Annotated in this window: 100 protein-coding genes and 2 pseudogenes (2 of these 102 cut by a window edge); 58 read left to right on the top strand and 44 right to left on the bottom strand. The window is 71.0% G+C overall.

Features of this window, described 5'->3' with window-relative positions; genetic code table 11:
• Positions 1-64: the 5' portion of a FadR/GntR family transcriptional regulator gene (locus OG538_RS06420; protein ID WP_406091040.1), read on the bottom strand. The gene continues 632 nt to the left of window position 1, outside the view; 64 of the gene's 696 nt are visible here — the first part of the coding sequence; the start codon lies at positions 62-64; its stop codon lies off the left edge, out of view.
• A 150-nt stretch (positions 65-214) separates the two neighbouring features.
• Between OG538_RS06420 and OG538_RS06425 the strand changes: the two genes are divergently transcribed.
• The 5 genes from OG538_RS06425 (at position 215) to OG538_RS06445 (ending at position 5128) form a co-directional block, all read left to right on the top strand.
• Positions 215-1174 carry a dihydrodipicolinate synthase family protein gene (locus OG538_RS06425; RefSeq protein WP_406091042.1) on the top strand — a complete coding sequence of 320 codons (960 nt, stop codon included), beginning with the start codon at positions 215-217 and terminating at the stop codon, positions 1172-1174.
• Positions 1171-2136 (top strand): ROK family protein, encoded by a 966-nt coding sequence (locus OG538_RS06430; RefSeq protein ID WP_406091044.1) that lies wholly within the window; start codon positions 1171-1173, stop codon positions 2134-2136. Before OG538_RS06425 ends, OG538_RS06430 begins: the two co-directional genes overlap by 4 nt.
• A complete protein-coding gene (locus OG538_RS06435) occupies positions 2133-2813 on the top strand; it encodes an N-acetylmannosamine-6-phosphate 2-epimerase (RefSeq protein ID WP_406091046.1) in 681 nt (226 codons plus the stop codon). Before OG538_RS06430 ends, OG538_RS06435 begins: the two co-directional genes overlap by 4 nt.
• A gap of 63 nt (positions 2814-2876) precedes the next feature.
• Positions 2877-4337, top strand: coding sequence for a sialate:H+ symport family MFS transporter (locus OG538_RS06440; protein ID WP_406091048.1), 1461 nt, complete (start codon positions 2877-2879; stop codon positions 4335-4337).
• A gap of 44 nt (positions 4338-4381) precedes the next feature.
• Complete coding sequence (locus OG538_RS06445) at positions 4382-5128, top strand: SAM-dependent methyltransferase (RefSeq protein WP_406091050.1); 747 nt, start codon at positions 4382-4384, stop codon at positions 5126-5128.
• 39 nt (positions 5129-5167) lie between these two features.
• On the opposite strand, the gene OG538_RS06450 is transcribed toward OG538_RS06445, so the two are convergent.
• Positions 5168-5884 carry a hypothetical protein gene (locus tag OG538_RS06450; RefSeq protein ID WP_406091052.1) on the bottom strand — a complete coding sequence of 239 codons (717 nt, stop codon included), beginning with the start codon at positions 5882-5884 and terminating at the stop codon, positions 5168-5170.
• A gap of 72 nt (positions 5885-5956) precedes the next feature.
• On the bottom strand, positions 5957-13144 hold the full coding sequence (locus OG538_RS06455; protein ID WP_406091053.1) for a ricin-type beta-trefoil lectin domain protein: 7188 nt from the start codon (positions 13142-13144) through the stop codon (positions 5957-5959).
• A gap of 476 nt (positions 13145-13620) precedes the next feature.
• On the opposite strand from OG538_RS06455, the gene OG538_RS06460 reads away from it, so the two are divergent.
• Positions 13621-17202, top strand: a complete 3582-nt coding sequence (locus tag OG538_RS06460; protein WP_406091055.1) for a DNRLRE domain-containing protein — start codon at positions 13621-13623, stop codon at positions 17200-17202.
• Positions 17203-17291: 89 nt separating this feature from the next.
• Here the strand turns inward: OG538_RS06460 and OG538_RS06465 are convergent, their stop codons facing one another.
• Both OG538_RS06465 and OG538_RS06470 read right to left on the bottom strand, forming a co-directional pair.
• Positions 17292-18515 (bottom strand): acetyl-CoA C-acetyltransferase, encoded by a 1224-nt coding sequence (locus OG538_RS06465; RefSeq protein WP_406091057.1) that lies wholly within the window; start codon positions 18513-18515, stop codon positions 17292-17294.
• A gap of 154 nt (positions 18516-18669) precedes the next feature.
• A complete protein-coding gene (locus tag OG538_RS06470) occupies positions 18670-19566 on the bottom strand; it encodes a LysR family transcriptional regulator (protein ID WP_406091058.1) in 897 nt (298 codons plus the stop codon).
• Between the two features lie 159 nt (positions 19567-19725).
• Between OG538_RS06470 and OG538_RS06475 the strand changes: the two genes are divergently transcribed.
• The 4 genes from OG538_RS06475 (at position 19726) to OG538_RS06490 (ending at position 23750) form a co-directional block, all read left to right on the top strand.
• Positions 19726-20643: a CoA transferase subunit A gene (locus tag OG538_RS06475; protein ID WP_406100007.1), complete on the top strand. Its 918-nt coding sequence runs from the start codon at positions 19726-19728 to the stop codon at positions 20641-20643.
• 47 nt (positions 20644-20690) lie between these two features.
• Positions 20691-21467, top strand: coding sequence for a CoA-transferase subunit beta (locus OG538_RS06480; RefSeq protein ID WP_406091060.1), 777 nt, complete (start codon positions 20691-20693; stop codon positions 21465-21467).
• 50 nt (positions 21468-21517) lie between these two features.
• A complete protein-coding gene (locus OG538_RS06485) occupies positions 21518-23062 on the top strand; it encodes a 3-hydroxyacyl-CoA dehydrogenase (RefSeq protein WP_406091062.1) in 1545 nt (514 codons plus the stop codon).
• Between the two features lie 292 nt (positions 23063-23354).
• Positions 23355-23750: a VOC family protein gene (locus OG538_RS06490; RefSeq protein WP_406091064.1), complete on the top strand. Its 396-nt coding sequence runs from the start codon at positions 23355-23357 to the stop codon at positions 23748-23750.
• Positions 23751-23924: 174 nt separating this feature from the next.
• Here OG538_RS06490 and OG538_RS06495 read toward each other — a convergent pair whose 3' ends face one another.
• Positions 23925-24641, bottom strand: a complete 717-nt coding sequence (locus OG538_RS06495; RefSeq protein WP_406091066.1) for a DUF6597 domain-containing transcriptional factor — start codon at positions 24639-24641, stop codon at positions 23925-23927.
• A gap of 56 nt (positions 24642-24697) precedes the next feature.
• Here OG538_RS06495 and OG538_RS06500 point away from each other — a divergent pair, with 56 nt between their 5' ends.
• Positions 24698-25060, top strand: coding sequence for a CU044_2847 family protein (locus OG538_RS06500; RefSeq protein WP_406091068.1), 363 nt, complete (start codon positions 24698-24700; stop codon positions 25058-25060).
• 9 nt (positions 25061-25069) lie between these two features.
• On the opposite strand, the gene OG538_RS06505 is transcribed toward OG538_RS06500, so the two are convergent.
• The gene (locus OG538_RS06505; protein ID WP_406100008.1) at positions 25070-26170 is read right to left on the bottom strand and encodes a YihY/virulence factor BrkB family protein; all 1101 of its coding nucleotides are present in this window, start codon (positions 26168-26170) and stop codon (positions 25070-25072) included.
• A gap of 74 nt (positions 26171-26244) precedes the next feature.
• On the opposite strand from OG538_RS06505, the gene OG538_RS06510 reads away from it, so the two are divergent.
• From OG538_RS06510 to OG538_RS06575, 14 genes are all read left to right on the top strand, one after another.
• On the top strand, positions 26245-27882 hold the full coding sequence (locus OG538_RS06510) for an acyl-CoA dehydrogenase family protein (protein ID WP_406091070.1): 1638 nt from the start codon (positions 26245-26247) through the stop codon (positions 27880-27882).
• 461 nt (positions 27883-28343) lie between these two features.
• Positions 28344-29600, top strand: a complete 1257-nt coding sequence (locus OG538_RS06515) for a GAF domain-containing protein (protein WP_406100009.1) — start codon at positions 28344-28346, stop codon at positions 29598-29600.
• Positions 29601-29681: 81 nt separating this feature from the next.
• Positions 29682-30290: a GNAT family N-acetyltransferase gene (locus OG538_RS06520; protein WP_406091072.1), complete on the top strand. Its 609-nt coding sequence runs from the start codon at positions 29682-29684 to the stop codon at positions 30288-30290.
• Between the two features lie 160 nt (positions 30291-30450).
• Positions 30451-30534, top strand: a complete 84-nt coding sequence (locus OG538_RS06525) for a putative leader peptide (protein ID WP_310739661.1) — start codon at positions 30451-30453, stop codon at positions 30532-30534.
• Positions 30535-30648: 114 nt separating this feature from the next.
• The gene (locus tag OG538_RS06530) at positions 30649-32346 is read left to right on the top strand and encodes a nitrite/sulfite reductase (RefSeq protein ID WP_406091074.1); all 1698 of its coding nucleotides are present in this window, start codon (positions 30649-30651) and stop codon (positions 32344-32346) included.
• Complete coding sequence (locus OG538_RS06535) at positions 32343-32522, top strand: hypothetical protein (RefSeq protein WP_406091075.1); 180 nt, start codon at positions 32343-32345, stop codon at positions 32520-32522. Before OG538_RS06530 ends, OG538_RS06535 begins: the two co-directional genes overlap by 4 nt.
• Positions 32519-33235: a phosphoadenylyl-sulfate reductase gene (locus OG538_RS06540; protein ID WP_406091077.1), complete on the top strand. Its 717-nt coding sequence runs from the start codon at positions 32519-32521 to the stop codon at positions 33233-33235. The genes OG538_RS06535 and OG538_RS06540 overlap by 4 nt, the downstream gene beginning before the upstream one ends.
• Before the next feature lie 23 nt (positions 33236-33258).
• Positions 33259-33804 carry an adenylyl-sulfate kinase gene (cysC, locus tag OG538_RS06545; protein ID WP_389129757.1) on the top strand — a complete coding sequence of 182 codons (546 nt, stop codon included), beginning with the start codon at positions 33259-33261 and terminating at the stop codon, positions 33802-33804.
• Positions 33801-34736, top strand: a complete 936-nt coding sequence (cysD, locus tag OG538_RS06550; RefSeq protein ID WP_148021566.1) for a sulfate adenylyltransferase subunit CysD — start codon at positions 33801-33803, stop codon at positions 34734-34736. The genes cysC and cysD overlap by 4 nt, the downstream gene beginning before the upstream one ends.
• Before the next feature lies 1 nt (position 34737).
• Positions 34738-36081: a sulfate adenylyltransferase subunit 1 gene (locus OG538_RS06555; protein ID WP_406091080.1), complete on the top strand. Its 1344-nt coding sequence runs from the start codon at positions 34738-34740 to the stop codon at positions 36079-36081.
• Between the two features lie 243 nt (positions 36082-36324).
• Complete coding sequence (locus OG538_RS06560; RefSeq protein ID WP_406091082.1) at positions 36325-37440, top strand: aliphatic sulfonate ABC transporter substrate-binding protein; 1116 nt, start codon at positions 36325-36327, stop codon at positions 37438-37440.
• Positions 37441-37473: 33 nt separating this feature from the next.
• The gene (locus tag OG538_RS06565) at positions 37474-38262 is read left to right on the top strand and encodes an ABC transporter ATP-binding protein (protein WP_406091084.1); all 789 of its coding nucleotides are present in this window, start codon (positions 37474-37476) and stop codon (positions 38260-38262) included.
• Positions 38249-39175: an ABC transporter permease gene (locus OG538_RS06570; protein WP_406091086.1), complete on the top strand. Its 927-nt coding sequence runs from the start codon at positions 38249-38251 to the stop codon at positions 39173-39175. Before OG538_RS06565 ends, OG538_RS06570 begins: the two co-directional genes overlap by 14 nt.
• An 8-nt stretch (positions 39176-39183) precedes the next feature.
• Positions 39184-39942, top strand: coding sequence for a sirohydrochlorin chelatase (locus OG538_RS06575; protein ID WP_406091088.1), 759 nt, complete (start codon positions 39184-39186; stop codon positions 39940-39942).
• A gap of 15 nt (positions 39943-39957) precedes the next feature.
• Here the strand turns inward: OG538_RS06575 and OG538_RS06580 are convergent, their stop codons facing one another.
• Together OG538_RS06580 and OG538_RS06585 are read right to left on the bottom strand one after the other, a co-directional pair.
• On the bottom strand, positions 39958-40590 hold the full coding sequence (locus OG538_RS06580) for a DsbA family protein (protein WP_406091090.1): 633 nt from the start codon (positions 40588-40590) through the stop codon (positions 39958-39960).
• A gap of 68 nt (positions 40591-40658) precedes the next feature.
• Complete coding sequence (locus OG538_RS06585; protein ID WP_406091092.1) at positions 40659-41243, bottom strand: TIGR03086 family metal-binding protein; 585 nt, start codon at positions 41241-41243, stop codon at positions 40659-40661.
• A 107-nt stretch (positions 41244-41350) separates the two neighbouring features.
• Here OG538_RS06585 and OG538_RS06590 point away from each other — a divergent pair, with 107 nt between their 5' ends.
• Together OG538_RS06590 and OG538_RS06595 are read left to right on the top strand one after the other, a co-directional pair.
• Positions 41351-42220 (top strand): aldo/keto reductase, encoded by an 870-nt coding sequence (locus tag OG538_RS06590; protein ID WP_406091094.1) that lies wholly within the window; start codon positions 41351-41353, stop codon positions 42218-42220.
• Positions 42221-42240: 20 nt separating this feature from the next.
• The gene (locus tag OG538_RS06595) at positions 42241-43071 is read left to right on the top strand and encodes an ABC transporter ATP-binding protein (protein WP_406100012.1); all 831 of its coding nucleotides are present in this window, start codon (positions 42241-42243) and stop codon (positions 43069-43071) included.
• Between the two features lie 7 nt (positions 43072-43078).
• Here OG538_RS06595 and OG538_RS06600 read toward each other — a convergent pair whose 3' ends face one another.
• From OG538_RS06600 to OG538_RS06620, 5 genes are all read right to left on the bottom strand, one after another.
• Positions 43079-43462 carry a DUF4440 domain-containing protein gene (locus OG538_RS06600; RefSeq protein ID WP_406091096.1) on the bottom strand — a complete coding sequence of 128 codons (384 nt, stop codon included), beginning with the start codon at positions 43460-43462 and terminating at the stop codon, positions 43079-43081.
• Positions 43463-43656: 194 nt separating this feature from the next.
• Entirely contained in the window at positions 43657-44859 is a 1203-nt protein-coding gene (locus OG538_RS06605) for a S8 family serine peptidase (protein WP_406091098.1), read from the bottom strand.
• A 453-nt stretch (positions 44860-45312) separates the two neighbouring features.
• Positions 45313-46605, bottom strand: a complete 1293-nt coding sequence (locus OG538_RS06610; RefSeq protein ID WP_406091100.1) for an ABC transporter substrate-binding protein — start codon at positions 46603-46605, stop codon at positions 45313-45315.
• Complete coding sequence (locus OG538_RS06615; RefSeq protein WP_406091102.1) at positions 46605-47444, bottom strand: carbohydrate ABC transporter permease; 840 nt, start codon at positions 47442-47444, stop codon at positions 46605-46607. The genes OG538_RS06610 and OG538_RS06615 overlap by 1 nt, the downstream gene beginning before the upstream one ends.
• Complete coding sequence (locus OG538_RS06620; RefSeq protein WP_406091104.1) at positions 47441-48391, bottom strand: carbohydrate ABC transporter permease; 951 nt, start codon at positions 48389-48391, stop codon at positions 47441-47443. The genes OG538_RS06615 and OG538_RS06620 overlap by 4 nt, the downstream gene beginning before the upstream one ends.
• 125 nt (positions 48392-48516) lie before the next feature.
• Between OG538_RS06620 and OG538_RS06625 the strand changes: the two genes are divergently transcribed.
• Positions 48517-49383, top strand: coding sequence for a phosphotransferase enzyme family protein (locus OG538_RS06625; RefSeq protein WP_406091105.1), 867 nt, complete (start codon positions 48517-48519; stop codon positions 49381-49383).
• Between the two features lie 16 nt (positions 49384-49399).
• On the opposite strand, the gene OG538_RS06630 is transcribed toward OG538_RS06625, so the two are convergent.
• Both OG538_RS06630 and OG538_RS06635 read right to left on the bottom strand, forming a co-directional pair.
• Entirely contained in the window at positions 49400-50143 is a 744-nt protein-coding gene (locus OG538_RS06630) for a 3'-5' exonuclease (protein WP_406091107.1), read from the bottom strand.
• 159 nt (positions 50144-50302) lie between these two features.
• Positions 50303-51535, bottom strand: a complete 1233-nt coding sequence (locus OG538_RS06635; protein WP_406091109.1) for an SAV2148 family HEPN domain-containing protein — start codon at positions 51533-51535, stop codon at positions 50303-50305.
• A gap of 388 nt (positions 51536-51923) precedes the next feature.
• Between OG538_RS06635 and glgX the strand changes: the two genes are divergently transcribed.
• Positions 51924-54086 carry a glycogen debranching protein GlgX gene (gene glgX / locus OG538_RS06640; protein WP_406091111.1) on the top strand — a complete coding sequence of 721 codons (2163 nt, stop codon included), beginning with the start codon at positions 51924-51926 and terminating at the stop codon, positions 54084-54086.
• 78 nt (positions 54087-54164) lie between these two features.
• Positions 54165-56573 carry a malto-oligosyltrehalose synthase gene (treY, locus tag OG538_RS06645; protein WP_406091113.1) on the top strand — a complete coding sequence of 803 codons (2409 nt, stop codon included), beginning with the start codon at positions 54165-54167 and terminating at the stop codon, positions 56571-56573.
• Here the strand turns inward: treY and OG538_RS06650 are convergent.
• Complete coding sequence (locus tag OG538_RS06650; RefSeq protein WP_406091115.1) at positions 56518-57537, bottom strand: cytochrome P450; 1020 nt, start codon at positions 57535-57537, stop codon at positions 56518-56520. The genes treY and OG538_RS06650 overlap by 56 nt on opposite strands.
• A 359-nt stretch (positions 57538-57896) precedes the next feature.
• Positions 57897-58463: an FHA domain-containing protein gene (locus OG538_RS06655; protein ID WP_406091117.1), complete on the bottom strand. Its 567-nt coding sequence runs from the start codon at positions 58461-58463 to the stop codon at positions 57897-57899.
• Between the two features lie 175 nt (positions 58464-58638).
• Here OG538_RS06655 and OG538_RS06660 point away from each other — a divergent pair, with 175 nt between their 5' ends.
• Positions 58639-59595 carry a GNAT family N-acetyltransferase gene (locus tag OG538_RS06660; RefSeq protein WP_406091119.1) on the top strand — a complete coding sequence of 319 codons (957 nt, stop codon included), beginning with the start codon at positions 58639-58641 and terminating at the stop codon, positions 59593-59595.
• 117 nt (positions 59596-59712) lie between these two features.
• Here the strand turns inward: OG538_RS06660 and OG538_RS06665 are convergent, their stop codons facing one another.
• Positions 59713-61068 (bottom strand): GH1 family beta-glucosidase, encoded by a 1356-nt coding sequence (locus tag OG538_RS06665; RefSeq protein WP_406091121.1) that lies wholly within the window; start codon positions 61066-61068, stop codon positions 59713-59715.
• Positions 61069-61233: 165 nt separating this feature from the next.
• On the opposite strand from OG538_RS06665, the gene treZ reads away from it, so the two are divergent.
• The 3 genes and pseudogenes from treZ to OG538_RS06680 all read left to right on the top strand — a co-directional run.
• Positions 61234-62994, top strand: coding sequence for a malto-oligosyltrehalose trehalohydrolase (gene treZ, locus OG538_RS06670; protein WP_406091123.1), 1761 nt, complete (start codon positions 61234-61236; stop codon positions 62992-62994).
• Positions 62995-63231: 237 nt separating this feature from the next.
• Entirely contained in the window at positions 63232-64068 is an 837-nt protein-coding gene (locus tag OG538_RS06675) for an alpha/beta fold hydrolase (protein ID WP_406100014.1), read from the top strand.
• 286 nt (positions 64069-64354) lie between these two features.
• Positions 64355-64648, top strand: a pseudogene (locus OG538_RS06680) (transposase); the annotation flags it as partial.
• Between the two features lie 32 nt (positions 64649-64680).
• Here the strand turns inward: OG538_RS06680 and OG538_RS06685 are convergent.
• Together OG538_RS06685 and OG538_RS06690 are read right to left on the bottom strand one after the other, a co-directional pair.
• Positions 64681-65811, bottom strand: a complete 1131-nt coding sequence (locus OG538_RS06685) for a M24 family metallopeptidase (protein ID WP_406091125.1) — start codon at positions 65809-65811, stop codon at positions 64681-64683.
• A 69-nt stretch (positions 65812-65880) separates the two neighbouring features.
• A complete protein-coding gene (locus tag OG538_RS06690) occupies positions 65881-66522 on the bottom strand; it encodes a nucleoside/nucleotide kinase family protein (RefSeq protein WP_406091127.1) in 642 nt (213 codons plus the stop codon).
• A gap of 70 nt (positions 66523-66592) precedes the next feature.
• Between OG538_RS06690 and OG538_RS06695 the strand changes: the two genes are divergently transcribed.
• Positions 66593-66979, top strand: a complete 387-nt coding sequence (locus tag OG538_RS06695; protein WP_406091128.1) for a VOC family protein — start codon at positions 66593-66595, stop codon at positions 66977-66979.
• A 264-nt stretch (positions 66980-67243) separates the two neighbouring features.
• Here OG538_RS06695 and OG538_RS06700 read toward each other — a convergent pair whose 3' ends face one another.
• A complete protein-coding gene (locus tag OG538_RS06700) occupies positions 67244-67879 on the bottom strand; it encodes a LysE family translocator (protein ID WP_406091130.1) in 636 nt (211 codons plus the stop codon).
• A 332-nt stretch (positions 67880-68211) separates the two neighbouring features.
• Between OG538_RS06700 and OG538_RS06705 the strand changes: the two genes are divergently transcribed.
• Positions 68212-69429, top strand: a complete 1218-nt coding sequence (locus OG538_RS06705; protein ID WP_406099985.1) for an IS110 family transposase — start codon at positions 68212-68214, stop codon at positions 69427-69429.
• A 105-nt stretch (positions 69430-69534) separates the two neighbouring features.
• Here the strand turns inward: OG538_RS06705 and OG538_RS06710 are convergent, their stop codons facing one another.
• A complete protein-coding gene (locus OG538_RS06710; RefSeq protein ID WP_406091132.1) occupies positions 69535-70194 on the bottom strand; it encodes a LuxR C-terminal-related transcriptional regulator in 660 nt (219 codons plus the stop codon).
• Positions 70182-71411 (bottom strand): sensor histidine kinase, encoded by a 1230-nt coding sequence (locus tag OG538_RS06715; RefSeq protein WP_406091134.1) that lies wholly within the window; start codon positions 71409-71411, stop codon positions 70182-70184. Before OG538_RS06715 ends, OG538_RS06710 begins: the two co-directional genes overlap by 13 nt.
• A 169-nt stretch (positions 71412-71580) precedes the next feature.
• Between OG538_RS06715 and OG538_RS06720 the strand changes: the two genes are divergently transcribed.
• The gene (locus OG538_RS06720) at positions 71581-72291 is read left to right on the top strand and encodes an ABC transporter ATP-binding protein (RefSeq protein WP_406091136.1); all 711 of its coding nucleotides are present in this window, start codon (positions 71581-71583) and stop codon (positions 72289-72291) included.
• A 20-nt stretch (positions 72292-72311) separates the two neighbouring features.
• Positions 72312-74888, top strand: coding sequence for an FtsX-like permease family protein (locus tag OG538_RS06725; RefSeq protein ID WP_406091138.1), 2577 nt, complete (start codon positions 72312-72314; stop codon positions 74886-74888).
• A 12-nt stretch (positions 74889-74900) separates the two neighbouring features.
• Here OG538_RS06725 and OG538_RS06730 read toward each other — a convergent pair whose 3' ends face one another.
• The 6 genes from OG538_RS06730 to OG538_RS06755 form a co-directional block, all read right to left on the bottom strand.
• Positions 74901-75464, bottom strand: a complete 564-nt coding sequence (locus tag OG538_RS06730; RefSeq protein ID WP_406091140.1) for a cysteine hydrolase family protein — start codon at positions 75462-75464, stop codon at positions 74901-74903.
• 98 nt (positions 75465-75562) lie between these two features.
• Positions 75563-76483: a LysR family transcriptional regulator gene (locus OG538_RS06735; protein ID WP_406091142.1), complete on the bottom strand. Its 921-nt coding sequence runs from the start codon at positions 76481-76483 to the stop codon at positions 75563-75565.
• A 42-nt stretch (positions 76484-76525) separates the two neighbouring features.
• Positions 76526-77719 carry a glycine C-acetyltransferase gene (locus tag OG538_RS06740; RefSeq protein ID WP_326739559.1) on the bottom strand — a complete coding sequence of 398 codons (1194 nt, stop codon included), beginning with the start codon at positions 77717-77719 and terminating at the stop codon, positions 76526-76528.
• Between the two features lie 41 nt (positions 77720-77760).
• A complete protein-coding gene (gene tdh / locus OG538_RS06745) occupies positions 77761-78789 on the bottom strand; it encodes an L-threonine 3-dehydrogenase (protein WP_406091144.1) in 1029 nt (342 codons plus the stop codon).
• Positions 78790-79062: 273 nt separating this feature from the next.
• Positions 79063-79899 carry an alpha/beta fold hydrolase gene (locus OG538_RS06750; RefSeq protein ID WP_406091146.1) on the bottom strand — a complete coding sequence of 279 codons (837 nt, stop codon included), beginning with the start codon at positions 79897-79899 and terminating at the stop codon, positions 79063-79065.
• A 127-nt stretch (positions 79900-80026) separates the two neighbouring features.
• Positions 80027-80473, bottom strand: coding sequence for a MarR family winged helix-turn-helix transcriptional regulator (locus OG538_RS06755; protein ID WP_406091148.1), 447 nt, complete (start codon positions 80471-80473; stop codon positions 80027-80029).
• Positions 80474-80806: 333 nt separating this feature from the next.
• Here OG538_RS06755 and OG538_RS06760 point away from each other — a divergent pair, with 333 nt between their 5' ends.
• The 3 genes from OG538_RS06760 to OG538_RS06770 all read left to right on the top strand — a co-directional run bounded on the left by OG538_RS06760 (position 80807) and on the right by OG538_RS06770 (position 83036).
• The gene (locus tag OG538_RS06760) at positions 80807-81427 is read left to right on the top strand and encodes an L-threonylcarbamoyladenylate synthase (RefSeq protein ID WP_352125422.1); all 621 of its coding nucleotides are present in this window, start codon (positions 80807-80809) and stop codon (positions 81425-81427) included.
• 80 nt (positions 81428-81507) lie between these two features.
• A complete protein-coding gene (locus OG538_RS06765) occupies positions 81508-81918 on the top strand; it encodes a RidA family protein (RefSeq protein WP_406091150.1) in 411 nt (136 codons plus the stop codon).
• A 347-nt stretch (positions 81919-82265) separates the two neighbouring features.
• On the top strand, positions 82266-83036 hold the full coding sequence (locus OG538_RS06770; protein WP_406091152.1) for an SDR family oxidoreductase: 771 nt from the start codon (positions 82266-82268) through the stop codon (positions 83034-83036).
• A 358-nt stretch (positions 83037-83394) separates the two neighbouring features.
• Here OG538_RS06770 and OG538_RS06775 read toward each other — a convergent pair whose 3' ends face one another.
• Both OG538_RS06775 and OG538_RS06780 read right to left on the bottom strand, forming a co-directional pair.
• Entirely contained in the window at positions 83395-83610 is a 216-nt protein-coding gene (locus OG538_RS06775; RefSeq protein WP_406091154.1) for a DUF6243 family protein, read from the bottom strand.
• 309 nt (positions 83611-83919) lie between these two features.
• On the bottom strand, positions 83920-84567 hold the full coding sequence (locus OG538_RS06780; protein WP_406100016.1) for a TetR/AcrR family transcriptional regulator: 648 nt from the start codon (positions 84565-84567) through the stop codon (positions 83920-83922).
• Between the two features lie 175 nt (positions 84568-84742).
• Between OG538_RS06780 and OG538_RS06785 the strand changes: the two genes are divergently transcribed.
• Entirely contained in the window at positions 84743-86200 is a 1458-nt protein-coding gene (locus OG538_RS06785) for an MFS transporter (protein ID WP_406091156.1), read from the top strand.
• Positions 86201-86402: 202 nt separating this feature from the next.
• Here OG538_RS06785 and OG538_RS06790 read toward each other — a convergent pair.
• Positions 86403-86643: pseudogene (locus tag OG538_RS06790) on the bottom strand (LysR family transcriptional regulator); the annotation flags it as partial.
• Between the two features lie 767 nt (positions 86644-87410).
• Between OG538_RS06790 and OG538_RS06795 the strand changes: the two are divergent.
• The 5 genes from OG538_RS06795 (at position 87411) to OG538_RS06815 (ending at position 92869) form a co-directional block, all read left to right on the top strand.
• Positions 87411-88271, top strand: coding sequence for an isocitrate lyase/phosphoenolpyruvate mutase family protein (locus OG538_RS06795; RefSeq protein WP_406091158.1), 861 nt, complete (start codon positions 87411-87413; stop codon positions 88269-88271).
• Positions 88272-88387: 116 nt separating this feature from the next.
• Complete coding sequence (locus tag OG538_RS06800; protein WP_406091160.1) at positions 88388-89359, top strand: NAD(P)-dependent oxidoreductase; 972 nt, start codon at positions 88388-88390, stop codon at positions 89357-89359.
• 69 nt (positions 89360-89428) lie between these two features.
• Positions 89429-90508, top strand: a complete 1080-nt coding sequence (gene argC / locus OG538_RS06805; protein ID WP_406100017.1) for an N-acetyl-gamma-glutamyl-phosphate reductase — start codon at positions 89429-89431, stop codon at positions 90506-90508.
• Positions 90505-91752, top strand: a complete 1248-nt coding sequence (gene pgk, locus OG538_RS06810) for a phosphoglycerate kinase (RefSeq protein ID WP_406091162.1) — start codon at positions 90505-90507, stop codon at positions 91750-91752. Before argC ends, pgk begins: the two co-directional genes overlap by 4 nt.
• Before the next feature lies 1 nt (position 91753).
• Positions 91754-92869 (top strand): iron-containing alcohol dehydrogenase, encoded by a 1116-nt coding sequence (locus OG538_RS06815; protein WP_406091164.1) that lies wholly within the window; start codon positions 91754-91756, stop codon positions 92867-92869.
• 189 nt (positions 92870-93058) lie between these two features.
• On the opposite strand, the gene OG538_RS06820 is transcribed toward OG538_RS06815, so the two are convergent.
• The 3 genes from OG538_RS06820 to OG538_RS06830 all read right to left on the bottom strand — a co-directional run bounded on the left by OG538_RS06820 (position 93059) and on the right by OG538_RS06830 (position 96333).
• Positions 93059-93421, bottom strand: coding sequence for a signal peptidase I (locus OG538_RS06820; RefSeq protein ID WP_406091165.1), 363 nt, complete (start codon positions 93419-93421; stop codon positions 93059-93061).
• Positions 93422-93517: 96 nt separating this feature from the next.
• Complete coding sequence (locus tag OG538_RS06825) at positions 93518-94642, bottom strand: sporulation protein (RefSeq protein ID WP_406091167.1); 1125 nt, start codon at positions 94640-94642, stop codon at positions 93518-93520.
• 821 nt (positions 94643-95463) lie between these two features.
• Complete coding sequence (locus OG538_RS06830; protein ID WP_406091169.1) at positions 95464-96333, bottom strand: LysR family transcriptional regulator; 870 nt, start codon at positions 96331-96333, stop codon at positions 95464-95466.
• Positions 96334-96675: 342 nt separating this feature from the next.
• On the opposite strand from OG538_RS06830, the gene OG538_RS06835 reads away from it, so the two are divergent.
• Complete coding sequence (locus OG538_RS06835; protein WP_406091171.1) at positions 96676-99135, top strand: GTPase-associated protein 1-related protein; 2460 nt, start codon at positions 96676-96678, stop codon at positions 99133-99135.
• A gap of 307 nt (positions 99136-99442) precedes the next feature.
• The gene (locus OG538_RS06840) at positions 99443-99904 is read left to right on the top strand and encodes a hypothetical protein (RefSeq protein ID WP_406091173.1); all 462 of its coding nucleotides are present in this window, start codon (positions 99443-99445) and stop codon (positions 99902-99904) included.
• Between the two features lie 27 nt (positions 99905-99931).
• Here OG538_RS06840 and msrB read toward each other — a convergent pair whose 3' ends face one another.
• The 4 genes from msrB to OG538_RS06860 all read right to left on the bottom strand — a co-directional run bounded on the left by msrB (position 99932) and on the right by OG538_RS06860 (position 103148).
• Positions 99932-100336: a peptide-methionine (R)-S-oxide reductase MsrB gene (msrB, locus tag OG538_RS06845; protein ID WP_327708280.1), complete on the bottom strand. Its 405-nt coding sequence runs from the start codon at positions 100334-100336 to the stop codon at positions 99932-99934.
• Between the two features lie 10 nt (positions 100337-100346).
• Complete coding sequence (murC, locus tag OG538_RS06850; protein ID WP_406091175.1) at positions 100347-101741, bottom strand: UDP-N-acetylmuramate--L-alanine ligase; 1395 nt, start codon at positions 101739-101741, stop codon at positions 100347-100349.
• Positions 101742-101781: 40 nt separating this feature from the next.
• Positions 101782-102234, bottom strand: coding sequence for an indole-3-glycerol phosphate synthase (locus OG538_RS06855; RefSeq protein WP_359081689.1), 453 nt, complete (start codon positions 102232-102234; stop codon positions 101782-101784).
• 149 nt (positions 102235-102383) lie between these two features.
• Positions 102384-103148, bottom strand: a complete 765-nt coding sequence (locus OG538_RS06860; protein ID WP_406091177.1) for a pyrimidine reductase family protein — start codon at positions 103146-103148, stop codon at positions 102384-102386.
• 35 nt (positions 103149-103183) lie between these two features.
• Between OG538_RS06860 and zapE the strand changes: the two genes are divergently transcribed.
• From zapE to OG538_RS06880, 4 genes are all read left to right on the top strand, one after another.
• On the top strand, positions 103184-104275 hold the full coding sequence (gene zapE / locus OG538_RS06865; RefSeq protein WP_406091179.1) for a cell division protein ZapE: 1092 nt from the start codon (positions 103184-103186) through the stop codon (positions 104273-104275).
• Between the two features lie 84 nt (positions 104276-104359).
• Entirely contained in the window at positions 104360-104785 is a 426-nt protein-coding gene (locus OG538_RS06870; RefSeq protein ID WP_073734893.1) for an OsmC family protein, read from the top strand.
• 619 nt (positions 104786-105404) lie between these two features.
• A complete protein-coding gene (locus tag OG538_RS06875; RefSeq protein ID WP_406091181.1) occupies positions 105405-106781 on the top strand; it encodes an alkaline phosphatase PhoX in 1377 nt (458 codons plus the stop codon).
• 516 nt (positions 106782-107297) lie between these two features.
• Complete coding sequence (locus OG538_RS06880) at positions 107298-107987, top strand: polysaccharide deacetylase family protein (RefSeq protein ID WP_406091183.1); 690 nt, start codon at positions 107298-107300, stop codon at positions 107985-107987.
• Positions 107988-108007: 20 nt separating this feature from the next.
• Here OG538_RS06880 and OG538_RS06885 read toward each other — a convergent pair whose 3' ends face one another.
• Genes OG538_RS06885 through OG538_RS06900 form a run of 4 tightly spaced genes read right to left on the bottom strand, consistent with a single transcriptional unit; the run spans position 108008 to position 110439 of the window.
• Complete coding sequence (locus OG538_RS06885; protein ID WP_406091185.1) at positions 108008-108208, bottom strand: hypothetical protein; 201 nt, start codon at positions 108206-108208, stop codon at positions 108008-108010.
• Between the two features lie 10 nt (positions 108209-108218).
• The gene (locus OG538_RS06890) at positions 108219-108896 is read right to left on the bottom strand and encodes an ABC transporter (RefSeq protein ID WP_406091187.1); all 678 of its coding nucleotides are present in this window, start codon (positions 108894-108896) and stop codon (positions 108219-108221) included.
• Positions 108893-109702, bottom strand: coding sequence for an ATP-binding cassette domain-containing protein (locus OG538_RS06895; protein WP_406100019.1), 810 nt, complete (start codon positions 109700-109702; stop codon positions 108893-108895). Before OG538_RS06895 ends, OG538_RS06890 begins: the two co-directional genes overlap by 4 nt.
• 59 nt (positions 109703-109761) lie before the next feature.
• A complete protein-coding gene (locus OG538_RS06900) occupies positions 109762-110439 on the bottom strand; it encodes an AIM24 family protein (protein WP_362548154.1) in 678 nt (225 codons plus the stop codon).
• 71 nt (positions 110440-110510) lie between these two features.
• Here OG538_RS06900 and OG538_RS06905 point away from each other — a divergent pair, with 71 nt between their 5' ends.
• The 5 genes from OG538_RS06905 to OG538_RS06925 all read left to right on the top strand — a co-directional run.
• Positions 110511-111257, top strand: a complete 747-nt coding sequence (locus OG538_RS06905) for a peptidyl-tRNA hydrolase (protein ID WP_406091189.1) — start codon at positions 110511-110513, stop codon at positions 111255-111257.
• Positions 111258-111451: 194 nt separating this feature from the next.
• Positions 111452-112189: a DUF4142 domain-containing protein gene (locus tag OG538_RS06910; protein WP_406091191.1), complete on the top strand. Its 738-nt coding sequence runs from the start codon at positions 111452-111454 to the stop codon at positions 112187-112189.
• Between the two features lie 126 nt (positions 112190-112315).
• Positions 112316-113620 (top strand): DUF692 domain-containing protein, encoded by a 1305-nt coding sequence (locus tag OG538_RS06915; protein WP_406091193.1) that lies wholly within the window; start codon positions 112316-112318, stop codon positions 113618-113620.
• Positions 113621-113625: 5 nt separating this feature from the next.
• Entirely contained in the window at positions 113626-114666 is a 1041-nt protein-coding gene (locus OG538_RS06920) for a TIGR04222 domain-containing membrane protein (RefSeq protein WP_406091195.1), read from the top strand.
• A 64-nt stretch (positions 114667-114730) separates the two neighbouring features.
• Positions 114731-115343, top strand: the 5' portion of a protein-coding gene (locus OG538_RS06925; RefSeq protein ID WP_406091197.1) for a TIGR04222 domain-containing membrane protein. The gene runs 191 nt beyond the window's last position; the window shows 613 of its 804 coding nt (coding positions 1-613); it begins with the start codon at positions 114731-114733; the stop codon falls past the right edge of the window.

Below are 115343 nucleotides of genomic sequence, written 5' to 3' on the forward strand. Positions count from 1 at the left end.
GTCGCTCCAGAATCAGTTCCTTGATCCGCCGCTCGATGTCCTGAGCCATGGTGGGCCGCGCCACAACGTCCTCCTGAGGTGCCGTTGCCCCTTGACCGTTCGCAGGAGCATCTGTTTAAGGTGAAGCCAGACATAGGACATCTTACGTCTCACGTCTCGATCCGGGTAGCCGCTCAGGCCGCGGATCGGTGTCCCGATCAGCTGGAGCCTCACCATGTCTCTGACCGCACCCCTGCACGGCGTCGTCCCGCCGGTCTGCACCCCGCTCGACTCCCACGGGGAGGTCGACACCGCCTCCCTCGTCCGTCTCGTCGAGCACCTCATCGGCGGCGGCGTACACGGACTCTTCGCGCTCGGGTCCACCAGCGAGGTCGCCTACCTCACCGACGAACAGCGCGCCGTGGTCCTGGAGACCGTGGTCAACGCGGCCGACGGCCGCGTCCCGGTCCTCGCCGGGGTCATCGACACCACCACGGCCCGGGTCGTCGAGCACGCCAGGTCCGCCGACGCCCTGGGCGCCGACGCACTGGTCGCGACCGCACCGTTCTACACCCGCACCCACGCCAAGGAGATCGCCGGGCACTTCCGCCGGCTGCGCGCCGAGGTGGACCTGCCGCTGTTCGCGTACGACATCCCGGTCGCCGTACACAGCAAGCTGTCCCCCGCACTGATCCGGGAGCTCGCCGAGGACGGCACGCTGGCCGGCCTCAAGGACAGCAGCGGCGACGAGGGCGGCCTGCGCCGGCTCGTCGTCCAGCTCGGCGGCCGCGAGGGCCGCGCCACCGGCCCGGTGCCGGACTTCAGCATCCTCACCGGCTCCGAGCTGACCGTCGACGCGGCCCTGCTCGCCGGCGCCGACGGTGTCGTCCCCGGCATCGGCAACGTGGACCCGGCCGGTTACGTACGGCTCTACGAGGCCGCGCGAGCCGGGGACTGGGCCCTCGCCGCGAGGGAGCAGGAGCGGCTGATCGAGCTGTTCGCCATGGTCGACGTGGGGCCCGAGGCGGACATGGGGCGCAGTTCCTCGGCGCTCGGCTCGTTCAAGTCCGCTCTCCAGCTGCTGGGCATCATCGACTGCGGCGAAACCGCGTTCCCGCAGGTCCAGCTGTCCGCCGAATCCGTCGCGCTCGTCTCCGGGCGGCTGCGCGCCGCCGGTCTGCCGCCGGTCCGATGACCACCGCGGCACATCCGGCAGCGGCCGGGGGGCCCGTCGTCGGCCTCGACCTCGGCGGCACGAAGATCGCCGCGGCGCTTCTCGGGGCGGACGGCACGGTCCTGGCCCGGCACAGCCGGCCCACTCCGGCCCGGAACGGCGCGGCGGCAGTGCTCGACGCGCTCGCCGCGGCCGCCGCCGAGGTCGACCCCGGCCGGAGCGCGGCGGTGCTGGGCATCGCGGCGGCCGGGGTCATCGACCCCCGTACCGGCATGGTCACCAGCGCCACCGACTCCATCCGCGGCTGGGCGGGCACCCCGCTGGGTGTCGGGCTCGCCAACCGCACCGGTTACGCGGTGGCCTGCGACAACGACGTGCGCGCCACGGCCGGACCCGAGCTCGCCGCCCTGAACGCGCAGGACGAGGGCCACGGCTCGCTGCTCTTCGCCGCCATCGGCACGGGAGTCGGCGGCGCCATAGCCGTCGACGGCCGGATGCTGCACGGCGCGTCCGGCATCGCCGGTCACCTCGGCCATCTGCCCAGCCCCGAGGCAGCCGGCCTGCACTGCACCTGCGGCGCCGACGGTCACCTGGAGGTCATCGCCTCCGGGCCCGGGATCGCCGCCCACTACGAGCGGCTGACCGGTGCTCCGGTGGACCGGCTGGAGACGGTCGCCGCACGCGCCGCCGCGGGCGACGCCCACGCCGTCACGGCCATCACCACCGGAGCGGCTGCCGCCGGACACGTCCTCGGCGGGCTCGCCAACGCACTCGGCCCCGACCGGGTCGTCGTCGGAGGCGGGGTGCCGCGCATCGGCGCGCTGTACGGGGACGCCCTGCGGGCCGCCTTCGCAGCGGAGCTGATGGCGCCGCTGCGCAAGCTCGTCCCGCAGGCCCCGCTCCTCGGCCACGACGCGGCCGTGCTCGGCGCCGCCGCGCTCACCACCACCCTTCCCCTCCACCACCCGGGAGCTCTCCGATGACCGCGCGGGAACTGACCACCACCCTCCGGGGCAAGCTGATCGTGTCCTGTCAGGCGCCCCCCGGCGACCCGATGCGGGAGACGTCCACCCTGGTGCGGCTCGCGCTGTCGGCGGTCGCCGGGGGCGGCGCCGCGATCCGGGCCAACGATCCGGAGGTCGTCGCCGCGATCACCGCAGCCGTCGGCCTGCCGGTCATCGGCCTGTGGAAGGACGGCGACACCGGGGTGTTCATCACCCCGACCGTCCGGCACGCCCTGGCCGTCGCCGAGGCGGGCGCGGCCGTCGTCGCCGCGGACGCCACCGACCGGCCGCGCCCCGACGGCTCGACGTTCGCCGAGCTCGTCGAGGCGGTCCACGCCGCCGGAGCACTCGTCATGGCCGATGTGTCCACCCTCGCCGAGGGCGTCGCAGCGGCCGCGCTGGGGGCGGACTTCGTCTCCACGACCCTGTCCGGCTACGTTCCCGGAACACCGAAGCAGACCGGCCCCGATCTCGACCTGGTCTCGGCGCTCGCTGCCGCGATCGACGTCCCGGTGGTCGCCGAAGGCCGCATCAACACGCCCGGGGAAGCGGCCGAGGCCTTGGCGCGTGGCGCCCACAGCGTCGTCGTCGGCACCGCCATCACCGCTCCCACGGCCCTGACCGCCCGCTTCGTCGAAGGCATCGCCAGGACCTGACCTGCCCCCACCACGCGGGGCGGCTGTTCAAGGACGAGCACCGTCCCGCATCCTGGAGTCACCGTGCAGACCTCAACACCCCCCACGCTCCCCTGGTACCGCCAGGTGAGCCGCACTCAGTGGAAGTCGTTCTTCGCCGCCTGGATCGGCTATGTACTCGACGGCTTCGACTTCGTGCTGATCACCCTCGTGCTGACCGAGATCAGTGACGAGTTCGGCCTGAGCACGGTGCAGGCGGCCAGCCTGATCTCCGGTGCGTTCATCACCCGCTGGCTGGGCGGCGCCGTGCTCGGCGCCATCGGCGACCGCTACGGCCGCAAGCTCTCCATGGTGCTCAGCATCCTGCTGTACTCCGTGGGCACCTTCGCCTGCGGGTTCGCGTGGAACTACACCAGTCTGTTCGCCGCCCGGCTGGCCATCGGCATGGGCATGGCCGGTGAGTACAGCGCCAGCTCCACGTACGTCATGGAGAGCTGGCCCGCCGCGCTGCGCAACCGGGCCAGTGGCTTCCTGATCTCGGGCTTCTCGGTCGGCTCGGTGCTCGCCGCCCAGGTCTACGACTGGGTGGTGCCCTCGCTCGGCTGGCGCTGGATGTTCTATCTGGGCCTCATCCCGATCGCCATCGCACTGTGGATGCGGCGCGCGCTGCCGGAGGCGGAGGAGTGGACCGAGTCCGTCGCGGACAAGGACGCCCGGCCCAATCCGTTCCGGCCGCTGTTCCTGACCCCGGCCCGGGCCACCGCCAACACGGTCCTGGTCGTCATCGCCACGGTTTCGCTCTTCCTCGTCTTCACCCCGGGCGGCGCCGGCCTGGTGCCGGTGCTCTCGGTGATCGCCGGCCTCTCGCTCGCCGCGTTCGCCGTGCAGATGGGCGGGAGGCGCAGCTGGGTGCTGTACCTGTCGATGATCGTGACGCTGTTCTTCGCGTTCCTGTACTCGTGGCCGATCCAGGCCCTGCTGCCCACGTACCTGAAGACGGAGCTGGGCTACACCACGGACCAGGTCACCGACGTCCTGTACTTCGCCGGTTTCGGCACCATGGTCGGCTGCTGGATCGCGGGCTTCCTCGGCGACCGGATCGGTACGAAGAAGGCGTACGCGCTGACGCTGCTGGCCTCGCTCGCCTTCGTCTACCCGGTCTTCGCGGTGCAGGACAACCTGATGCTGCTGGGCATCCTCCTCTTCCTGCTCCAGGCGACCAGCTTCGGCATATCCGGGCTGCTCCCCCGCTACATCGGCGGTCACTTCCCGACCGCGAGCCGGGGTGCGGCACTCGGCTTCACGTACAACGTGGGCGCCCTCGGCGGGGCGGTCGCCCCGGTGCTCGGGGCTCATCTCGCCTCCGGAATGGACCTGGGCCGGGCACTGGCGGTGCTGACGTTCGCCGGCACGGTGATCGTGGTCCTGCTGGTCGGCTTCGACGTACCGGCGCGGCTGAACCGGCTGACGGACCCGGACGCCGCGCGGGACCACCTGGCAGTGGCGCCGACGGCCGACGAGCGTGTCCCCCTGCGCAGCCCTTAGGTAATTCGGTGGACGCCGGCGCCGGGGCGGCCTAGCTTCCCGGCGTGGACCTTCCCCGTAGTTTCACCATCCGCGAGAGCGGCCATCGCGTGCACAACCCGTTCACCGAGGAGAATCTGGCCACCCTGGGCCGGGCCCTGCGCCTGGCACCGGGGACCCGGATCCTCGACCTCGCCTGCGGCAGCGGTGAGCTGCTCTGCACCTGGGCGCGCGATCACGGCGTGACCGGGACCGGGGTCGACATCAGCACCGTCTTCCTGGCCACCGCCGGGGAACGGGCGCAGGAGCTCGGGGTGGCGGACCGGGTCCGCTTCGTGCACGGTGACGCGTCCGGCCATGTCGCACCGGAACCCGTGGACCTCGCCGCCTGCGTCGGCGCCACCTGGATCGGCGGCGGCGTGGCCGGCACGGTCGGGCTGCTGGAACGCTCGGTGCGGCCGGGCGGACTGCTGCTGATCGGTGAGCCCTACTGGCGCCGGGAGCCGCCGGACCTCGCAACCGTCCAGGCGTGTCACGCGACGGACCGGGACGACTTCCGCGCCCTGCCGGAACTGCTCGAACACTTCGGGGAGCTGGGCTGGGACGTGGTGGAGATGGTGCTCGCCGACCAGCAGGGCTGGGACCGGTACGTCGCGGCCCAGTGGCTCAGCATCCGCCGCTGGCTCGACGCGAATCCCGACGACGAACTGGCCGGTGAGATGCGTGCGGAACTGACCGCAGGGCCGGTGCGGCACGTCCGTTACCAGCGCGAATACGTGGGATGGGGCGTGTTCGCCCTGATGAAGCGCTGATCCCGGAGGGCGGCGCGCGACGGGCCCTGCGCCGCTCCGTCACGAGTGGTAGAGCACCCGCACGACCATGGTGTCGCCGGGCAGGCCCTCCAGGTAGGCGTTGAACATCTGCTCGTAGTCGGGGCCCCCGCCCTCCACCCAGCGCCCGTCCAGGGTGAGCAGGGCGGGGGTGGGCAGCACGGCGGCCACATGGCGGGCCACGTAGGTCTCCCGGTCCTCGTCGAAGTGGAGGACCGGGTCGGAGGTGAACCGCTCCTCAAGGGCGGGGTCCGCCTCGATCGCCTGGATCAGGGGCTGTGCGCGGAAGGAGGCCACGGCCGCCTCCCTGGCGTGTTCGGGCTCCAGGGTCCTGGCCCGCTCGGCGAAGTGGTGGAAGGGAAGCGCGGGCGGGTAGCGGTCGGCGAAGGCGTGGTACGCCGTCCAGGTGCCGCCCGCGCGGCGTGCCTCGGCGGCGCGGGGCGTGTCGAGGTCGAGGATGCCGCGCGGGCCGCCGTGGCACTGGGAGGGCGGCAGGTCCTCGGTGCTGTCGGTCCAGTCGTCGTACCGCACCAGGCGGGGGTCGTCCTCGTGACCGGGCAGCACGTCGAAGAGGCAGCCCGCCCCGGAGACGAACCAGTAGCTCCACTCCCCCACCCAGTCCGGGTGGGGGCGGTCCTCACGGTCGTACCAGAAGGGGGCCATGGCCTGCCCGATCGCCTGCTTCAGCCCGTCGGGGCCGACGGGCGGCAGACAGACGGTGATGCGCTGTTTGCCCATGGTGTCCCCTTGCGTGGTGCGGTGCTCGGTCGTGTGGTGCGGTGCGCGGCCCACCTTGGCAGGCCGCGACGGTCAGGCGGTCGGCGGGGGGCCGCAGGAGACGACGACGTCGTCGCAGCCGCGTTCCAGCGTCTTCCAGCCCTCCCAGATGAACGCCAGGTCGCCCAGGATGCCGGCGCCGTTCATGATCTTGCCGCCGAGGCCGCCGCCCCCGCGCTTGCCGCTACCGGTCTCGCTCCCGCGGCCACCGGGCCGGCCGGTCCCCGGGGCGCCGCCGCCGCGGAACCCGCCCGACGCGTGGGTGTCGAAGAAGACCGACCCCGGTTTCCCGTCCCCGGCGAAGATCACTCGGACGTTGGCATTGCCGACGAACCTGTCCCGGACGGCCTCGGCCTGTTCCATGCTGTGGGCGACGAAGACGACCTTCTGGCTCTGTTTCTTGCCCTCGATGTCGAGCTTGTTGTTGATGGTCTTCTCGATGCTGTCGAGGGACTTCCCGCTGACGGCTTGCGTGGACTCGTTGGCGTCCCAGGTCTCGACGTCCACGATCTTGCCGTTCTTCCAGGTGACCTTGATGAAGTCGGCGGTGGCACCGGCCACCCGGTGGTTGCCGTTCGCGTCGTGGACCAGGCCCTTCTTGGGCAGCACCGCGTTGTCGTCCTGCCAGAGGTATTCGCTGCCGTTGCCCGTCTTCGGGTCGTACAGGTCGAGCGACGTGCGCAGGTCGTCGTTCATGAACTCGATCGCGACGCGCTCCGACTTGATCTTCCCCGGCGAGCCCACGGTGTGCGGGACGCCCCGGTCGTCGTAGATGACGCGGTAGGTCTTGTTGCCCTGGGTGACCTTCGTCTCCGTGAGCGCCTTGGTCGGCTTCACCTTGTCTTCCTTGACGCTGATGATGCGTCCGCCGCGGCAGACCGCGGTGCCTTCCCAGCACTCGATGGGCTGGAGTCCGTCGGGGTCGCTCTTGGTGATCGGGTTGTTGTTGGCGTAGGCGTAGCCGTTGATCTGGAGGGGGTCCGCGAAGTCGACCACGGGGTCGGCGGAGAGGAAGCGCCCGGTCGACTGGTCGTACTCGCGGGCGCCGAGGTGAGTGAGTCCGGAGTAGGTGTCGTCGACGCCGGTGCCGAGGTAGCTGCGGGCGTTGGGCCAGGTCTGGGGCCGGGTGCCGCGCACCTCTCCGTACGGCTTGAAGGAGCGGCGGGTGACGGGCTGGCCGGTGCTCTGCTCCACGGAGGTGGTGGCCGTGCCGACGGTGTCGTTGAGGAGCACGCTCAGGACGTGCGTGGAGGAGCCGTTCTTGCTGACGCGGACGACGGAGGGGGCGCCGGGGTGCTGGTAGATCCGGCTGGCCTTGAGCAGGTTGCCCTTGGCGTCCGTGCTGACCTCGGTCTCACCCAGGAACAGAGTGGTGCCGGCCGCGGACTTCTGCAGGATGCGGTTGCCGCCGGTGTCGTAGACGTACGTGGTGCGGTCGGCGAGTGCCCACTGCTGGGCGGCGCCGGTGGCGCAGGTGACGACCTGGAGGTCGGTGCCCTCGGCGTCGGTGGTCCCGGGCACGGCCAGGCACTTGCCCGTCGCGGCGTGGACGAACGCCTTGTCGGCGGCGCGCAGGGTGAACTTCTGCGCGGTACTGCCGTTGCAGGCGGCGAGTTGGACCAGGGCGCCGTTGACGGTGGCGCACTTGCCTCTGATGCGCAGGGTGTCGCCGGTGGTCTGCCATGCCTGCGCCGGCGTGCCGTTGCAGCTGTGGAGCTGGATCGGGGTGCCGTCGGTGAGGGCGTCGCTCTGGAGGTCGACGCACTTGCCGTTCAGGCCGGTGATCGGCCCGGCGCCGTCGCCCGTGCCGGTGACCGAGGCGAGCTTGTTCTCGGCGTTCCAGTCCAGGACCTGGTCGCCGCCGGTGAGGTGGCGCTCGGTGGTGTTGCCGGTGGCGTCGTTGACGTAGGTGGGGTCGGTGCCGGTGGGCCGGTCGACACTGGTGAGCAGATGGGGCTGGGTCAGGGTGGGGGCGCTGGTGCCGTTGCCCGCCACGGTCTTGCCGTAGCCGTAGGTGGTACGGAGGTCCAGGGCCGGGTTCGCCGGGTCGCGGTCGGTGAGCGAAGCCCGGTTGCCGACGGCGTCGAAGGTGAAGGACTGGTAGTAGGAGCCGGCCGTGGTGGCGACCGACCCGGTGGCGGGGGCCGCGGCGTCGAGGGACGCCTGCATCTCGGCGTCGGGTGCGCCGGCGTCGGTGACGGCGTCGGGTGCCTCGGCGATGGGTCCGGCGCTGCTCTGGCCGTCGCTGCGGTAGCCCCAGGCGGTGCCGGACGCGGACTTGCAGCCGGTGGCGGCGGTCACGGCGAGGCCGGAGGTCCAGGCGTGGACCAGCTCACCGAGGTAGTCGTAGGTGAAGCACTGGTTGTCCCAGGCGGACGCGGTGCCGTCGGTCTGCTTGCGGGCCGCCGACGTGAGGTTGCCCGCACGGTCCCAGGAGTAGTAGGAGTCGGATATCCGGTGCGAGGACGTGGTCTCCCGGTCCCAGACCGTCCGCTGGAGGCGGCCCGTCTCCTGGTTGATGAAGTTGGTGGTCCACACCCGGTAGGGCTGGGGGCCGCTGACGGTCCGCAGGGGCTCGCCGTACGCGGAGTAGGTGACGTCGGAGGTGTACCAGCTCAGGCCTGAGGTGGACTCGGCCAGACCGTCCTCGTTGTAGCGGGTGATGACCTTCTCGGCGGCCAGACCCCCGATCGCGGGCACACTGACGGAGAGCTGCTTGCCGCCTTCGGTGTACGCGTAGCGGTAGGTGTAGGTGCCGGCGAGCTTGGGCCCTGCCTGGGACGGCACCACGATCTCTCGGGTGGCCGGGCGGTACTTGTCGTCGTAGGCGGTGATCCGGTCGATCCAGTCCGCGCCGGCCTCGTGCCGGGTGGCGCTCGCCGCCTTGCCGAGCGCTCCCGGCAGGTCGTACGTGAAGGACTTGACCGGGTCGGCGGTCGCGGAACCCTGACGGACCTTCAGCACACGGCCGATGGCGTCGTACTCGGTGTACGTGGTCTGCCGGCGCGAGTCGGTGGCGGACGCCTGCCGGCCGAGCGCGTCGTAGGTGAAGGAGGCGCTGCCGATGTCGGGGTCGGTCGCGGAGGCCAGCAGACCGCGTGTGTTGTAGGTGTACGTCCAGAGGTTGCCCGCGTGGTCCTCGATCCGGCTGCGGTTGCCCCGGGCGTCGAAGGAGTACCTGGTGGTGCGCCACTCGTCCTGGGTGCGGTTGGTGGAGTGGTCGATGCGGACGATCCGGCCGCGCGCGTCCGAGTAGGCGCGCACGGCGGGGGCGGCGCCACCGGCCGGGCGGGAGATGGTCCAGTTGTCGCCGTACTCGACGCTGTCGTACCAGACGGCGCTGCCGCTGTGCACGGTGGTCTTGCGCACCGGGCGGCCGAGGCCGTCGTAGGTGTTGCGCACCAGGTTGGGCACCAGGGTGTCGCTGACCCGCTTGAACTGGCCGGTCTCGGGCTCGCCCTTGGCGAGATAGGAGCCGGTCTGCTCGGAGACGAGTCCGTGGTCGTCGTAGCGTGTGTCCTGGATGATCCGGCCGGGGCCGTGCGCCTCGTCCTGGGTCTGCACGGGGCGCATCAGGCCGTCGTAGACGGTCACCTGGCGGCTGTAGCTGCCGTTGTCCTTGAGGGAGCGGACGGTGACGGCGGTGGGCCGGGTGACGGTCGGGGTCGCGGTCGCCATCTGGTAGTCGATGAGGACGTCGGGCGTCGCGGCGTCGGCGGACCAGCCCTTCACCAGGCGGCCGAACGCGTCGTACTCCATGCGCGAGACGTGCCCGTTGGCATCGGTCACCGAGAGGGCCAGGCCGCGGCCGGGATCGAGGGTGGTGGTGGAGGCGTGCCCCTTCTGGTTGATCTTCTTGATCGCGGTGACGGGGCCACCGGCGTCGCCGGGGGTGTACTGGGTCTCCGAGACGCCCTTGAGCGGATCGGTGATCTTCCGCACCCGGCCCAGCGGGTCGAAGGTGTTGGTGTGGACGATCGAGTAGGCGGATCCGTCGTCGTCGAGCGTCGCCGTGGTGGTGGCCAGGCCCTTGACCGGCGCCGCGCCCCAGGCTCCGTCGTCGTAGCTGGTGCGGACCGCGCTCATCACCTGGGTGGCCGGGTCGGCGGTGGCGTGGCCGGCGCAGGAGGTGGAGGTGGTGCGGATCTCCTTGGGCAGGCCGACGAGGTTGGCCGCCTCGTTGACCACGTAGGACGTCTTGGCGCAGGTCTGGTCGCTGAGGGTCTCACCGCCGGCGCCGTCGGGCTTGACCACGGCCGACTCGACCTGCTGCGGCAGTCCGTAGGTGTCGTCCACGACGGTGGTGGTGCGCACGCCCTGCCAGCTGCTGCCGAGGGTCTGCAAGGTGTCGCTGCGTTCGAAGCCGCTGCGGTACGCGGTCAGCGGCGCGAGGCCGCCCTCGCGCTCACGGGAGGCGGTCTGCTTGGCCCAGGGCCGGTTGAGGACCCGGCTGGCGACCTTGCCGCCGGTACCGGTGTACGCGATGGTCTCCGCGGTCATGCCCGCGTAGGGGGCGATGTCGTCGGCGGTCAGGGTCACGGTGCCGGTGGAGTCCTTCACCGGGCCGCCGGCGCCGCGGAAGTAGCGGGTGACCGAGTAGGACTGGGTCTGTGGGCGGCCGGGGGCCGGAGAGATCTTGCTGCCCTTCGACGTGGCCACCTGCTGGTAGCCGCGCCACTCGCTGTACGTGCGCAGAGCGGGCTTGCTGAACTCGTCGTCGCTCTTGCCCCAGGCAGCGCCCGAGTAGTCGTAGCGCGTCGAGATCCGGGCGGAGACGCCGGTGATCCGGTCGGTCTCGGTCACGGTGTGGACGACGTACTTGTTGAACCAGGCCAGCGCGGGCTTCTCGACCTCCGCGTCGGGCGACCAGCGGACCGGGAAGCAGGTGCCGTGGTTGTCCTCGGGTGCCACATCGGGCTGCACACGACAGCCGCCCTTGTAGGTCACCTCGATGTCGGCCCCGTGTTCGGTGGCGACGGCGCCGATGCGCGGCCGGGTGAAGCCGGGGCGCGGGTCGGAGGAGTTGCGGGGCACCAGGTTGGGCAGCTGCTGGTCCTTCAGGTACGTGCTGAGGGGGTGCGCGGAGCCGGTGCCGACGACGTACGGCTGGAAGCTGACGCCGGACTTGGTGAGCAGGGTGCCGCTGGTGTCACCGGGGCGGAAGCCGTAGTGCTGGATGGAGTTGAGCCACAGGCCGGGCGAGGTGTCGTACCAGTCACGCGGGAAGGAGTGGTCGAGCATATAGGTGTCGACCTTGGACAGGCCCGCGACGCCCGGGCGTTGGGCGTAGGTGGTGATGCCGCCGAGCCGCATCCGGTTCCAGAAGGACGGGAACGCGGGGCACAGCTTGGAGTCGCTCTTGCAGTTGAGGTTGCCGGGGCTGTCCCACCACGGGCGGTAGGAGGCGGGGTTCTTGGTGTCGTCGAACTTCGCCGAGTCGCAGACGGTGGAGTCCTGGAGACAGCGCTGCGAGAGCAGGAAGTCGATCTTCGCGGCCGGAGTGGCGCCGAGGGCGCCCTCGCGCAGTCCGTACTCGACCGAGTCGGGCAGACCGCCTCGGACGTACTTCTCGGGCGTCTTGAACTTCTTGTTCACGGCGTAGTAGTTCGTCGACTGGTGCCAGTTGACGACCATGACGTTGCCGTTGACGTCGGTGACCTTGTCCAGGCCCCAGTGCCAGGCCTGCTGCTTGGTGGTGTCGCCCTGGCAGCGTGAGTCGGCGAAGGCGGTCGCATGGCAGGGCTCACCCGGGTGGTTCCCGAAGACGGGAACGGTGAAGACGGACTGGGTGTCCTCGTGACCCCCGCCGATCTTGTTGAGCCCGTAGGTGTAGACGGTGCCGTCCCGCTTGGTGACCACCCAGTACTCGCCGTTGTTGTCGCCGTTGGTGGCGCCGGTCTTCAGCTCGACCCGGGTGCCGTCGTCCTGCTGCGGGCGGTAGCGGTCGGTCTCGCCGATGCGGACCAGTTCGGTCGTGGCGCCGCCGAGCGACATCACGGCGTTGTAGGAGACCCAGCACAGGTCCGACGTCTTGGACTTCTTCGCCGCGTTGTTGGGGGCTCCGGCCGCGATGTCCTCACGGTCGTCCTTGCAGGTGCGGTAGCGGCGCTCGATGTAGCCCGGGTTGTAGTCCCATCCCTCACCGATCCACGACGCCTGCGGCGAGGACGTGGATGTCTTCGCGTCCACGCTCTGCGAGTTGTAGTCGAAGGAGATCTCGGGTGCGGGTCCGGCGGGCGCCGGCGGAACGTCGATCGGATATGACCAGGTGAAGGCACCGGACGAACTGCCCGCCGACCACTTGCCGTTGGACTCCAGCGGCGTCGCCTTGAAGGAGCCGCTCTCTCCCGCGCCGGAGTCGACCGCGCCGACCACGGCACTGTCACCACCGGCAGCCGCCTGCCGGGCACCGGTGCGGTATGCCGCCTGGACCGTGCCGGTGCCGGTCTCCGGCGACGCGGGCGCCGAGGCAGGCGTGACGGTGCCGTCGGCGGCGGGGTCGACGGTGGCCGTCAGGGTCTTGGCGCTGGTGTCGTTGACCGTCTCCAGCTCCTCGTAGGCCTGGCACTCCTCGGCTTCGGGCGTGGTGCGGTAGCACTCGGGGAACTGCACAAAGGTGAGCCGGGAGGCCCAGTCGGCGCCGTAGAAGTTCTGGTACGCCTTGTAGTCGAGCTGCACCGAGACGGGTACCGAGCCGGTGACGGGGGCAGTGACCGTGACGAGCGCGCCGTCGATGCCATCGGCCTCGGGGGCGGTCCGCGGGGAGACGCCGACCTGCCAGGTGCCGGTGGGCGTAGCGGCGCCGGGGGCCTGGCCGATCTTCACGGGCAGGGTGCCGACGGGTTCGAGAGCGGCGGCTTCGGGAGTGGCCGTGCCGGCGATGGACCGCACGCCGGCCTGCTGGACGCCCGCGGCGCCGAAAGTGACCGATCCGGTGCCGCCCGTGGGCGGAGTGACGGTGCCGGCCGGCGCCTGCTCAAGGTCGGCGGGCGGAGCGGCTTCGATGCTGTCGAGCCCGGCGTTGTGCGTACCGCCGTCGACCCGCTGCTCGGCCGGGATCTCCAGCAACGAGACGTCGTCGCGCGCGACTTCGGCGGATTCGGGGTCTGGCGGCTGGGCTGCGGCCGTGAAGGGCAGCAGCCCCACGAGCAGGGCCGCGCCGACAACGGGCACCACCGCGGAGCGCAGGCGAGCACGGCACACGGACACGAAAGCAGGCACGGACGAGGTCCCCCCGGGCGACAGAAGGCCGCACCCGGACAGTGCGCGGGTGCGGCCGGCGAACGGCCTGATTCTGTGGGGCACTTGTGAAGAAAAACCAGACAGCCCGTGATCATGTGATCATCGCCACAAATGCAAAACGGTCGACTATATCGCCAGTTACGGCAAAGAACTACCTATGCCGCCGATCGTACCCATGAGTATCTGAGGAACTTTTGGGATCTGTCGCCCACTCACACACGGCCCTCGTCAAATGCCCACTACACGCGTCCCGTTGTGTGGCGATTTAGGCACCCGCGCGCTCGCCGGGGTCTCAGGCCGTGCCGATTCCGGGTCGAGGACGGCGCGCGGCCTCGAACGCCGCCCGACGCCGCCCGCCCCCTGACGACAGATGACGGCCCCCGGGAGGTGAGCCATGATCTGTCCGCTGTTGTCGCAGCTGTCACAGCTGTTTCACAGGGGGAAAGGGAAATCTCATGCCGAGCCGATGGCGCCGATGGCGCCGCTCGCCCGCTCGCCGGCCGGTCGCCGCCGTCGCCGCCGCTGTGGTCGCGGCGTCCTGCCTCACGGTCGTGGCACTGAACGGCAACGACCAGGCGGAGCAGCCACGCCGCCCCACCGGCGCCCGCCCGGCGCCGCTGGGGGAAGCCGACGCCGCCGCAAGCGCCGGGAAGACCGGGAAGGCCGTCGAGGCGACCGCGCTGCGCACCGCGTACGCGACGACCTGGGCCCGCCCGGACGGACTGCTCCAACGCCGGATCCACGCCAGCCCCATCCGGGCCCGGGTGGGAGGCGTCTGGAAGGCCTTGGACACGGATCTGCGCCGGGTGAACGGCGGTTGGGCTCCCAAGGCGACCAACGTGGGCATGGTCTTCTCGGGTGGGGCGGGCAAGCCGTCGGGCGCACACGGGCATACGGGCGCCGAGGGCGCCACGGGTTCCGGCACCCGTGCGGGTGAGCGGGCCGTCCAGCGCGCCGACCGCTCCGCTCCTCGCCGGGTCTCCCTGCTCGGCGGCGCCGCCACGGACGCCTCCGCCACCGTTGCCGCCGCGAACCCGCTGGTGACGCTCACGGTGGACGGTCACGACATCGTGCTGACCTGGCCGGATGCCGTGCCCACCCCCGTCATCGACGGGCCGCGTGCCCTGTACCCGGAGATCCTGCCCGGCGCCGACCTCGTCCTGACGGCGGCCGACGGCGGGTTCGCACAGCTCCTCGTCGTCAAGAACCGTCAGGCAGCCACCGACCCGCGCGTGGCGCGCCTGGCGTACGGCCTCAGCTCCCCCGACCTGGACTTCGCGCTCGACCCGGTCACCGGCATCGTCTCGGCCGTCGACATGGACGGTGTCGACATCGCGGAGGCGCCGACCCCTCTGATGTGGGACAGCGCCGGCACCCCGGCCCTCACCGACGGCGAGGCCGGCAGCAGCGCGTCGCCGACCGCCCCCGAAGTCATCCCCTCCGAGCCGGAGGTCACCGGCACCCCGGACGAGGAGCCGTCCGAATCGCCCGAACCGACCGATCAGATGGCGGACACCGACCAGGAGGACCCCCTCCCGGAGGCGCTGCCCGAGGCGACCGACGAGGCCGCCGATCCGTCGGTCGTCGCCGAGATGGAGGGCACGTCACCGCCCGTGCCGCCGGAGCCGAGCCCACTGCCCACCCAGACCGGTGCCGCAGCCACACTCTCGCTGTCCGGTGTCAACGGCCCGCAGCCCGACTCGCACGGCTCGCTCGTCGATGTCGACCTGGACGCGGGAACCTGGGTGTTCAGCCCCGACCAGGCGTTTCTCGCCGACCCGACGACCGTGTACCCCGTCTTCGTGGACCCGTCGATCAAGAAGCACACCAACGACTGGACGACCGCCTACAGCCGCCACCCCACCGCCACCTTCTACAACGGCAAGAACTTCAACCGGGGCGGCACCGACGAGGCCCGCGTCGGGTTCGAGTCGGACACCTGGGGCACCTCACGGTCCTTCTTCAGCATCGACTGGGATGCCGACCTCAAGGGCTCCACGGTGCACAGCGCCAAGCTGCGCGCCCTGGAGACGTACTCATGGTCGTGCAGCGCCCGCAGCATGACCGTCCATCTCACCGGGACGATCAGTTCGAAGACGAACTGGAAGAACGCCCCGACGATGAACAGTGGCAACAAGATCGGCGGGGGCAGCTTCGCCCACGGCTGGAAGTCCGGCTCCTGCCCCGACGAGTACGTGGTCTTCGACGTCAAGGACAGCGCCAGGAAGGCCGTGGCGGGCGGCTGGAAGACGATGACGATCGGCATGCGGGCCTCCGACGAGAACTCCCAGTACTCGTGGAAGAAGTTCCAGGCCAACGGCGGCAACGACCCGTACGTCGATCTGTCGTACAACCGGCCGCCGGCTACCCCGAGCAGCCTCGACCTGGACCCGGACCTGAGCTGTGACACCACGTCGCCGTACATCAACGTCGGAGCCTCGTCGCTGACCTTCTGGGCCAACAGCTCCGACAAGGACGGCAACCTCGCCTCCGTGAACTTCGAGCTGTGGCCGACGGGCGGCAGCACGTCCAACCTCCTCGGCAGCAAGGGCAAGGTGTCGGTCGGCAGTCAGAACAGCTCGGCGCGTGTGCACACCGACCCGTTCTCGACGGGCAGCACCGGCCTGAAGCTGGTCAACGGCACGACGTACTCGTGGCGTGCCAAGTCCGTCGACAAGTACGGCGCCACCTCCGCCTACTCTCACACCAAGATCCCGTGCCGCTTCGTGTACGACACGTCGAAGCCGTCGCCACCGCTCGCGTCCTCGGCCCAGTTCCCGGATGCCGACGCCTCCGACAACGGCTTCGCGAACGACTCCGAGGACTCGAAGTGGAGCACGGTCACCTTCGGTACGGCCGGCACCTTCACCTTCCGGGCCCGGCAGACGGACGTGGTCCGGTACGAGTACGGCTTCAACCAGGCGTCGTACCCCTTCTCGGTCAACCGCACCAACGGCGCCGCGACCACCACTTCGACTCCGGTGTCGAACGTGAAGCCGCCGCTCGCCGGGCCGAACGTGCTCTACGTGCGTGCGGTGGACGACGCCGGGAACGTCTCCCAGCCGCTCAAGTACTTCTTCTACGTGACCCCGAGGGACAAGGCCGACGCACCGGGTGACTTCACCGGGGACCGGCGGCCCGACCTGATGGTGGTCGACGGCAACGGAAATCTGCGCCTCTACCCGTCCGAGTCCACGACGGACCTGGCCAAGGGAACCGGTGATCTCGACTACTCCATGTCGGGCGCCTACCGGGGCAACCCCGCCAAGGACCCCAACGGGGACGACGGCCTTCCCCCCTACGCCGCCGCACCCTCCGGGTACTGGAAGAACACGCTGATCACCCACCTCGGTGACTTCTACGGAGGTGACGGGCTCCAGGATCTCGTGGCCGTCCGCGAGAACGCGCTGTGGGTCTATCCGGGCGACGGCTACGGCGCCGTCAACATCGACAAGCGTCAGCGGGTGCTGCTGCCGTCGAACGCGCCCGCCCCCTCCACGATCACCCAGATCGTGGCGGCCGGGGACGCCACCGGAGACGGGAAGACCGACTTCTTCCTCACCGTCGGCGATGCGATCTGGGCGTTCACCGGGTACAACGGCGCCAGCATCGAGCAGGCCGTCCGGCTCTCCAGCTCGCCGTGGACCGAACGCGACATCGTCAGCGTCCAGGACATCACCGGCGACGGGATCACCGACCTGATCTACCGGACGGACGTCTCCAGCCGGCTCCTGCTGCGCACCGGCAAGCCGGCCGCTTCGGGCGACGGGGTCGACCTCAACTCCCTCGCGGCGGCCGTCAACTCGGCGAACGGGGTGGACGACCAGTACGGAGCCTCGGGGTGGGGCAGCAGCAACATCCGGTTCCTGTTCGGCACGCCCGACGCCGACGGCGACAACATCCCGGACATCTGGACGCTCCGCACCGACGGCGCGGTCCGCTTCTACGCCGGTTCCCGGACGGAGATGGCCGGCTCCGGCACGGAGATCGTGAGCAAGAGCGGAGGGGGCTGGATCAACAAGATGGCGATCGGCTGAGGCCCCGCACAGCAAACGGCTCCGCACCCCTGCCCGGGTGCGGAGCCGTGGTGCGTATCAGGCGTCACGCCACCTGCGCATCCACCACGTCAGGCGATGCGCTCGAAGACCGCGGCGAGCCCCTGACCGCCTCCGATGCACATGGTCTCCAGGCCGTAGCGGGCCTCGCGGCGGTGCAGTTCCCTGGTGAGGGTGGCGAGGATGCGGGCGCCGGTGGCGCCGACGGGGTGGCCGAGCGAGACGCCCGAGCCGTTCACGTTGATCCGTTCCTCATGGTCCTTCTCGCCGAGGCCCAGCTCGCGGGTGCAGGCCAGCACCTGGGCGGCGAAGGCCTCGTTGAGCTCGATCAGGTCGAGGTCGGCGAGGGTGAGCCCGGCGCGGCCCAGCGCGGTGCGGGTGGCGGGCACGGGACCGATGCCCATGGTGGCGGCGGGCACGCCCGCGCGGGCGAAGGAGACCAGGCGCACCAGCGGGGTGAGGCCGAGGCGTCCGGCCGTGGCGGCGCTGGTCACCAGGCAGGCGGCCGCAGCATCGTTCTGGCCACTGGCGTTGCCTGCGGTGACGGTCGCCTGCGGGTCGGATCTGCCCAGGATCGGCCGGAGTCCGGCGAGTTGCTCGGCGGTGGTGTCGGGGCGGGGGTGTTCGTCGGCGGTGACCACCGTTTCGCCCTTGCGGTGTTCGACGGTGACGGGAACGGTCTCCGCCTCGTACCGCCCCTCGGCCGCCGCCCGGCCGGCACGCTGCTGCGAGCGCAGGGCCAGGGCGTCCTGGTCGGCGCGGCTGATGCCGTACTCGCGGCGGAGGTTCTCGGCCGTCTCGATCATGCCGCCCGGCACCGGGTGGCTGAGGCCGCCGGCGGTGACGCGGCCGCGGGCGAGCGAGTCGTGGAGCTGGAGGCCCGGGCCCTTGATTCCCCAGCGGCCGTCGTGCGTGTAGTAAGGGGCGGCGCTCATCACGTCGACGCCGCCGGCGATCACCACGTCGCTGAACCCGGCCCTGATCTGCATCGCCGCGTCGAGCACGGCCTGGAGGCCGGAACCGCAGCGGCGGTCGGTCTGGAGGCCCGTGACCGACTGCGGGAGCCCGGCGTCCAGGGCGGCGACCCGGCCGATGGCCGGAGCGTCGGAGGACGGGTAGGCGTGCCCGAGGATCACTTCGTCCACCCGGTCCGGGTCGATCCCCGTGCGGGCGACGACCTCGGAGATGACGCGGGCGGCGAGGGCGGCCGGTGTCTGCCCGGCGAACACCCCGCCGAAGCGGCCGATGGGGGTGCGCAGCGGTTCGCAGATCACGACATCGTTCTGGTCGGACACGGCGGGGGCCTTTCCGGGGTGCGGCAGGAGGAGAGGAGACACAGGAGACAAGCGGACAAGGGTCCGACACGACCCTCGCACCCGGCGACTGAGCCGGTCCAATATCCAGTTCCCCCTGATTCAAGACGCACCGCGTCTCAATGGGGTGGCCGACTCAGTGGGCGGGGGTGGGCAGCGCGTCCTCCGCGACGGCGAGCACCGCGCGCAGGGCGGCCGAGGGGTTGTCCTCCCGCCAGGCCAGCGCCGCCTGCCGCCTGATCGGTGGCCCGGCCAGGGGCCGGTAGACGAGGCCGCTCTGCTGGATGTGCTGGACGGAGGTGACGGTCAGGGTGACCCCGACGCCGGCGGCGACAAGCGCCAGGATCGTGTACGAGTCGGGCGCCTCCTGCACCACCCTCGGGTTGAACCCTGCGGCCTCGCAGGCCCCGACCATCGCGTCACGCACCGTGGATCCCGTGTTCGCGGGGAACGAGACGAAGGGCTCCCCGGCCAGCACCTCGATCGCCACGCTGTCCCGGGCGGCGAGCGGATGGTCGGAGGGCAGCGCGCACACCAGCTCCTCCTCGTCGATCACCCGGAAGGCCACGCCCGGCTGCGTGACCGGCAGCCGTACGAATCCCAGGTCGAGCGAGCCGTCCGCGACCCGGGCGAGCGCGACGTTGGCGTAGGTCTGGCCGGTCATGACGAGCTCGATCGCGGGGTGGGCGGCGCGCACCGCCCGGGTCAGCCGGGGCAGCGTCGCATGGCTGGAGGCTCCCGCGAAGCCGATGCTGACCCGCCCGTACTCACCGCGGCCGGCCGCCCTCGCGGCCCGTACGGCGGTGTCGAGGTCGTCGATCACGGTCCGCACCGGCTGGAGGAACGACTCCCCCGCACTGGTCAGCCGCACCGAGCGGGTGTTCCGCTCGAAGAGCTGGACGCCCAGCTCCTTCTCCAGCTGACGGATCTGCTGGCTCAGGGGCGGCTGGGCCATCTGCAGTCGCCTGGCGGCCCGGCCGAAATGCAGCTCCTCCGCCACGGCGACGAAAGCGAACAGGTGGCGCAGTTCCATCCCCGCCCCTCCTCGGCACCCATTGATTACTCAGCCGTCTTGATTCGAGCTTAATTCGGTATTGGACAGCGATCAATGGCCCCTGGCACCGTGGGGCGACGCGCGCGCCCGCACACGCAGAGGAGCACCGTGGCCCCGACGGACCGGACAGACAGGACGATGTCGATGAAGGCGGCGATCGCCGCCTTCGTCCATGACGGTGCCACCGTCTGTCTCGAAGGCTTCACCCACCTCATCCCGACCGCCGCGGGCCACGAGATCATCCGCCAGGGCCGTCGCGACCTCACCGTCGTACGGATGACCGCGGACATCGTCGTGGACCAGATGATCGCCGCGGGCTGTGTGACCCGGCTGGTCTCCTCGTTCGTGGGCAACTCCTCGGCAGGCTCGCTCGGCGAGCTCCGCCGGCGCGTGGAGAGCGCGGATCCTGCGCCCCTCGCCTTCGAGGAGTACAGCCACTACGGCATGATCTGCCGCTATCTCGCCGGGTCGCAGCGGCTGCCGTTCTACCCGCTGCGCTCCTACGGCGGCAGCGATCTACCGTCCGTCAACAGCGCTCTGCGCAAGGTCACTTCGCCGTATCCGGGCCCGGACGGCGAACCCGAGCAGATCTATGTCGTACCACCCGTCAACCCGGACGTGACGATCATCCACGCCCAGCGGGCGGACCGCAGGGGCAACACGCAGATGTGGGGGCTGACCGGCGTCCAGGCCGAGGCGGTGTACGCGGCGGACAGGGCGATCGTCGTCGTGGAGGAGATCGTCGACGACGAGGTGATCCGCTCGGACCCCAACCGCACGCTCGTCCCCGCGCACGCCGTCGACGCGGTGGTCTGCTGCCCGCGCGGGGCGCATCCCTCGTTCGCGCAGGGCTACTACGACCGGGACAACGCGTTCTACCGGTCCTGGTCGCACATCAGCAAGGACCCGAAACGGCTCCAGGACTGGCTGGACGAGTGGGTGCACGGTACGGCGGACCACGCGGAGTACGTCGACAGGCTCGGCGAGGAGTTCTGGGCGGCGCTCGCCGTCGGCGAGGCGCTCAGCGAGCCGGTGAACTACGGCCGTCGGCTGTGAGCACCTTCGGAGGTACCGCCGCCACGGGACACGGGAAGGACCGGGCCATGACCATCACCACTCCGGACACCGTCACCTCGTCCGAACTGCTCTCCGTCGTCGCCTCCCGCGAACTGGCCGCGCGCCGCACCGTGTTCGCCGGGATCGGGTTGCCGACCCTCGCCACCGAACTGGCCCGTATGACGGTCGCCCCCGACATCGAGGTGGTGTACGAGTCCGGGGTCTGCGGCGCTCACCCCTCGCAGCTGCCCGAGACCATCGCCGACGCGGTGCTGATCACGGGGGCGGAGGCGGTGATCCCGATGCCGATGCTCTTCGGCTGTGTGCTGCAGGGCGGCCACATGGACGTCGGCTTCCTCGGCGCCGCGCAGATCGACCGCCGGGGCAACCTCAACACCTCGGTGATCGGTGCGTGGGACAGCCCGGCGGTCCGGCTGCCCGGCTCGGGCGGCGGTGTGGAGGTGATGGCCAACTCCCGGGAGGTCTTCGTGGTGATGCGCCGTCACCACCCGCGCTCCTTCCCGGCAGAGCTCGACTTCTGCACCACCCCGGGCCCCGACCGGGCGCTCGCCGAGGGCATCCGCCCGCTGGGCGCCGGCGTCACCCGGGTCATCACCGAACTGGGCATCATGGCCCGTGAGGGTGTGGGCGACGAGCTGCGGCTGGTCGCCGTCCAGCCCGGGGTCACCGTGGAGCAGGTCCGGGCCGCGACCGGCTGGGACCTCCGGGTCGCCGACGCCGTCGACGAGGTGCCGCCCCCGACGGCCGCGGAGTTGCGGCTGCTGCGCGAGGATGTCGACCCGGACCGCGTGTACCTGCGCTGATCCACACCCGCCCGTACGCCACCCGCCCCATCGAGAGGACCCGAACCACCATGCGTATCAGGATCGTCGGCGCCGGAGCCATGGGCCGCGGTATCGCCCAGTGGGCGGCCGCCGCCGGACACACCGTCGAGCTGTGCGACGTGCGGACGGAGGCGGTGGCGGAGGCGGTGGGCTTCGTACGGTCCATGCTCGAACGGGCCGTGCAGAAGGGCCGGATGTCCGCCGGGGACGCGGCCGGTGCCGTCGACCGGCTGATCCCGCTGGACGATCCGTGGGCCGAGGGGCCTGATGTCGAGCTGGTCATCGAGGCCGTACGGGAGGACCTGGGCACCAAGGCGGAGGTCTTCGGGAGGCTGGAGCGGGCGCTGCCCGCGTCGGCCGTGTTCGCGACCAACACCTCCTCGCTGTCGGTGACCCGGATCGCCGCCACCCTGAAGGACCCGACGCGTCTGGCCGGACTGCACTTCTTCAATCCGGTCCCGCTGATGCGCATCGTCGAGGTCGTGCCCGGGGCCGCCACGCGCCCCGGGATCCCGCCGCTGCTGACCGCTCTCGTGGAGAACTGCGGACACCGCGCGGTAACCGTCGCCGACACCCCCGGCTTCCTCGTCAACCACGCCGGGCGCGGACTGGCGACGGAGGCACTCGCGCTGCTGGAGGAGACGGTCACCGACCCGGCGGGCATCGACCGCATCGCGCGCGACGTCCTGGGCCTGCGGATGGGCCCGTTCGAGCTGATGGACCTCACCGGACTCGATGTGACGGCCGCCGTCATCGACTCGATCTGGGACGGCTTCCGGCACGAGGACCGGCTCCGCCCCTCCTACCTGACGCCGAACCGTGTGGTGGCCGGGCTGCACGGGCGCAAGACGGGGCGCGGCTGGTTCGCGTACGGCCCCGAGGCCGCCGCGCCCCTGCCGGAGGAGCCGGTCACCGGCGATCCGGACCGGCCGGTGCACGTCGTCTCCGTCTCCCCGGCCGGGGACGCGGACGCCACCACACTGCGGGAGGCCCTGACTGCGGCGGGCGCCACGGTCGAGACCGGTGCCGAACCATCCGCCGGGGCCCTGGTGCTGGTCCCCGTCTGGGGCACCACGGTCGCCTCAGTGGTGGCCGCGCTGGGGCTGCCCACTGGGCGCACCTTCGGAGTGGACCCGCTGCCGGCGGCCGGGCGCCGCCGGGTGCTGGCCGTGACCCCGGCCGCGGAACCTGCGGCGGCGCGGGACGCGCGCGCGGTGCTGGCACGGGCTTCGGACGGCGGCGAGCCGTTCGCGGTGTCGGTGGTACGGGACACGGCGGGCTCGGTCGCGCAGCGGCTGCTCGCATCGATCGTGTCGGTGTCCGCGTCCATCGCGGAACGCGCACTGGCCACCCCTGCCGACATCGATCTGGCGGTGACGACGGGGCTCGGCTACCCGGTGGGCCCCCTGGCCTGGGGCGACCGGGTGGGCGCGGCCCGGATGCTGGAGCTGCACCGGGCGCTGCACGCGACGACGGGTGACCCCCGCCATCGCCCGACCCGCTGGGTCTCCGAACGCGCGGCGCTCGGCCTCGCGCTGACGGACCCGGGCACGTCGCCGGCGGACTGTGTGTAGGGCAGAAGGGGCCGAGGGGAGGAGTGGGCGGCGCGCCGACCGGCCCCGCTCGGTCCACGCACCGGACCGCGGCCGGCAGACGACGTTCCGCGCCGGCCATGACCGGCCGGCCGCGCGGTCACAGGCGCAGTCGATGCGGCCCACCGGTCCCGCGCAGGCCGCTCACCGCTCCGCGTGGGGCGGGGAGTTCCTGCCGGCCGCCTGAATCGAAGGGCTGACCCCGCACCGGGTGGGCGGGGACGTGACCGATTCCTTCAAGACCGTGGGCCGGCTCCCGGCCTACGGTCGGATCATGACTCCACGACTCGACGCGATCGCCATCACCACCGCGGATCTGGCCGCATCGCTCGCCTTCTACCGCCGTCTCGGCCTCGACATCCCCGCCGGCGCGGAATCCGCACCCCATGTCGAAGTGACTCTCCCGGGCGGGCAGCGACTGCTGTGGGACACCGAGGACGTCGTCCGCTCCTTCGACCCGGAGTGGGCCGCGGCGAACGGCGGGGAGCGGCTGGGCCTCGCGTTCCTCTGCGACGGCCCGACGGAGGTCGACTCCGTCTACGACGACCTGACCGGCGCCGGGTACCGGGGCCACCTGGAGCCGTGGGACGCGGTGTGGGGGCAGCGGTACGCCGTGGTCCTCGACCCGGACGGCTGCGCGGTGTCACTGTTCGCCGCGGCAGCCTCCTGAGGCGACGCGGATCAGGGGACCCCGGCGTACACGCGGCCCGGCACCGGCTCCGCCGTGCACCGCCCGCCGAGGTGGACGGAGGCGTCCGCGTCACCTTCGGGGCGTTCCGACGACGCGGCGGGGTGTTGTGGCCGTGCGCCCGCCGCAAATTGCGGGACGGCCCTCAGAGGGTGATCAGCCTTGGGGCAACGGCCGCGACGGGGCGAAGTACTCAGTCAGGGTGGTCCCGCCCAGTTCGCGCATCTCCCGCGCGAGATGCGCCTGGTCGGCGCAGCCCGCCAGGAGCGCGGCCCGGGCGTACGGCGTCCCTGTCCGTACGAGCGCCAGCGCCCGTTGCAGCCGCAGCACCCGGGCGAGCGTCTTGGGCCCGTATCCGAAGGAGGCCAGCGAGCGGCGGTGCAGCTGACGGGCCCCGAGGCCGACCGCCTGTGCGGTCTGTGCGACGGTGCGGCCGCTGCCCAGGTGCGCGGCGACGGACCGCATGGCCGGGTCCGGCGGGCAGGTGTCCGCTGCCCGGTGCACGGCGATGTCCTCCAGTGCGGCAGACGGATCGGCGGCGGCGGCGACGCGCTCGGTGAGCTCCCTGACCAGTGCCCCGGGCCACAGATCGGCCAGAGCGACGCGACGGTCCCGCAGTTCGTGGGCCGGTACGCCCAGCAGTGCGGGCGCGGTGCCGGGGGCGAAGCGGATACCGGCGTAGCTGCCGCCGGCCGAACCGGACGGGGCTTCCGCATAGGTGTCGGGGCCGGCGACAAGGAGCCGGCCGTCGGCCCAGAGCAGGTCCATGCACCCGTCGGGCAGCACCGGATGGACCGCTCCCGGCGGAACCGTCAGGGTCCAGACATGCGCACCGTCCACGCGTGACGCGCGCTCTTCGTACCTGTCGCCCATGGCACTAGTCTCGTCGACTGACGGAGAACGGGCGGATCGGCATACCGGGGGCGGTCATGGCGGCACTGATGCAGTTCACCACCGACAGCGGCGAGACGGTGACGGTCGAGGTCGACCGCCACACTCCGGGTGCGCAGCTGGTCGCACGCGACGGCCATGCGCTGGCCCGCGCGGAGCGCACCTTCGACGAGGCGCTCCAGGGCATCCGGTCAGCGGCCGAGTCGGCGCTCGCGGTGTTCCGGGACGGCACCCTGAAGCCGGACGGGGTGGAGCTGGAGTTCGGGGTGAAGATCACCGCGGAGGCCGGGGCGGTGATCGCGAAGAGTGCGCTGGAGGGCCATCTGACGGTCAAGCTGTCGTGGTCGCCGGGCTCGTCCGCCGAGGCGGCCGCGGCCCCGGGCACCCCGCCCGCCCCGTGACGGCCGCCTTCACTCCTGCGGCTGCGGCTTGTCGGTCTCCTTCTCGCGGCTCGGCTGCAGCCGGGACTTGACGTCGTCCGGCGGCAGGAACCGCGACCACCGCTCCGGGAACTCGGACGGCATGTACGGGCTGTCCCCCTCATCCCCGTCGTCGTCCGGGCCCTCGTACCGGCTCTCCGCCTGGGCGCGGGCCACGAACTCGGCTGCCTGGGCCGCGCGCACCCGGTCGTTGGCCGCACGTGCCGCGGCCGTCGCCACCGACGGCCACACCCGGTCGATGGCCGCGTTGACCGCGGCCCCCACCAGTACCGCGAACGCGGAGATGCCGATCCACAACAGCACGGCGATCGGGGCTGCCAGCGAGCCGTAGATCGTGGGCCCCTCGACCGTACTGGTGAGATAGATCCGCAGCAGGAAGCTGCCGACCACCCACATCGCCAGCGCCATCAGGGCGCCCGGCATGTCCTCTATCCACGGAGAGCGGACGGGGACGGACACGTGGTAGAGCGTGGTGAGGAAGGCGATGGACAGGAGTATCACCAGCGGCCAGTACAGGACGCTTATGACCTCGGTGCCCCAGGGGATGAACTCCACGACCCGGTCGGGGCCGACCACCAGCAGCGGCAGCACGACCGCTCCCAGCAGCAGAGCCACCACGTACAGCAGGAAGGCGAGCATCCGGGTCTTGACGATGCCGCGCTGGCCGTCGAGCCCGTACATCACCGTGATCGTGTCGATGAAGACGTTGACCGCGCGCGAACCGGACCAGAGCGCGATCGCGAAACCGATCGAGATGACATCGGGCCGGGCCCCGGTGGTGACGTCCGCCAGGAGGGGTTTGGCGAAGTCGTTGACGCCGCGCTCGGACAGCACCGTGTGGGCGGCACTGAGGATGTTGCGCTCGATGGAGGCGACCGTGGCGGTGCTGGTCCACTCGTCGACGTAACCGAGCAGGCCGATCAGCCCGAGGAGCAGCGGAGGCAGGGACAGCAGGGTGAAGAACGCCGCCTCGGCGGCGAGTCCCAGAATGCGGTACTCCATGCACGAATTGACGGTGTCCTTCAGCAACTGCCAGGCCAGTTGGCGCTTGGACACGTTGCGGTAGAGCACTCTGGCCCGGTGGAGCCGGCCCGGTGGCCGCTCGGGTGTTTCATTTGCTGCCTGCACGTCCTTACCGTATCGGCATGGCAGCCACCACCCACACAGTGTCCAACCAGGCCCCTCCTCTCCTCGGCTACGACGTCTTCGGCGCGGACCAGGTGCTCACCGAAGCCGTGGAGCGACACCTCCCGGCCGAGCTGCTCGGCGATGCGCGGGACGGGCTCACCCAGCTCGGCCGGTCCGCCGGATCCGCCCAGGCCGCGAAGTGGGGCGTGCAGGCCAACGAGAACCCACCGAGGCTGCGCACCCACGACCGCTACGGGCACCGCGTCGACGAGGTGGAGTTCCATCCGGCCTGGCACCGGCTGCTCGGCCATGCCGTCACCGCCGGTCTGACCGATGCCTGGGACCGGCCGGGCGGGCATGCGCGCCGGGCCGCCGGCTTCCTGGTGTGGACGCAGGCGGAGGCCGGCCACGGGTGCCCCCTCTCGATGACGCACGCGGCGGTCCCCGCGCTGCGGACCGATCCGGCGGTCGCCGCCGAGTGGGAGCCGCTGCTGACCTCGCACGTGTACGAGGAGGAGCTGAGGCCGGCCGGGCAGAAGACCGGGGCGCTGCTCGGGATGGGCATGACGGAGAAGCAGGGCGGCACGGACGTGCGGTCCAACACGACGCGCGCCGAGCCGCTGGCGGCCGAGGGGGAGTATCTGCTCACCGGGCACAAGTGGTTCTGCTCGGCGCCGATGTCCGACGGGTTCCTGGTGCTGGCGCAGGCCCCGGGCGGACTGACGTGTTTCCTGCTGCCCCGGGTGCTGCCGGACGGCACGCGCAACGTGTTCGCGATCCAGCGGCTCAAGGACAAGCTGGGCAACCGGTCCAACGCCTCGGCGGAGGTCGAGTTCGACGGTACGTGGGCGCGCCGGATCGGTGAGGAAGGGCGTGGAGTACGCACCATCATCGACATGGTGGCGGCGACCCGGCTGGACTGTGTGACCGGTTCCGCGGCGTTGATGCGGCAGGCGGTGGCGCAGGCGGTGCACCACGCCACGTACCGCAGCGCGTTCGGCGGGGTGCTGGTCGACAAGCCGCTGATGCGCAACGTGCTGGCCGATCTGGCGCTGGAGTCGGAGGCCGCGACGGTGCTGGCGATGCGGCTCGCGGCCGCGTACGACGCCGGGACCGAGAGCGAGTCGGCGTTCCTGCGCATCGCCGTGCCCGCGGCGAAGTACTGGGTGACGAAGCGGTGCACCCCGCTGGTGGCCGAGGCGCTGGAGTGCCTGGGCGGCAACGGCTACGTGGAGGAGTCGGGGATGCCCCGGCTGCTGCGCGAGGCCCCGCTCAACTCGATCTGGGAGGGCTCGGGGAACGTACAGGCGCTGGATGTGCTGCGGGCCCTGCAGCGGGAGCCGCTGGCGCTGAACGCCTTCCTCCAGGAGGTGGGGCGGGCACGGGGCGCCGATCACCGTCTCGACGGGGCGATCAAGGGCTTGCTGACCGAGCTTGCCGATCTGCAGGGGATCGAGGCGCGGGCCCGCCGGGTCGTGGAGCGGATGGCACTGGTGCTTCAGGGTTCGCTGCTGGTGCGCTGGGCTCCCCCGGAGGTCGCCGACGCGTTCTGCGCGTCACGCCTGGGCGGGGAGTGGGGTTCGGCCTTCGGGACACTGCCGCACACCCTGGACCTGGCGTCGGTCGTGGAACGGGCCCGGCCCGTGGAGCGCTGACCCCCGGCGGGTCAGCAACAGGGGGTGGTGCTGCGCCGACACGGCACCACCCCCCATGCTGTGCACACCGGACTTCGAGGCGGAACCCCTCCGTGCGGTGTGCCGCCACTCTTGTACGGCCGAAGGGCCGTCGCCAGAGTTGCAGAGGGTTGCAACCATTGTGTGGAGTTGCGACGCCGGGGTCCCGGAAGCGGCAGGATGGGCCTCGTGGCCCTTGGCACGGCCCCTGTACTGACGCCGGCACCTAGGGCGGGTTTCGAAAGTCCCGCCTGCCCGGCGGCGTCTGGCACGCACGCTCGCCGCGTTGTCGGGATCATCCCGATACACCCAGTATCGGGGCGCCCCTCCGCCTTGCGATCGCACGCACCGGACGCCGCCGGGCCCGCCCTCCGGGCGGACGGCGCTACTTTCGAAACAGGCCCTAGGGGGAATCCGACGTGGAGACGAGTCCTGTCGATGTGATGCGGTCGGCCGCGCAGGGGGCCGACCGGTCCACGCGCCTGCTTCACCGGGCCCGGGAGGCCCGGATGTCGGGAGAGAGGATGCCGGTCCGGCCGCGTGCGGAGATCGGGGCCTCGTGGGACCGGGTGCTGCGCAGCGGTATCGACCCGGAGCAGTCCACCCAGAGCGTGCTGCTGGAGCTGGAGGAGGTCGAGCACCGGCGCCGGAGTTCGACGCTGGGCGAGGTGATGCCGCTGCTCAGCGACGGTCTGGTGAGCATCGCGGACGCGTCGCAGCAGATCATGGTGGTCACCGATGTGGAGGGCCGGGTGTTGTGGCGCCAGGGCAACACGGCGATCCTGCGCCGGGCCGACGAGATCTGTCTGGCCGAGGGTGCCGCCTGGTCGGAGGAGATCACCGGCACCAATGCGATCGGTACGGCGCTCGCCTCGCGCGCAGCGGTGCAGGTCCACTCCGCGGAGCACTTCGTGCGCAGTCTGCACGGGTGGACGTGCGCGGCGGCCCCGGTGCGCGATCCGCGGGACGGCCGGCTGATGGGGATCGTCGACATCAGTGGTCCGGCGAACACCTTCCACCCCACGACGCTCGCACTGGTCGGTTCGGTGGCCCGGCTGGCCGAGAGCGAGATCAGGACCCGGCATCTGCAGTCGATCGACCGGCTGCGCTCGGTGGCGGCGCCGCTGCTGTGCCGGCTGGGCGGCCGGGCGCTGGCGGTCGACGCGAACGGCTGGCTGGCCGCCGTCACCGGGATGCCACCGGTGGACCGGCTGCCGCTGCCGAAGTCCGTGCAGCCGGGCAGGGTGTGGCTGCCCTCGCTCGGGATGTGCCGGGTGGAGCCGCTGCCGGGCGGCTGGCTGGTGCAGGTGGCGGACGGCGCGATGGACAGCCCGCCGCGCCGCGTCGTACTCGATCTGAGCCTGCCGCGCGGCCTGGCGGTGAACGTGGTGAGCCCGGTGGGCACGTGGACGCAGCGGCTCTCCCCGCGCCACGCCGAGCTGCTGTACGCACTGGCCCTGCACCCCGAGGGCCGTACGGCTTCCGAGCTGGCGGAGGACCTCTTCGGCGACCCGAGCAGGACGGTGACGATCCGGGCCGAGATCTCGCGGCTGCGGCGCCATCTCGCGGAGGTGCTGGCGCACCGCCCGTACCGCTTCGGCGACGGCGTCGAGGTGGAGGTGATCGGTCCGGAGCACCCGGGCGATCTGCTGCCGCGGTCGAAGGCGCCGGTGGTGGTGGGGGCCCGTAGCGCCACCTGAACCCCGTTCCCGCAGGTCCGGGGCGGCTTCTGGCGGGTACCGGCTTGGGCCGGGGCGGGGGGACGTGGTTCTCTGGCAGTCATGAGCAACCCCGAGCGCCCCTCCGATCCCGCCCTCGCCGAGGTGACCATCTGGTCCCTGGAGCAGACCTCCCCCGATGATCTGCGGCCCTCGGCCGTGCCGGGGCCGGAGGTGCGGATCGTCCGGTCCGAGGTGCCGCTGCCCGAGTTCAGCCGGTTCCTCTATACGGCGGTCGGCGGCGACATCCAGTGGACGGACCGGCTGTCGATGACGTACGCGCAGTGGCAGGAAGCCCTGGACCGGCCGGGCGCGGAGACATGGGTGGCGTATGTGAACGGAACGCCGGCCGGTTACGTCGAACTGGACCCGCAGGACGACGGCGTGGTCGAGATCATGTACTTCGGCCTCGTCCCGGCCTTCCGGGGCCGCCGGATCGGGGGGCACCTGCTCTCCTACGGCGTCGCCCGCGCCTGGGACCTGGCGGAGCGGTGGCCCGAGCGGCCCGCGACGAAGCGGGTGTGGGTGCACACCTGTTCCAAGGACGGGCCGCACGCCAGGGGCAACTACCTGCGTCGCGGCTTCCGGCTGTTCGAGACCCGGACGGAGCTGGAGCCCGATGTCGCCACCCCGGGCCCGTGGCCGGATGCCGGCCGGGAACTGCTTCCGTAGCCGCCCCCCGTAAGAAATGCACACGGTTGTCCGTTTTTCCGGACACCAGGCGCCCGTCCGGTACGTGACGGGCGCCACATCGTCTCGCCTTTCGGGACAGTCTCGTCCACATCATGGATAGTGGTGGACTGCTCCGAGACCCGCGTGACACGCTTCCGTCATGCCTGGAACTGGAATTGCCTTGGTGAGTCGACGCCACGTCGACCTCGGCCGCATGTCCAGCGCCATCTGTCCGGCGAGCTGAGAGTCCCAGCACCGCCGCGATCACCCTTTCTCTGCAAACCCTGCGCACCGCCGCGCCCAGACGCGAGTGTGCAGTTCAGAGCCGCCCTCCTGCAGTCCCGAAGGACGTACCGTCATGGCCGCTAGCCCGGAACAGCCCGCGCCCGCCGCGCCCCGCCGCAAGGCCGGACGCCACCGTGGCGAAGGTCAGTGGGCCCTGGGGCACTACACCCCGCTGAACGGCAATGAGCAGTTCAAGAAGGACGACGACAGTCTCAACGTGCGGACACGCATTGAGACGATCTACTCCAAGCGCGGGTTCGACTCGATCGACCCCAACGACCTTCGCGGACGCATGCGCTGGTGGGGCCTGTACACGCAGCGGCGAGCCGGTATCGACGGCGGCAAGACGGCGGTCCTGGAGCCCGAGGAGCTCGAGGACAAGTACTTCATGATGCGGGTCCGCATCGACGGCGGACGGCTGACCACCGCGCAGCTGCGCGTCATCGGCGAGATCTCCCAGGAGTACGCCCGCGGCAGCGCGGACATCACCGACCGTCAGAACGTCCAGATGCACTGGATCCGCATCGAGGACGTCCCGGCGATCTGGGAGAAGCTGGAGGCCGTCGGCCTCTCCACCACCGAGGCGTGCGGTGACTGCCCCCGCACGATGATCGGCTCCCCGGTGGCCGGCATCGCCGCCGACGAGATCATCGACGGCACCTCGGCGCTGGACGAGATCCACGAGCGCTACATCGGCAACCCGGAGTTCTCCAACCTGCCGCGCAAGTTCAAGACCGCCATCTCCGGCTCCCCGGTGCAGGACGTGGTGCACGAGATCAACGACATCGCGTTCGTCGGCGTCGAGCACCCCGAGCACGGCCCCGGCTTCGACCTCTGGGTCGGCGGCGGCCTCTCCACCAACCCGCGACTGGCTGAACGCCTGGGCGCCTGGGTGCCGTTGGACGAGGTGGCGGACGTGTGGGCCGGTGTCGTGGGGATCTTCCGTGACTACGGCTACCGCCGCCTCCGCAACCGCGCCCGGCTGAAGTTCCTGGTCGCCGACTGGGGCGTCGCGAAGTTCCGTCAGATCCTGGAGGACGAGTACCTCAAGCGCCCGCTGCTGGACGGACCCGCGCCCGCGGAGCCCAGCAGCCGCTGGCGCGATCACATCGGGGTCCACGCGCAGCAGGACGGCCGGTTCTACGTGGGGTTCGCGCCCCGTGTCGGACGCGTCGACGGCACTACCCTCGCCAAGGTCGCCGACCTCGCGCAGGCGCACGGCTCTGGCCGGGTGCGTACCACCGTCGAGCAGAAGATGATCATCCTCGACGTGGAGCAGGACCAGGTCGAGTCGCTGTCCGCCGGTCTGGAGGCACTCGGCTTCCAGGTGAAGCCGTCCACGTTCCGCCGCGGCACGATGGCCTGCACCGGCATCGAGTACTGCAAGCTGGCGATCGTCGAGACCAAGGCGCGCGGCGCCGCGCTCATCGACGAACTGGAGCGCCGCCTCCCGGAGTTCGACGAGCCGCTCACCATCAACATCAACGGCTGCCCCAACGCCTGCGCCCGCATCCAGACCGCGGACATCGGCCTCAAGGGTCAGCTCATGCTGGACGACGAGGGCAACCAGGTCGAGGGGTACCAGGTGCACCTGGGCGGCGCACTCGGCCTGGAGGCCGGCTTCGGCCGCAAGGTCCGTGGCCTGAAGGTCACTTCGGCCGAACTGCCCGACTACGTCGAGCGGGTGCTCGGGAACTTCCAGAAGGAGCGCGAGGACGACGAGCGCTTCGCGACCTGGGCGGCCCGGGCCAGTGCGGAGTCGCTGTCATGAGCGAGCGCGCTGCACCGTTCCACTGCCCGTACTGCGGCGACGAGGACCTGCGTCCCCACGAGACGGGGCACGGGGCCTGGGAATGCGGCTCCTGCAACCGGGCGTTCCAGCTGAAGTTCCTGGGCCTGCTGGCCCGGGGACTGGAGCGCAACAACGGTGAAGGGGGCGGAATATGACGGACACTCTGCAGAGCGAGGAGCTCTCCGCGGCCGAGCTCAGGGAGCTCGCCGAGCGCGCGGGCCGGGAGCTGGAGGACGCTTCCGCACTGGAGATCCTCCAGTGGGCCACCCGCACCTTCGGCAACCGGTTCTGTGTGACGTCGTCGATGGAGGACGCGGTCGTCGCGCACCTCGCCTCCCGGGCACTGCCGGGCGTGGACGTGGTCTTCCTCGACACGGGCTACCACTTCCCCGAGACCATCGGCACCCGTGACGCGGTGGAGGCGGTGATGGACGTCAACGTCATCACCCTGACCCCGCGCCGGACCGTGGCCGAGCAGGACGCCGAGTACGGGCCGAAGCTGCACGACCGCGACCCGGACCTCTGCTGCAAGCTGCGCAAGGTCAAGCCACTCGAAGAGGGCCTGACCTCGTACGCGGCCTGGGCGACCGGCCTGCGCCGCGACGAGTCCCCCACCCGGGCGAACACCCCGGTGGTCGGCTGGGACGAGAAGCGGCAGAAAGTCAAGGTCTCACCGATCGCGCGCTGGACGCAGGACGACGTCGATGCGTACGTCGCCGAGCACGGGGTGCTCACCAACCCGCTGCTGATGGACGGTTACGCGTCCGTGGGCTGCGCCCCCTGCACCCGCCGGGTACTGGAGGGCGAGGACGCACGGGCCGGACGCTGGTCCGGGCGCGGCAAGACCGAATGCGGGCTGCACGACTGATGACGACTGATCAGGAGACTTCGATGAGCGTGACGGAGACGGGAGCCACCGTCTGGCTGACCGGTCTGCCGAGCGCGGGCAAGACCACCATCGCGTACGAACTCGCCGGGCGGCTGCGCGGCGAGGGCCACCGGGTGGAGGTGCTCGACGGTGACGAGATCCGCGAGTTCCTCTCCGCGGGCCTCGGCTTCACCCGCGAGGACCGCCACACCAACGTCCAGCGGATCGGCTTCGTCGCCGAACTCCTGGCGGCCAACGGCGTGAAGGTGCTGGTCCCGGTCATCGCCCCGTACGCGGACAGCCGTGACGCGGTCCGCAAGCGCCACATGGCGGAGGGCACCGCGTACCTGGAGGTGCACGTCGCCACTCCGGTCGAGGTGTGCTCGGTACGCGATGTGAAGGGGCTCTACGCCAAGCAGGCGGCGGGCGAGATCAGCGGGCTGACCGGGGTGGACGACCCCTACGAGGCACCCGAGTCGCCCGATCTGCGGATCGAGTCGCACCAGCAGACCGTGCAGGAGTCCGCGGCGGAGCTGTACGCGCTGCTGAGCGAGAGGGGTGCAGCGTGACGACCGTCGCGACTGTGTCGGAAGGCACCGACAATCCGTACGCACTCAGCCACCTGGACTCGCTGGAGTCCGAGGCCGTGCACATCTTCCGCGAGGTGGCGGGGGAGTTCGAGCGGCCGGTGATCCTGTTCTCCGGCGGCAAGGACTCGATCCTGATGCTGCACCTGGCACTCAAGGCGTTCGCGCCCGCGCCGGTGCCGTTCACACTGCTGCACGTGGACACCGGGCACAACTTCCCCGAAGTCCTCGAATACCGCGACCGCACGGTCGCCGAGCACGGGCTGCGCCTGCACGTCGCATCCGTGCAGGAGTACATCGACGCCGGGAAGCTCCGCGAGCGCCCCGACGGCACCCGCAACCCGCTGCAGACCGTGCCGCTGACCGAGGCGATCCAGCAGCACCGCTTCGACGCGGTGTTCGGCGGCGGCCGCCGCGACGAGGAGAAGGCGCGCGCCAAGGAGCGGGTCTTCTCGCTGCGTGACGAGTTCTCCCAGTGGGACCCGCGCCGCCAGCGCCCCGAGCTGTGGCAGCTCTACAACGGCCGGCACGCCGCCGGTGAGCACGTCCGGGTCTTCCCGATCTCCAACTGGACCGAGCTCGACGTGTGGCAGTACATCGAGCGCGAGGGCATCGAGCTCCCGCAGATCTACTTCGCCCATGAGCGCGAGGTCTTCAACCGTTCCGGCATGTGGCTGACCGCGGGCGACTGGGGCGGCCCCAAGGAGCACGAGACGGTCGAGACCCGTCAGGTGCGCTACCGCACGGTCGGCGACATGTCCTGCACCGGTGCCGTCGACTCCGACGCCACCACGCTGGACGCCGTGATCACCGAGATCGCCGCCTCCCGGCTCACCGAGCGGGGCGCGACGCGCGCCGACGACAAGATGTCCGAGGCCGCGATGGAAGACCGTAAGCGCGAGGGGTACTTCTAACATGACCACACCTACCCAGTTGGCCGAGCAGTTGTCGACCACCACACTGCTGCGGTTCGCCACCGCGGGGTCCGTCGACGACGGCAAGTCCACCCTCGTCGGACGGCTGCTGCACGACTCCAAGTCGGTCCTCACCGACCAGCTGGAAGCGGTCGAGGACGCGTCCCGCAAGCGCGGCCAGGAGGCGCCGGACCTGGCGCTGCTGACCGACGGGCTGCGGGCCGAGCGCGAGCAGGGCATCACCATCGATGTCGCCTACCGCTACTTCGCCACCACCCGGCGCCGGTTCATCCTCGCCGACACCCCGGGCCACGTGCAGTACACCCGCAACATGGTGACGGGCGCCTCCACGGCCGAGCTGGCCGTGGTCCTGGTCGACGCCCGCAACGGCGTCGTCGAGCAGACCCGCCGGCACGCCGCCGTCGCGGCCCTGCTCCGCGTCCCGCACGTGGTGCTGGCCGTGAACAAGATGGACCTGGTCGACTACGCGGAGCCGGTGTTCGCCGCCATAGCCGAGGAGTTCACCGCCTACGCGGCTTCCCTGGGCGTCCCGGAGATCACCGCGATCCCGATCTCCGCCCTGGCCGGCGACAACGTCGTGGAGCCGTCCGCGAACATGGACTGGTACGGCGGCCCGACGGTCCTGGAACACCTGGAGACGGTCCCGGTCAGCCATGACCTCACCGCCTGCCACGCCCGTTTCCCCGTCCAGTACGTGATCCGGCCGCAGACCGCCGAGCTCCCCGACTACCGGGGCTACGCCGGCCAGATCGCCGCCGGTGTGTTCCGCGTCGGCGAGCCCGTCACCGTTCTGCCCTCCGGCCGTACGTCGACGATCGCCGGAATCGACCTGCTCGGCGACAGCGTGGACATCGCCTGGGCCCCCCAGTCGGTCACCCTGCGCCTGGCCGACGACATCGACGTCTCGCGCGGCGACCTCATCGCCCCGGCGAACGACTCCCCCGCCGTCACCCAGGACGTCGAGGCGACCGTCTGCCACGTCGCTGACGAGCCGCTCACCGTGGGCCAGCGGGTCCTGATCAAGCACACCACCCGCACGGTCAAGGCGATCGTCAAGGACATCCCGTCCCGCCTGACCCTCGACGACCTCTCGCAGCACCCGGCCCCCGGCCGGCTGGTCGCCAACGACATCGGCCGGGTCGTCGTCCGCACCGCCGAGCCCCTGGCGCTCGACGCGTACGCCGACTCGCGCCGCACCGGGTCCTTCCTGCTGATCGACCCGGCCGACGGCACCACGCTCTCGGCCGGCATGGCGGGCGCCTCCTTCGCCGCCGTGGCGCAGCCCGAGGCCCCGTCGGACGACGACGCGGAGTGGGACTTCTGATGAACACCGACGTCTTCTCGACCTTCGCGAAGGAGGGCGGCCGGGTCGGCAGCGGCGCCCTCGGCAGCGGCCAGGGCGGGGTTGCGCGATGTGCGCGTTGACGTACGCGCACTGCCTGCGCGCCCGGCAGCACCAACCGCACCGCCTGTACCGCCAGTTCAGACGAAGACCTGCCGACTTCCCGGTCGCGTCCCCGGACTTCCGAGGGACGTGAGCACCGGGCCTCCGAGAGGAAGACCTCCCGTGTCTGCCCCCCGTACCACCCTTCGCCGCAGCCTTGCCGCTGCCGCCGCTCTGCCGCTGCTCGCCGTGGCGCTCACCGCCTGCGGCTACGGCTCCGAGGCGAAGGACGACGACGCCGAGAAGGCGAACGTCGCCGCCGACGGAAAGAAGCTCTCCGCCGACACCGTGCGGATCGGGTACTTCCCGAACCTCACCCACGCCACCGCCCTCGTGGGTGACCAGGAGGGACTGTTCCAGAAGGAACTGGGCGGCACCCAGCTCAAGACCTCGACGTTCAACGCGGGTCCCTCCGAGATCGAGGCGCTGAACGCCGACTCGATCGACATCGGCTTCATCGGCCCCTCGCCCTCCATCAACGGCTACACCAAGTCCAAGGGCCAGAACCTGCGGATCATCGGTGGTTCCGCCTCCGGCGGCGTGAAGCTGGTCGTCAACCCGAAGAAGATCAAGACCCTGGACGACCTCAAGGGCAAGAAGATCGCCACCCCTCAGCTCGGCAACACCCAGGACGTGGCCTTCCTCAACTGGATCTCCGAAAAGGGCTGGAAGGTCGACGCCCAGAGCGGCAAGGGCGACGTCTCCGTCGTCCGTACGGACAACAAGGTGACCCCGGACGCCTACAAGTCCGGCTCCATCGACGGCGCCTGGGTTCCCGAGCCGACCGCGTCCAAGCTGGTCGCCGAGGGGGCCAAGGAGCTGCTGAACGAGTCGACGCTGTGGCCCGAGGGCAAGTTCGTGATCACGAACATCATCGTGTCGCAGAAGTTCCTCAAGGAGCACCCGGACGTCGTCGAGGCGGTGCTGCGCGGCTCGGTGAACACGAACGCGTGGATCAACGCCAACCCCGACAAGGCGAAGGCCTCCGCGAACACCGCCCTGAAGAAGCTCACCGGCAAGGAGCTGCCGGCCGAGATCATCGACCCTGCCTGGAAGTCGATCCAGATCACCGACGACCCGCTGGCCGCCACTCTCGACGCAGAGGCTGAGCACGCGGTGAAGGCCGATCTGCTGGAGGAGCCCGACCTCAAGGGCATCTACGACCTGAAGCCGCTGAACAAGGTCCTCAAGGCCGCGGGCAAGCCCGAGGTCGCCGACGCCGGTCTCGGCGTCAAGTAACCAGCCGCTCGAAGATCCCAGGAGGTGACGACCATGGCGAACACCCTCACCAAGGCCGAGGACCGTGTCGCGGTCGGGCACGCCGCCCGTATCGCACATGTCTCGAAGTCCTTCGCCGGACCCACGGGAGCGCAGCTGGTCCTGGACGACATCACGCTCGATGTCGCCCCGGGCGAGTTCGTCACCCTCCTGGGAGCCTCCGGGTGCGGAAAGTCGACGCTGCTCAACCTGGTGGCCGGACTCGACCGCCCGACCGGGGGCTCCATCGAGACCCCCGGCGGGCGGCCGGCCCTGATGTTCCAGGAGCACGCGCTGTTCCCGTGGCTGACCGCGGGCAAGAACATCGAGCTGGCGCTGCGCCTGCGCGGCGTGCCGAAGTCGGAACGCCGCACGGAGGCGGAGCGGCTGCTGGAGCTCGTGCGCCTGAGCGGGGCGTACGGCAAGCGGGTGCACGAGCTGTCGGGCGGCATGCGACAGCGGGTGGCGATGGCCCGCGCGCTCGCCCAGGACAGTCAACTGCTGCTGATGGACGAGCCGTTCGCCGCGCTCGACGCCATCACCCGGGACGTTCTGCACGACGAGCTGACCCGGATCTGGCGCGAGACGAACGTCTCGGTCCTCTTCGTCACGCACAACGTGCGCGAGGCGGTACGTCTCGCCGAGCGCGTGGTGCTGCTCTCCTCCCGCCCCGGCCGGATCGCCCGCGAGTGGACGGTCGACATCGAGCAGCCCCGCCGCATCGAGGACACCGCGGTGGCGGAACTGTCCGTCGAGATCACCGAACAACTGCGTGGGGAGATCCGCCGTCATGGCCAGCACTGATATCAAGTCGGACGCACCGGGGTCCGGTGGGGGCGGCGGGTCCGACGCGGTCAAGCAGGACGACCTGGCCGGTCTGGAGGCGGGCCTGGACGCGCTGGACGCCGTACATGTGCACCGCACCCCGGTGCGCGAGGTGCTGCTCCGCAAGGTCCTGCCGCCGCTGCTGGCGGTGGCCCTGGTCGTCGTCGTCTGGCAGCTGCTCGTCTGGGCGCAGGTGACCGAGGACTACAAGTTGCCCTCGCCCTCCGCGGTCTGGGACAGCCTCGGCGACATGTGGCGGCAGGGAACCCTGCTGGAGGTGGTGTGGACCAGCATCTCCCGCGGTCTGCTCGGCTTCCTGCTCTCCGTCGCCATCGGCACGCCGCTCGGACTGCTGGTGGCCCGGGTGAAGTTCGTCCGTGCCGCGATCGGCCCGATCCTGTCCGGGCTGCAGTCCCTGCCGTCCGTGGCGTGGGTGGCTCCGGCCGTGATCTGGCTCGGCCTGAACGACTCGATGATGTACGCGGTCATCCTTCTGGGCGCGGTGCCCTCGATCGCCAACGGCCTGGTGTCCGGCGTCGACCAGGTGCCGCCGCTCTTCCTCCGGGCGGGGCGGACCCTGGGCGCGACCGGTCTGCGGGGTACCTGGTTCATCGTCATGCCGGCCGCCCTGCCGGGCTATCTGGCCGGTCTGAAACAGGGCTGGGCCTTCTCCTGGCGTTCGCTGATGGCCGCCGAGATCATCGCCTCGTCGCCGGACCTCGGCCTGGGACTGGGCCAGTTGCTGGAGAACGGCCGCAACAACGCGGACATGCCGGGGATCTTCCTCGCCATCATCCTGATCCTCTTCGTCGGCATCGCGATCGATCTGCTCATCTTCAGTCCGCTGGAGCGGTGGGTGCTGCGCAGCCGCGGTCTCCTCGTCAAGAACTGAGAGGCGTCATGACATCTCCGGTCCTTCTCGTCATCGCCCACGGCAGCCGCGATCCGCGGCACGCGGCGACCGTGCACGCGCTCACCGCGCGGGTACGGGCGCTGCGGCCAGGGCTGCGGGTGGAGACCGGTTTCCTGGACTTCAACGCACCCTCGGTGCCGCGTGTCCTGGAACGGCTGGACGCGCAGGGGGCGGGTGAGGTGGTGGCCCTTCCCCTGCTGCTCACCCGAGCGTTCCACGCCAAGTCCGACATCCCGGCGGTCCTGCGCGAGGCGCGTGCCCGGCTGCCGCGGCTGCGGGTGCGGCAGGCCGAGGTGCTCGGCCCCTCGCCGCTGTTGAACTCCGCCCTGGAGCGGCGGCTGTACGAGGCCGGGGTCCGCCCCGGCGATCGAAGCTCGACCGGGCTCGTCCTGGCCTCGGCGGGCTCCACAGACCCGGAGGCGATCGCAGTGATCGCTGAAATCGCGCGGGAGCTGCGGCACACCGGTTGGTGTTCCGTGCGGCCTGCGTTCGCCTCCGCATCTCATCCCCGTACCGAGGACGCGGTACGGGCCCTGCGGGCCGACGGCGTGCGGCGGGTGGCGGTCGCCCCGTACGTCATCGCGCCCGGCCGCCTCCCGGACCGCATCGCGACGGGGGCGGCCGAGGCCGGGGCCGATGTGCTGGCCGGTGTGCTGGGACCGTCGCCGGAGCTGGCGCGGCTGCTGCTGGGCCGGTACGACGAGGCGCGTGTCCGCAGCGCCGGGTCTGCCCGGATCAGCGCGTAGGCTGCCGCGTCTGTCTCAGCCCGCGTCCAGGCTGCCCGTGCGGGTCCGCTTGAGCTCGAAGAAGTCCTCGTGGCCGGCGAGCACCCGGAAGCTGTCGAACAGGCGCGCCGCCTCCTCGCCGCGCGGCACCGCCCGCAGCACGGGGCCGAACCACACGGTCCCGTCGACGTGGAGGGTGGGTGTGCCCACGTATCCGTCCGCCTCCGGGTCCTTGCCGGCGTCGTGACTGCGGCGTACCGCCTCGTCGAACGCCGGATCGTGCGCGGCCGCGGCCAGTTCGGCGGGCAGGCCGAGTTCGTCGAGGGCCTCGGTGATCACCTCGTCGAAGTCCTCGTTCTTCTGCTGGTGGATCCTGGTCCCGTAGGCCGTGTACAGGTCGCGCAGCACACCCTCGCCGCGCAGTCCGGCCGCGGCGGCGGCGACGCGTACCGGACCGATCGACTTGTCGACCAGAGTGCGGTACCAGTCGGGGAGTTCGTTGCCGGTGTTGTGCAGGTAGAGGCTCATCACGTGGAAGCGGAGCTCGATGTCGCGCTGCTGCTCCACCTCCAGCATCCAGCGGGAGGTGATCCAGGCGAACGGGCAGGCCGGGTCGAAGTAGAAGTCGACGACGGCCCTGCCCGTGCCCGGGCTGCGGTGAGTGGTCATGGAAGGAGCCTAGCCAGCCGGTGGCTCACCCCCACGGGCCATTTGGCGCCCGCGGCGATGGGCCATTCTCATCCGGCGTTCCACTGCGGATCGCGACCGCTCAGGGCCAGCGCCCGCTCGAAGGCGGATGCGCCCGCGTCGGCGTCGACCTCGTCGGCGAAGCCGTCGTACTGCCGGTAGAGCGCGGCGGTCTTCTCCACGATCCCCAGGACATGGGCGGCCGCCGCGTCGGAGAGCCGGAACTCCTGACCCGTGGCCCGGGCCACGTCCCAGCCGTGCAGGGCCGTCTCCTCGATGAGCATCGCGGCGGTGTCCGCGGCCTGGCCGGCCGAATCGCCGGTGCCGATCGTGCCCTCCCAGACGGCCGGGTCCGACCAGGCGGCGACGGCACGGTCCAGCTGGGCCGCGTACTGCTCGGCCCAGTCGGTGTCCGCCGTGAAGTCCCGGACGGTGAGTTCCTCGGGGATCTCCGTGCGCAGGGCGCGGTGCTCCATGCCGTGCGAGGTGTAGAGCACCCAGTGGTTGATGAGCCCGCGGACGTCCCAGCCGGCGCAGGGGGTGACGGGGGCGTCGAGCTGTTCGGGGCGGACCGCGCGTGCCACTCGAGCGGCTTCGGCGGCGCATTCGGTCATATGGGTGTGCTCGGTCTTCATGGCCCCCACTCTAGGAAGGAGCACCGCTCACGGTCTTGAAGAAAGGCGACAGACGGGCGAGAGTGACCGGCCGCGGGGACCGGGGGCCCTCGGACTACTGTTCCTGCATGTCTGCATCGCTCCCCTCCCCCGACGGTTCGTTCCTCATCGGCGGTGAGCTGCCCGTTCGCCGTCTCGGCTACGGCACCGCCCAGCTGACCGGCCCCGGGTACTGGGGTCCTCGCGGAGACCGCCGGGACGCGCTGACCGTGCTGCGGTCGGCGGTGGCGCAGGGAGTCACCCTGATCGACACCGCCGACAACTACGGCCCGGGGGTGGCCGAGGAACTGGTGGCCGAAGCGCTGCGCCCGTACCGCGACGACCTGGTGATCGCCACGAAGGGCGGAGTCGTGAGGACCGGCGCCAGCGCCTGGCACATCGCGGGTCGGCCCGAGCAGCTGCGCGCGATGTGCGAGGCCAGTCTGCGCAGGCTGCGGACCGACCGGATCGACCTGTACCAGCTGCACCGGCTGGATCCGCGGGTGCCGATGGCCGATCAGCTGGGGGCCCTGGATGCGCTGCGGCAGGAAGGTAAGATCCGGTACATCGGTCTGGACACCCTCACCGCCGACCAGTTGGAGCAGGCACTCTCCCTGACCGGGATCGCCTCGGTGCAGAACCGCTTCAACCTCCTCGACCGCGGCTCGGACGCGGTACTGAAGGTGTGCGAGACCCATGGCCTGGCGTTTCTCCCCTGGTTCCCGCTGGCCAACGGCGCGCTGACGGGCGACGCCGCCGCCGCGCTCGACGGCGTCGCGCAGGACCACGGTGCCACCCGCGGACAGATCGCCCTCGCCTGGCTGCTGCACCGCTCCCCCGTCCTGTGCCCGACCCCGGGCACCGGTTCGGCCGCCCATCTCTCGGAGAACCTGGGGGCGCGGGAGATCCGGCTGACGACCGAGGACATGAGCCGCCTGGAGGCCCTCGCCTCCGCATGAAGGAGTACACGCACGTGACCGTGACCGCAGCCCCCGTCCAGTCCGCCCCGACCGCCCCTGCGCCGGTGATCCGGGCCGACCGTGTCTCGCTCGTACGGGAGGGGAACGTGCTGCTCGACTCGGTCTCGCTGACCGTGCGGAGCGGGGAGCACTGGGCCCTGCTAGGCGCCAACGGCGCGGGCAAGAGCACCCTGCTCGGGCTGCTCGGGGCGGTCACCCACCCCACCCGGGGCACGGTGGAGGTGCTGGGGCGCACCCTCGGCCGGGTGGATCTGCGGGAGCTGCGGACCTTGCTGGGCCATGTCGATCCGCGCCATCCGCTGCGTTCCCCGCTGACTGTGAGCCAGGTGGTGCTGACGGGTCTGACCAACTCCGTCGAGCCGCTGCCGCGGTGGTCGCCCGGGGCGGAACAGCGGGAGCGGGCAGAGAGGCTGCTGAAGATGCTGGGGATGGGCGGGAAGACACGGTCCCGCTGGCCGGCGCTCTCGCAGGGTGAGCGCGGTCGTACGCTCATCGCCCGTGCGCTGATGCCGCAGCCCCGGCTGCTGCTGCTCGACGAGCCGGCCACCGGGCTGGATCTGGCCGCCCGGGAGCAGCTGCTGGACAGTCTTGACGCCTTGCGCGAGGAGCACCCGGAGCTGGCGACGGTGCTGGTCACGCACCATCTGGAGGAGCTGCCGGCCTCCACCACGCACGCGATGCTGCTGCGCGGGGGACGGTGCACGGCCTCGGGGCCCGCCGTCGAGGTGCTGACCACGGAGCTGGTCAGTTCCTGCTTCGGTCATCCGGTACGGATCGCTCGCACCGACGGGCGGTGGACGGCGCGGGCCCAGCGGGCGGACCGTCGCTGACACCGCCTCACCCGTCGTGGGGCGTGGCGGTGAGGAAGGGGGTGGCCTGGTGGTAATAGAGGAGCCAGCCCGCCTCGGTGAGCCGCCACAGGGAACTGCGATGGGCGCGCTTGCCCCTGGCCTCGGTGTCGAAGGTGACGTGGACGAGCTCGTCGGCGAGCTGGACCCCGCGCATCCGTGAGGCGGTGAGCTGTCCGGGCCGGGGGGCTTCGTCCGAGATCAGCGAGGTGATGACCATCGCGCGGTCCCAGCGGCGGCCGGTGGTGTCGACCTCGTGGAAGTCGGGGTGCAGGACCTGGATGAGGAGTGCGGTGGAGGCCCGGACCACCGGGTCCAGGAGGCGGAGTTCGCCCTCGACGGCGGCGGCCACGCCCGGGGACGGTTCGCTCATGCGCCGCCTCCGGCCGTCCGCGCGGATCCGGTGTGCGGCGCGCGGGTCCCGCCCGCGGTGGGCCTTCGGTGACCGCTCCCGCCCTTCCCGGGCGACGGCGCCGCGTACATCATCATGGGCACACCATAGGACGATCTTCCCGAGCCGTACGGCCGCCGCGCCCCGTGGGGGAGGGCGCGGTGGCCGGCCGGGTCCTACTCAACCACCTTCAGCAGCTTGTTCGCCGTCCCTTCGGTGGCGTTGCTGATGGCGTCCGGAGTGGCTCCCCCGGTCAGCGCGGTGGCGACCTCCGCCGGGGTGGCGTCCGGGTGCCCGGCCAGGTAGACGGCGGCGGCACCGACGACGTGCGGGGTCGCCATGGACGTGCCGGAGATGGTGTTGGTCGCGTCGTCGCTGTCGTTCCATGACGAGGTGATGTCGGAGCCCGGCGCGTAGATGTCCACGACCGAGCCGTAGTTGGAGAACGAGGACTGCTCGTCGTCCACCGTGGAGGAGGCGACCGTGATGGCCTCCGGGACGCGCGACGGGGAGCCCGCGCCCGCGTCGCTCGACTCGTTCCCGGCTGCCACCGCGAAGGTGACTCCGGAGGCGATGGCCTTCTGGACGGCCGCGTCGAGCGCCTCGTCCGCGCCGCCGCCGAGGCTCATGTTGGCGACGGACGGGCCCTGGTGGTTCTCGGTGACCCAGTCGATTCCGGCGACGACCTGCTCGGTGGTGCCCGATCCGGAGTCGTCGAGGACACGCACGGCAACGATCTTGGCCTTCTTGGCGACGCCGTACGTCGCCCCGGCTATGGTGCCGGCCACGTGGGTGCCGTGGCCGTTGCCGTCGTCGGCGCTGTCGTCGTTGTCCACCGCGTCGAAGCCCGAGCTGGCCCGGCCCTCGAACTCCTGGTGCGTGGTGCGGACCCCGGTGTCGATGACGTACGCGGTGACGCCCTCACCCGCGCTGTCCGGGTAGGTGTACGCCTTGTCCCCGGCGGTCTCCGCCTGGTCGATGCGGTCCAGGCCCCAGGACGGCGGGTTGTCCTGGGTGGCGCTGGCGTGGAACTTCTTGTTCTGGACGACCTTGGACACGGCCGGGTCGGCCGCGAGGCGCTTGGCCTCGGTCTCCGAAAGGCCGCTGGCGGAGAAGCCGTTGATGGCGGAGGCGTAGTTGCGCTTCAGCTTGCCGCCGTACTCCTTGGCGAGCTTCGCCTTGTCGGCCTTCTGGTCCAGCATCACGATGTAGCTGCCGGAGACGGCGGTCGACGCGTCGGCGCCGTAGATCTTGCCGGTCGCGGGGGCGGGTGCCGCTCCGGCGAACGGGACGGCCAGCAGGGTGACTCCGGCTGCCGCGGCCACCGCGGTGATGGCGGCAGTCAGCTGGAACCGGCGTGCGCGCTTGTGAATTGCCATGAAGAGGGGTTCTCCTCGTCATTCTTTGTGGGGGGATTGACCCTCGGCCGGAAGATCTCCGGGGGCTGGCTCGAAACCCTTACTGATTGACGCGCGCAGATCAAGACCTTCCCTGGGCCCACGACGCCCTGCCCATGATTTCGTCACAGGAAGACGACCACCCGCACCCAAGTCCCCCACAACCACTGCCCGTCACCGGCCGGACACCATCGGCCTCAGTCCCGCAGGCAGCGTTCCGCCCCGTTCATGACGCTTCGTCACGAACGGGGCGGGGCCGAGCGTGTTCAGCGTCGGACGATCCGCACCCCTGTCACACCCATCAGCCCGGCAAGGGGGACATCGGACGCCGTCTGCGCGGGGTCCACCGTCAGACCTCGCGATGCACCGCATCCGACGCGCGCGCTGATCCACCGGGAATCGCGGGACAGCCCTTCCTTCCGTACCCGTCCGTACTCACCGCTGATAGCGGGCCAACACCCGCTTCCCGTCCTCCACCAGACGCTTCTTCAGCTCGCCGGAGTCGATCGCCCCGCTGTAGTACTCCTGGAGCGCGGGCGTGGCGACCTTGTCCTTCCACTCGGGGTATCCGCGCACGGACTGGGCCGGTGCCGGGCGCAGGGCGGCAGCGAGGGCGGCACCGGTCGCCCAGCCCCGGTCTGCGGTGTGCAGCGAGGGGTCGGCCAGGGCGGCCGTGCCGGTCGGCAGCATCCAGTCACCCTTGGCCAGGCGCACCATGTTCGCGGGCCGCAGCAGGAAGTCGATGAACTCCACGGCCTCCTTCTTGTGCGGGCTGTCCTCGGCGACGGACAGGGTCTGCGGACTCACTCCCTGCGCCAGGCCCCCGGTGCCGGCCGGGGCGGGCAGCACGGTCCACTCGAAGCCCTTCGGGGCCTGTTCCACGACCTGCTGGCGGTAGGAGAACCCGAGCGGCACCATGGCGTACTTCCCGCCGAAGAGGCCGGGCAGCGTGTCGCCACCCCCCATGCCGAGTGCGGTGCGGGCGGCGCTGTGGTCGGTGTTGACCTGATCGTGGATGGTGCCCGGGACCACCTGGTCGCCCTCGCCCGTCTCGATGGCCACCTTTCCGTCGGCGCGGCGGTGGAACAGTTGGCCGCCTGCCGAGAGGCCGAGGTTGAGGGTGACGGAGACCGGTTCCTTGAGCGGCCAGGCGACTCCGTAACGGCCCTTGCCCGTCAGCTGCTTGGTGACCTGTCGGAACTCCGGCCAGCTCCAGGGCTTCTCGGGGGTCGGGATGCGGACCCCGGAGTCCTTGAGGATCCTGGTGTTGGCGATCAGGACCCGCGGTTCCTGGAGGAACGGCACCCCGTACACACCGCCGTCGAAGGTGGCGGTCTGCCAGCTCTGCGCGGGGATGTCGTCGGTCAGCCGGTTCGGGAGGAGCTTACGGAGATCGGCGAGGTAGCCGCCGTACGCGAAGTCCGCGAGGTCGTCGGAGGCGTCGTGGATGACGTCCGGGGCCTCGTTCCCCTCGAAGGAGGTGAGGAGCTGGTCGTGGACACTGTCCCAGCTGCCCTGGACGTATTGGACCTCGATGTCCGGATGGCTCGCGTTCCACTCCTTCACCAGCTGTTTGTTGATGTCGACGGATTCCTTCTGCCAGGCGAGCGACTGGAAGCGGATCCGGATCTTCCCGTCCGTTCCGTCGTCGCCGTCCCCGGCGCACCCGGTGAGCAGCAGGGCGAGCGCGGTGGCCGCCACGGCTGCCGTACGTACCACTGCGCGCATCAGCTCTTCACCGCCCCGGCCAGCATGCCGCCCGTGATCCGCCGCTGGATGACGGCGAAGAGGACGAGCGAGGGAAGGGTGGCGAGGAACGCTGCGGCGGCGAGCGGCCCGAGGTCGCTCGCACCCTCCGCACCCAGGAAGTGGGTCAGCACGACCGGCAAGGTCTGCTTCTCCGGGGTCTTGAGCAGGACGAGGGCGAAGAAGAACTCGTTCCAGGCGGTGATGAACGCGAAGAGCGCGGTGGCGACGATCCCGGGGGCCAGCAGCGGGGCGGTGACCGAGACGAGTATCCGCAGCCGGCCGGCTCCGTCGACCGCCGCGGCCTCCTCCAGCTCGGGCGGCACGGCCCGTACGTAGCCGACCAGCATCCACAGAGCGAAGGGCAGCGCCCACACCACGTAGACCATGATCAGCCCCCACAGGGTGTTGATGAGATGCAGATGCTTGAGGACCAGGAACAGCGGAATGATCAGCAGGACGAACGGGAACGCCTGGCTGACCACGACCCAGCCGGTGGCGGCCGTGGAGAGCCGTGAGCGGTGGCGGGCCATCACATAGGCCATCGGGGTCGCGATGAGGACGGCGATGACGCCGGCCGAGAGCGCGGCGATCAGCGAGTTGGCGGCGGCCCGGAGCAGCGGCTGCTCGTCGAAGGCCTGCCGGAAGTTGTCCAGGGTCGGGTGCTCGGGGATCCAGGTGGGGTGCAGGGAGCCCAGTTCGGGAGCGGGTTTGAAGGCGGTGGAGATCAGCCACAGGAACGGGAAGGCCAGGAAGACCAGGTAGCAGAGCAGCGCCAGGTACTGTCCGGCGCGTGCGGGCCTGCTGGTGCGCAGACTCATCGGTCCTCGCCTCCCCTGAGCCGTCCGGCGAGGTACACGGCGAGGATCACGGAGATCACCGCGACCATCACACAGCCCATTGCCGCGGCGTAGCCGAACTGTCCGTAACGGAAGGCCTCTTCGTAGGCGAAGAGCATCGGGAGCCGGGTGCGGCCGCCGGGTCCGCCGTTGGTCAGCACGTAGACCAGGGCGAAGGAGTTGAAGTTCCAGATGAAGTTGAGCGCGGTGATGGAGAGGGCGACGGGCCTGAGCGCGGGCCAGGTGACTGTACGGAACCGGCGCCAGGCGCCCGCTCCGTCCAGGGCGGCCGCCTCGTGGAGTTCGTGCGGAGTGTTCTGGAGCCCGGCCAGCAGGGCCACCGTGGTCTGCGGCATCCCGGCCCAGACCCCGACGAGGATCACCGCGGGCAGTGCGGTGGCGAGGCCGGTCAGCCAGTCGCGGCCGTCGCCGAGACCCAGGTCGCGGATGGTCTCGTTGAGGATGCCGGCGTCCGGGTTGTAGACAAGGCGCCACATGATGCCGACGACGACCTCGGGCATCGCCCACGGAATGATGGCCAAGGCGCGGGCCAGCCAGCGCATCCGCAGGTTCTCGTTGAGCAGGAGGGCGAGACCGAGGGCCAGGACGAACTGCGGGACGGTGACGCCGACCGCCCAGACCAGACCGATGCGGAACGACTCCCAGAAGAGTCCGTCGTGGAGCAGGTCCTGGAAGTTCAGTACGCCGACCCACTGGGTGGACCGGGTCCGGCCCGACTGGGCGTCCGTGAAGGCCAGCGCGATGCCGTAGAGCAGGGGCCCCACACTGAGGATCAGGATCGGGATCAGGGCGGGCAGTACCAGGAACCAGGTTCCGGCGTTCCGGTTGATCTGCCCGGACTGCTTGCCACGCGGGTCGCCCGGCGGCCCGTGCCGTCCGGACTGCACGGTTGCATTCGCCAATGTCATAAATACGCCCCCTTGCGTCATTCGACCGGCTACATACCGTTCTGGCCGCTCAGGTGGCCTCCGCCATCGTGCTGACGGCCCGTCGGTTCGTCAAGGCAGCCTGCACGGATGCGAAAATCGGATCCATGAACGAGATGCGAGCGCGCGAGGTGCTGACCGCTGCCGGACTGCCCGGCGGCGCGTCGCTGATCGCGCTGGGCGAGAACGCGGTGTTCGCCGTGGGCGACCTGGTCGTCAAGATCGGCCGCGACGCCCTGCGGAGTCCGGAGCTGCGTGACCGGGCGGAACGCGAGGTGGCCGTGGCACGGTGGCTCGCCGCCTCCGACGTCCCCGCCGTGCGGGCGGCCGAGCCGGGGGCGCGGCTGGTCGAGGGCCACCCCGTCACGCTGTGGCACCGGCTGCCGGACGCGGTGCGGCCCGCCGAGCCGCGGGATCTCGCACCGCTGCTGAGGGCGGTGCACGCACTGCCGGCCCCGGAGGGCCTCGCCCTGCCCCGCCGGGAACTGCTGGGCGGCGTCGAGCGGTGGCTGAGTCTGGCCGGCGAGTCGATCGATCCGGCCGACGCCGCGTATCTGCGCGAACGCCGCGACGGCTTCGCGGCGGCGGCCGCCGCCCTGGTCCCGCAGCTGCCCCCCGGCCCGATCCACGGCGACGCGCTCGCACGCAACGTCCATGTCGGCCCGGACGGGCCGGTCCTGGTGGACCTGGAGACGTTCTCCACAGATCTGCGCGAGCACGACCTGGTGGTGCTCGCCCTGTCCCGCGACCGGTACGGGCTGGACGCCGAGGCCTATGACGCGTTCACCTCGGCGTACGGGTGGGACGTACGGGAGTGGGACGGCTGCGCGGTGCTGCGCGGGGCCCGGGAGACGGCGAGCTGCGCGTGGGTCGCGCAGCACGCCCCGGCCAATCCGAAGGCACTCGCGGAGTTCCACCGCCGGGTGGCGTCCCTGCGGGACGGGGACCCGTCGGTGCGGTGGTACCCGTTCTGAACGCCCGGTCCCCAGGTCAGAGGGGACGGCTTGATTCCGCCTCACGCACCGGCTCCCGTACCGGCCAGCGGCCGTCGATGACCGCGTCCGCCGTGCCCTTGCGGCGCAGGAACTGCTGGAAGTCGGCGGCCCACTCCGCGTACCAGACGATCTGGCGCTCGTGCAGCTCCAATGCCGCCAGGGCGGCCACCGAGCCGTGCCGGGCGGCTATCGCGTACGCCACCCGCACCGCCGCCAGCGCGTCCGCCGCCGCGTCGTGCGCTCCCCCGTGGACCACGCCGTACTCGACGCAGACCGCTTCCAGATTGCGCTTGCCCTTGCGGTAGCGGTCGACCGCCCGGTCGATCGTGTACGGGTCGATCACCGGCCCGATCCCCTCGCCGTCGAGCCGGTCGCTGAGCGAGGGCAGTCCGTGGCGGTGCAACTCGGCCGTCAGCAGCGTCAGATCGAAGGCCGCGTTGTACGCGACCACCGGGATGCCCTGGCGCCAGTAACCGGTCAGCATGTCGGCGATCTCGTCGGCCACCTCGCGCACCGGCCGGCCCTCCGCCACCGCCCGCTCGCTGCTGATGCCGTGGATCGCCGAGGCCTGTGCGGGGATCCTGATCCCCGGATCGGCCAGCCAGGTGTGCCGGCTCGCCGGCTCCCCGTCCGGGCCGTCGACCCGGACGACCGCGGCCGTCACGATCCTGGCCTCCAGCGGCTCCGTACCCGTCGTCTCCAGGTCGAAGCCGACCAGCGCATGCCGGTGCCAGCTCATCCCGTACCTCCTTCGTGGTGCTCCCCCGGATGACGACCACCCTCGCACGGGGCACTGACAACGCGGAGGGACGGCCCCTCAGGAAGCCGCTGGAAGTCCACGCCGGGGAGACGGCCCTCAGGGAACCGGAGGAAGCCCGTCCACGCGGAGGGGCGGCCCTCAGGAAACCGGCCGGGAGTCCGTCCACACCGATTCGAACTCCTCGCGGTACGTCTCGAACAGCCCGTGCTCGCTGTCCTGGCCGGCCCGGACGACCGACCGCCCACCGCCCCGCAGCACCAGCACCGGTGCCTCCATGCCGCGCGCCCGGCGCAGATACGTCTGGACGACCCCCACCGCATTGGCTCCGTCACCGTCCACCAGGTAGGCGGTGAAGCGAGGCGTCTCGTCGAAGACGTGGATCTCGAAGGCGCCCGGGTCGCGCAGCTTGGAGCGGACCCGGCGCATGTGGAGGATGTTCATCTCCACCGACCGGCTCAGCTCGCCCTTCTTGAGGCCGAGCTCCCGCTCACGGCGCTTGACCGCGCTGCTGGCCGGGTTGATGAAGAGCAGCCGGATCCGGCAGCCCGACTCGGCGAGCCGGATCAGCCGGCGCCCGGAGAAGTTCTGCACCAGCAGGTTGAGCCCTATTCCGATCGCGTCCAGCCGGCGCGCTCCGCCGAAGAGGTCCTCGGCGGGCAGCTGACGCTGGAGCCGCACCCGGTCCGGGTGGACGGAGACCACGTCCGCGTAGCGGTCGCCGACGAGTTCCTCCACGGCGTCGACCGGGAGCCGGTCGGCGGAGGGAACGGCCGCGCCGCTGCCGAGGATCTCCAGCAGCCGGGCGGAGGCCCGCTCGGCCTGGGCCAGCACCGCCTCGTTGAGGGCGCGGTTGCGGGAGACCACGTTGCGGGCGACCTCCAGTTCGTCCAGCGCCAGCTCGACGTCACGCCGGTCGTCGAAGTAGGGCTCGAAGCAGGGCCAGTGCTGGACCATCAGTTCCCGCAGCTGCGGCAACGTGAGGAAGCTCAGGACGTTGTCGTCGGCCGGGTCCAGCAGATAGCCCTTGCGCCGGGACACCTCGCGCACGGCGACGGCACGCTGCACCCACTCCTGCCCGGCGGGTCCCGCCGCGGCCACCACCCAGTCCTCACCATGGACCGGCTCGTAGATGGGCCGGAGCACCGCGGCGACGACGGCGCGCAGCCGCTGCTCCACGAGGTTCAGCCAGATGTAGGCGCGCCCCGCCCGCTGGGCGCGCGTGCGCACCTCGCTCCAGGCCTCCGCGCCCCAGTCCAGTTCCGCACCGATCTCCAGGGGCTGCGCCAGCGAGACCGCCCCGGGCGGGACATCGGCCAGATCCCCCTCGTGACCCGTGTCACCTGGGGGCAGCTCGAACCCTCCCGAGCTCACCCGCGCACCGCCTTCCACTCCCCCACCAACGATCAAGGAAGGGTACTCCGCGAGCGGGAGCCGGTGCAGCCGGATGCACAGGCTCCTTTCCCAACTCCCCTAGGATGCACGCTTGTTCCGAGTGGCGAGATCTGCCGGAGTGAGCGGATTCATAGTGATTGAACACCCCGCGCCAAGCCGCATTCCGGGCAACCGGCCGAGCGGGGTTCCGGATTCCGGTTCTGGGCGTCGTGGTGCGGGTCCGATGTTGACCGGACCGGACGGTGTCCGCGACGCCGGCCCCCATTTGCCGTCCGGTCCTAGGTAAGGGCCGCTCTTTCGGGGAAGATCTGCCCCAGGGAGCCCGCATTCCTCAGGCAACAGCATCAGAGTGGAAGAGTCGAAATCTATGCAGGTCTGGCCGGGACAGGCGTACCCCCTCGGTGCCACGTACGACGGCGCCGGGACCAACTTCGCGGTCTTCTCGGAGGCCGCCCACCGAATCGAGTTGTGCCTGCTGCACGACGACGGTTCCGAGACGGCGGTGGAGCTGAGAGAGACCGACGCCTTCGTCCGTCATGCCTATCTGCCCGGGGTGATGCCCGGTCAGCGGTACGGATTCCGTGTGCACGGTCCTTACGAACCGCAGCGCGGTGCCCGCTGCAATTCCGCCAAGCTGCTTCTGGACCCGTACGCACGGGCTGTCTCCGGGCAGATCCAGTGGGGCGAGGCGGTGTACGGCTATCCGTTCGGCCGGCCCGACGCGCGCAATGACCTCGACTCGGCGCCGCACACCATGTCCTCGGTCGTGGTCAACCCGTACTTCGACTGGGGCGACGACCGACGGCCCCGTACGGACTACCACCGCACGGTGATCTACGAGGCCCATGTGAAGGGCCTGACGATGCTCCATCCGGGGCTGCCGAAGGAGCTGCGCGGTACGTACGCCGGGCTTGCGCATCCGGAGGTCATCGCGCATCTGACGGAGCTCGGCGTCACGGCCATCGAATTAATGCCGGTGCACCAGTTCGTCCAGGACCACCGGCTGGCGGACGCGGGGCTCGCCAACTACTGGGGTTACAACACCATCGGCTTCTTCGCCCCGCACAACGCCTACGCCTCCTGGGGCGACCGGGGCGAGCAGGTCCTGGAGTTCAAGCAGGCGGTGCGCGCGCTGCACCAGGCCGGCATCGAGGTGATCCTCGACGTGGTCTACAACCACACGGCCGAGGGCAACCACCTGGGGCCGACGCTCTCCTTCCGGGGTCTGGACAACGCCTCGTACTACCGGCTCGCCGACGACCAGCGCTACTACATGGACACCACGGGGACCGGGAACTCCCTGCTGATGCGCTCCCCGCACGTGCTCCAGCTGATCATGGACTCGCTGCGCTACTGGGTGACCGAGATGCACGTGGACGGTTTCCGCTTCGATCTGGCGGCCACCCTGGCCCGTCAGTTCCACGAGGTGGACCGGCTGTCGTCCTTCTTCGACCTGGTGCAGCAGGACCCGGTGGTCAGCCAGGTGAAGCTGATCGCCGAGCCGTGGGACGTGGGCGAGGGCGGCTATCAGGTGGGGAACTTCCCGCCGCTGTGGACCGAGTGGAACGGGAAGTACCGGGACACGGTGCGGGACCTGTGGCGCGGCGAGCCCCGGACCCTGGCCGAGTTCGCCGGCCGGCTGACGGGCTCCTCCGACCTGTACCAGGACGACGGGCGGCGGCCGCTCGCCTCGATCAACTTCACGACCTGCCACGACGGATTCACGCTGCACGACCTGGTCTCGTACAACGACAAGCACAACGAGGCCAACGGCGAGGGCAACCGCGACGGCGAGAGCCACAACCGGTCCTGGAACTGCGGCGTGGAGGGCGAGACGGACCGGCCCGAGGTGCTGGAGCTGCGCGAGCGTCAGATGCGCAACTTCATCGCCACGCTGATGCTGTCCCAGGGTGTGCCGATGCTCAGTCATGGGGACGAGTTCGGCCGTACGCAGCGGGGCAACAACAACGGCTACTGCCAGGACAGCGAACTGTCCTGGGTGCACTGGCCCGAACCGGCCGGGGCAGCAGCCGACGACGAGGAGCCGGACGGGCAGGACGGCGGTGGCCTCGGCAGCAGTCTGCTGGAGTTCACCCGGGCGATGGTGTGGCTGCGCCGCGACCATCCCGTCTTCCGTCGCCGGCGGTTCTTCCACGGGCGTCCCGTGGAAGGCACGCATGACGAGCTCTCGGACATCGCCTGGTTCACCCCCGAGGGCCAGGAGATGACCCAGCGGGACTGGCAGGCGGCGCACGCCAAGGCGCTGACGGTCTTCCTGAACGGGCACGCCATCTCGGAGCCGGGCCCGCGCGGGGAACGGATCTCCGACGACTCGTTCCTGCTGATGTTCAACGCGAGCGCCGAGACGCTGGAATTCGCCGTCCCGGTCAATCACGGACGGCAGTGGCTGGCGGTCGTCGACACGGCCCGCCCGGACGGAGTACTGACCGGGGCGGGCCCCAAGGTGGCGGCGGGCGATCGGGTGACGCTGGTGGGGCGGAGCATGGTGGTGCTGCAGCGGCCGGCGTAGGGCGGCGGGGGCCGCCGGTCGTGCACTTGTCCGTGCCCGAGTGACACAGGCGGTCCGGATCTGGGTACGGAAGTTCCCATGACGCCTTCCGCCACGTACCGGCTCCAGCTCCAGCCGGATTTCCCGTTCTCGGCCGCCGAGGACGCCGTGCCGTACCTCGCCTCGCTCGGCGTCTCGCATCTGCATCTGTCCCCCGTGCTCGAGGCGGTGCCCGGCTCACAGCACGGCTACGACGTCGTCGACCACAGCCGGGTACGCGCCGAGCTGGGCGGCGAGGAGGGTCTGCGCCGGCTGGCCCGCACCGCGCGCGCGCACGGGCTCGGCCTCGTCCTGGACATCGTGCCGAACCACATGGCCGCCGACCCGCGGCACAACCACGCGCTGCGCGAGGTCCTGCGCGAGGGACCCGGGTCCCCGTACGCCCGCTGGTTCGACATCGACTGGACGGCGGGCGACGGGCGGGTCCTGCTGCCCGTACTCGCCGGACGGATCGGCGAGGAGATGGACCGGCTGCGGGTCGACGGGGAGGTTCTGCGCTACGGCGAGCAGGAGTTCCCGCTGCGGGCCGGCACCGCCCACCTCGGTCTGCCCGAGCTGCTGGACGCCCAGCACTACCGGCTCGGCTGGTGGCGGCTGGCCCGCACCGAGCTGAACTACCGGCGCTTCTTCACCATCTCGGAGCTGATCGGGGTGCGCGTGGAGGACCCGGAGGTCTTCGCCGCCTCCCACGCCAAGATCCTGGAGCTGGTGCGGGACGGCGTCGTGGACGGCCTGCGGATCGATCACCCGGACGGGCTTGCCGATCCGGCCGGCTATCTGCACCAGCTCTCGGAGGCGAGCGGCGGGGTGTGGACGGTGGTCGAGAAGATCCTCACCGGCCCCGAGCCACTGCCCGCCGGATGGGCCGTCGCCGGGACGACGGGGTATGACGCGCTGCACCGGATCGACGGGCTCTTCGTCGACCCGGTGGGCACGGCCGAGTTGCTCGGCGGGTACCGCGAGTTCGTCGCCCCGGCCGGTGACCGGGGCGGCTACTGGACAGCGACCGTGCGCCGGGCCGCGTACCGCGTCGTCACCCATGAGCTGGCCGCCGAGACGGAGCTGCTGACCCGGATCGCCTCCCGCATCTGCGCCGAGGACCCCGAGCTGCGCGACCACGCCCCCTGGGCGCTGCACACCGCCGTGCGCGAACTGCTGGTCCGGGTCCCGGTATACCGCCCGTACGTGACGGCGGGCGGCCCCTGCACCGAGACGGCCGAGGCGACGCTCGACGCGGCCGCGGTGAGCGACGCCAAGGCCGCGTTCGCGGTACGGGAGGAGGCCTCGGCCGTCGACGTGGTGCGGGAGCTGGCCCTGGGACGGCTCGGCGCGGGCGAGGACCGGGCGGCGTTCTGCGCCCGGTTCGCCCAGACCGCGTCCGCGCTGCGTGCCAAGGCGGTCGAGGACACGGCCTACTACCGGTATGTGCCGCTGGTCTCGGCCACCGAGGTGGGCGGCGACCCGGGGCGCCCGGCGGTGGCTCCGGAGGAGTTCCACGCCTTCTGCGCGCGGCTCGCCCGCGACTGGCCCGCCACCGGCACGGCTCTGACGACGCATGACACCAAGCGCAGCGCCGACGTCCGGGCGGGTATCGCGGTGCTGTCGCAGTGCCCCGGGCCGTGGGCGGAGTTGGTTGCCGAGCTGACCCGGACGGCCCCCGCCGCCCCCGATCCGCAGCTCGCCTGGCAGGCGTGGCAGACGGCGCTCGGCTGTGCGGGCCTACCGCCCGGGGAGCAGGCCGCACGGCTGGAGCCGGCGCTGCTCAAGGCGGTGCGTGAATCGGGGCTGTTCACCAGCTGGACCGAACCGGACCCGGTGTACGAGCGGGCGGCGTCGGACTTCGTCGCCGCAGGTCCGGCCGCCGGCACCGGTGCGGCGCGGGCGCTCCTGGAGCGATTCGCGGCGGGGCTCGCCCCGCATGCGCGGGTCAACGCGCTGGGCGCGGCGCTGGTGCACCTGACGATGCCGGGAGTGCCGGATCTCTACCAGGGCACGGAGCGGGAGTATCTGGCGCTGGTCGACCCGGACAACCGGCGCCCGTTCCGGCAGCCGTCCGACGGGGCTCCTGCCGACGAGAAGGGAGAGCTGACCGAGACGGCACTGCGGCTGCGGCGGGAGCGGCCCGAGGTGTTCGGCGAGTCGGGCACGTACGCACCGTTGACCGCCTCCGGTCCGGCGGAGGTGCACTGTCTGGCCTTCTGCCGCTCCGGCGAGGTGGTCACCGCGGTGACCCGACTGTCGCTGGGGCTCGCGGAGTCGGGCGGCTGGCGCGGCACGGAGCTGACGCTGCCGGACGAGGGTGTGTGGCGCGATCTGCTGACGCCGGGCCGGAAGTTCTCCGGCGGGTCGGTGCCGTTGGCGGAGCTGTTCGCGGAGCGGCCGGTGGTGCTGCTCAGCCGGGCCGACCCGTCCAAGGACGGACGAGCAGGGAGCGCGGACCACGGGTGAGCAGGCCGGTGGCCGCTGGGCGGAAGCCCTCCGCCCAGCGCAGGCCGGGCATCGCGTCGAGCAGGGCGCGCAGCCCCTGTTCGGCCTCCAGCCGGCCGAGCAGCACGGCGGGGCAGCCGGCCGGGCCGGGGGTGCCGCGGTCCTGGTCCCGGCGGAAGGGATCGAACACGTCCGGTGCGGCGAACCGTTCCGGGTCACGGCCCGCCGAGCCGATCAGACAGGCGACGGGCGCCCGCGCGGGCAGGGTCCCGCCGCTGAGGGTGACCTCCGTGACGGTGCGGCGCAGCACGACCTGGACGGGCGGGTCGCGGCGCAGCGACTCGGTCCAGGCCCGGCCGGTGAGCGCGGGTTCGATGCGCATGGCGGCCATCAGGTCCGGGTCGTCCAGCAGATTGGCGAGGAACGAGGCGAGTGCGGTCTGGCGCAGGCCGGTGTGCCGGGTGCAGGACGTCCCGGTGTCGGCAGCCGGCGCACCGGCGGGGAGCCAGCGGCAGAACTCCTCGACGAGGTCGGCCTGCGGGCGTTGGGCGATCCTTCGGGCCAGCACATAGGCGGTCCGCTCGACGCGCTCGGCCAGGTGCCCGGGCACGGAGCCGGTCGGCATCGCGTACCGGTCGCTCGGCAGACAGCGGAAGTTCCCGTGGCAGAGGCCCTGCGGTGCCGGTCCGCCCCGGGGTGCTCCGTCGTGCGGGAAGCCCGCGAACCCCGGGTCGGTGAGCGCGGTGGCAACGTCGTCGTACCGGCTGACCAGCCAGGCGCCCAGCGGCGCGTCGTAGATGAGCGGGTACTCCTCGCGGAGCACCCGGTAGAGCCGGTAAGGGTCGTGGGCCGCGCCCGGCGCGAGGAGGCTGGGGCCGCCGCCGGCACGGGCCGCACGGCGGGGTCGCGCGGACGGGCGACGGGCGGTGCCGTGCTCGGGCGAGGGCGTCGGGGCCGGTATGTCTCCGGGTGTGTCTGCCTGCATGGCGCACCCCCGGGGTGTCCGGTGCGCCGGTGCGCGGCGCGGTCCCGTTCAGCTGATCACCTGAACGGGTCCACCGCAGTCGGTGTACGGCCGTACGGGTGACGGGGCGGTCACCGTCCGGTCCGGGCCGGGGCATGCCGGGCGGCCGGCACGCGGTCAGCGGTTCGGTGAACGCGGCGGCGGCGCCGGTCAGCCCGACGCGGAAGAAGACCGCGAGCTCCCGCTTCCCGCTTCGGGGTCCGCAGTGAGCACCGCGCAGGCGGAGGTCTGTCCGCCTCCTGGATGTATTCGGGCGTTCCGACGACGCGGCGAGGTGCCGCGGCCGTCGTGGTGCGCCCGCCGGGGATCGCAGGCAGCCCTCAGGCCGGCGGGCGGAGCGCGGGTGCCGAGAGCCGGAAGGTCATTCTGCCGAAACTGACCTGGTCCCCCTCGCGCACCGACACCGTCCCCGTCACGCGCTGCCCGTTGACACAGGTGCCGTTGGTCGAACCGAGGTCACGCAGCACCCATCGGTCGCCGTGAGCGGTGAGTTCGGCATGCATCCGGGAAACCGTCTCGTGGCTGAGGCGCAGCCCGTTGCCCGGGTCACGGCCGATGAGCAGGGGGTGCGGACTCGGCGCCGGGAGCAGGAGCTTGGGCAGCCGCTCGGCACGCCAGGCCCTGCGCACCCGCTCGGGGAAGCCGGAGACACCGCTCACGGCCCGGAACAGCTGCCGCGACCAGCGCCCGTCGCGCTCCAGGTCAGCGGTGAGCGCGTCCAGTTGCTCGGAACGACTGGCGATCAGGGCCAGTTCCATGCGCCGCATGAACGTGTCGTGGGAGAGCTTGCCCTGCGCCGCGCCCTCTCTGAGCACACCGAGAACACGGTCGCGCTGGGCGTCGGACAGCCGCGCGGGATACGTGTGGGACTCGAAGGAGGACGTCACACGGCCAATTGTCGGGCCGACCGCCCCGAAGTGTCCAGAACAACGCTGCTTTCCGCCCTCCTGACCTGCGCGGCCCCGGGAATTTACGGGGCGCCGCGCGCCCGGCGTTGCTACTGTCGGCCGCCGCGCCGTCCGGGCGACCGCCCGGACGTGCCCGTACACCTGTGGGGGATTCGTGCTCGACGCACCACTCGACCTGACCATCCGTCCGATCAGCGGCCCGGAAGAACTCGACCTCTTCTGCCGGCTGTCCTACGTCCTGGACCACGAACTGGCGGACGACCTCGCGACGGGCCGCCGCCGCCCGGAGTGGATGTGGGTGGCCCTGCGGGACGACCGGGTGGTGGCGCGGATCGCCTGGTGGGGCAAGGACGGCAAGGAGCCGCTCCTGCTCGACTTCTTCGACCTGGACGACACGCTGCCCGAGCCCGAGCGTGGGGAGGCGGGACTGCGGTTGCTGGAAGCGGCGACGGCGGCCGTCGTCCCCGCCGGCGCCCCGCGTCCCGAGTACGGGCGCTTCGTTCCGCCCGACTGGCGTGAGGACCCGGCCTCCCGTGATGTCGTCGAGGCCCGCATCCGGGTCATGGAGCGCACCGGCGCACGCATGCTCGTGGAACGGCTGCGCCTGGAGTGGCGTGCGGGCACTCCCGTACCCGCCGACAGCGGCCGGCTGAGGTTCCGCCCGGTCGCCGGGCGCGAGGATCTCCTCGCGTTGATGACGCCGGTGATGGAGGGCACCCTGGACGCCCACGGGCAGCAGGACCTGGCGTCGGGCCTGTCGGCGCGCGAGGCCGCGGAGAAGCACTACGACGAGGAGCTCGCCCACTACTCGACCCCGCAGGAGTGGTGGCGCATCGCCGAACTCCCGGACGGCGAACCGGTCGGCTTCGTGATCCCGGCGCGCAACAACTACAACCCGATCATCGCGTACATCGGCGTGCTGCCCGCTCGGCGCGGTCATGGCTACATCGACGAACTCCTCGCCGAGGGAACCCGGGTGCTGGCCGGCCAGGACGGCGTGGAGCGGATCCGGGCGGCGACGGACCTCGGCAACGTACCGATGGCGAAGTCCTTCGCGCGTCTGGGCTACGTCAACTTCGAGCGCGCCTTCGACATGGTCTGGGACGACTGACGGAACCCCGCGCCGGGCCGTCCGCCTCCCCTGGCCGGCCCTGCGCGGAGGCCTTGGTGTGGCATTGCGGCTCGGCCCTCAGGAGGACAGCGTGCCGGGCCGGTGCGGCGGCGCGCGTCACCCCCTGTTCGCGCGCTGTTGCCTGATGACGTCGCGGTACCAGGCGTACGAGTCCTTTGGCGTGCGGCGCAGCGTGTCGTAGTCGATGTGGACCAGGCCGAAGCGCTTGCTGACCCCCTCGGTCCACTCGATGTTGTCGGTGAGCGACCAGGTGAAGTAGCCGCGTACGTCGACGCCCGCGTCCATGGCCTCGCGAAGGGCCCCGAGGTGACCGTCGAGGAAGGCGATCCGGCGGGTGTCCGCGGTGGGTTCGTCGACGGCGCAGCCGTTCTCGGTGATGTAGAGGGGCGGGAGCCGGTCGCCGTAGCGGTCCCGCAGCTGGACGAGGGTCTCCCGCAGCCCGTCCGGGACGACGGGCCAGCCGAAGTCCGTCTTCTCGTACCCCTCGATCTCCCTGATTCCGAAGGGGAGTTCGGCCGGCATGCCGAAGCCGGCGAAGCTGGCGAGGGCGTCGGCCGCGGGGGCGCCGACCAGGGTGGGGCTGTAGTAGTTGACGCCGTACCAGTCGAGCGGGGTGGAGATGGTTCGCAGGTCGTCCTCGACGGGACCCGGCATCAGGGCGGCGAAGTTCTCATCGGGGTAGCGGCCGGTGAGGAGCGGGTCGGCGAACAGCCGGTTGGTGAGGGTGTCGTACAGCTCGGCGCCCAGTCGGTCCTCCTCGGACTCGCCGGCGGTCCAGACCGGGGAGTGCGAGACGGCTATGCCGATGTTGTCCGCGCCGGCGGCCCTCAGGGCGCGTACGGCCAGGCCGTGGGCGAGGAGCTGGTGGTGGGCGGCGGGCAGCGCGTCGAAGAGGAGGGCGCGGCCGGGGGCATGCTCACCGAGTGCGTACCCGAGCATGGTCACTTCGGCGGGTTCGTTGATCGTGATCCACATGGGTACGCGGTCGGCGAGCCGTTCGGCGACGATGCCCGCGTACTCGGCGAAGCGGTAGGCGGTGTCCCGGTTGAGCCAGCCGCCCTCCTCGTCCAGCGGGAGCGGGGTGTCCCAGTGGTAGAGGGTGGGAGCAGGGGTGACGCCCTGGGCGCAGAGTTCGTCGACGAGGCGGTCGTAGAAGTCGAGCCCCTGCGGGTTGACCGGCCCGCTGCCGCCGGGCACGACACGGGGCCAGCTCACCGAGAACCGGAAGGCGTCGGCACCGAGTCCGGCCAGGAGGGCCACGTCCTCGCGGTAGTGCCGGTGGAAGCCGGTGCCCCGATTGGTGTCGGTGCCGTCCTTGATACGTCCGGGCTGCGCCGCGAAGGCGTCCCAGCCGGAGGGTCCCTTGCCGTCGGTGTCGGCGGCCCCCTCGGTCTGGAAGGCGGAGGCGGAGGCTCCCCAGAGGAAGCCGGGCGGGAACGGCGGCACGGTCATTTCGGCCTCCACAGCCGTGAGAGGGGGTGCGTATGTCAGAAGCCGGCAGGGCAATGATCAGAACCAGACCTTAATCGCCAGTAGCGGGCTCGATCCAGTGTCGTGGGTCGAAGATCGCGCCTTCTGCCGACCATGGGCCGGTACACGGAGACGAGGGAGCGCTGCATGTTGTTCGAGGTATGGGCACCGGACGCGGAATCGGCCACACTTCGGCTGTCGGGTGAGCTGCGGACGATGGAGCGTGATCCGGACCGGGCCGGCTGGTGGACCGCGGAGGCGGAGGCCGGGCCCAGCGAGCGCTACGGCTTCGCCCTCGACGGCGGCCCGGTGCGCCCCGATCCGCGCTCGCGCCGCCAGCCGGACGGGCCTGACGGCGAGAGCGCCGTCGTCGACCACGATGCCTACACCTGGCGCGCCGACTGGCCGGGGCGAGGGCTGCCGGGCGCGGTCCTGTACGAGCTGCACATCGGTACGTACACCGACGAGGGCACCTTCGACGCGGCGGCGGCCCGGTTGGGACACCTCGCCGAGCTGGGCATCACGCATGTGTCGCTGATGCCGGTCTGCCCGTTCCCCGGGGTCCACGGCTGGGGGTACGAGGGGGTGTCGTTGTGGGCCGTGCACGAACCGTACGGCGGGCCCGAGGGGCTGAAGCGCTTCGTCGACACGGCTCACGGGCTGGGGCTCGCGGTCGTCCTGGACGTGGTCCACAACCACCTGGGCCCGTCCGGCAACTACCTCCCCGTCTTCGGCCCGTACTTCACCGAGACGCACCACACCCCGTGGGGCGCGGCGGTCAATCTGGACGCGCCCGGCTCCGACGAGGTGCGCGCCTTCCTGCTCGGCAGCGCACTCGCCTGGCTGCGCGACTACCGGCTGGACGGTCTGCGGCTCGACGCTGTCCACGCACTGGCCGACACCCGGGCGCTGACCTTCCTGGAGGAGTTGTCCGCCGCCACCGACGTCCTCTCGGCCGAACTGGGCCGGCCTCTCTCGCTGATCGCCGAGTCGGACCTCTGCGACCCCCGTACGACGACACCGCGCGAGGCGGGCGGCATCGGTCTGCACGCCCAGTGGAACGACGACTTCCACCACTGCCTGCACACCGCGCTGACGGGTGAGTCCCAGGGCTACTACGCGGACTTCGCGGCCGCGCCCCTGGCCGGGCTGGCCAAGACGGTGACGAGCGCCTTCTTCCACGACGGCACGTACTCCAGCTTCCGGGGCCGCAGCCACGGCCGCCCCGTCGACATCACCCGCACCGCCGCCCACCGTTTCGTCGCCTACGCCCAGACGCACGACCAGATCGGCAACCGGGCACTCGGCGACCGGCTCGCCGCGTCCCTCTCCCCCGGCCTGCTGGCCTGCGCGGCGGCACTCGTGCTGACCGGCCCCTTCACCCCGATGCTGTTCATGGGTGAGGAGTGGGGCGCCCGCACACCCTGGCAGTTCTTCACCGACCACACCGATCCGGAACTCGCCGAGGCGGTGCGTACCGGCAGGCGGCGGGAGTTCGGGGCACACGGCTGGGCGGAGGAGGACATCCCGGACCCGCAGGACCCGGCCACCCGTGACCGTTCCTGTCTGGACTGGAGCGAACAGCAGCGCGAACCGCACGCCCGACTGCTCGCCTGGTACCGCGAACTGATCGCGCTGCGCCGCTCCCTGCCCGACCTCAGCGATCCGGATCTGGCGACGGTGAAGACGGCGTACGACGACGGAGCCCGCTGGCTGGCGTTCCGCCGGGGCGACCTGCGGATCGCCGTCAACCTCGACGAGAAGCCCGCCACGATCCCGCTGGGCGGCGGCCGGCACCGCAGCGGCGGGGGCAGGGTGCTGGCCGCCTGGCTGCCCGTCGACGCGCCCGGTGCGGACGGGGCGCTGCACCTGCCGCCGGAGTCGTGTGTGGTGCTGGCCGACGACTGATGCCGGGCGGGGCGACGCTCGAAAAACCGACCCCCCGCCCCCCTGCCATGACGTTGGCAAGGGGTCAAACGAGAAGACGTCACGGGTACGGGCGGCCCACCACGATGACGGAGGCCAGGGCCGCTCCGGCGCACGAGGTTCAAAATTCGATGCTGCGGGACCGATGATTTTTTCGCCGAGCCGCTGTCCCATCTGCATCAGAAGTACGGCACCTCCATGTGGAGCGGAGAGAAGAGCATGTCAGCAACTCGCCAGCCGGCGGGCACCGTGAAGTCGACGGTTGTCTCGAGCGACGGGACCCCCATCGCGTTTGAGCAGTCGGGCAGCGGGCCTACGGTAATCCTGGTGTCCTCGGCGCTGGCCGACCGCTCCGACACCAAGAAGCTCGCCGGCCTCCTCGCCCCGCACTTCACCGTCGTCAACTATGACCGCCGCGGCCGGGGCGCCAGCGGCAACAACGCCGACTACGCGGTGCGGCGCGAAATCGACGACATCGCGGCGTTGATCGAGCATGCAGGCGGTATTGCCTCGGTGTTCGGCAGTTCGTCCGGTGCGGTACTCGCCCTGCGCGCCGCCGCGGCTGGCCTGAACATCAAGCGGCTCACGCTCTACGAGCCGCCCTTCGCCGTCGCACCCAGCGACTTCGGACCGCCGCGGGACTTCGCACGGCACATCGACGGTCTGATCGCCGAGGACCGGCGCAGCGAGGCGGTCAAGACCTTCATGACCAAGGCCCAGGGCATGCCCGCGTTCATGGTCGGATCGATGCGGCTGATGCCCGGAGTGTGGTCGAACCTCAAGGCAATGGCCCATACCCTGCCCTACGACATCGCGGTCATGGGCGACACCCAGCAGGGCAAACCCCTCACCGCCGAGACGTGGTCGGCCGCGACTGCACCGACCCTCGTCATGACCGGCTCAAAGAGCCCGGACGGCTTCCAGAGCGCCGCGCGAGCGGTCACGGAGGTGCTGCCCGACGCCGACCATCACACGCTCCAGGGCCTCAATCACGGAGCGGTGGTCATGGCGCCCAAGAAACTGGCGCCGAAGCTCATTGAGTTCCTTCGAGGCTGAGCTTGTTCTTGATCTTCCGGCTTCGAACGGCGTCCCGAACTTGATCACCCAGGCGGGGGTTCGCCGGACGTGGGGGCGGCCTTCGTCTGATCATGTGCTCCGACCAAGGTGCACGTGACCGAGACGAAGGCCGTCCTGCGCGACCTGCCGGTCGAGATGGCCGGCCGGGTCCGCTCCGACCGAGTGATGCGTCTGCCGAAGCCACCGCGAACGCACGGTGTCAGCGGTCGCCCCAGCACGGCCCGGGGTCCCACTTCACCAAGCCGGAGACGGCGCCTGGAGTCCCTGGCCCAAGCCCGTGATCACCACGGTCACCGACACCACCAGCTACGGCAAGGCCGGGACGCAGGCATGGGACCGGGTCCATCCAAGGCTCACCCACCGCTCCTCCTGGCTCGACCACGAGGGTGAACTTCCCCTGGTGGAGAGTACGTTGATGCGGCTGAAGGTCGAGCATCTGTCGAAGGACCGGGATGCCCCGCCAGTGTGGTTATGGTCCTCGAAGACCGGTGCTACCCCGGACGACGTGGACCGCTTCCGGCAGGCATTTCTCCGCCGCTCCGACCTGGAGCACGCCTACGGGCTGTCCCGCAATTCCTGGCGGGACAGCCCTTACTCGACGATCGCCAGCTCGCGGGCCGTGGCGTTGAGCCGGCGGCCGCCGTCCTCGGTGACGGTCACGATGTCCTCGATCCGTACGCCGAACCGGCCCGGGAGGTAGATGCCGGGCTCCACGGAGAAACACATGCCGGGAACGAGCGGCTGTTCCTCGCCCTCGATCATGTACGGCGGCTCGTGGGTGGTGACGCCGATGCCGTGACCGGTGCGGTGGATGAAGCGCTCGCCGTAGCCGAATTCGGTGATGACGGCGCGGGCCGCCCGGTCGACCTCCTGGCAGGCGACGCCAGGCCGCACTGCGTCGCAGCCCGCCTTCTGCGCCTCGCGCACGATGTCGTGGACCCGCTGCTCCTCGGCGGTGGGCTCCCCGACGTGGACCGTGCGGGAGGTGTCGGATCCGTAGCCGTGCTTGAGGCCGCCGAAGTCGAGCACCACCATGTCGCCGCGCTCGATGGTGCGGTCCCCCGCCTCGTGGTGCGGGTTGGCGCCGTTCGGCCCGGAGCCGACCACGGTGAAGTCCACCTGGGAGTGTCCGGACTCGGTGAGCAGCCGGGCCAGATCAGCCGCGACGTCGGTCTCCTTACGGCCGGAGAACCGGACCCTGAGGATCTCTCCGTACGTGGCGTCGGCGGCCGCCCCGGCCGCGGCGAGCCGGTCCAGCTCATGGGCGTCCTTCACCGCGCGCAACATGGGCAGCGCCTCGGTGAGGGAAGCGTACGAGGTCCCGGGCAGGAGCTGTTGAAGCCCGAGAAGGTGCATCGCCCAGGTGTTGTCGCTGATCCCGAAACGGCCCTGCCCGTCAAGCAGTGGCGCGGTGACGGCGTACGGGTCCTTGCCATCGGTCCAGTCACGCAGGGTCAGCGCCGGCGCACCGACGGCCTTCTCGGCGTCGGGGGCCTCCAGGGTGGGCACGACCAGCACCGGGTCCTGGCCTGCGGTCAGGACGAGGACGGTGAGGCGCTCGGTGACCGCCGTGGGCTGGTAGCCGGTCAGGTAGACCATGTCGGGCCCGGGCGAGACGAGCACCCCCGCGAGTCCGGCGGCCGCGGCGCTCTCGGCGGCCCGCGTCATCCGGGCCCGGTAGTCGCCGGCGGTGAACGGCACGGGCTGGTTCGGGCTGGACATGCGGGACCTCCTGGCGACGGCGGAACGGCTCCCTGCATCCTGCCCGCCCGGACGGTCGTGGGCGAGCAGTCAGGACCGCGAGCCGTCACCGAGCCGTACGACGAGGTCTGCGCGGTCGCGCCCCGCGGCGACGAGCCGTGCGTTGGCCTCGTCGGAGCCCTCCACCCAGCGCTCCGCGTACGCCCGCTGCTTGCCGAACCGCACATGCCGGTCGACGAGCCTGCGGATGCGTACGTCCTGGTCGAGCTCCAGGAACCACGCCTCGTCCAGCAGCCCGCGCACCGGGGCCCAGGGCCCCTCCCCGTACAGGAGGTAGTTGCCCTCGGTGACGACGAGCGGGACGCCCGGCGGTACGGGAACGGCGCCCGCGACCGGCTGTTCCAGGGACCGGTCGAAGGCGGGGGCGTACACGACGGTCCCCGGCTCCGGCGCCCGCAGCCGCTGGAGCAGAGCGGCGTACCCGGCGGCGTCGAAGGTGTCGGGAGCGCCCTTGCGCTCCGCCCGCCCGAGGCGTTCCAGTTCGGCCTGGGCGAGATGGAAGCCGTCCATCGGCACGAGGACGGCGAGCGGTCCGAGCGCGCCGACGAGCTGCTCGGCCAGGGTCGACTTGCCGGCCCCGGGCGGCCCGGCGATTCCGAGGATGCGGCGGCCTCCGGCCAGGGCGAGGCGGCGGGCACGGGCCGTCAGGTCGGGTAGGTCGTTGGGGTCCATGGCGGATATTGTCCCGTCACGGGCCGTAGCCCCCGCCCTTCCGTCTCCCTTCCGTCCCGCGAGGAACCCCATGTCCCACATCGCTCTGGTCACCCTGGTCGTCCGCGACTACGACGAGGCAATCGGCTTCTACACCGGAGCCCTCGGCTTCGAACTGGTCGAGGACACCGACCGGGGCGACGGCTCCCGCTGGATCGTGGTGCGGCCGCGGGGCACCGAGGGCACAGGACTTCTGCTGGCCCGCGCCAAGAACGAGGCGCAGACGGCGGCCGTCGGGGCGCAGACCGGTGGGCGGGTCGGCTTCTTCCTGTACACCGAGGACTTCACCGGCGATCATGCGCGCATGCTGGCGGCCGGGGTGCGGTTCCTGGAGGAGCCGCGGCACGAGGTCTACGGCTCGGTCGCGGTCTTCGAGGACCTGTACGGCAACCGCTGGGATCTGCTCCAGCCGGCGTGACGCGCGGCGGGGGCGGGCCGGGTCCGCAGGACCGGGCGGTGACGCCCCGGCCCAACCTCATGGTTCCGCCCCGCTCTTGACGGCCGGCCGAGAGGGCCACCTCCCTCAGCGCGGCCCACCACCCTCCAGGCGAGCCGGGTCCGCCGGGACCCGGCGGTGGACCGGCCCGTGGTCCGGTTCGAGGCCGAGCTCGGCGAAGACGGCGCCGATGTGTCCGTGGACGTGCTGAGCCAGGTCAGTGCGGCGGCCGTCCTCGCTCCTGATTCATTCCCGGCCGCTGAACGCCAGCCGGACCCCCAGGCCGACCATCACGATGCCCGACGCCCCACCGATCCAGGACAGTCGACGTGGTGAACCGGCAAGCCAGTTGCGGGCCGTTCCGGCGAGGAGGCCCCAGGCCGCGTCGGAGATCAGTGCAATCAGGACGCAGATCAGGCCGAGCACCAACAGCTGCACCTGTGCGTTTCCCGCTGACGCGTCGACGAACTGCGGCAGTACCGCACCGAAGATCAGCAGCCCCTTGGGATTGCTCACTCCGACGATGAAGCCCTCCCGGAAAATGCGTCCCGGGCGACCCGCCGCCGAGGCGGTCTGATCCTCCACCATCAGCAGCTTGCGTTGCCGCCATGCCTGAACACCGAGATAGACGAGATAGAACGCACCGGCGAACTTGAGGATCGAGAAGACCAGGAGGGAGCGGGCGAGCACTTCCCCCAGCCCGAACGCCACCAGCACCACCTGAACGAGCAGCCCCGCCTCGTTCCCCACCGCTGTCGACACAGCGGCCTTTCGGCCCAGCGCCACCCCACGGCTCACCACGAACAGGACGCTTGGCCCCGGCACGGCGATCAGCACAGTCACCACGGTCAGGAAGACAGTCAAACGCTCTGGTCCGATCACTTCCGCAGCGTACGCACATCGGCTCCGGCGCCTCCGCTGTTTCGGCGAACTCGTAGGTTCGCCCCCGTTATGTTCTTGGCGGTCCTGCAATGGGACCGCTGGCCTCCGGGCCCGGCATGACTGTGTCCCCCTGTCGAAGGCATGACCTGGGGGGTGGTGTCACCGGGCCCGGGAGGTGCCGTCGGAGACGCTGATGAGAGGTCCGGCCACTGCCCGGTCCGGCGCAATGCCGGACGGCTCGCGGGCGGCAGGTCTGCATAACGTGGATGCGCGCGTACGACACCAACGCCGAGGCCGGCACCGTGAACACCCTTTGGGGAGAGGGAGTATCGATGTTCGACACCACTGAGGTGGGCGTCTTCCTGGGCCTGGATGTCGGCAAGAGTGCCCATCACGGCCACGGGCTGACCCCGGTCGGGAAGAAGGTCTTCGACAAGCAGCTGCCCAACAGCGAGCCGAAGCTGCGGGCCGTCTTCGAGAAGCTGGCCGCGAAGTTCGGCACAGTGCTGGTGATCGTGGACCAGCCCGCCTCCATCGGGGCTCTGCCCCTGACCGTGGCCCGGGACGCCGGCTGCCGGGTCGCTTACCTGCCCGGCCTGGCGATGCGCCGGATCGCCGATCTCTACCCGGGCGAGGCGAAGACCGACGCGAAGGACGCCGCAGTCATCGCGGACGCCGCCCGCACCCTGCCCCACACCCTGCGCTCGCTGGAACTGACCGACGAGATCACCGCCGAGCTGAACGTCCTGGTCGGCTTCGACCAGGACCTCGCCGCCGAGGCCACCCGCACCAGCAACCGCATACGCGGCCTTCTCACCCAGTTTCACCCCAGCCTGGAACGTGTCCTTGGCCCGCGCCTGGACCACCGGGCCGTCACCTGGCTGCTGGAACGCCACGGATCCCCAGCCGCCTTGCGGAAAGCCGGCCGCCGCAAACTCGTCGAGCTCATCCGCCCCAAGGCCCCGCGCATGGCCGCACGGCTGATCGACGAGGTCTTCGACGCCCTGGACGAGCAGACCGTGATCGTGCCTGGAACCAGCACCCTCGGCACCGTCATTCCCTCCCTGGCCCGCTCCCTCGGCGCCGTCCACGAACAGCGCCGGGCCCTGGAAACCCAGATCAGCACCCTGCTGGAGGCCCACCCTCTTTCCCAGGTCCTGACCTCGATGCCCGGCGTCGGCGTCAGGACCGCCGCAGTCCTGCTGACCACCGTCGGCGACGGCACCAACTTCCCCACCGCCGCCCACCTCGCCTCCTACGCCGGCCTTGCCCCGAACACCCGGCAATCCGGAACCTCGATCCACGGCGAACACGCGCCCCGAGGCGGCAACCGGCAGCTCAAACGGGCCATGTTCCTCTCCGCCTTCGCCTGCATGAACGCCGATCCGGCCTCCCGGACCTACTACGACAAACAGCGAGCCCGCGGCAAAACCCACACCCAAGCCCTCCTCCGACTCGCCCGCCAGCGCATCAGCGTCCTGTTCGCCATGCTCCGAGACGGCACCTTCTACGAATCTCGGACACCGAAGGACGTCGAACTCGCCGCATAGCCCCCCACCCGAACCACCCCAAACCCGACAGGGATGCCTTGACGAACGACATAGAGGCACCCCCCCCGGAATCCTGGTCGCGCACGCCGGACCGTCCCGCTCCCCTCAGCGCGCCCCGTTGCCCTCCAGGTACGCGAGCACCGCCAGGACCCTGCGATGGACCGAGCCGTCGTCCGGTTCGAGGCCGAGTTTGGCGAAGATGGAGCCGATGTGCTTGCTCACCGCCCTCTCGGTGACGACGAGTTCGGTGGCGATGGTGCCGTTCGCCTTGCCCTGGGCCATCAGTTCCAGGACCTCCCGCTCCCGGGGGGTGAGACTCAGCAGCGGCTTCGCGGACGCCTTGCGGGTCAGCAGCTGGCTGACCACCTCGGGATCGAGCGCGGTGCCGCCGGAAGCCACCCGGTCCAGGGCCTGGAGGAACTGCTCGACGCGGCCCACCCGGTCCTTGAGCAGGTATCCGATGCCCTGCGCGCCCTGGGCGAGCAGTTCGGCGGCGTAGGTCTCCTCGACGTACTGGGACAGGACCAGGATCGGCAGGTCGGGCATTTCCTTGCGCGCGGCGATGGCGGCTCGCAGCCCCTCGTCACGGAACGTGGGCGGCAGTCGTACGTCGAGGACGGCGGCGTCCGGGCGGTGTTCCAGCAGGGCGGGCAGCACCTCGGGGCCTGCCGCGGCATCCGCCACCACCTCGTGGCCGGAGCTGGTGAGCAGCAGGATCAGGCCCTCCCGCAACAGGGCGTTGTCCTCGGCGATCACGATCCGCACGGCAGCTCCACTTCGATGTTCGTCGGCCCCCCGGTGGGGCTGCTGATGCGGGTGGTCCCGTCCAGGGCGGCGATCCGCCGCCTGATCCCGACCAGCCCGCTGCCGCCGCGTTCGTCCGCGCCGCCGTGCCCATCGTCGCCGATGGCCACGAGCAGGGCGTCCGGGGCCCGGTCGATCCGTACGCGTGCGGCCGTCGCACCGCTGTGCTTGCCGATGTTGGTGAGCGCCTCGGCTATCACGAAGTAGGCGGCGGCCTCGATGGCGGCCGGCAGCCGGAACCCGTCGTCGACGCCGTCGAGTTCCACCGTGACGGGAACGGCCGAGTCCGCGGCCAAGGCCCGTACCGCACCCGCGAGCCCCCGGTCGGTCAGGATGGGCGGGTGGATGCCGCGGACCACGTGCCGCAGCTCCGCGAGCGCCGCGTCGACGCCGTCCTGGGCCTCGTCCAGACGCTGCCGCGCGGCGGCGGGGTCCCGGTCCAGGACCTGCTTGGCCAGGCCGATGCGCATCGAAAGGGCGACGATGCGGGCCTGCGCGCCGTCGTGCAGGTCCCGTTCGATACGGCGGAGTTCGGCACCGTGTGCCTCGACCGCCCCGGCCCGGCTCTCCGTCAACTGGGCTACTCGTTCGGCGAGTTCGGCAGAAGGTGGGATGGTCAGCAGGGACCTGGTCCAGCTCGCCGACAGTTCGGCGAGTACGGGATGCCAGCGCAGGGCGAGGCCCAGGCGCTCGGGCGGTGGCGTTCCGTACTCATCGGCGCTCCGCCGGTCCAGCAGATGCGCGAGGGACAGCACGATCCCGTCCACCAGCAGCGCGACCGGCCACAGCACCATCGCGAGGTAGCCGATGACGTTGCCGGCCAGCGCCTGGAACGGCAGCCACAGGGCCTCGCGCCGGACGGTGGGATCGGTGAGCACATACCTGACCCGCTCGGCGAGCTCGCCACGGTCGAGCGGCAGGTGCGGCGTCGGCCGGAAGGGGACGCCGAGGTACGCCGCCGCCCTGCGCCGCTCGAACTCCGCGAGCCGGTGCAGCGCCTTGGCAGCCTCCGGCAGCGCCGGCAGCCCGATCACCACGACGGCGAACAGCAGCGCCGCCACCACCAGGAACGTGGCGACGTACGCGAGCAGGGCGATCGGGATGCCGATGAGGACATAGCGCGAGGCATGCCAGGAACGCCGGACGGCGACCGTCAGCGGGACGGGGGTGGTGCTCATGCCGCACCACGTTACGGGGGGCGGCCCGCCGCCGGAGTGGAGCGGTCACCCCGGGCGGTGGTGGTGCTGGCTGCACCCCCGGTCCGGGAGCGCGCACCCTCGCCCGGACACCCTCGCCCCCATAGCGTTTACGCAGGTCAGGACGTACGGAAGAAAGTGAGGGTCCACGGTGGAGACAACCACGGCACTGCGCACGGCGGCGCTGGAACTGGAGTCGGTGAGCCGGCGCCACGGGCGGCGCGGCAGCGGCCGGGAGGCGGTCGCGCTCGACGCGGTGAGCTGCGTGGTCCCGGTGGGCAGCTTCACCGCGGTGGTCGGTCCTTCGGGATCGGGCAAGAGCACGTTCCTCCAGTGCGCGGCGGGCCTGGACCGGCCGTCGTCGGGCACGGTGCGGATCGCGGGAACCGATCTCGGCAAGCTGTCCGAGGCTGCGCTGACCCGGCTGCGCCGGGACAGGATCGGCTTCGTCTTCCAGTCCCACGCGCTGAACCTGGTGTCGTCGCTGAGCATCGAGGAGAACGTCGTGCTCCCGCTGGTCCTGGCCGGCGCCGATCCCGAGGACGAGCGGGTGCTGGACCGGGGCCGGCTGCTGCTGGACCGGGTCGGGCTGTCCGGCAGGGGCGGTGGCGGACCGGCGACCCTGTCCGGCGGAGAGCAGCAACGGGTCGCGGTGGCCCGGGCCTTGGTGACCGAACCCGATGTGCTCTTCGCGGACGAGCCGACGGCTTCCCTGGACCCGGAGTCGGCGGCGCTGGTGCTGGGTCTGCTGCGGGATGCGGTTCGGGTCGACGGCCGTACGGTCGTGATGGTCACCCATGACCCGGTGGCGGCGAGCTGGGCGGACACGGTCATGACGATGGACGGCGGCCGGCTGCGATGACGCTCACAGAAACACGCAAGATGCCGGTTCGCGCGACCGCGCGGGCCGGGAGCCGGCGGGCCTCGGCGTTCTTGGGCCGCCGCTCGCTGACGGCCCATCGCCGGGCCTGGACCGCGGTGTTCGCGGCGGTGGCCTGCGCCGCCGCGCTGCTCGGCGCCTTCTCGCTGGTGCTCGGCTCGCTGCTGCTGGCGCGGCCGCCGGTGGAGCGTTACGCCGGGGCCGATGCGGTGGTGGTGGCCGATCAGCGGGTCTCGTACACGGCGAAGCCGTGGGGCAGCGAGCCGCAGACGGTCACCGCCCATCTGCCGGAACGGGTGCGGCTGGAGCGTTCGGTGGTGGCGCGGGCGGCAGCTGCGGACGGCGTGGCACGGGCCGTCGCGGACGACTCGGTTCCGGTGACGGCGGGCGACGGGGCCTCCGCGGTCGGACGCTCATGGCCGTCCGCCGCGCTGACCGCGTACGAGTTGTCCGAGGGGCGCCCGCCGAGGTCGGCGTCGGAGGTGGTCGTGGACGCGGCGCTGGTCACCGAGGGCGGCGAACCGGGCGGGCACGTCATGCTCCAAGTGGACGGCGCGGCCAGGCAGTACACCGTCAGCGGGGTGGCCGCCACCGGCCACCGGGGCGACGCACCCGCCGTGTTCTTCACCGAGCCCCGGCTCACCGCACTGGCGGGCCACCCCGGCACGGTGGACGCCGTCGCCGTCGTGGCCGAGCGGGACGTGTCCGCCGACGCGCTGCGGGCGTCCCTGGGCGAGGCGGTGGCAGGACACGACGGAGACGAGCGCGGTCCGCGTGTGCTGACGGGGGCCGAGCGCGGGGAGGCGGAGCACATCGACGCGCTCGGCGGGCGCGGCGATCTGCTGGCGCTGCTGGCGTCGATCGCCGGAACGGTCCTCATGGTGGCCCTGCTCGTGATCGCCACCACCATCTCCCAGGCGGTGCACCAGCGCTCCGGCGAACTGGCGCTGCTGCGGGCGGTCGGCGCGACTCCCCGGCAGCTCAGGTCGGCGGTCGGCCGTGAGTCGGGCCGGGTCGCGGCCGCTGCCTCGGTGCTGGGCGCGCTCCTCTCCGTGCCGCTCGGGCTGCTGATGCGGTCGCTGCTGACCACGGACCCGCTGCCGCTGCCCGTCCCGGTGTGGCTGCCCGTCGCGGCGGGGGTCTTGGGCGCGCTGCTCGTCGCCCTGGCCGCCCGGCCGGTGGCGCTGCTCGCGGCGCGTGCGGTGACCCGGATGCGGCCCGCGGCCGCCCTGAGCGCGGCGCGGGCGCCGGAGCCGGGCGAGCCGGGGCGGCTGCGCACGGGCGCCGGTGTGCTGCTGGCGGCAGCGGGGCTCGGTTCGGCCGGCACCGCTGCCACGCAGAGCGGCCAGGCCGCGGCGCTCGCCGCGTCGGGTGCGGCGACCTCGTTGATCATCGCGGTGGCGCTGCTGGGTCCGTGGATCGCCCGGATGTCGATGCGGGTGCTCGGCGCGCCGGCCAGGCGTGCGGGCGGGGTCTCCGGCTTCCTGGCCGCCCGGTCCGCCGCCGCGCACAACCGCCGACTGGGTGCGGCACTCACCCCGATCGTGCTGGTCGTCGCCTTCGTGTGCGTGCAACTGGCGGCCGCTACGACGCTGGAGCGGGCCGCCGCCCGACAGTCGTCCGACGCCCTGCGGGCGGACCTGGTGGTGACCGGCCCCGCAGCGGGTATTCCGGCGGAGGTGGCGGGTGCCGTGCGCCGGGCGCCCGGGGTGGCTGCCGCCACGGGTCTGTTGCGGTCGGCCGTCGTCCTCGCCCACCGCGAGGCCGGCGATCCGGCACTGGACCGCATCCCGGTGCTGGGCGTGACGGCCGACCAGTTGCCCGGCACGCTCGACGCCCGGGTCACGGCGGGCGACCCGGCCGGCCTCACGGGCCGGGGCACGGTCGCTGTCGGCAAGGACCGTGCCGACGACCTGGGCGTCGGTGTCGGCGACGAGGTGGAGCTGCGTCTCGGGGACGGTACGCAGGTACGGCCCAAGGTCGCGGCGATCTACGAACGGTCCCTGGGGCTCGGCGAGTTCATGCTGCCCCGCGAGGCGCTGGCCGGTCATGTCTCGGCCCCGCGCGACCAGCAGATCCTGGTGCGCTCGGCGGCCGGGGACGCCACGGCGGCCGTACGGCGTGCGTTGGCACCGTACAAGGGGCTCGCCGTCCGCACGGCGACCGCGGACGACGTGCGGATCAGCCCCTCGTCCTCGGACCAGGGCGACGCCCTGATCATCATCGGTGTGGGGGTGATCGGCGGATTCGCGCTGCTCGCCGTGGTCAGCACCCTCGCCCTGATCTCGGTCGGCCGGCGCCCTGAGTTCCGCCTGCTGCGACTGGTCGGCACGGGGCGTGGGCAGCTGTTGCGGATGCGGGTCCTGGAGACGGGCCTGGTGACGGTGGCCGGTCTCGTGATCGGGACCGTGGTCGCGGCGATCCCTCTGCTCGCGTTCGCCCTCCCGGCGACGGGCGGACTGCCCTACCTGCCGCCGGCGCAGTACGGGGTGCTGGTGCTGGCCGTGACGGCTGCGGCGGCTGTGGGCACGCTGTTCCCGGTCGGGCAGGGCGGCAGGCGCGGCCGCGGGACGGGCTGAGGTGTCCACCGGCTACTGCGGTGCGACGGCCTTGAGCCAGTCCTCCACCGTGAGAACGTCCCCCCACCGCGGGAACAGTTTCTCGGTGAGGGCCCGGTGCAACTCGGTCTCGGTGTCGTGGCAGGCATCCACCAGGACGGTGAGGCCGAGGTCCAGGTCGACGGCGTGGCAGAGGGTGGACAGCACCACTCCGCTCGTGGCGATACCGGTGACGACGAGGCTGTCGATGTCGCGAGCCCTGAGCACCAGGTCGAAGTCGCTGCCCGAGAACGCGCTCCCCCGCCTCTTGGTGACCACGGCGTCGCCCGGCCGGGGCGCGATCGCGGGATGGATCCCGGTGCCGGGCTCGCCCGTGGTGAACCAGCCGGCCCGCACGGCGTTCGTGATCACCCTGTTGCGCGGGCTGACCTCCGGATCGCCCGGCGGCAGCGCGATGGCCACGTAGATCACGGGGATGGCCGCCGCCCGGGCGCCGTCGATCGCCCGGCTCAGGCGCGACAGATATCCGGCGTCGGCATCGGTGATGTCCACGATGTCGCGCTGGACGTCCATGACCAGGAGTGCGCTCTTCGCCATGCCTGCCGTCCTCTCGTCGCCCAGGAGCAGCAGCAAGTCTGGCCGGTCGACCGGGGACGCGGTGGGAGTTCCCACAAATCCGGAGCGCACCCCGGGCCTCAGTCCGCTCCGAGGACGTCCTCCCCCGCCGCCCCCGCCAGCGCCTCCAGCACCGGAGCGATCAGCGGATGCGCCTCCGCGCCCCGGCGTACCGCCGCGAAGACCCGGCGCGTCGGGGCGCTGCCCTGAACCGGGCGGACCACCACGTCCGTCAGGGCCATGCCGCGCAACGCCGAACGCGGGACCAGCGCGACTCCGGCGTCCGCGCCCGCGAGCGCGACCACCGCGTGGAAGTCGTCCGAGGAGTGTTCGAGGTTCGGCGCGAAGCCGGCGTACTCGCAGGCCAGGACGACCACGTCGTGGCAGGGGTTGCCCGGGTAGGGCCCGATCCACGCGTCCTTCGCCAGGTCGGCGACGGCCACCTGCTCCTGGCCGGCCAGCCGGTGGCCCAGCGGGAGCACCGCGTCGAACGGCTCCGAGTACAGCGGTACGCGGGTCAGCCGCCGGTCGTCCTCGCCCGGTGCGCCGCGGTACTCGACGGCGACCGCGACATCGACCTGCCGGTCCAGCACCATGGGGACGCTCGCGTCGCCCTCGGCGTCCTGGACGCGGACCCTGATGCCGGGTGCGGTCCTGTTGAGCGCGGCGATCGCGGGGGCGAGCACCAGGCCGATGCCGGTGGCGAACGCGGCGACGGTGACCGTACCGGCCTCGCCCGCGTCGTACGCGGCCAGCTCCGCCTCCGCCCGCTCCAGCTGGGCGAGCACGGCGTTGGTGTGGGTCAGCAGGATCTCTCCGGCGGGGGTGAGCCGGGCGCCGCGAGCGCCTCGTTCGACCAGCCGGTGCCCGGTCTCCTGCTCCAGCGCGGCGAGCTGCTGGGAGACGGCGGAGGGGGTCAGATACAGCGCGGCGGCCGCGGCGGTCACCGTGCGGTGATCCGCCACCGCCCGCAGAATCCGCAGCCGCCGTGCATCGATCATGTGACCTATTGTCCCAGGTCGCGCGGGGCGGCCCGGTCGCGCCTACTCCCCCAGCGCCGCCCGCGCGTCGACGAACGCGTCCACCGCGCGGTTCACGTCCGCCGTGGAGTGCGCGGCGGAGAGCTGGACGCGGATACGGGCCGCGCCCTGGGGGACGACCGGGTACGAGAACCCGATCACGTACACACCGCGCTCGAGAAGCAGCTCCGCCATCCTGCCTGCCTTCGCCGCGTCCCCGATCATCACGGGGGCGATGGCGTGGTCGCCGGGCAGGACGTCGAAGCCTTCCTCGGTCATCCGGGTGCGGAAGAGCGCGGTGTTGGCGTTGAGCTGCTCCCGCAGGTCGCCGGCGGACTCCAGCAGGTCGATGACCTTGAGGGAGGCCGCGGCGATGACCGGGGCGAGCGAGTTGGAGAAGAGGTACGGGCGCGAACGCTGGCGGAGCAGGGCGACGATCTCGGCGCGGGCCGCCACGTAGCCGCCGGACGCACCGCCCAGCGCCTTGCCGAGCGTGCCGGTGATGATGTCGACGCGGTCCATCACGTCATGCAGCTCGGGCGTGCCGCGGCCGCCGGGGCCGACGAAGCCGACGGCGTGCGAGTCGTCGACCATGACCATGGCGTCGTAACGCTCGGCGAGGTCGCAGATCTCGCGCAGCGGGGCGACGTACCCGTCCATGGAGAAGACGCCGTCGGTGACGACGAGGCGGCGCCGGGCCCCGGACGCCTCCTTGAGCTGCTTCTCCAGATCGGCCATGTCGCGGTTGGCGTAGCGGAAGCGCTTGGCCTTGCACAGGCGGATGCCGTCGATGATCGACGCGTGGTTGAGGGCGTCGGAGATGACCGCGTCCTCCGGGCCGAGGACGGTCTCGAAGACTCCGCCGTTGGCGTCGAAGCAGGAGGAGTAGAGGATCGTGTCCTCCTGGCCCAGGAAGGAGGAGAGCCGCTGCTCCAGCTCCTTGTGGACCTCCTGGGTACCGCAGATGAAGCGGACGGACGCCATGCCGTAGCCCCAGCGGTCCAGCGCCTCGTGCGCGGCGGCGATCACGTCGGGGTGGTCGGCGAGACCCAGGTAGTTGTTGGCGCAGAAGTTCAGCACCTCACCGGGGCGGCCGCCCGCGGTGACGGCCACGGTCGCCGACTGCGGGGTGCCGATGACGCGCTCGGGCTTGTGGAGCCCGGCGGCCTCGATCTCTTCGAGGGTGGTGCGCATGTCATCGCGTACGGAGTCGAACATGAAGGGTGTCTCCTGGTGTGTACGGGCCGGTAGGAGGTCGGTCAGACGGTCCAGTCGAGGATGACCTTGCCGCCGCGTCCGCTCGCCGCGTCGTCGAAGGCCGCCTCGAAGTCGCGGTAGCCGTACCGGCCGGTGATCACGGGGGCGAGGTCGAGGCCGCCCTCCAGCAGGACGGACATGGCGTACCAGGTCTCGTACATCTCGCGGCCGTAGATGCCCTTGATCGTGATCATGGAGGTGACGATCCGGGACCAGTCGACGGCGAACTCCTCGGAAGGCAGTCCGAGCATCGCGATCCGGCCGCCGTGCGTCATGTTCCCGATCATGTCCCGCATCGCCTCGGGCCGGCCGGACATCTCCAGGCCGATGTCGAAGCCCTCGCGCAGCCCGAGCTCCCGCTGCCCGTCGGCGATGGTCTGCTCGCCGACGTTGAGCGCAAGGCTGACGCCGACCTTGCGGGCGAGCTCGAGGCGGGCCTCGCTGACGTCGGTGATCATGACGTTGCGGGCGCCGGCGTGCTTGGCGACGGCTGCGGCCATGATGCCGATGGGGCCGGCGCCGGTGATCAGGACGTCCTCGCCGACCAGCGGGAAGGACAGCGCGGTGTGCACGGCGTTGCCGAACGGGTCGAAGATCGCGGCGATGTCCAGGTCGACGGGGACCCGGTGCACCCACACGTTGGACGCGGGCAGCGCGACGTACTCGGCGAAGGCCCCGTCGCGCCCGACGCCGAGTCCCAGCGTGGAGCGGCAGAGGTGGCGGCGCCCGGCCAGACAGTTGCGGCACTTGCCGCACACCAGGTGGCCCTCGCCGCTGACCAGGTCGCCGACGGCGATGTCCACCACGTCGGAACCGATCGCGGCGACCTCGCCGACGAACTCGTGGCCGAGGACGAGCGGGGTCTTGATGGACTGCTGGGCCCAGCCGTCGTAGTTACGGATGTGCAGGTCGGTGCCGCAGATGCCGGTACGGAGCACCTTGATCAGCACGTCCGAGGGGCCGGTCTCCGGCTCGGGCACGTCCATCAGCCAGAGTCCCGGCTCGGCCTTCTGCTTCACGAGTGCCTTCACGGCTGCGGCTCCCTGTACCTGGTGCGGCGTTGATGTCCCCGGGCCGGGGGCATGCCAGAGGAAGCCTGCGGCCCGGGGAAGTATGAGAGGGACGTCGTGGCAGCGCGCTCGACCGGCTGCCGCGCACCATCCTCCGCCGTCAGGGAGAAATCTGCCGTACCCCGCGCCCCAGGTCCATCGAGGATTTCTTAAGCGCGCCCGCAGCTCCGCTTCACGCCGCGCCGCACGGGCGGCCGTGGCCCTTGCTCCGTCCGGTGGACGCGTACCGGGCCGTCACCTCGCCCGCAGGAATTCCCGGACGTGCCGGGCGAGCTCCTCCGGCCGGTCCTCCGGGATCAGTGTGTAGCTGTCCGCGATCTCCACCAGCTCGCACCTGGGCAGCATTCCGGCCAGTCTGCGCCCGTGTTCGGGCGGCATGACCCGGTCCTCCGAGGCCCAGGCGACGAGCGCCGGCCGGTCGAACGTGCGCAGGGCTTCCGCCCAGCGCAGGAGCTCGGCCTTCGGCGGCACGCCCAGGACGTACTTCCTGAGGTCCCGGCGGATCTCCGGCAAAGTCCACAGAGGCCGGAACCAGGCGTCCATCACCGCGTCCGGAACCGGCCGCTTGCTCATCCGGCCCCAGGTCATCGGCAACCGGCGCATCGGCTTGAGCTTGAGCAGGGTGAAGGCCGCGTTCAGGCCGCCGGGCATCCTGGCGGAGGCGTACAGGTTGTTGCCGGGCAGGCCGGGAGGGAAGTTGTCGAAGGCCTCGCAGGAGGTGATGACCAGCCTGCCGATCCTCTGGTCCCGGCCGTCCGCGACCAGGGCCTGGGCGCCGCCCCAGTCGTTCATGACCAGGGCTACGTCAGTGAGGTCGAGAGCTTCCAGGAACTCCGCGACCAGTCGTGCGACGCCGAGGACCGACAGGTCCGCGTCGGACCGCATCGGCCGGCGGTGACCGCCGAGGGGCAGCGTCGGCACGATGCACCGGTGTCCGTCCCGCAGATCCGCCACGACGTGCCGCCACAGCGAGCCGTCCATCGCCACGCCGTGGAGCAGGACCACGACCGGTCCGTCGCCGCCGGTGTCCTCGTACTCCACCACGCCCGCGGAAAGCTCCAACTCAGCCATTGGGTACTCCTTTTCGCCGGCAGTCCCGCCCGTCCCGCCTCACCGTACCCAGCGCCGTCGGGGAAGGGGTGGCTCACAGCGGTGCGCACTGCCCGGGGAGGCAGGTCATCCGGGGGCGGCGCGGCGCTCAGTCCCGCGGCCAGGGCCGCCCGTCGAGGCGTTCGATGTCGCGATTGAGGCGGGCGAGGTTGTCCGCGAGCTGGGCCGCCTCCTCCGGGGTCCATTCGGCCAGTACGCGCTGCAGGCCGTCCCGGTTCTCGGCCCGGTCCTTGTCCAGCCGGTGCTCACCCTCCGCCGTGATGGCGAACTTCCGGGCGATCCCGCCGTCCGGGTCGGGGATGCGCTCGACGACTCCGACCCGGAGCATCGCGGCGGTCTGCCGGTTCAGCGTGGAGGTGTCCAGGCCGAAGGCCTCGTGCAGCTGGCCGATGGACATCGGGCCCTGGGCCCGGATGCGACTGAGGAGGATGTAGGCGCTCCGGTCGAGCCGCCCGCCGCCTCGCGAAGTCAGCAGACTCATGTGCCGACCCAGCAGCATCGTCTCGAACTCGATCCGGTCCACAGGCATGTCCACGCAAGGCTTCCTTCGACGGCCGGGCTCGCCTCCCCGCAGGGCGGGCGACCTCTTTTGTACATATATACCATAGGTATGCATCATGCATATGACATGCATCATGCAGTTCCAGTGCACTGCGCATAGTAAATGCGTGACACAGTCACCACGGCCGGCCGAGCCGCAGAGTGAGGCCTCCGCCACCAAGGCTCGACGTGGCCTGACGTGGCCTGCTGTGGCCGAAAAGGTTTGAGCGCCACCCCACCACCCGAAATGGTTGTCCTGCCCCTCCCAGGGGGAGGACAACCTGCTTTCGCCTCGAACCGCTCCCCGCCCCGGCCGTAGACTCGCCGGATGGCGAAGTATTTCGACGTACACCCCGAAAATCCCCAGCGGCGCACCATCACCAGCGTGGCCGAAAGCATCCGCTCCGGCTCACTCGTCGCGTATCCGACGGACTCCTGCTACGCACTCGGGTGTCAGCTCGGCAGCCGTGACGGCATCTCCCGCATCCGCGCGATCCGCAACCTCGACGACCGTCATCACTTCACGCTCATGTGCCAGAACTTCGCCCAGCTCGGGCAGTTCGTGCAGATCGACAACGACGTGTTCCGCGCCATCAAGGCCGCGACCCCCGGCCAGTACACCTTCATCCTTCCGGCGACGAAGGAGGTGCCGCGTCAGCTGCTGCACCCGAAGAAGAAGACCGTCGGCGTCCGCATCCCCGACCACGCCGTCGTCCAGGCCCTGTTGGAGGAGCTCGGCGAGCCGCTGCTCTCCAGCACCCTGCTCCTGCCCGACGAGGAGGAGCCGATGACCCAGGGCTGGGAGATCAAGGAGCGTCTCGACCACGAGGTGGACGTCGTCGTCGACTCCGGCGACTGCGGTACGGAGCCGACCACCGTCATCGACTTCTCCAGCGGCGAGCTGGAGATCGTACGGCGCGGAGCCGGCGACCCCTCCCGCTTCGAGTAACCGGGCACGCGGGCCGGGCCCACGCCCCGGCCCGCCGGCCCCGAATTCCCTGCCCCCTGACACCGGAGGACCGACCGACCATGCCTCGTGCCGTCACGCTGATACGCTCCGCCGCCCTGTCCGACGTCGCCGAGTACGCCTATGCCGCCACGGCTCCCGCCGAGGCACGGCTGATCTTCCTCGCGGGCGCCTGCCCGCTGAACGAGGACGGCTCCACGGCGGCGATCGGGGACTACGCGGGCCAGGCGGCGAAAGCCCTGGAGAACATGCGGACCGCGCTGAAGGACGCGGGCGCGTCCCTGGAGGACGTCATCAGCACCCGCGTGCTCGTCGCCTCCACCCGGCAGGAGGACCTGGTGACCGCCTGGAAGGTGGTCCGGGCCGCGTTCGGTGAGCACGACGTTCCCAGCACGTTGATGGGCGTCACCGTGCTCGGCTACAGCGACCAGCTCGTCGAGATCGAATCCGTCGCCGCCGTCCTCGACTCCTGACCCGGCCGGCTCGGTACACGAGGTCCAGCTCCGCACGGACCGTCTCTCGGCCCTCCCACCGGAGGGTTCCGTGAGCCTGCTGCCGGGACAGCCCTTAGCCCCCACCGCCTGGACGCGCTTCGTCGCGTACGCGGTCCAGGGCTGAGCTCTCCCCCTGCGTGCCCGGGCTCCGAGGTCCCGGGCACGCGGGACGGGAGGCCATAGGAATTCCCTATGGCTCCTGCTGATATTTGGTCTTTGCCTCACATTCTCTCCCGGCCGTACGGTCAGAACGGCTCGACGACGACGCATTCCACTCCCGTCGGGCGGACGCGTACGACCTTTCCGAGAGGACCAGCGGTATGACCATGACCACGACGAAGAATGAATCGGGCACGCGCGAACTCACCGGAAAGCGAGCCCTGGTCACCGGCGGTTCCCGCGGAATCGGCGCGGCCGTCGTGCGCCAACTCCGCGACGCGGGAGCCGAGGTGCTCACGACGGCCCGGTCGACGGCGACGCCGGTGCCGGAGGGCGTCACCTTCGTGGAGGCCGACGTGCGGACACGAGCCGGCGCAAAGACGCTCGCCGCGGCCGCGCAAGAAGTGCTCGGCGGGGTGGACATCCTGGTCAACAACGCGGGTGGGGCAGGGCCGTTCCGGCAGACCGCGGACATCCCCGACGAGGAGTGGCAGGACCAGCTGGACCTGAACTACCTGGCGTCCGTGCGGCTGGACGCCCTACTGGTGCCGGGGATGCGGGAGCGGGGTTCGGGGGCGATCGTGCACGTCTCCTCGGCTGCGACCCCGTTCGCTCCGGCGCCGTTCCTGCACTACACGGCGGCGAAGGCCGCATTGGAGAACTACAGCCGGGGGCTGGCTCTGGAGCTGGCGCCGTCCGGCGTCCGGGTCAACATCGTCAGCCCCGGCAGGACCGAGACTCCCGGCGGCGAAGCGACGCGGGCGGAGTGGGCGCGCCTGCTCCCGGGACCGGGCGCGGACAACGCCGGCGTGCCGCTGGGGCGCATGGGCCGGCCCGATGACATCGCCGACGCGGTGCTGTTCCTCGTTTCCGACCGGGCGAGCTGGGTGACCGGGAACATCCTCACCGTGGACGGCGGCGAATTCCCCAGGGGCTGACGCCTGCAGCATTCGAGGACGCGAAAAGAAAAGCGGAGGTGAAAGGAAAAGCGGTGGCGGCGCCGAGGCGCTGCCACCGCTTCGGGCTCGGCACTAAGGGCTGTCCCGCAATTCCTGGTGGATCAGCGCGCGGCGTCAGATGCGGCGCATCGCAAGGCGGAGAGGCACCCGCATACTGGATGCATTCGGGCGTTTCGACAACGCGGCGAGGTGCCGTAGCTGCCGTCGTGCGCCCGCCAGGAATTGCGGGACAGCCCTTAGGAACGTGCACCCGGTGAGGCGTGAGGCGACAGGGCCCCGACCGCGCGTCGCGGTCGGGGCCCTGTTCCGTGGGGTGCCGCCCTGCGGCGGCGGTGCGTCAGCTCTGTGCGGTGTCGTCGCCCGCCTGCGCGGCGCCCTCGGCTGCGCCTGCCTTCTCGCGCATCTTGCGCACCAGCTCCGCCTTCTGCTCGGCCGCACCCTGGCGGTCGAGGTTGCGGTGCGGACCGTTGTTCTGCCGTTCGGCGCGGGACAGCCTCTTGCGCTGGCCGCCGCCCATGCCCACGGGATTGTTGATGTTCTTGCTCACGGTCATGGGTTCTCCCGGTAATGATGTGAAGCGATCTACGGCTTCATCGGTGGCGACGGGCGGCGACGTCGAACGACGTCAGCGGGGCCCCTCACGCTCTCCCTCGTACATCGACGCCTGGAAGAACATGACAAGGACGTTACCTGGTTCCGTCGGGCCCGCAGACCAACCTCTTCACCGCCCGGACACCGGCCGGCACCGCGTGAAGCCGACCCTTCGCGGCGCGGGCCTGGTGGGGTGAGCCGGTAGGCGCCGGCCGGCCCACCACCGGCGCCGGACCGGTGGACGACGGCCGCGCAACGGTCGTCTCGGCGGTCAGGCCCCGGCCTGGAGGCGCAGGCCCGTCAGAGTCAGATCCAGCGCGGCGAGGAACTGTTCCTTGTCATCGTGGCCGTCGAACTCGTCGACGATGTCATGCAGGAACGGAAACTCCTCGGCGTCGAACGTCCGCCACGACTCGGCGTAGCGGCCGAGGAACTCGTCGCGGTCCACGACACCGTCGAGCACCTCCTCGGGGGGATCCTGTCCCAGGTCGGCAGCACTGCCGACCACCACGCCCACGATCGCGGACACGGCGTGGAACCGCTGCCGGGGGGTGAGGTCGAGTCGCAGCGTCTGCCGCCCCAGCTCCTCATAAAGGTGCAGCGCGTTGCCCCGGACGGCGACGTTGCGCATGAAGTGCGCACCCAGCCACGGCCGGTCCACGATCGCGTCGAACAGCGTGATGGCCATGGTGCGCAGGTCGTCGATCGGGTCGCCGCTGCGGGTCTGCCCCTGGACGGCGGTCAGCACCCCGCCGAGCACATGGTCGATGGCGCGGTCGAGCAGGTCGCCCTTGCTCGATACGTACCAGTAGATGCTGCCGACGCCGGTACCGAGGCGGGCCGCGAGGGCGCGGAGGGTCAGCGCCGGCTCACCGGACTCGTCGAGCAGGGCCACGGCCGCAGTGAGAACGGCCTCGATGGAGTGCGAGGCACGTTGACGTCCTCGGGAAGGACGATCGGCGGGTCGTGGTCGCGGGCCTGTCATGGTCCACATCCAATCACAGCTTGCGCACTTATCGAACTGCGTTCTATTGTCGAACCATGTTCCATTGTAGAACGCCGTTCGATGTTGCGGCGTTCCGAGAGGAGGCCCCATGACCACGACCGCCACCGAGCCCGCTGCCTCGCGCACCTATCCGTCCCTGCGCGCGGCATGGATTCCCCTGGCCGCGCTCTGCCTGGCCTTCTTCGTCGAGATGGTCGACAACACACTGCTCTCGATCGCGCTGCCCACGATCGGCCGGGACCTCGACAGCGGCACGACCTCGCTGCAGTGGGTCACCGGCGCCTACTCGCTGACGTTCGGCGGCCTGTTGCTGACGGCCGGCTCGATGGCCGACCGGCTCGGGCGCCGACGTGTACTGCTGGCCGGGCTGGCAGTGTTCGGTCTGCTCAGCCTGGGCGTGGTCGCGGTCACCACCGCGGGGCAACTCATCACCTTGCGGGCCGGTCTCGGCATCGCCGCGGCGGCGATGGCCCCCATCACCAACTCACTGGTCTTCCGGCTGTTCGAGGACAAGGCGCTGCGGATGCGCGCGATGACCCTGATGATCATCGTCGGCATGTCCGGCTTCATCCTCGGCCCCCTGCTGGGCGGCACCGCCCTGGCCCACGTGTCGTGGCAGTGGCTCCTGATCGTCAATGCCCCGATCGCGCTGATCGCGGCCATCGGGGTCCGTCTCGGCGTCCCCGCCGACCGGCCGCAGGACCTGACCCGCGACAAGCTCGACCTGCCGGGAGCCGCGCTGAGCGTCACCGTCATCGGCCTCGCCTGCTACTCGCTGACCAGCGGCGTCGAGCACGGCTGGCTCTCCGTGATCACACTCGGCTCGCTCCTCGGCGCCATCGCCGCGGGCATGGCGTTCGTGTGGCACGAGCGCCGCAGCCCCTCGCCCATGCTGGATCTCCGCCTCTTCTCCAACGGCACCGTCCGCGGCGCCGCCATAGCGCAGATCGGCACGGCCATCGCGATGGCCGCCGTGATGTTCGGCCTGATCCTCCACTTCCAGTACGCCTACGGGTGGAGCCCCGTCCGGGCGGGTCTGGCGAACCTGCCGCTCATCGTGACCATGATCGCCGCGACCCCCCTGTCCGAGTGGCTCGCCGGAAGGTTCGGCCACCGCATCGCCTGCCTGGTCGGCGCCGCCTGCCTGGCCGGCTCGCTGGCCGGCCTGTCCTGGGGCGTCGACCACGGGTACGGCGCCATCGCGGCCTGCATGGTCGTGATGACCGTCGGACTGCGCACCGTCATGACGATCTGCGCCATCGCGCTCGTCGACGCGATGCCGGGCAACCGCACGTCGATCGGCACGGCACTCAACGACACCGCGCAGGAGGTCGGAAGCAGCATAGGCACCGCCGTGGTCGGCACCCTGATCGCCGCCCTGGTCACCACACAGCTGCCCGCAGGCACCTGGAGCGACGCGCTGGTGGCATCGTTCTTCCACGGCGAGCGGATCACCTACGCCGTGCTCGCGGTCATCGTCGGCGTGGTCGCGGCAGGCGGAGCGGTCTCGCTCACCAACTCCCGTGTCACTGAAGAGCCCGCCTGAGGGAGAACCCGGACCGACGCGGGTCGCAGAGTCCCGCGCACCGGCGAAGCTCCTGGCAGACGGGTTCTCGACCGAGATCACCCATGTCTGCCGGGAGCTTCGCGTGTCCGCCCTCCGCGCTCGACTGATCAGACCGGCTGAACCTCGCGGTTCCCGGCCGGACAACTGGTAGCGAGGCGTCAGTTGAGGGTCAGGAAGGAACCCGCGCCGCGCTCACCGCGACCTCCGCCTCCCGCAGGAACGCGCGGCCGACAGCCGCCGACAGCCATGGCCACGAGCCCGGCCGGCGTCCTCGCGAACAGCTCCACGCCGAGCTCCCGCTCCAGGCCGCGGATCTGCTGGGACACCGACGGCCGGGCGACACGCAGCCGCTCCGCCGCAGCCGTCACCGAGCCCTCCTCGGCGACTGCCAGGACGCACTCGAACCCCCAGCTGGGAGGCAGCGTTGGCACCCAGGAGTTGACGCGAACGGAATTTCGGGACGCGACGTGACGCGGACGGGACGCGGATGCGAATGGGAAGGCAACTGGACCGTCGGTCAGAACCTGAGTAGTGACTGCTACGTCCACAGCAGGATTGCGTCAAGGGCCCCATACAGGCCACCCGCACGACTCGATGCGAGTGGGTTCGGCAGCGACAAGTGATTGACATGAACGCGGGCTGACCTCTGGTTCGCCACCTTCCCCGCCGCAATCCTCTGGAAGCTCTATGCGGGCACGTTGCCGTGCGTGGCAACTTGAATAAGCCAGATGACCAACAAGTAGTTGACTCATAATCGAACACCAGGTTAACGTGTTCGTGGATTTTCAAGAGATGGTTCGGCAGATATTAAATCGTCCCAGCACTCTCCATAAACCACCACTCCGGCGTGCATTATTGCAGCGTATTGCAGATGATGAAAGCGTGCCGGCAATCGTATTGCACCACGCTGTTGCAGATTACCAATCCCCGAACACCTTCACTTACGAAGAATCTTCACCCCAGCGCAGTTGAGCCTGAGAGCGTCTCACTGAGGTCGCCCTGAGGGCTGTCCCGCGATTCCTGGCGGGCGCAGGCCGACAGTTACGGCACCTCGCCGCGTTGTCGGGGCGCCCGAATACATCCAGTATGCGGGCGCCTCTCTGCCATGCGAGGCACCGCATCCGACGCCGCGCGCCGATCCACCAAGAATTGCGGGACAGCCCTTAGCCGACACGTATGGGAGAAACAGATGCTCAGGCGTTCACACTCCTCCTTCCGCTCATTGGTGGAAAAGGGAGAATTGGTCCGTGTCGCCGGAGCCCATGATGCGCTGGGTGCTGTGATTGCGCAGCAGGCGGGCTTCGATGCCGTATGGTCCTCCAGTCTTGAGGTATCGGCGGCCCGGTGCATTCCCGACGCCAGCCTACTCACCATGACGGAGTACCTCGCGGCGGCCTCGAACATGCAGAAGGTACTGGGCATACCCGTCATCGCCGACTGCGACACGGGATACGGGAACAACCTCAACGTGGTGCATATGGTTCACGAATACCAGGCGGCCGGCATTACCGCGATCTGCATGGAGGACAAACTCTTCCCGAAGCTCAACAGCTTCGCAGGGGGGGACCAGACGCTGCTGAGCACAGAGGCATTCTGCGGAAAGATCCGAGCCGCGAAGAGCGCCCAGGCCACGGAGGACTTCTTCGTCGTCGCGCGCACCGAAGCTCTCATCAGCAACCTGAGCCTGGACATCGCCCTGGAGCGGTGCCACGCATACTGCGAAGCCGGCGCCGATGCGGTTCTCATTCATTCCAAGTCCAAGACGAAGGAGCAGGTCGAAGCTTTTCTCTCGCGTTGGGACGGCCGTCGACCGGTCGTCATTGTGCCTACCACCTACCCGGACTGGCACGCGGACGACATTGCCGACGCCGGCGTTTCCGTCGTCATCTATGCAAACCACGGGCTGCGTGCCACCGTCACCTCGCTTCGCGAGACGTTCGAGTCGATCCACCGGCGAGGTGACTCCACCGAACTGGAGGACCGCATCGCCGCGTTGAGTGAGGTCTTCGAGCTCCAGCAACTCACCACGTGGCAGAAGTTCGATGCCTGATCCCGCCGACTCGGAAATCCGCTCCGGGACACGCCCGCCCGGGCTGTTCTCGTGCCCCCTTCGAGCCTGCGACGGACAGCCCGTCGTGGGCATCCAGACCGACTGGGGAGAAACCCGTGAACGCAGATGCGCCCTCTTGGCCCGTTCGTCACAAGGTCTTGGTCGTCGACCCCCTTGCTCCTCGAGCGCTGGAGCAGCTCCGCGCGAGATACGACGTCACCGTCCGCATGCAGCCGTCCGAAGCCGAGCTGGTCGACCTCATGCCAGGCATGGAGGCGATCGTGTTGCGCAGCGGCGTGGAGCTGTCGGCCCATGTCATCAACGGCGCCCGGCAGCTCAAGGTGATCGCCCGAGCGGGCAACGGAACCGACAACATCGATCTCACGGCGGCCAGGCGTGCGGGCATCCAGGTCTTCAACATCCCCGGCGTGTCCTCGGGTTCAGTGGCGGAACTGGCACTCGGACTCACCTACGCGGTGACGCGCCACATCGCCCTTGCTGACCGGCAGGTCCGTAGCAACATATGGAGGAAGTCCGAGCTGGCGGGGATCGAACTGGCCGGCAGGACGATGGGTGTCGTCGGGCTGGGCAGCATCGGGGCCCGCCTGGCTGCGTTGGCGTGCGGTGTCGGCATGAAAGCGGTGGGCTCGGTGGATCGCCCCACTCCGGAGCGCAAAGCCGAGTTCGCGCGCACGGGTATCACTCTCATGAGCATCGGCGAAGTGCTCCGCAACGCCGACGTTGTGGCCCTGACATGCCCCCTCAACGACCGCACTCACCACCTCATCACCGCGGCAGAGCTGGCCACGATGAAGCCCGGCGCCTACCTCGTGAACGTCTCCCGCGGAGGAGTCGTCAATGAGAACGACCTCTACGACGCCCTCACCCGAGGGCACATCGCCGGCGCCGCCATCGATGTCCTCGCCACCGAGCGTGAACCGAGCCGACTGTCCGAGCTGGACAACGTCGTGCTCACGCCTCACATCGGAGCCATGTCAGTCGATTCCCAAACCCGCATCGGGGCGATGCTCCTCGACGGTCTGGCTTTGGGTCTCACCTGTCAGGACGCTCCCACCCGCATCGTCTGACCGTTTTGGACAGCGTCGCTTCATTATGGGGAAGGCAGGTCCATGCCACTCAGGAACGACAGCTTGAGCGTGGGCGTCGTTGGCGCCACCGGCTACACCGGCGGTGAGCTGTGTCGGCTGCTCCTCAACCATCCTCACGTCACTCAGATCTCGCCGACGGCACGCGGCAACGAATCATTCGACCGTGTCCACAGCAATCTCATGGGAAGTGGTCTGGAGTTCCTCGGCTTCGACGAGCTCAAGCGCCAGGAAAATGATCTCGACGTTGTCTTCTTCTGTACGCCCTCGGGCGAAGCGATGCGCAACGCCACCTGGTTTCTTGAGCGTGGAATCCGCGTGATCGATGTCAGCGCCGATTTCCGCTTCTCCGACTCCGAAGCCTACTTGCGGGTCTACGGCTCCGAACACACCGCTCCCGAACTACTGCCCGAAGCGGTCTACGGCCTCACCGAACTGAACCGGGGGAACATCGCCAAAGCCCGGCTCGTCGCCAATCCGGGGTGTTACGTCATCACCGCGATCCTGGCACTGACACCGCTGTTGCGGGCCGCATGGGCCGATCTTGATGCCCCCGTCCACATCAGTGCCGTCAACGGCACCACCGGGGCCGGTAATGAACCGAAGCGGTCCATCATGCACGCTGAGGTGCTCAACTCCATGCTGCCCTACAGCATGGAGGGCCATCGGCACGGCCCGGAACTGGAAACCCACCTCGCTGCCGAAGCGGGCCGCCCCCTCACCGTGGACCTCAACACCGCCCACGGAAATTTCGCCCGTGGCATCTTCCTGCAGGCCGGCCTGGCCGTGCATCCCACGGTTCGAGAATTCATGACGCGCGAGCGGATCCTGGCGCTCCTCACCGACTTCTACGGCCAGGGAAGCGAGAAGGAGTTCTTCGTGCGGGTGAACACGCTCCCCAAGACAGGAAGGACCCACTCCAAGGAGTACGAGGTCTATCCCAGTATGGCCGGTGTCATTGGCTCGAACCATTGCCACATCGGTGCCGACTACGACGCACAGCGGGGCATCATCAAGCTCTTGTCCGTCACCGACAACCTGGTCAAAGGGGCTGCAGGTTCTGCCATCCAGAACATGAACGTCATGTTCGGGTTGCACGAGACAACCGCCCTGCGGACATACGGGTTGTGACTTTGCCTCCTCCGACTAAGGCATGTTTCGAAAGTCCCGCCTGCTCGGCGGCGCAGGACGCAACCCGCTCGCTCCTCGACCGGTGCATCGTCCGCGGTGAACGCTGGATCTTCTCGGCCGGCTTCAACGTGGCGTCAGGCATGCGTGACCTCAGTCGCATAGACGCCGAGGTGGCCGACATCGCCCGTCTCGCCAACGCGGGAGCGCGAGTATCGGTGCTCTCTCACCAAGGGCGTCACAAGGACGGTTCGGCGCAGCACCTGGGTGACGTCGCCACCTATCTGGGCGGGCGTCTCGGCAGGGAGGTGCTCTACGTCCCCGAGAACACCACGGAATCGGCAGTGGACCGCTCTCGTGCACTGGCTCCTGGCGGCGTGGCGCTCTTCGGGAACACGCGGCACCATCCCGGCGAGGAGAGCAACGACCCGGCCCTCGCCGCACTGTTCGCCCGTCTGGGAGATGCCGTCGCAGTGGGCGGCTTCTCCAAGGCCCACCGCGAGCACGCCTCCAATACCGGACTGCTGAAGTGCCTTCCCGGTTGGGCCGCGCACAGCCTGCTGGTGGAGCTTGAACGGCTCTCCCCCTGGTCCGGCGCCGATCGGGCCGTCCCTTCTCTTGCGGTGCTGGGTGGTGTCAAACCCGAGAAGACCCTCGTCGGACTGCGCAGCCTCTCCCAGACGTACGACGTCGTGGTGCCGGCTGGAGCGGTCTTGAATCATGTGCTCCGGGCGCAGGGCCACCACGTGGGCGAATCCGAACTCGGCGAAGAGCCCGAGCGCTGCACGGAGGCGAGCCTCAAGATCCTGGGCTCGGCCACAGCTCGTACGCACGTGCCCAGTCGAGTGATCATTGCCCGCAGGTCAGGGGACTCCTTCGCGGACCCGCGAGAGATCCGCATTGCCGAGGGCGTTCCATCCGGGTTCGCCATCGTGGATTTCTTCCTGGAGGGCTGGCTGCAGGACGTCATGCGCGAGTTCGCCGGCATCGGATGCCGTGCCGTGATAGCCGGAACTCCAAGTCTGTTTCTCCAAGGGTTCGGACATGCCTCGACGCAGTTGCTGGACTGGGCCTCCGCTCCGCGGGTCAAGGCGATCCTCCTGGGCGGGGACACCGTTTCCGAACTTCCCTTCGCCGGACCCACCTCGACCGGCGGCGGCTCGGCTCTGTGCTATCTGGGCGAGGCCGACCTCCCCGTCCTTCGCGCCCTGCGCGAGAACGCCGCCGCGCCTTGGACGGAGACCTGACATGTTCGACTTCCACGTACCGACCCGGATCATCTTCGGCCGCGGCCGCATCGAGGAGTTGGGAGCGCTCGCCCATGCCTGGGGAGATCACGCTTTGATCGTTTGTGGTCGTTCCGCCATGCGGGCGTCGGGTGTGCTGGCACGTGTCCGAACGATCCTGTCCGCCGCGGGTGTCAAAGCTGATACATGCGACTGGATCTCCTCGAATCCTCGGTCCGACGAGGTGGATGCGGCCGTTCAGCAGGCCAGGCGCTCCGGCACTCATGTGGTGGTCGGGCTGGGTGGGGGCAGTGCGCTCGACGCCGCGAAGGCCGTGGCGGTCGGAATCGGACACGAGTCGGTCGCCGGACTCGTCGGGCGTACGCTGTCACCCTCCCCCGACTCCTTGCCGGTGATCGCGGTCCCGACCACGGCCGGAAGCGGTGCAGAGGTCACCAAGGGGGCGATCATCACGGACGTGGTGCGGGACTTCAAGTCAGGCATACGGGGCGACGATCTCTTCCCGAAAGCCGCGCTCATCGACCCGTCCCTGACCGACACGCTTCCCCACCGCGCTGCTCTTGACTCAGGATTCGACGCCATGGCCCACGCCGTTGAGGGCTTCTTGTCACGCCGTTCCGGCGAAGTGAACAAGGCGCTCTCCGAGCGGGCCATCGAGCTCCTGGCTCCGGCCCTGCGCCGCTTGTCCGCCGGCGACCGCAGTACGGAGGTCCGGGACGCAATGGCGTTCGGTGCTCTGCTGGGTGGCATCAATGTGGCCACAGCCAGCACCTGTCTCCCGCACAGAATGCAGCAGGCGATGGGAACCACCGAGCGCGTCGGCCCTTCCCATGGCTCCGGCCTGGCCATGCTGTATCCGGCTTGGCTTGACTCCGTCGAGCAGGTGGCCGGCGACGAGGCCACAGCAGTCGCACGCCTTCTCGGCGAAACCAGCCTTCGTCACGCTGTCCAGTCCCTGCTTCAGGACATCGGGCTGACGCAGAGGCTGGGAGATCACGGCTACGTGTCGCGAGATATCCACGACTTCGTGCATCGCATTTCCGGCAACCTCGACAACGACCCTTCCCCCGAGCCGGGGAACTCGCTGATCGAGACAATCTACCTTCGCTCACTCTGAGCGTGTCAGCAGCCGCCCCACGGCTTCGGCGTAGTCGCCCGCTGTCCGATCTACGGCTGAGCGGGGCCGACTTCGCCGCCCGCGCTCCGGCCCGGCCCCTGCCTCACCTGTCGAGATGGCGAATGACCCCTGCCTGCCGACGCTTCACCGCCGGTCCGCTTCATGTCCAGGACGGACGGTGGGACGTCGTCAGTTGCTCCTGAAGCCAGGCACGGACGGCCAGCGAACCGTCAGGACAACGGACTCTTCCTCGGCACACCAGGAGTGGTCGACGCCTCGGCCCCACACGACATAGTCCCCTTGCTCAGCAAGCAGAACACTGCGTTCCGGAAGTTCCACGCGGAATCGACCACTGATGAGCACCAGGAGGGCTGTTCGTTCCTCGCCGGTTACCCACTGCGCCCGCTCTTCGCCTTGAGGGTGGACGCCCCACTTGATCTCGACCTCCTCGCTGTACCGAGGGTCGGACGCATCCTTGAAATGCCCCAGCAGCCACCCACGGTCCAGTGCCGCATCTTTACCTGCATTGCCCACGTAAATGGTGTCGTCCATGGCTCCGGAAGGTAGCAGCCGAGGTCCGGTGGCATCCCGGGAACGAACCCTGTGTCCGGTGCGCGGCGCGGGCGCCGGACGGGCGGCAGCCAGAGGTCAGGCCGACGCCAGCGAACGGGCGGCCTGGCGGACGTCCGCGTTGAAGCTCACCACCCGCGCGTCCCTGGGCCAGGACTCCAAGGAGCGGCTGTAGACGCGCAGGTACTCCATTCCGCGCAGGCTGCCCAGCCGAGTGAACAGGCCCAGTGACTCGCGGCCCAGGCGCAGGCTCTGGTCCAGGTCGCCGTTCTGGGCATGGGCGGAGGCCAGCATGGAGAGCCGGACGCTACGGGATCGGAGGAACGCGTCGGAGGGCATGGGGCCCGTCGCGTTCCAGGCGAAGACGGCCCGGTGATTCCCCAGGTCGCGGAATGCTTCCAGCGAGTCGGTGACGATCCTCTGCTGGGTGAAGAAGCCGATCCACGCCGGGCTCTCCATCCCGTCCGCCCGTTCCTGGAGGCGTTCGGCCTCGGCGATGCACGCGCTCGTCGCCCGCCCGTCGGACGCACGGGCGTGTGCCCGTGCCTCCATCATCTTGGCGAATCCCGCCACTCGCGGATTCAGGCCGCGCCCGCGCTGGAAGGCGCCCTGGGCCATGTCGATCGCCTCGGACGTGAAGCCACGCGTCATCGCCTGCATCGCCATGGTGCTGAGGATGTACGAGCCGAGTTCGGCGTCGCCGCCGGCCCTGGCGAGCCTGAGCGCCTGGATGAAGTGACGCTGGGCGATGTCGTGCTGGCTCGCGTCGAACGCCGTGAAGCCGGCCAGTCGCGCCATCTCTGCGGTGACACGGAACAGATCACGGCCCACCGGTTCGGAGTAGCTGCCCTGCAACAGCGGGGCCACCCGGTCGTACAGATACTCCGTGAGCGACTTGGCCATGCGATTGGCCCCACCGAACCGCGAGTCCCACTGGCGCGCACCGTCGGCGGCCTTCCTGAGCTCCGCGATGTGCTCCCGGCCGACCATCGGCCCCGTGGTTCGTGCCCGGGTCGGCTCGGTCGGATCGATCAGCCAGCGGGCCATCGGGGTGCTGAAAGCGGCGATGGCGAACGTCTGGCTGGTGAGGAACTGACGGCGATTCACTGCGCTCCAAAGGGCTGCTGCTTCGGTCACCGCGTCTTCCTGACGCCGGGCGAACTCCAGGCCCAGCCGCGCGGTGTCCCCTTCCGCACCGGACATGCCGATGTCCTGAAGGGTCACCGGCCTGCCCAGTGCCTCGGACAACGACCGGCAGATGAGCTGCGGCGTAGGCCATTTCGGGACCATTCCACGACGGCACCAGTTCGCGACGGACGTGTGGGTGTACTGACTGGTTTTCCCGTCGGAGGCGGACAGTTCATTCACCCGATGGGCCAACCTCTTGCGGCTCATTCCCGATGCGGTCACAAGTTCCTCGAGCCGCGGATTGCTCTGACTTGCACCATCCCGTGTCCCAGCCATGCCGCCCCTCCTTCTTTTACCCAAAGCTACCCGGGAGTTGGGTGTTCTGAGCCCTTCCACCGAGTTGTGGGCCCCCTTGTGAGCCTTCCTGCGCTCCGGCGGTCCGGGATCCCATGGGGGCAGCCCGAGGCGCCGCCGGTGCCCGCACGGGTGGTTCGACAATCCCTCTGAGGAGGCCGGGACATGTTCGATCTGTCAGTGATTCTCTCGCCGGCGGCGACATTGGAGCTGCACATTCCGATCGGAGCCGTTCTGTATCTGATCTTTTCGCGCGTCAACCGGAAGTAAGGGCTGTCCCGGAACTGCGGGACAGCCCTTGGCTGGGAAATGCGGGGCCGGGTCACACCTTCTCGGAATCGTCGCCGGTCGACCTCCACCTGCCAGTCGGTCGGCGAGTGCCGGCGGCCGGACGGGTTACGGAGTTGTTCGAGGCGCACCGGGAGCAGGCCGGAGTGGCGGCGCGGGAGCGCGGCCGGTGTGAGCCCGCCGGGTCACCGCCGCCCCGGGCCAGGCGCGCCGTCCGCTGTCCTCCCGCCCGAACACGGTGAGCGGAAAGGGCCTCAGGTCCAGGTCTCCCGGCGCAGCAGGTCGAGCAGCGCCGTCTCACCGGGGCCGGCTCCCTGCCGGAGCACCGCAATGACGGGCTGGGACACGGCCGGGGACACGGGGCGGACGAGGTGTTCGTAGCCCTGGGGCACCGCGGAGGCCGGGACGAGCGTCGCCCCCAGCCCATGGGCGGCCCAGCGCACGGCCGTCGCGGTCTGGGACACGCGGGCGGTGGTCGCCGGGGTCAGGCCGTTGTCCCGCAACACGCTCAGCAGCACACCGTCGAGCGCGCTGTCGCGGTCGAACCGCACCCACGCCTCCCCCTCCATCGCACGCAGGTCGACCCGGTCCGCGGCAAGCCGCCGGTCCCCGTCACCGAGCACCACGACGAACTCCTCGTCACCGAGACGGTGGGCGTCGGCGGGGCTCCGCTCGCACGCCGCCATGAGGGCGAGGTCCAGCACGCCCCGGCGGCACAGCCGCTCCAGCTCCGCGGAGCTCTGCTCCTCGAAGACGCTCACCTCCAGGCGCGGGTAGCGACCCCGCAGCGCGGCCAGCGCGCCCGGCAACTGCCGCGTACCGAAACCCATCTGCGCGGCGACCACCAGCTCCCCCACCAACTCGTCGGCACCCGCCCGCGCCGTCGCCCGCGCCTTCCGCGCCGCGCTCACCGCGACCTCCGCCTCCCGCAGGAACGCGCGGCCGACAGCCGTGGCCACGAGCCCGGCCGGCGTCCGCGCGAACAGCTCCACGCCGAGGTCCCGCTCCAGGCCGCGGATCTGCTGGGACACCGACGGCTGAGCCACGCGCAGCCGCTCCGCCGCAGCCGTCACCGAGCCCTCCTCGGCGACTGCCAGGGCGTACTCGAACTGACGAAGGCTCATCTTCTTCCGTCCCCTTCCGGCGACGGGCCGCGGCCTGCGGTCCGCACCGCGGCCATCGCGGTACCGGCAGCGGTTACATCGTGCGGGACGCATCGAATTATTCCGATTCCCGGCTGCGGGTCCGCCCCCGCGCCGGCCGCTCCGGGGGTGTGCACGCCGAACTGATCCCGGGCGCACGGTCGGGGGCCGGGCGCACGGCCCCGGCCCCGTCCTCGCGGCCTCAGGGGCCCCTGGTCCTTGATAGCGTCGCCCCAGCGACTGCGGAACACTCCCCGCCGGGGTCGTCTCGGCGGGTGCGGGTGGCAGGGGGACCTTCACGGCAGGGACGAAGAGAGCCGACGCATGAGCCTCGCGCAGTTGCACTACACCTCCGCAACCGACGGGGACGGTCCCGGCACCGGCGAGGCCGGACCAATACGGGTCCGCTTCAGCGCAGTTGACGCCGCGATACCCGCGTCCGTCCTCACCGAGGCGGGACCGCTCCTGGCGTACGAGACACCCACCGGCACGGAGCCCCGGCTCGCGGACGCGGCGCTGCGCGCGCTGCCCGAAGCGCTCAGCTTCAGCGTGCTCTCCGACGGCAGTCATCTGTTGGCCCGTGCCGTGGCGGTCCGGGCCGCGCCCGGCTCCCCCGTGGGCTTCCACGCACATGCGGTCCATCTCCCGGCCGGCAGCCGGCTGCCGGGGGGCGTACTCCCCATCACCGCCGGCAGCGCCGCCCGCTGGGCCGCCGCGACACCGGACCGTACCCTGCCCGGTCCGCTCGCCGCCCTGCCCACCACCGGTCATGCCCGGGACCGCGAGGGGCTCAACGACTTCGCCGTCTCCCGGGGCCCGTGGCTCGCCGGTGTGCTGGCCGACCTGCGCCGGCTGCACGGACAGGAGGGCGCCGGCCGGGTCGTGCTCGTCGAGCGGCAGAGCGCGGACGTGGCCCGGTGGATCGCGCTGGCCTGCGTCGCGCTGCCCGGCGGAACGGCCGAGCAGTTGACGTTCACCACGTACACGCGCCACCCGCGGCGCGCCCCGCAGCAGATCGTCGGAACACTGCCGCAGGACGCGCACGACCTGACGGGCCCCGGATTCCGCGTGCACACCTGCACCGGCCCGCGCCCCGAAGGGACCGTGGCCGACGCCTGGGCCGAGACGGCCGCCCGGATCTGGCGCAGCCGTGCCCCGGAGCTGTTCCGGGAGGCTGCCGAGCTGCCGGGCGAACCGTTCGCCGCGGGGCCGGTGGCGGTCACGGCGCTGTGCGCGGGCATAGCGCTGGGCACGGGCGGGCGGGCCGCGGCTGCCGGCTGGGCCGCCGAGCGGCCCTACGCGCTGGATGCGAAACGCACCCGGCAGCTCGTCGACGCGCTGACCGCACCCGGGGTCGACGACCGGGCCGGCCCCGAATTCGACGCCGCGGGGCGGCTGTTCGCCGCGCTCGACGGCCGCTCCCCCGTGACGACGACGGCTCCGCTGGCCGCGATGCTGGTGACGGAGGCGGTCCGTGGCGGCAACGACTCGGTGGAGCTGCCGGGCCGCACCGCCTTCAGCGGCCCTGAGGGTGCGGCCGTCGCCTCCGTGCTGGGACCGGAGATCCTGACCGAGCTGAGCGGCGCGGGCGTCGGTCTCGACGTGGCCAGGACGGTGCAGTTGCTGCGCGTGGCGCGGCTGCTCGGCGTGGACTGTGCGGACCTGCTGCCCTCGGTCGTCCGCCGCCTCGCGCCCGCCCTGCTGGAGCCCGGGGACGGTGAGCCGGACTGGGCGCCCGCGCTGCTGGAGCTGATGGACGAGCAGTTCGACGTCCGTACGGCCCTGCTCGGGGCGCTGGACCGGATCGCGCCGCAGGACCCTTCGGGTGTCGAACGGCTGCTGGGGCGGGTCCCGCTGCCGTTCACCGGCACGCAGTTGCTCCCGCACCTGCGGATGTGCGCCGAGGCGCCGACGGCCAAGGCGGGCTGCGGAGCGGACCGGGTGGGCGCGGTGCAGCGGGTGCTGCGGGCCGCCGGGATGTCGCCGTTCGCGGAGCCGCTGGTGCTGCGGACGGCCGTGGGGCTGGTGTGGGAGGAGGGCACGGAGAAGGGCACGATGACGGCGGGCGAGGCCCGGCTGCTGCTGGAGGCCGCCACATCGGACGCCCACCGGACGGCCGGCACCTGGTCGCACCTGGTCGCCGCGGCGCTCGGCGCCCCTGCCACCGACGAGGAGGCGCCCGACCTCGCCCACGACCTGCTGCGCGGCTTCCCGCAGGAGATCCCGGGCCGGGAGCGCGCGGCGCTGCTGCTGCTGGAGTTCGCCCGCGAGATCCGGTCGGACACGGCGGCGCCGGAATGGTCGGAACGGGTCCGCGCGCTGCGCAAGGACGCCGAGCCGGTGGAGCCGGAGGTGCTCGGCCATGCGTTGGGGGCGCTCGCCACGCGGCTGCTCGCACCGGACCGGCCGGAGGCCGAGCTGTACGCCATGGTGCACAGCGGCGACCCGGATCTCGTCGCCGCGTACGAACGGGCCGCCCGTGGAGCCGCTGTCCGCGCCCGCCTGAAGGCCGAGCCGGCCTACGCCGCGGACTGCTTCGCCGTCTGGACCGCGCACCCCCACGCGGGAGCGGAGTGGAGCCGGACCGCCACCGCCCTGCTGGAAGAGGTACTGCGGCCCGCCGTGCGCAAGCTCTCCGCCGACGGGGTGGCTGCCGTGGAGGAGGCCGTGGGGCGCTCGGGGAGCAGCGGGCGGGCGGAGGCCTTCCACGACTGGAACCGTCGGGGCCAGGGAACCTTGGGGCGGATCGGGCGGCGGATCGCAGGGCGGGTGCGCCGGGGGTGAACGCACGGCGGACGGGTGGGCGCCGGGTCGCGGGCCCGCCCGCGTGTGTCGTCGGTGGTCCCGTGCGCCGGGTACCGTGGGGGCCAGACGATCTCGTGGGCCCAGGGCCTGCCGTCACACTGCCGTCCGCCGCGCGACGTCCGGCACGCACGCTCGCGGCGTAGCCGAAATGCCTTGGTAGCTCCGCTACGAGTCCATTTCAGCGCCTTGCGATCGCACGGACCGGACGCCGCGCGGCCGCCCTTCGGGCGACGACGGCCGTGTGACGGCAGGCCCTGGCGTGCTGCGTGAACCCCAGGAGGAACAGATGACGACGAACCGTGGGCGCAAGGACGTGATCCGCGACCGGATGGCGGCGACCGGTGAGTCGTACAACGTTGCCGCCCGCAATCTCAAGGCGATGAAGGACATGGGCGCCACGCGTGACGCCGTCCTCACGCAGCGCTGGCGCCCGGCCGAGTCCCTCGACGTGCCCTGCCCGTGCGGCGGCACGTGCGAGCCCGGTGAGAGGTGCGACCGGTGCCACGCCCGGCACCGGCACGTGGCGCGGTACCCGGGCAGCGCCACGGACGTGGAGGCATGGGTCGACCGGTACGAGTGCACCGGCTGCTCCGCCTCGTACACGCTGATCGTCCAGCTGCCCGGCCGGCCCTGGGGTGTCGCGGAGACGGTGATCCAGGGCGGTTCGGCCGAGTCGGTCGTGCGGGCGCGCGTCTTCCCCGGTGTCGTGCATCCGCTGCTGAAGCCCGAGACGCCGGACGAGGACTGACGTCCACGTCAGTCCTCGTACCGCGGGTCAGGCGTCCGGCGTCAGCCGCAGCGAGATCGAGTTGATGCAGTACCGCTGGTCCGTCGGGGTCGGATAGCCCTCACCCTCGAAGACGTGGCCCAGGTGCGAGCCGCAGCGGGCGCAGCGCACCTCGGTGCGGACCATGCCGTGGCTGCGGTCCTGGATCAGCTCGACCGCGTCCGTGTCCTTCGGGTCGAAGAACGACGGCCAGCCGCAGTGCGACTCGAACTTCGTGTCGGAGCGGAACAGCTCCGCGTCACAGGCGCGGCAGGAGTAGACGCCGGTGGTCTTGGTGTCGGTGTACTCGCCGACGAAGGCGGGCTCGGTGCCCGCCTTGCGCAGGACGGCGTACTCGGCGGGGGAGAGTTCCTCCCGCCACTGCTCGTCCGGCTTCTCGATGTCGTACGGCACGATGGCTCCCTCAGCTCGACAGGTGGTCCAGGATCTGCGGGCCGAGGTCCGTGACGTCGCCCGCCCCCATGGTGAGAACGAGGTCGCCGGGCTTGGCCATTCCCGCGATGACCTCGGGGACCGTCGCCTTGTCGTGCACGGCGGTGACCTCGGCGCCGGCGGCCTGCGCGGCGTCGATGATCAGGGTGCTGGTGATGCCGGGGACCGGGTCCTCGCGGGCCGGATAGATGTCGAGGACCACGGAGGCGTCGGCCAGCGCGAGGGCCTGTCCCATCTCGGTGCCGAGCTCCTGGGTGCGGGAGAAGAGGTGGGGCTGGAAGACGACGAGGATCCGGGCGTCGGTTGCGGCGCCGCGCATCGCTTCGAGGTCCGCCGTCATCTCGGTGGGGTGGTGGGCGTAGCTGTCGATGACCTGGACCCCGGCCGCCTCGCCCTTGAGCTGGAGGCGGCGCTTGACCCCGGTGTACTTGCCGAGGGCCGAGGCGAGGTTGTGGGCGGGGATGCCGAGGGCGACACCCGCGGCGAGGGCGGCCACCGCGTTCAGCGCGTAGTGGCGGCCGGGCACGGAGACGGTGAAGGTGAGGTACTTCCCCTTCAGGACGACCGTGACCTCGCTGGTCAGACCGCGCGGGGTGATCTTGTGGACGCGTACGTCCGCGGTCTCGGACTCACCGTAGGTGACGACCTTGAGCGCGGACAGGTCGCGCACCCGGCGGGTCAGCTCGACGGCCCCGGACTGGTCGGCGGAGACGACCAGCGTGCCGTCGGGGACGATCTTGCCGGTGAAGGTCTCGAAGGAGTCGTAGATCTCGTCCATCGAGGCGTAGTTCGCGTGGTGGTCCAGCTCCACGTTGAGGACGATCGCGACCTCGGGGTCGTACTTCTGGAAGCTCCGGTCGCTCTCGTCGGCCTCGGCGACGAAGATCGCGCCCTCGCCGTGCGTGGCGTTGGTGCCGGGTCCTGCCAGGTCACCACCGATGGCGTACGAGGGGTCGAGGCCCAGCTCGGTGAGGGCGACGGCCAGCATCGACGTGGTGGTCGTCTTGCCGTGGGTGCCCGCGACGGCGATGGACCGCAGCCCCCGCATGAGGGACGCGAGGGCGTCGGAGCGGTGGACGACGGGGATCGAGAGTTCCCCGGCGCGCACGAGTTCCGGGTTGTCGTCGCGGATGGCGCTGGAGACGACCACACAGGTGGCGTCGTCGGCCAGGTGACCGGCGGCGTGCCCGATGTGGACGGTCGCCCCCAGCGCGCGCAGCGCTTCGGCCGTGGCGGACTCCTTGGAGTCGCTGCCGGCGACCTTCGCCCCCCGCTGGGTGAGGATCTTCGCGATGCCCGACATTCCGGCGCCGCCGATGCCGATGAAGTGCGGCCGTTCCATGGCGGCAGGAATACCGGGTGCCATGCGCGTGTCTCCCAGGGTGGTGCGGGTAGGGGCTCCCAGCCTATTCGCTGTGCGCGAAGAGCTTGAGCACCGGTACGCCGACCTTGTGCCGGGCGCGGGAGGCCCAGTCGCGGTGGAAGAACTCCTCGACGTAGTGCGGCGCGGTCAGGACGATGACCTCGTCGGCCTCCGCCTCGTCGACGACGGACGTGAGCTTGTCCAGGGGGTGATCCTCGATCACCTGTCCGACGGCTTCGGAGCCCGCCTGCCGCAAGGCCTCCAGGGACACCTCCAGCGCCAGTTCGGCGGACTGTCTGGCGTTCTTCCCCTCCGGCTCCTCGCTCTCCCGGGCCGCTTCCTTCAGTTCGCCCATCGCCAGGTCGTCGATGGCCCGCAACAGCACATCCGCCTGGTCACCACGTGGCTGCATGAGCACGACGAAGGAGATCTGATCCTCCCCGTGCAGGGTGGTGACGAACTCGACGTCCTCGGAAGTGAGGGGCTTCTCGATCATCAAAACGCTGGTGAACACCACTGGGGCCCTTCTGCTTCAGTGGCCGTCGCCGGTCACTGCTGAAACCATCCTTCCCCGTGCTCGCACGGGGTCTGCGAGATCCATTCTGCCCACCGAACGCTAACCGGAACGGAATATTCCGCCGATTGTCAGATCCGACGGTACCGAGAGAAGAGGAACCCGGCCTCCTCCAGCAGCGATGCCAGGGCGAATCGTTCCGGCACGGTCACCGACGGACCGCCCGCGATCCGTTGCGCATCCCCGGCCGTAAGCATGGGCGCCAGGGTCAGACAGATCTCGTCCAGCACTCCCGCCGCCACGAACTGGCCGAGCAGCCGGGGGCCACCCTCCGTCAGCAGCCGGCGGTGCCCGCGACCGGCCAGCTCCCGCACCGCGCGGGCGGGATCCACTCGGGAGCCCTCCCCCGCGATCACCACCTCGGCGCCCGCCTTACGGGCCGTCTCGATCCGGTCGGGCGGCGCGCCCGCACCGGTGAGGACGAGGGTGGGGACCAGCGGCGAGACGAAGAGCGGGAGCGAGAAGTCCAGGTCCAGACTGCCGCTCACCACGGCGATCGCCGGCGCGGGCCCCTGCCCGGCCGCTGCCCGCCGAGCAGCGAAGGCCTCCCGGCTCCGCGCGGGGCGGTAGCCCTCCAGCCGCACCGTCTCCGCGCCCGCGATCACCACGTCGGCCAGGCCCCGCAGGGTGCCGAAGATCCGCATGTCGCTCTCGCAGGAGATCGGCTGCGAGCGGCCGTCGTGCTGGGCTGCGCCGTCGAGCGTCGACACCATGTTGGCGCGCAGCCAGGGGCCGTCCGTGTCGGGATAGGCGTAGGCGTCGGAAAGGGCGTCCAGGCTCCACTCGCCTCGGTCGTCGGCCGCTGTCAGGTCGGTCACAGGGAACAGGCGTCGCATGTTCCGCAGTCTGGCACGGCCTAAGCTGGGGAGTTGTGTCCTCCTCCACCGCCGTGCCGGGGTCCAGCCCCATAGCCGAAACGGCCCCGCTGTCCCTGTGCGCCCTTGAGCCGCATGTCCCCGCCGACCGGCTGGTCGCCGAGATGGTGCCGCCGCCGCGCTTCGACTCGGTGCGTTTCGATACGTACGTCCCCGACCCCGACCAGCCGAGCCAGATAGAGGCCGTCAAGGTCCTCGCCGACTTCGCGGGCGGGCTCGGCGGAGCGCACGCGACCGGTGCGGGCAAGCGCAAGTGGTTCGGGAAGAAGGCAGTGACACCGAGTGGCCCGCGCGGGGTCTACCTCGACGGCGGCTACGGGGTCGGCAAGACCCATCTGCTCGCCTCCCTCTGGCACGCCACGCCCGCCGCGCCGTCACTGAAGGCCTTCGGCACCTTCGTGGAGCTGACGAACCTGGTGGGCGCGCTGGGCTTCCAGCAGACCGTGCAGACGCTCAGCGGGCACAGGCTGCTGTGCATCGACGAGTTCGAGCTCGACGACCCTGGCGACACCGTGCTGGTCTCCTCGCTGCTGAGCCGGCTGGTGGAGGCGGGGGTGGCGCTCGCCGCGACCTCCAACACGCTGCCCGGCAAGCTCGGCGAAGGCCGGTTCGCCGCGGCCGACTTCCTGCGCGAGATCCAGGGGCTGTCCTCGCACTTCCGCCCGCTGCGCATCGACGGCGAGGACTACCGCCACCGCGGCCTGCCCGAGGCCCCGCCCCCGTACCCCGAGGAGCAGGTCACCAAGGCGGCGTACGCGACCGAGGGCGCCAGCCTGGACGACTTCCCCGCGCTGCTCGACCATCTGGCCCGCGTCCATCCGAGCCGGTACGGCGCGCTGACGGACGGCATCCGGGCGGTGTGCCTCACGGAGGTGCAGCCGGTGCCCGACCAGTCGACCGCGCTGCGGCTCGTGGTGCTCGCGGACCGGCTGTACGACCGGGAGGTCCCGGTGCTCGCCTCCGGGCTGCCGTTCGACCGGCTGTTCAGCGAGGAGATGCTGAACGGCGGGTACCGGAAGAAGTACTTCCGGGCAATCTCCCGGCTGACGGCGCTGGCGCGCGACGCAAAGGGACTGGTGGCGCAGTAGGTTCGGGGACGTGACAACGGTGAGGTACGAAGGAGTGCCTCACCATCCCCGTACAACCGCGTATTCCGTTTGAAGGGAACCAGCATGGCTACCACGCGTCAGGCGCACACGGTCTGGGAAGGCAACCTGATCGAGGGCAAGGGTGTCGTCACCCTCGACTCCTCCGGAATCGGGGAGTACCCGGTCTCCTGGCCGTCCCGCGCGGAGAAGGCGAACGGCAAGACCAGCCCGGAGGAGCTCATCGCCGCGGCCCACTCCAGCTGCTTCTCCATGGCGCTCTCCAACGGTCTCGCCACGGCCGGCACCCCGCCGACCCGGCTGAACACCCAGGCCGAGGTCACCTTCCAGCCCGGCACCGGCATCACGGGTATCCACCTCACCGTCGAGGGGGAGGTGCCGGGTCTCGACGAGGCCGGTTTCGTCAAGGCGGCCGAGGACGCGAAGGCGAACTGCCCGGTCAGCCAGGCACTGACGGGCACGACGATCACGCTGAGCGCCTCGCTCGCCTGACCCGTCTCCCCACCCCACCGTCCCCGGGCCGGCTCCCGCCGCCCGGGGACAGCGCTGTCCGCCCGACTCGCGCGGGCGCCGGCACCGGCCTCCACGGAGAGATCACCGGAAGCGTGTGCCGGCTGAAGCGAGTTGAAGGCATCGAGGGCTTCCCCCGACCTCCACGTCTGACAGGGCCGACAGGGCCGACAGGGCCGCTTCAGGGTGACCGGATGCCAAGCAGTCGCAACAGCCCTTCTGCGGTGGGGCCTTGCGCCGAGCCCAGCACCGAATCGCTCACCTCGCGTGCAGCGCGAACACTCCGCGTGCGTCGGCGCAACGACGCTCCGGGGCTTCCGATCGATCTCCGGCCCGCAACCGGCGGCGGCGTCGCGTAGCCCTCCGGGCCGGGGAACACGGCAGCAGGGGAACACGGCGCCGGAGAAGTCCGCGCTCAAGCGCGTCCGCGTCACCGGCCCGACATCCGGCTCGCCATCGCTCGCCGCCCGGATCCGCTCTGCCCCGGAGCGTCGGGGCAGGACCGGCCACTCGGCCGTGACAACGTTAACCGAGGGCCTCGAACGGGCAGGCCTGTTTTTGACAATGCCATGTCACCTGTCCGCCAACAGGAAGTTGCCACATGTCAACCGCACCTCGACGCCCCGCGACACGACGACAGATCCTGGCCACCGGCGGCGCCGCCGCCGCCACGATCGCCTTCACGGGGGCCTTCACCGAACTCTTCGCGGGGACCTCCGCCGCCCGCGGCCACGCGGGTTACGGCCCACTGGTGCCCGACCCCGACGGGCTGCTCGACCTTCCGAAGGGGTTCCGCTATCGGGTGCTGTCCCGGGAGGGCGATCCGCTCCGCTCCGGCGAGGGGCCCGTGCCCAGCAACTGCGACGGCATGGCGGCGTTCGCCGGCCGCCGCGGGCACGTACGACTGGTGCGCAACCACGAGAACCGGGTCACCGCGAAGCTCGCCGTGCCGACCGTCGAGGGGCTCACCTACGACCCGATGGGCAAGGGCGGCTGTACGGCGCTGGAGCTCGACGGCCGTAACAACGTCCTCGGCGAACGCGTCGCCATCGCCGGTACAGCGGTGAACTGCGCCGGTGGTCGCACCCCTTGGGACACCTGGCTCACCTGCGAGGAGACGGAGGACAAGGCCGGGACCAACGGTTACACCAAGGACCACGGCTTCATCTTCGAGGTGGACGGCGCCGACCCGCGCCGCACCGGCGCCGTGCCACTGACCGCGATGGGCCGCTTCCAGCACGAGGCGATCGCGATCGACCCGCACAACGGAGTCGTGTACGAGACCGAGGACGCGTTCGAGAAGCCGTTCGGGCTCTTCTACCGCTTCCTTCCGGAGAAGCCCCTCGGCGGCACGGGCTCATTGCGGGCCGGCGGCCGGCTGGAGGCCATGCGGGTGCCGGGCGTCCCCGACCTCTCCGCCGTCCAGGAGACCGGAACGAGTTTCGAGGGGATCGAGTGGGTCCCCGTACCGGACCCGCTGGCCGCCGAAACACCCATCCGCTTCCAGGACTTCGGGCCGAAGGGCATCACCCACGGACAGAAGCTGGAGGGCTGCTACTGGGGTGGCTCCTCGGTCTACTTCGTCTCCAGCTTCGCGCACAGCGCGCAGGGATCGGCCGCCGACCACTTCGGGCAGGTCTGGCGGTACGAGCCGCAGCGGCGCCGGCTGACGCTGGTCATCGCCTTCGGCCCGGACACGGACATCCAGCTGCCGGGCGAGTCGCCCGACAACATCACCCTGGCCTCCGACGGCGGACTGATGGTGTGCGAGGACGGCGGCGGGGCGCAGTACGTGTTCGGTCTGACGCGGCGCGGCGAGGTGTACGCCATGGCGCGGGGCCGGCAGAACATCGGAACGGCCGAAGAGCCGGAGTGGGGCGAGTTCGCCGGGGTCACCTTCGCACCGGGGCAGGAGACGATGTTCGTCAACTGCTACACGCCGGGGACGACGTTCGCGGTGACGGGTCCGTGGCGCTGACCGGCTGACCGGCTGACCGGCTGACCCGTCGACGCGCACCGCCGGGCACGGCGGCGGCGCGCCCCGTTGCCGCTCACCTTCCGCGCCGAGGCCGGGAGGCCGGACAGTTCGGGCGCGTACCCGGTGGGCGGCCGGCGACGAGCGGGTGTGCGCAGAGGTCCGCGAGGGACCGGGCCGGGGCGGGCAGGACGCTTCCCCGGCCCGGCCCGAGCGGAGGACCGGCCACCTTGCGCCGCGGGCACCTGATCGACGACCGAGTGAATCCGCCGGCTGCTCCCCGGCACAGGAGCGCCGTGGGCGGGTCCCTGTCGATTGATCGGCTACGTTCCGGGAGTGACAAAAATTGCCCGGAAATTGACAAGTGTGACCGTTTTGGGGGCGGTAATCGGAGGTGGGCTCGTCGGCTGCGGGAGCTCGGCAGAGTCTCGCAGTATCCGGCCCGCGGCCACGGTCTCCGCATCGGCCGGAACCCGCACCCCGCCCAGCGCGTCCCCGGCCGCACAGGGTCCGCCGACCATGGCACCCGGCCCCGCCGGTCTCGCCCCGGTCCTCCAGCGGGGGTCCCAGCACGCGGACAAGGTCGTGGCGCTCACCTTCGACGCCGACATGACCGCCGACGAGGGGCCGCGCGCGGCCGCCGGTGAGCACTTCGACAACCCGGAACTGATCGCGCTGCTGCGCAGCCTGAGGGTGCCCGCGACGGTCTTCATGACCGGCCGGTGGGCCGAGGAGTACCCCGCCCAGGCCCGCTCCATCGGCACGGACCCTCTCTTCGAGATCGCCAACCACTCCTACAGCCACTACGCCTTCACCTCGCCCTGCTACGGGCTGCCGACCGTGGAGACGGACGCGATCCGCGGCGAGGTGGAGCGGGCCTTCGGCGCGATCCGGAAGACCGGCGCCCGCAACGTGGTGCCGTACTTCCGTTTCCCCGGCGGCTGCTACGACGAAGCCTCGCTGCGCGCGCTCGCGCCGGAGAAGGTGACCGCGGTCCAGTGGGACGTCGTCAGCGGTGACGCGTTCGCGACGGACGCGGACGCGGTGGCGCAGCAGGTGCTGGACGGGGTGAAGCCCGGATCGCTGGTCGTCATGCACTGCACCCGCAGTGCGGCACCGGTCACGGACGAGGCGGTGCGCCAGGTGGTTCCGGAACTGCGCAAGCGTGGATACCGCTTCGTGAAGGTGTCGGAGCTGATGTCCGGCTGAGCCGGCCGGAACAGGGCGCGTCAGCCGGAGCAGGCCGTACGCTGGGCCTCCTGCCATTCGCAGACCGGGCAGAGCGTGATGCCCTTGACCGACTCTGCGTACTCGGTCGGTTTCCGGCACAGCACGCACTCGGCGTACGGAGGTCCGGCAGCCTTCTCCGGGGAAGCGGCCGGCGTCTCGCAGTAGGCCTGGTCCGCGGGCTCGTCCCTGCGCTCGTCCATGGGTACAAGCCTAAGGGCTGTCCCGCACCGAGGTGAGCCTGCAGGCGAGCGCGGCGACTGCGGTCGCCACGGCCGCCGCCCCGCAGAGTGGGAGGACGGGCACGTGGACCGCTCCGGTGAGCGAGCCGGTGACCAGACCCGTCACCGCGTACTTCGCGGGCGATCCGCTGGTCACCAGGGCCAGCAGCGCCACGAGCGCGGTCGCCGCGACGGACCAGCCGCGCCGGTGCAGCAACGGCCGGGTGCACATCGCCCCGACCGCCGCTCCCAGCAGGACGCAACAGGCGGTGGCGAGCAGCCCGGCGAGCCCGGCGGGCAGCAGTGGAACCTCAACGGTGTGGTCCGTGGTGGCCGGCTCACTGATCAACAGCACGACCGCGGTGGCGGCCGTACCCAGGAGACCGGCACACCCCAGCGCGGCGAGCAGGGCCGACAGGTGGGCCCGCGGCTGCCCGCCCACGGCCGCGGCGACAACGGTCCGCGCGGCGGGCGGTTCCTGGGTCACGCAGACCTGCACGAGCCACGCGGTGACGGGGAGCAGCCCGGCCGCGGTGTAGCCGAGCGAGTCCAGCACGGGCTGCCCCGAGCGGACGCCGACGCCGAGGAAGGCCGTGTACAGCAGTACGGGGGCGAGCCAGCGCTGGGAGCGCAGCAGGAGGGCGGCCTGGTAGCGGATCAGTGCGGTCATGCCACCTCGTCGGGGTTGCGGGGCGCGGTCGACAGGTGCCGGATGTGCCAGGGCGGGCGGGCCGAGAGCAGTGCGGCCAGCAGGGCGTCCGAATGCGCGGACGCGACGGTCAGCCGCAGGGCTCCGTCCCCGGCGGCGGTCCGCTCGGGGTCTCCGGGCAGTCCGGCGGGGAGCGGGGCGCCGGGCGGGCCCGTGACCTCGATCCGTACCCGGGGGCCGGGTTCCCTCCCGGTCCGAGCGGGGGACGCCTCCGCCAGCCCCGTCCCCTCGACGCGCAGGACCGTGTCGACCGCGCCCGCCAGGCGGCGGACGTCGTGGTCGACGAAGACGACGGTGGATCCGGCGGCGGCGCGGTCGGCGACGGCGCGGTCCAGTTCGTCCCGCGCCGCGGCGTCCAGGCCGGTCCAGGCCTCGTCCAGTACCAGCAACTCCGGCTCGGCCAGGAGCGCCTGGGCGACGGCAACCTTCTGACTGGTGCCCTTGGAGAGCTCCGCGAGCGGGGTGCGGGCGTGTTCCGCGGCTCCGAAGCGGGTCAGCCACTCCTCCGCCCGCCCGGCCGCCTCGGACCGGCGCAGTCCGTGGATCCGGCCGAGGTGGACCAGATATCCGGCCGCGGTGAAGGGCAGCGCCGCCGGGAACCGCTCGGGGACGTACGCCGTACGCGGCCGGCAGCCGGTGATCCGGCCCTCGGTGGGGGCGTCGATCCCGGCGAGGAGACGCAACAGGGTGGACTTGCCGGTGCCGTTGGCCCCCTCGACGCGGACGAGGGAGCGCGCGGGCAGCCCGAGGTCGACCCCGCGCAGCACCCAGGGACCGGCGAGGCCGTACCGCCGGCCCACTCCCCGCAGCCGCAGGACGTCGGTGCTCAGTTGGACGACGCCTTCTCGGTCTTGAGCTCGCTGGGACGTACGATCACGAACCCCTCACCGTCCAGTCGCAGTTGGACGGCCTCACCCGAGCCGCCGCGCAGCATGGAGCCGACGCTCTGCGAGCGGTGCAGCGACGTGTTCAGATGGGCGCTCCAGCCGACCACCGCGTCCGTGTCGACACACACCGGCTGCTGGGGCGTGACGGGGATCACTATGGGATTCCCCTCGCACATCAGGCCGAGCTTCCCGTAGCCGGTGAAGACGCTGTTGAAGAGCCCGCCGCCGGTCATGCCGGCGCCCTTCACGGTCTTGATCTCGTACGCGAGCGTGGCGTCGAAACACAGGACGTTGCGGCCGTTGATGGTGAGGACGTCGCCCTGCTCCATCTCCACGATGAAGCAGTTGGCCGCCTCGTGCGCGAACCACGCCTCGCCCTGGCCGCGCACCGCCATCAGCGGCAGGCCTTCGCCGGTGACCGCCCGCTTGAGCATGCCGCCGAGACCTTGCCCCTTGCGTTCGAACTGGAGGTCGCCGCGGAAGGCGATCATCGATCCCTGGCGGGCGTGCATCTCGCCGTTGACCGCGTACTTGATGGATTTGGCGTTCTGCAGGGTCATTCCGGGGGCGGTTGCCTGCTGTGCCATGTGCTCACTGGAAAAGAGATCGCTCTTCATGCGGTGCATCCTCACCCGGAGGGTTTCGTTCCGCCAAGAAGGGGTTTCGGAGCGACTGGCAGACTGGACGGGTGAGCAGCAACGACACCCCCGAGTCCCCGTCCGTTCCCGCCGGCCTGCCTGCGGACAGTCCCTTCCGTTCCGAGCGGACGGACCGGGACGAAGCACCTCAGTACGTACTCCCGCTGGTCGTGCACATCGAGAAGGCGGAGCCCCCGGCCCGCACCGACGCACTGCGCACGGCCGCCCGGGCGGTCCTGGTGATGCTCTCCGACGAGCGGTCGACGGGCGAGGGCGAGTGGGCACAGGTGATGCGCGACTGGCAGGACGCCCGGATCCGGAAGGTGGTGCGGCGGGCGCGCGGCGCGGAGTGGCGCAAGGCCTCCGCGCTGCCCGGGATCACGGTCACGGGCGACGAGGCCGAGGTGCGGGTCTACCCGCCGGTGCCGCTCGACGGCTGGCCGAAGGAGCTCGCCAAGCTCCAGGTCTCGGGGACGGATCTGGATGACCCCGAGCCACCGGCCGCTCCCGACCTCGCCGGCCCGGTCCTCTGGCTGAACCCGCGGCTCGGCATGTCGGCGGGCAAGGAGATGGCGCAGGCCGGGCACGGGGCCCAGCTCGCCTGGTGGGAGTTGTCGGAGACGGAGCGCAAGGCGTGGCGCGAGGCGGGCTTCCCGCTCTCCGTCGCCACCGCGGACGCGGCCCGCTGGCCAGAACTCACCGTGAGCGGGCTGCCGGTGGTGCGGGACGCGGGGTTCACCGAGATCGCCCCCGGTTCCTGCACGGTGGTCGCCGACCATCCGGCTCTGCGCCGCTGACGGGCGGGTTCCGCGGACCCGGTCCGCCCGCGGATTCTTCCCGGCCCCTTGAACGATCCGGTCCGCCGATACGTACCTCCTGACACCGCCGCACTGGCCATACTGCCCAGTACGTTGAACGGCCGGTCAGGGACCGGCCGTTGCGACAGGCGGTGGTTTGGACGCCGTCACGCCTCGGCCCGGGAGAATCCTCTGTGCGACGCATCAACGGAACGGCCCTCATCATCGCGGCGCTCGTCGCCACGCTCGGCGCCCTCGCCTACCCGGTCTGGTCGTACGCCGACCGCTCCGGCACCGGTCAGGCCAATCTCGACGCGTCGACCACCGCGACCCAGTGGGGCCCGCTCTCCGCGACCGACCGGGACTTCCTGGTGAAGGTGCGCCTGGCCGGGCTCTGGGAGCTGCCCGCCGGGCAGCAGGCGATCGAGCGGGCCCCTACCGAGGCGATCAGGGCGGCCGGGGACCATCTGGTGGTCGGGCACACGGATCTGGACCGCAGGTCCCGGGACGTGGCCGCCAAGCTGGGTGTGGAGCTGCCGAACCAGCCGACCGAGCAGCAGCAGGGCTGGCTGCGGGAGATGACCGCGGCGAGCGGCCAGGAGTACGAGAGGAAGTTCGCCAATCTGCTGCGGGACTCGCACGGCAAGGTCTTCGCGTTGATCGCCCAGGTGCGGCACACCACCCGCAACTCGCTCATCCGGCAGTTGGCCAGCGACGCCAATGTGACCGTGCTCGACCACATCACCATGCTGGAGGGCACGGGCTTCGTCGACTTCGACGCCCTCGCCCGCGAGGCGGCGGGGGCGGCGACGGCCAGCCCGACCGGACCTCCGGTGGCACCGACGGGCTCGGTCCTGCCGCAGCCGGTCCCGGCGGAACCGACCGGGAACCAGTCGTTCACCTCGCGGCCCTCCACGGCACCGATGCCCTGAGCCGGCCCGGCACCCGGCCGGCGGAGCGCCGGGAACCTCAAATCATGCTCTGAACGTCCCCCTCTTCGGATTCAGCACTGTGCGGCGGGGCCATCACCCCTGCACAGTGTGGCGAAGGGGGACACCATGAAGCTGGGGATCGGGATCGGCTGGCGGCCGGAGATCGCCGACGCGGTGGAGGCACTGCCGGGGATCGACTGGGTGGAAGCGGTCGCGGAGAACCTCTGCGCCGACCATCTGCCCGCCTCCTTGGTGCGGCTGAGGGAGCGCGGTGTCACCGTGGTGCCGCACGGCGTCTCGCTCGGCCTCGGCGGGGCCGACCGCCCCGACCCCGGCAGGCTCGCCGGCCTGGCGGCCCGCGCCACCCTGCTGGGGACGCCCCTGGTGACCGAGCACATCGCGTTCGTCCGGGCGGGCGGCGCGCGCACCGGGTCACCGGCACTGGAGGCGGGACACCTGCTGCCCGTGCCGCGCACGTGGGCGGCGCTGGACGTGTTGTGCGAGAACGTGCGCGTGGCACAGGACTCGCTGCCGGTGCCGCTGGCGCTGGAGAACATCGCGGCGCTGATCTCCTGGCCGGACGAGGAGCTGACCGAGGGGCAGTTCCTGGCGGAGCTGGTCGAACGCACGGGGGTGCGACTGCTCGTCGACGTGGCCAACCTGCACACGAACCACGTGAACCGGGGCGAGGACCCCGCCACGGCCCTCGACGAGCTGCCCGTGGAGGCCATCGCATACGTCCACGTGGCGGGCGGGGTGGAGAAGGATGGCGTCTGGCACGACACGCACGCCCACCCGGTCACCGCCCCGGTGCTCGACGTCCTCGCCGAGCTGCGCTCCCGCATCGCCCCGCCCGGGGTCCTGCTGGAGCGCGACGACGACTTCCCGCCCGTCGCCGAGCTGGCGGGGGAACTGGACACGATCCGGGCCACGCTCGACGCTGGGCGGAGCAACTCGCGACGGCCCCTGGCTCACGCGCCGAGGGCCGAGCCCGTGGCGCGGGGGGCCGGGGAGCCGGAGGAGGCCCGGCGTGACCGGGTCGCGGTCGCGCAGGCCTCGCTGCTCTCCGCCCTCGTCGCGGGCACCCCTGCCCCCGAGGGCTTCGATCACCGCCGGATCGGCATCCAGAGCCGGGCCCTGGCCGCCAAGCGCGCCGACGTCGTGGCCAAGGTGGCCCCGGAACTCCCGGAGATCCTGGGTATCGGCTACCGGGACGCGTTCCTCGCGTACGCCAGGAGCCGTCCGATGTCCGCCGGATACCGGCGTGACGCCCTGGACTTCGCCGAGCACCTGCTCATCGCCGGCCGGCCCGCGGACGCGTCGTCCCGCCGCCGGCTGACCCACTGGTGGCAGGACCGGGCGGCACCGCTGCCGCCCCGCCGCACCACCCGGCTGGCCCGGGCGGCCCGTTCCGTACTCGTAGGAAGGTGACCGGGATGACCCTCTTCGCCCTGGTCCTGACACTCGCCGTGGCGGTCTCCTCGACGTTGCTGATCGCAGGGTCCGGCCGCGCCCGCCGCGGGCTGGACGGCGTGGTCCACGACCTGTCCGAGGTGGCGTTCCTGAACGGCGGGCCCGGCCGGGTGGTGGACACCGCGCTCGCCGCGATGCTGGAGGACGGCCGGCTGGTCATCGGTGGTCCCGGGATCATCGCGGTCCAACGGCCCGTCGCCCACGACCCGGTGGAGCGGGCCGTGCTCCAGGAGCAGGCCGCGGCGCCGAGCGGCGCCCTGCACACGCTGCGGAACGCGGTGATGCGCCACCCCGCCGTGCAGGAGCTCGGTGACGGCCTGGCCGAGCGCGGTCTGCTCAACGTCCCCGGGGCGAACCGGAAGTGGCGGCGCTGGGGCCTGACGCAGGGGCTGGCCTGTCTGCTCGGCCTGCCGGTCTCCTTCGCCCTGACGATCGCCGAGTTCGTCTCGTCCGACAGCCTCGGGGAGACGCCGACGCCGTTCGTCATCACGGTGCTCCCCGCACTGCTCGTCGGCACCGTCATCGGGCTGGTGGTCGCGGGCAGCGCCCGCGCCCGGATCACCGGGGCGGGCCGCAGGGCCGCGGCGGAGTTCCGTACCGCCCACGCGTACGGGACGGGAGCTGCCCACCTGGTGGCGACGGCCGGACCGCGGGCGCTCACCGACCCGGGCCTGCGGGCGCATCTCGTCACGGCGGCACGGATGCGGCCGACGGGAGCGCCCTCGCCCTCGCACCACTCTTCCGACTCCTCGGGGCTGCTGCTCGTGCCGACGGTGTGGTGCGCCGGGTCGAGCCCCGGCGACGGCGGCTGCGGCGGCTCCGCCGGAAGCAGCGGCGGGGGCGGAGGCGGCGGCAGTGGCTGCGGTTCAGGGTCCAGTTGCGGTTCGGGAGCCGGCTGCGGTTCCGGATCGAGCTGCAGCTCGGGTACGAGTTGCAGTTCCGGTTCGAGTTGCAGTTCCGGTTCCAGTTGCAGTTCCGGTTCCAGTTGCGGCAGCAGTTCCTGAGCGGCCGCCGTCCGCATCATGAAATCCCCTGGCGCCCAGGGCCCGTCTCGCATAGAAATCCGACATGCTCTGGGTTCTGTTCCTGCTGGTCGCATGGGGTGCGGCGGCCGTCTCCTGTGTCCGGCTCTGCCTCGCGGCGGCCCGCCTGGCCCCGCCGCAGGGCTCGTCGCGAGAAGCACGGGAGGCCCGGCGCGCGACCAAGGGTCCCGAACTCACGCTGTACGAGACCGCGTTCCTGGCCGGCGGCCCGCACCGGGTCGCCGATCTGGCGCTCGTCACCATGCATCTGCGCCGTCGGCTGCTGCTCGCGCACACCGGTTGGGCGACGGTGGTCGATCCTGACGGCCACGACGAGGTGGAACGCACGGTGATCCGTGCCATCGGCCCGCAGGGCCAGTCGCCCATACCGTCCGTCCGCTCGGCGGCGGCCACCGCCGATGCCGTGCGCGCCGTGGCCGACCGGCTCGTCGCCGCGGGCCTGGCGCTGCCGGGCGGGGCCGCGAGGGACATCGTGTCGGCGGTGCGGGCTGTGCGCGGGGCGGCGGTGCTGGTGGCCGCGATGGGCGCCGCCGCGCTCCTCACGCCCGGAAGGGAGGAGAGTCCGGCCGGCTCGGGGGTGCCGGTGCTGATCTGGTTCGGGCTGCCCTTCGTGCTGACCCTGGGCTGTCTGGCCATCG

Source organism: Streptomyces sp. NBC_01013 (assembly GCF_045162765.1).
Classification (GTDB): Bacteria; Actinomycetota; Actinomycetes; order Streptomycetales; family Streptomycetaceae; genus Streptomyces.

What these genes read in the sequence shown, in the direction of transcription:
- OG538_RS06425 (WP_406091042.1), top strand. Translation starts at nt 215, where the DNA reads ATGTCTCTGACCGCACCCCTGCACGGCGTCGTCCCGCCGGTCTGCACC.
- OG538_RS06430 (WP_406091044.1), top strand. Translation starts at nt 1,171, where the DNA reads ATGACCACCGCGGCACATCCGGCAGCGGCCGGGGGGCCCGTCGTCGGC.
- OG538_RS06435 (WP_406091046.1), top strand. Translation starts at nt 2,133, where the DNA reads ATGACCGCGCGGGAACTGACCACCACCCTCCGGGGCAAGCTGATCGTG.
- OG538_RS06450 (WP_406091052.1), bottom strand. Translation starts at nt 5,884, where the DNA reads ATGGGCAAACAGCGCATCACCGTCTGTCTGCCGCCCGTCGGCCCCGAC.
- OG538_RS06460 (WP_406091055.1), top strand. Translation starts at nt 13,621, where the DNA reads ATGCCGAGCCGATGGCGCCGATGGCGCCGCTCGCCCGCTCGCCGGCCG.
- OG538_RS06470 (WP_406091058.1), bottom strand. Translation starts at nt 19,566, where the DNA reads ATGGAACTGCGCCACCTGTTCGCTTTCGTCGCCGTGGCGGAGGAGCTG.
- OG538_RS06475 (WP_406100007.1), top strand. Translation starts at nt 19,726, where the DNA reads ATGTCGATGAAGGCGGCGATCGCCGCCTTCGTCCATGACGGTGCCACC.
- OG538_RS06480 (WP_406091060.1), top strand. Translation starts at nt 20,691, where the DNA reads ATGACCATCACCACTCCGGACACCGTCACCTCGTCCGAACTGCTCTCC.
- OG538_RS06485 (WP_406091062.1), top strand. Translation starts at nt 21,518, where the DNA reads ATGCGTATCAGGATCGTCGGCGCCGGAGCCATGGGCCGCGGTATCGCC.
- OG538_RS06490 (WP_406091064.1), top strand. Translation starts at nt 23,355, where the DNA reads ATGACTCCACGACTCGACGCGATCGCCATCACCACCGCGGATCTGGCC.
- OG538_RS06495 (WP_406091066.1), bottom strand. Translation starts at nt 24,641, where the DNA reads ATGGGCGACAGGTACGAAGAGCGCGCGTCACGCGTGGACGGTGCGCAT.
- OG538_RS06500 (WP_406091068.1), top strand. Translation starts at nt 24,698, where the DNA reads ATGGCGGCACTGATGCAGTTCACCACCGACAGCGGCGAGACGGTGACG.
- OG538_RS06510 (WP_406091070.1), top strand. Translation starts at nt 26,245, where the DNA reads ATGGCAGCCACCACCCACACAGTGTCCAACCAGGCCCCTCCTCTCCTC.
- OG538_RS06515 (WP_406100009.1), top strand. Translation starts at nt 28,344, where the DNA reads ATGCGGTCGGCCGCGCAGGGGGCCGACCGGTCCACGCGCCTGCTTCAC.
- OG538_RS06520 (WP_406091072.1), top strand. Translation starts at nt 29,682, where the DNA reads ATGAGCAACCCCGAGCGCCCCTCCGATCCCGCCCTCGCCGAGGTGACC.
- OG538_RS06525 (WP_310739661.1), top strand. Translation starts at nt 30,451, where the DNA reads ATGCCTGGAACTGGAATTGCCTTGGTGAGTCGACGCCACGTCGACCTC.
- OG538_RS06530 (WP_406091074.1), top strand. Translation starts at nt 30,649, where the DNA reads ATGGCCGCTAGCCCGGAACAGCCCGCGCCCGCCGCGCCCCGCCGCAAG.
- OG538_RS06535 (WP_406091075.1), top strand. Translation starts at nt 32,343, where the DNA reads ATGAGCGAGCGCGCTGCACCGTTCCACTGCCCGTACTGCGGCGACGAG.
- OG538_RS06540 (WP_406091077.1), top strand. Translation starts at nt 32,519, where the DNA reads ATGACGGACACTCTGCAGAGCGAGGAGCTCTCCGCGGCCGAGCTCAGG.
- cysC (WP_389129757.1), top strand. Translation starts at nt 33,259, where the DNA reads ATGAGCGTGACGGAGACGGGAGCCACCGTCTGGCTGACCGGTCTGCCG.
- OG538_RS06555 (WP_406091080.1), top strand. Translation starts at nt 34,738, where the DNA reads ATGACCACACCTACCCAGTTGGCCGAGCAGTTGTCGACCACCACACTG.
- OG538_RS06565 (WP_406091084.1), top strand. Translation starts at nt 37,474, where the DNA reads ATGGCGAACACCCTCACCAAGGCCGAGGACCGTGTCGCGGTCGGGCAC.
- OG538_RS06570 (WP_406091086.1), top strand. Translation starts at nt 38,249, where the DNA reads ATGGCCAGCACTGATATCAAGTCGGACGCACCGGGGTCCGGTGGGGGC.
- OG538_RS06575 (WP_406091088.1), top strand. Translation starts at nt 39,184, where the DNA reads ATGACATCTCCGGTCCTTCTCGTCATCGCCCACGGCAGCCGCGATCCG.
- OG538_RS06580 (WP_406091090.1), bottom strand. Translation starts at nt 40,590, where the DNA reads ATGACCACTCACCGCAGCCCGGGCACGGGCAGGGCCGTCGTCGACTTC.
- OG538_RS06585 (WP_406091092.1), bottom strand. Translation starts at nt 41,243, where the DNA reads ATGAAGACCGAGCACACCCATATGACCGAATGCGCCGCCGAAGCCGCT.
- OG538_RS06590 (WP_406091094.1), top strand. Translation starts at nt 41,351, where the DNA reads ATGTCTGCATCGCTCCCCTCCCCCGACGGTTCGTTCCTCATCGGCGGT.
- OG538_RS06600 (WP_406091096.1), bottom strand. Translation starts at nt 43,462, where the DNA reads ATGAGCGAACCGTCCCCGGGCGTGGCCGCCGCCGTCGAGGGCGAACTC.
- OG538_RS06605 (WP_406091098.1), bottom strand. Translation starts at nt 44,859, where the DNA reads ATGGCAATTCACAAGCGCGCACGCCGGTTCCAGCTGACTGCCGCCATC.
- OG538_RS06610 (WP_406091100.1), bottom strand. Translation starts at nt 46,605, where the DNA reads ATGCGCGCAGTGGTACGTACGGCAGCCGTGGCGGCCACCGCGCTCGCC.
- OG538_RS06615 (WP_406091102.1), bottom strand. Translation starts at nt 47,444, where the DNA reads ATGAGTCTGCGCACCAGCAGGCCCGCACGCGCCGGACAGTACCTGGCG.
- OG538_RS06620 (WP_406091104.1), bottom strand. Translation starts at nt 48,391, where the DNA reads ATGACATTGGCGAATGCAACCGTGCAGTCCGGACGGCACGGGCCGCCG.
- OG538_RS06625 (WP_406091105.1), top strand. Translation starts at nt 48,517, where the DNA reads ATGAACGAGATGCGAGCGCGCGAGGTGCTGACCGCTGCCGGACTGCCC.
- OG538_RS06630 (WP_406091107.1), bottom strand. Translation starts at nt 50,143, where the DNA reads ATGAGCTGGCACCGGCATGCGCTGGTCGGCTTCGACCTGGAGACGACG.
- glgX (WP_406091111.1), top strand. Translation starts at nt 51,924, where the DNA reads ATGCAGGTCTGGCCGGGACAGGCGTACCCCCTCGGTGCCACGTACGAC.
- treY (WP_406091113.1), top strand. Translation starts at nt 54,165, where the DNA reads ATGACGCCTTCCGCCACGTACCGGCTCCAGCTCCAGCCGGATTTCCCG.
- OG538_RS06650 (WP_406091115.1), bottom strand. Translation starts at nt 57,537, where the DNA reads ATGCAGGCAGACACACCCGGAGACATACCGGCCCCGACGCCCTCGCCC.
- OG538_RS06665 (WP_406091121.1), bottom strand. Translation starts at nt 61,068, where the DNA reads ATGACCGTGCCGCCGTTCCCGCCCGGCTTCCTCTGGGGAGCCTCCGCC.
- treZ (WP_406091123.1), top strand. Translation starts at nt 61,234, where the DNA reads ATGTTGTTCGAGGTATGGGCACCGGACGCGGAATCGGCCACACTTCGG.
- OG538_RS06675 (WP_406100014.1), top strand. Translation starts at nt 63,232, where the DNA reads ATGTCAGCAACTCGCCAGCCGGCGGGCACCGTGAAGTCGACGGTTGTC.
- OG538_RS06685 (WP_406091125.1), bottom strand. Translation starts at nt 65,811, where the DNA reads ATGTCCAGCCCGAACCAGCCCGTGCCGTTCACCGCCGGCGACTACCGG.
- OG538_RS06690 (WP_406091127.1), bottom strand. Translation starts at nt 66,522, where the DNA reads ATGGACCCCAACGACCTACCCGACCTGACGGCCCGTGCCCGCCGCCTC.
- OG538_RS06695 (WP_406091128.1), top strand. Translation starts at nt 66,593, where the DNA reads ATGTCCCACATCGCTCTGGTCACCCTGGTCGTCCGCGACTACGACGAG.
- OG538_RS06705 (WP_406099985.1), top strand. Translation starts at nt 68,212, where the DNA reads ATGTTCGACACCACTGAGGTGGGCGTCTTCCTGGGCCTGGATGTCGGC.
- OG538_RS06715 (WP_406091134.1), bottom strand. Translation starts at nt 71,411, where the DNA reads ATGAGCACCACCCCCGTCCCGCTGACGGTCGCCGTCCGGCGTTCCTGG.
- OG538_RS06725 (WP_406091138.1), top strand. Translation starts at nt 72,312, where the DNA reads ATGCCGGTTCGCGCGACCGCGCGGGCCGGGAGCCGGCGGGCCTCGGCG.
- OG538_RS06730 (WP_406091140.1), bottom strand. Translation starts at nt 75,464, where the DNA reads ATGGCGAAGAGCGCACTCCTGGTCATGGACGTCCAGCGCGACATCGTG.
- OG538_RS06735 (WP_406091142.1), bottom strand. Translation starts at nt 76,483, where the DNA reads ATGATCGATGCACGGCGGCTGCGGATTCTGCGGGCGGTGGCGGATCAC.
- OG538_RS06740 (WP_326739559.1), bottom strand. Translation starts at nt 77,719, where the DNA reads ATGTTCGACTCCGTACGCGATGACATGCGCACCACCCTCGAAGAGATC.
- OG538_RS06750 (WP_406091146.1), bottom strand. Translation starts at nt 79,899, where the DNA reads ATGGCTGAGTTGGAGCTTTCCGCGGGCGTGGTGGAGTACGAGGACACC.
- OG538_RS06760 (WP_352125422.1), top strand. Translation starts at nt 80,807, where the DNA reads ATGGCGAAGTATTTCGACGTACACCCCGAAAATCCCCAGCGGCGCACC.
- OG538_RS06765 (WP_406091150.1), top strand. Translation starts at nt 81,508, where the DNA reads ATGCCTCGTGCCGTCACGCTGATACGCTCCGCCGCCCTGTCCGACGTC.
- OG538_RS06770 (WP_406091152.1), top strand. Translation starts at nt 82,266, where the DNA reads ATGACCACGACGAAGAATGAATCGGGCACGCGCGAACTCACCGGAAAG.
- OG538_RS06775 (WP_406091154.1), bottom strand. Translation starts at nt 83,610, where the DNA reads ATGACCGTGAGCAAGAACATCAACAATCCCGTGGGCATGGGCGGCGGC.
- OG538_RS06785 (WP_406091156.1), top strand. Translation starts at nt 84,743, where the DNA reads ATGACCACGACCGCCACCGAGCCCGCTGCCTCGCGCACCTATCCGTCC.
- OG538_RS06795 (WP_406091158.1), top strand. Translation starts at nt 87,411, where the DNA reads ATGCTCAGGCGTTCACACTCCTCCTTCCGCTCATTGGTGGAAAAGGGA.
- OG538_RS06815 (WP_406091164.1), top strand. Translation starts at nt 91,754, where the DNA reads ATGTTCGACTTCCACGTACCGACCCGGATCATCTTCGGCCGCGGCCGC.
- OG538_RS06820 (WP_406091165.1), bottom strand. Translation starts at nt 93,421, where the DNA reads ATGGACGACACCATTTACGTGGGCAATGCAGGTAAAGATGCGGCACTG.
- OG538_RS06825 (WP_406091167.1), bottom strand. Translation starts at nt 94,642, where the DNA reads ATGTCCGGTGCGGAAGGGGACACCGCGCGGCTGGGCCTGGAGTTCGCC.
- OG538_RS06830 (WP_406091169.1), bottom strand. Translation starts at nt 96,333, where the DNA reads ATGAGCCTTCGTCAGTTCGAGTACGCCCTGGCAGTCGCCGAGGAGGGC.
- OG538_RS06835 (WP_406091171.1), top strand. Translation starts at nt 96,676, where the DNA reads ATGAGCCTCGCGCAGTTGCACTACACCTCCGCAACCGACGGGGACGGT.
- OG538_RS06840 (WP_406091173.1), top strand. Translation starts at nt 99,443, where the DNA reads ATGACGACGAACCGTGGGCGCAAGGACGTGATCCGCGACCGGATGGCG.
- murC (WP_406091175.1), bottom strand. Translation starts at nt 101,741, where the DNA reads ATGGCACCCGGTATTCCTGCCGCCATGGAACGGCCGCACTTCATCGGC.
- OG538_RS06855 (WP_359081689.1), bottom strand. Translation starts at nt 102,234, where the DNA reads ATGATCGAGAAGCCCCTCACTTCCGAGGACGTCGAGTTCGTCACCACC.
- OG538_RS06860 (WP_406091177.1), bottom strand. Translation starts at nt 103,148, where the DNA reads ATGCGACGCCTGTTCCCTGTGACCGACCTGACAGCGGCCGACGACCGA.
- OG538_RS06870 (WP_073734893.1), top strand. Translation starts at nt 104,360, where the DNA reads ATGGCTACCACGCGTCAGGCGCACACGGTCTGGGAAGGCAACCTGATC.
- OG538_RS06875 (WP_406091181.1), top strand. Translation starts at nt 105,405, where the DNA reads ATGTCAACCGCACCTCGACGCCCCGCGACACGACGACAGATCCTGGCC.
- OG538_RS06880 (WP_406091183.1), top strand. Translation starts at nt 107,298, where the DNA reads ATGGCACCCGGCCCCGCCGGTCTCGCCCCGGTCCTCCAGCGGGGGTCC.
- OG538_RS06885 (WP_406091185.1), bottom strand. Translation starts at nt 108,208, where the DNA reads ATGGACGAGCGCAGGGACGAGCCCGCGGACCAGGCCTACTGCGAGACG.
- OG538_RS06890 (WP_406091187.1), bottom strand. Translation starts at nt 108,896, where the DNA reads ATGACCGCACTGATCCGCTACCAGGCCGCCCTCCTGCTGCGCTCCCAG.
- OG538_RS06900 (WP_362548154.1), bottom strand. Translation starts at nt 110,439, where the DNA reads ATGAAGAGCGATCTCTTTTCCAGTGAGCACATGGCACAGCAGGCAACC.
- OG538_RS06915 (WP_406091193.1), top strand. Translation starts at nt 112,316, where the DNA reads ATGAAGCTGGGGATCGGGATCGGCTGGCGGCCGGAGATCGCCGACGCG.
- OG538_RS06920 (WP_406091195.1), top strand. Translation starts at nt 113,626, where the DNA reads ATGACCCTCTTCGCCCTGGTCCTGACACTCGCCGTGGCGGTCTCCTCG.